Origin of the sequence: Planococcus sp. S3-L1 (assembly GCF_030063085.1) — a bacterium.
Lineage (GTDB): Bacteria > Bacillota > Bacilli > Bacillales_A > Planococcaceae > Planococcus > Planococcus kocurii.
Map to the genome: position 1 here is coordinate 1 of NZ_JASISN010000010.1, position 115,343 is coordinate 115,343.

The window sequence follows — 115,343 nt, forward strand, 5'->3', positions numbered from 1 at the left end:
AATAGGTTATCTTGTCTTATAATAGGCATAGAGCGCTTTCCCTCCTGTTTGTGTATGTTGTGGTGACTACCATTATACAGGATTTGGGGAGGTGCTCTATTTTCTTGAGATATTACACTTAGAGCCGTAAGGGCTCGGAATTATGAAATTAACTCATTTACTTTGTTAATAATTTAAACATCCATTGTAATTTTGCGAATTGAAACCTCATTTAGATGCAATACGGTGAACCTTACCATAAGTAAGTGAGGTTTATATCATTACCAACGCTAACTTATTTATGTTTTATTCAAACGCTAAAAACAATTCAGTTATTCAAAACCATCAAAAGGAAATAAGCTTTTGGCTATTTGGATTTGCTAAATACGGGTCCAGATTTCGTTATTTTGTTTGACTGCATTGACGATAAGTTATTACTGCGCTTATTAAAATCACTCAATCATCGAACGGATCGAGGCGATTTTCCTTTCTCTTTTTTTAAAAAGCTATATAATGATAAAAGATGAATTTTAGCTGGGATTTTCACTTAAGGCGTTTTTATCTATTGCGTTAAGAGAAAGCTTGAAGCAAAGAAAGCGGGACCAAAATTAATGAAAAAACTTGGATTTGATTCGGAGAAATATTTGCAAGAACAATCAGCCTACATTCTAGAACGGGTGCAGCAGTACGATAAACTTTACTTGGAGTTTGGCGGAAAATTGATAGGTGACAAACATGCCAAGCGTGTCTTGCCTGGGTTTGATGAAGATGCCAAAATCAAACTATTGCATACACTGAAAGAAAAGGCGGAAATCATCATCTGTGTCTACGCTGGAGACATCGAACGAAACAAAGTCCGTGAAGATTACGGCATCACTTACGACCAAGATGTCTTGCGCTTAATTGATGAATATCGAGCATATGGTATTTCTGTCAACAGTGTCTTAATCACTCGTTATCAAGGGCAACCAACGGTCAAAGTATTTATGACTAAGCTTGAGAGAAGCGGAATTAGCGTCTGTATTCACCGTGAAATCGAAGGTTATCCGACAAACGTGGACGCGGTCCTTGGGGAAGAGGGATTTGCGACAAACCCTTATATTAAAACGACAAAGCCGATCGTGGTAGTGACGGGCCCTGGCCCAGGTAGCGGAAAGCTCGCCACCTGCCTTAACCAAATGTACCATGAGAATAAACTTGGAAATGAAGTCGGCTATGCCAAGTTTGAGACGTTTCCGGTTTGGAACTTGCCGTTAAAGCATCCGGTAAACATCGCTTATGAAGCGGCTACCGTCGATTTGAAAGACGTAAATATGATTGATAATTATCACTATGAAGCATATGAAAAAGTAGCGATCAATTACAATCGTGATATTGAGACGTTTCCTGTCATCAAACGGATTATCGAAAGGATTACCGGTAAAGCGTCTGTTTATAGCTCACCAACTGATATGGGGGTCAATCGTCTGAAATCGGGCATCACCGACGATAGGGTTGTCCAAGAAGCTGCCAAGCAGGAAATCATTCGGCGCAGTTTCGTCGTAGAGAATGACTATAAAAAAGGACTTGCCGATGAAGACAGTGTAAGCCACATGCAAGTGATTCTGGAAGAGACCGATTTAAAGAAAGAGGACCGGACACCTGTATTGCCGGCCCGTAATTATGCGAAAGCAATCCAAGAGCAAATTGACAGCACGAATCTACAAGCCGTAATTGCGATAGAACTGCCGAATGGCGAGATAATCACCGGTCGAACGACAACTTTGATGGATGCTTCGGCAGCCGCGATTTTGAATGGGTTGAAGAAATTGACCAATATTTCCGATGAAATTAATTTGTTGTCGCCGATGATTTTACAGACGATTCAACGGTTGAAAACGGATGACTTGAACAGCCGTGTCCCAACATTAAGCGCCAATGAAGTGCTCATTGCACTGGCAATCAGTGCGGTCACCAATCCTACTTCTGAGCTGGCTTATAAGCAATTGCCAAATTTAAAAGACACCCAAGCTCATTCCACGGTCATATTGAATAGAGAAAACGAACAGACTTTTAAGAAGCTTGGAATCGACATCACCAATGATCCGATCTATCCGACTGAGAACCTGTATTACAATTAGATTTTAGAAAACACCTGCCTTTTTCTTCTTACATAGAAGTCTGAGGCAGGTGTTTTTCATGTATACAGTTATGATTATTTTGAACTTGCGGTGTCTTTGTTCAGCTTAAAATTGAATTAAGCAAGGACAGATTAGTTCTATAAAGAGCTAGTAGACTTTTTAGTAACGCAACTTCGCAAAAGCGCTAGGATCATCATCCTAGCGCTTTTTTATATCAAAATATTAATGCTTGGTTCTGGGGAATCTACTAGCCAAACACGCATCATTCAAAAGGAAATGAACCTCCCTGTTTTTCCATAAGCACAGGAGCAAGCAACTTACTTTTTAAAATGCCCATGAGGATCAATAACAAATTTCTTGGAAGCCCCTTGGTCAAATTCAGCGTATGCCTCTGGTGATTGATCTAACGTAATGACCGTTGCGTTTACCGCTTTGGCAATTTGTGCTTTGCCGCTTAAAATCGACTTCATCAAGTCACGATGGTACCTCATAACTGGAGTTTGCCCCGTTACAAACGTATGAGCTTTTGCCCAGCCAAGTCCTAAGCGCACCTTCAAGGTTCCATTTTGAGCGTCTTGGTCGGCAGCGCCTGGATCACCGGTTACATAGAGTCCAGGTATACCAAGACGTCCGCCTGCACGCGTAACTTCCATAATGGAATTTAATACAGTAGCCGGTGCTTCACCAGCTCCCTCGCCATGTCCACTAGCTTCAAAACCTACACAATCAATCGCGCAATCCACTTCTGGGACGCCTAGAATTTGAGCAATTTGTTCCGCAAGGTTTGCGTGTTCACGAAGATTGACCGTTTCACAGCCGAAACTATGGGCCTGTGCAAGGCGTTCTTTGTTTAAGTCCCCTACGATGACAACAGATGCACCCAGTAGCTGGGCAGAGTGGGCAGCGGCTAAACCGACAGGACCAGCCCCGGCAACATAGACAGTAGCTCCTGGTTTCACACCCGCACTCACAGCGCCGTGGTAGCCTGTTGGGAAAATATCGGAAAGCATCGTTAAATCAAGTATTTTATCCATCGCTTGATCTTTATCCGGGAATTTCAGCAACTGAAAATCTGCATAAGGGACCATCACGTATTCCGATTGCCCGCCGACCCATCCACCCATGTCTACGTAACCATAAGCAGAACCGGGACGATCTGGGTTGACGTTCTCACAAATATGAGTGTCTTGCTCTTTACAGCTGCGGCAGCGGCCACAAGCAATATTAAATGGTACCGACACCAGGTCACCTTTTTTGATAAATTCCACATCACGGCCGACTTCAATGACTTCTCCTGTAATTTCATGACCGAGTACAAGGCCTTCAGGAGCTGTTGTCCGGCCACGCACCATGTGTTGATCACTTCCGCAAATATTGGTGGTAACGACTTTTACCACCACCCCATGTTCACATTTACGCCCGACATTCAATGGATTTACCCCGGGACCGTCTCTAATGATTAATTCAGGGTAGCTTATATCTTCAACTGTTACCGTTCCAGTACCTCTGTATACAACCGCTCTGTTTCCTGCCATTTCTGTCAGCTCCTATCTAATTTTGTACAGATAAAGATCACATCTTTACACCAGGGCAGCATCGAAGAAGGGACAAAATTTTACTATTTATATTAAGTATTCTCTATATTCTAAATTATAATTCTTTTTAATGGAAGAACGCACTTTTTTGTGAGAAGGTTACCTAAAGGATACTTTCAGAAGGAAATGGAAGAAGGGGGCAGTTTCATGAGTGATCTGCGGTCAGCAATAAAAAGGGAAATTGAGAGTGGCGAATTTAATTGTGAAAAGGAACTGACCTTATCGATTATTAGCGGCAAGTGGAAAATTATTATTATTTACTATTTAGGAACAGAGGGTGTCTTGCGCTTTAGTGAGATTAACCGCCTGCTTCCCAAAATTTCGCATAAGGTACTGACTACTCAAATTAGAGAGTTGGAGGAGGACGGGGTCGTTCACCGGCAAGTATTTGCTGAAGTTCCGTCGAAAGTAGAATATTCACTAACCACTTTAGGAGAAAGCCTCATTCCAATCGTTTTAATGATGGACGAATGGGGAAAGAAAAACATCAAACACTTTCCGATTGCGAAAAATGTGTGAGGAATCCTTTTTCGTTTTTAATAAATCTAACCTTAATTGGCTATACCGCAGAAAAACGGATCACAAGTAACTAATTTCAAAGCTGCGATTAAAAAGTCGATACAAAAAAGGCGAGTCCGTATAAAACGGAATCGTCTTTTTAACATTTATTAATTCAAAAACAAATAAATAATGTATAGCGGCACTAAAACAATCGCCATGTACTTTAGCAGATACAGCGAACTCGTAAATAGGCATTTGGCTTTCGCGATTAACGCTTCTTTCAAATCATTGACCATTTCGGACATTGTGTCTGCCCCCTTCAGTAAGTATGATTAGTATAAAGCACAGACTACTTGAATGGTATTTTGCTGTTTTCTAATAGGGTATCGCGTAAGGGAGGTTTTTCATGAACCGTTTTATAGGCTTTGTCGCAAGCATGTTCTTGCTAATCACGGGATGTAGTCAGGAAGGGGAAAGCAATGTGGAGCAATACTCAGGTGGACTGATTCAAGCAGTCGAAGACAACGAGGTAAAAAAGGTGCAAGAAATTTTACAGGATCCGTCGTATCCACTAAATGAAACGAATACGAAAAAAGAAACGCCATTGTTAATTGCGACGCATAGCAATTACATTGAAATCGCGAAACTATTAATTGATGCGGGAGCAGACATCAATCAACAAGATAATATTCAAGATAGTGCCTACCTATATGCAGGTGCACAAGGAAAAACAGAAATTTTAGCTTATATGATGGAGCATGCCGAGCCCAATCAAACAATTGTGAATCGCTATGGTGGCAATACATTAATACCGGCTGCTGAAAAAGGCCATTTAGACAATGTTAAGCTACTGTTAGAAGACGGTAGCGTAAATATCGATCATCAAAATAATTTTGGCTATACCGCATTGATTGAAGCAGTCGCTCTGACGGATGGTTCAGAAATCTATCAGCAAATTGTACAGGAATTGATCACATTTCATGCCAATAAAGAACTTCGAGACAACTCGGGTAAAACAGCACTCGATTACGCGAAAGAAAAAGGCTATACCGCAATGGTCGAACTGTTAGAAGACTGAGGCAGAGAAGGATATGAAAAATTTGATACCGAAAAGACGATTCCGTTCAAAAGGGAATCGTCTTTTTTAACGTTACTGAATTTAACTAGACGATTCGCTTAAACCCAAAATCACGTGTTTTTTACAAGAGTGTAAACCATAAAAAACTTCTCTATGCCAAAAAATTGCACGATATCTTGAAATAAAATAATTATGTTGTAATATATATAGGCTGCTGATAATATTTAGATGTCAAATATTTAGATATCTAAGTATTATGCAAGAAAATGATGCATTATGATGAAATTAGCAGGAGAAATTGGGATTACTATCGGTGGCGCTTCAGGGATTGGCAAAATTATTGCGCTTGCGATAGCAAAAGAAGGAGCACGATTTGCACTTGTCGGTATCAATGAAAAAAAGTCAAGAAACTGTAGCCGAAATCAATCAGTACACTAAAGGCGCTCTATTCAGTAGAGATATATCTGCAAAAGAAAATGTGCAACAAATGGTGAGTGCTGCAAACACACAAATAATGTACGAAGCCATGATGAACACTATTCTACTTGGTCGTGTTGGCGATTCGGAACAGCAGCCGTTTTCTTGGCCAGTAAAGATGTGGTTAGTAGTACCGGTTAAACATGGCTGGTTGATGGCAGTAGCATGAAACTACGTTAATTTTGAAGAGGAGGAAAAGGAATGGCTAGAGTAGAAAACAAAGTAGCATTAGTAACAGGTGGCGCTTCTGGAATTGGGCTTTCATCTGCAAGTTTATTAGCTAAAGAAGGCGCAAAAGTCGTCATTGCAGACTTTAATCTAGAAGGCGCGCAAGAAGCAGCAAAACAGATTAACGAACAAGGCGGTAATGCGCTAGGGATCTTCCTGGATGCAAGTAAAGAAAGTTCGATTCAAGAAGCTGTAGAGTATACGGTCGAACAGTACGGAAAAATCAATGTCTTGGTGAATAATGTTGGTGGAACCAACTTGAGAAAAGATATCGATGTGGTCAACTTGGATCTTGAAGAATGGGACCGCTTAATGGACTTGAATTTGAAGAGCGTGCTTCTAGGAAGCCGATTTGCGATTCCGCATATGATCAAAGATGGCGGCGGCGCAATTATTAATACCACGTCTATGGCAGGATTTGCAGGCGACTCTGTTCGTACAGCATACGGAGCATCAAAGGCGGGCGTCATTAACTTAACAAAATACATTGCCACTCAATACGGCAAGCAAAATATTCGGTGTAACGCAGTTGCGCCTGGACTGATTTTAACGCCAGCTGCTAAAAATATTTTGTCTCCAGAACTGTTGGATACCTTTATGAGATACAACCAGTTACCTTACCACGGTGAGCCAGACGATATTGGAAATACGGTATTATTCCTAGCATCAGATGAATCGAAATTTATTACCGGTCAAACGATTAAAGTGGAAGGCGGACATTATTTAAGCAATCCGACCATTCCCGATTTTAAGGAGCAGATGAATGGTTAATACAACGATCAAGCCAGAAGAAAAAGTAAAAGCAAGTAAAAGTAAAATTCATGCAGCTTGGTTGGTGCTGATTGGTCTTTGTATCATCGTCGCGTTTGGTAAAGGGGTAGTCAATAACTCGTCCGGTCTGTTCTTAACACCTGTTTCAAAAGAGTTGGGTATTGGTATTGGTGATTTAACCTTGTACATGAGTATATCTGCAGTTGTTACGATTATATTACTACCTGTTGCGGGTAAATTAATGGCGAAATACGATATTCGTTTATTGTTGATTGTCGCGATTATTTTACAAGGTGGTTCGTTTGCGGCGTTCGGACTGATGAATTCAGTATGGGGCTGGTATATTTTGGCTGTTCCATTAGCATTTGGTGCTATTTTTATTAACGTTATAGCAGGTCCGGTTTTAATCAACCAATGGTTTAGAAAAAATAACGGATTGGCACTGGGCATTTTGACAGCAACTGGCGGGTTAATCGGTGCATTTGCACAGCCTGTTATTGGTTCATTAATCGTCAACCAAGGCTGGAGATACGGGTATATGGCAGTAGGGATTACAGCAATCATTGTCGTGATTCCCGTTACGCTCCTTCTTATTAAAAAATTATCTCAAAACAAAGGCTTGTATCCTTACGGCATGACGGACACGGAAATCGCCGACCAAGGATCTTCAAGTGAAACACAAAACGAAGGAATTGCGATGAGCGATGCGAAAAAATCGTCTTCGTTTTATGCATTGATGCTGTTTTTCTTCCTTATTACTTCCGTTGCGAGCTTTATGATGCACATTCCATCGTATATTGTCGATAAAGGGTTTACACAAGAATTTGCAGGAACCGCAATGGGTGTTTATATGTTAGGTGTGGTATTGGGTGCGATTATTATCGGAATGTTAAACGATAAAATTGGATCTCGAAACACGACCATTATGACGATGGGCTTAGGATTGATTTCGATTTCGCTGTTATTGTTTGTGACTTCAAGCGCTACCGTTATTTTCGTTGCACTTGTGTTGTTTGCTTTTGTAACAAGTGGCATTGGAACGCTGACGCCATCATTGACACAAAGTTTGTTTGGCAATAAAGACTACAGCCAAATTTACTCTACTGCTTCACTAGGATTGGCGATTGCTGCAATCGTTGCCTTACCTGCTTACGGATACATCTTCCAATTTACAGGCAGCTACTCAGGTGGATTGTATACCATTCTTGTCATGTTAGTGCTCGCGATTGTAGCAGTTCTATACGCTTTCAAAGGAAAAGAAAAACTACTAGCAGCCGGTGCTTGGAAAAAATAAATAAGTGGAGAGGATATGGAATATTTTTTCCGGATAGGTCTTCTCTTTATGGTATGCTTGTTTCAAGTTGCGCCTAAAATATGTATAATAAGAGCCCCTAGCCAATAGGGGCTCTTATTTAGTAGAAAGCAGGGATTCATTAGCATGAGTGAACAAACTATTTTTGAAATTATACACAATATGGATAAAGTAACCGATAACTTAATTGTTCAGTGGAACAAATCATTTAATGAAGACTTGGGGGTTTCTCACATTTTGGTGCTCGCTCGTTTGATGGTACACGGAAAAAGCTCTCCTTCGGATATTGCCAAAGAAGTAGGATTGACTCCTCCAACAATTACCCATTTGGCAGAAAAGTTGATCAGTAAAAAGTTAGCCGTCCGAACAACGTCTGAATCCGATCGTCGAATGATTATTTTATCCATTACAGATAAAGGGGTAGAGATGGTCAAAAGAGCTAACAAAGAAGGCGTTACTTTGCGAAAAAAATTATTTGAAACCTTAACTACTGAAGAACGAGATCAGTTACTAAAAATTTACCGCAAATTAAGTAACTAAAGCGTTCCTGCAAGCAACGATACTTAAAAATGTAAAGGTGGCTCACTCTATGACAAGATTACCAATCATCATCGATACAGACCCAGGAATCGACGACGCAATGATGCTAACTTTAGCATTTGCTAATCGTGAAACACTGGACGTACGACTTGTTACCACGTGTTCAGGAAATATCTCTCAAGACAAGACAAATTACAACGCTCGTTCTTTTTTAAGTTATATCGGAGCCGACGTTGAAATTGCACGTGGATTGGAGCAGCCGATGTTCCGTGAACTCGAAGTAGCGGAAGACATTCACGGGGAAAGCGGCTTTGGCAATGTGCAGTTTTCAGCACCGACTTTACCAGTTAGTAAACGACCAGCTGTCACAGCCATGCTGGAAACGATTATGGCGAGTGATGAGAAAACCACCATTGTGGCAACAGGACCCCTAACCAATGTGGCGGCGTTATTGCTTGCGCACCCTGAAGTAAAACCAAAAATTGAGCGGATTTCCTGGATGGGCGGAGCGGCAGTAGGTGGCAATATGTCACCTACTGCGGAGTTTAATGCGTACGTCGATCCACACGCAGTAGAGATTGTGTTCCGTTCGGGTGTACCGGTTGTCATGAGTGGATTAGACGTCACTCATAAAGCGTTTGTCACAATCGAAGAAGCAAAAAGCATTTTAAACATTGGTACGGAGTTTGCGGAGAAAGCTTATCATTTGGTGACGTATTATTTGGATGTCATCAAGAGAACCTCTTTCCATGAAGAAAATTACGATCAAGTGCTGCATTTCCATGATGTTTGCGCCGTTATGTATTTATTGAAACCGGAGTTTTTCGAAGGTCAGGACTGCTTTGTAGAAGTCGCTTTAGAAGGACTAGCAGCAGGTGCGACAGTCGTTGACTATACGAATCGTTCCGGGAAAACGCCAAATGTGCATGTTCTTCACAGCGTTAATCGCGAAGCATTCGTTGCAGAGTTTGTGAAGGCAGTAAAGGTTATTTCAGAACGACTTCAGTAAGTGTAGTTGATGTTATTTTTTAAGGTCATGTCTTTTTAGTTAAGGATCTGTCCCATACGCCGCTAAAATAAAACAGATGGAGAAAAAGATGTTCTTTTTCTCCGTCTGTTTTTTTGAATCGTGGGCGAGAATGTATAAAGGACTTGGTGATACGAGCTACTTTTAAAAGCTTGTGAGCCGGTGTCAGAATCCTGAACGCGGTGTGCATTTTTTAGACAGTTAAGATAGATTGATTTTTAAATGAAAAAAGGGTATACCAATCATAAGAAAGTAGGGTGAAACGCAATGAACATTATCGTATTCGGCGCTACGGGTGGCGTAGGTCAATCGGTTGTCAAGCAAGCAATAGAAAGTGGATTTAAGGTTACGGCATTTGTCCGAACACCAACGAAGTTACAAGTAACACACGAGAATCTAACTGTTATCCAAGGAGATGCCTTTAACACAGCAGAAGTCTCAGCAGCCATTGCAGGGCATGATGCAGTTGTATCGTGCTTAGGCTCTAGTCAAGGAATGAAGCAGTCAACAGAACTTCAAGAGATGACAAAAAATATTGTCATGGGCATGGAGGAACACGGTGTGAAGCGCATTGTCTACACGGCATCTGCAGGTGTTCATAATGAACTCACAGGTGTCAGTGGGAAGCTAATCATGAAGATGCTGAAGAACCCGCTAATCGATCACCGAGCAGCTACAGATTTGATTCAAGAACACGGACTGACCTTTACCATTGTTCGACCGATGGGATTAACAAATGGCGCGTTTACAGGGCAGTACAAAGAAGCTGCGACAGGTGTGCCGGATAAGTCGAAATCAATTCCTCGTGCGGATGTTGCGCATTTTATCGTCAAAGCCTTAAGCGATGCACAGTACGAAAACGCGTCGGTTGGAATTTCTAGTTAACGTGTTACGAACAAAAAGGGGGAGTAAAGATGATTACCGAAAAGGATTTAACGTATTTGCGACGTTGTGTAGAGTTGGCGGAAACCGCCCTTGAAAAAGGAGATGAGCCATATGGGTCTATTCTTGTTTCGGTGGAGGGAGCCGTTCTTTTTGAAGACCATAACCACGTAGCAGGCGGCGATCATACCCAGCATCCGGAGTTTGCGATTGCACGCTGGGCCGCGAATCACTTGTCGCCGGAAGAACGGAGCACAGCGACGGTTTATACGTCAGGCGAACATTGTCCGATGTGTGCAGCAGCTCACGGATTGGTAGGTTTAGGAAGAATCGTCTATGCAAGCTCGTCACAGCAATCAGCTGAGTGGTTGAGTGAAATGGGTGCGACCGCTTCATCGCGTGTTCGAAGGTTAGCTATTGAAGAAGTTATTAAAGACACAGTTGTCGACGGTCCTGCTTCTAAACTGACAGAGCAGATGCGTGGACTTCATCAGAGAGCATTTGAAATGAAACGTTAAAACAAATAGTTGAGGTTAATGTAGTCATTTCTTTTTCACTTTTTGTTACTGTCTAATCATTGTTATAATAAGGGAGTATCAAAGGCGAACCTATCGCTTTGATGCTCTTTTGTCATGACATGGAGTTTATTAGTTAGGGAGTTGGAAATAGCAATGAATAAAAAAGAGATAGCCGATATCCGCAAACGATTTAAGTTAGATACAGATTTACTGAAAATCGGTGAAATTTATAATGTCTACATCCAACAAGAAAGCAGTGAAATCTATCACGAAGAGAGTCGCTCATTTTCTTTGTTAGACCGGGAACAACAAGAATTGTTTCTGGCCAATTTCAAAAAAGTTTTAGGCGGAAAGCTTGATGAAAAGCTGTTTGAAGTTAAATTTCAACCGCAAGAAGAAGGACAAGTAGATCATACACAACGACTTTTATATGAAGGACTTCAAGCAGATGAAGTTAGTGACTGGAAAACAAACATGCAGCGTATCGCCTTGAAAATGGTTGAAGACCACCCGTACGAAAAGGATATGGTCGTTACGTTTATTCGTGGCAACTATTTTAAGACGACCAAACGCAAGACGGACGAATCGGACATGGATTTCCGAGATGAAATGTACACCACTTCATTTATTCTTAGTAGCATGAACCAAACGGAACTGCCGAAAAGCTCCTTAGTGTTTGACTTTGCGGAGAAAGAATTTAAGTCCAATGTGCTAATGGATCCTGTTATTAAGCTATCTGCACCAATCGGGGGGTTCTTGTTCCCAAGTTTTACAGATAATGCGGCAGACATTAACCGTATTTTGTATGCTGCTGGTAAAACAAACAAACCGGATTATCAATTTATCGAAAATGTTTTAAATGGCGATGAAATTCTCACAGCTGAAGAAGAAAAGACCGTGTTTGAAGAAATTGTGAAAGCGGTCATTGGTGATGAAGTCAATTCGAGAACGCTTGCGGGTTTATATGATGAAATCAATCAAATGCTAGTCATCGAAGCAGAAAGTGATGACGAAGATGAGCAACCGCCTACTTTGGATGTCACAGAAGTTACGCGTGTACTAAAAGCAAGCGGCGTAAAAGATGTGAGCACGGAAAAGGTAGAAAGAGCGTTCCAAAGCGTAGTGGAAGACAAAACCTATGAAATGAAAGCAAGTCATATCGTGCCAAGTTATGCATCCAAATCCATCAAAATTAGCACCAAAGTAGCGGATATCGCCATCAGCCCTCAAGACTTACGTTACGTCAAACAAGTTAATTACGATGGCAAACGCTGTATATTGATCGAGGTAGAGGAAGATACGATGATTGAAGGCTTTAAGTTGATTTCAGAAGAGTTGTTGGAGTAAAAAAGTGCATGACTAACATTAACGAAATGCAAGTTAACAAAAGCAAAGATATCCACTTTTGTTAAATTTGGAATTTTTGATTTAATTTAAGGAGGCTATGAAACATTGGTTCTCTTGTTAGACGCTTATTACTGTTCAGTTTCCTTCTAGTTTAGTATAATTCTAATGTAAGAATTAATCTCCACACATTCAATGCACGTACGACTAGGTTTCATTATTCAATAGGAGGTTTTAAAAGATGGAAAACAATGAAGAAAAGCGCCACACTGCAGCAGGAGAAGGTCAATGCCCAGTAACAGGTGGCCATAAAGATAGTGCAATCACGACTTCAAACAAGCCAGGAAAAACACAAAACAAAGACTGGTGGCCAAACATGCTGAATGTCAACATTCTCCATCAGCATGACACTAAAACAAATCCTCTAGGAGAGGCATTTGATTACAAAGCAGAATTCGAGAAATTGGATTATGAGGCATTAAAGCAAGATTTGCACAAAGTCATGACAGATAGCCAAGACTGGTGGCCAGCGGATTATGGTCATTACGGCGGGTTATTCATCCGTATGTCATGGCACGATGCAGGTACTTACCGAACTGCAGACGGTCGCGGAGGCGGTTCTACCGGAAACCAGCGTTTTGCGCCATTAAATAGCTGGCCAGATAACGTAAACTTGGACAAAGCACGTCGTTTGCTATGGCCAATCAAGCAAAAATACGGCAGCAAAATTTCTTGGGCCGATTTATTGCTATTGACGGGTAACGTAGCACTTGAGTCGATGGGCTTTAAAACCTTTGGATTTGGAGCAGGACGTGAAGACATTTGGGCACCAGAAGAAGATGTTTATTGGGGCAACGAAAAAGAGTGGTTAGAAGATAATCGTTATTCAGGTGAACGCGATTTGGAAAACCCTCTCGCTGCGGTACAGATGGGCTTAATTTATGTAAACCCAGAGGGACCAAACGGCAAACCGGATCCTCTTGCTAGTGCTGTTGATATTCGTGAAACCTTTGCACGTATGGGAATGAACGATGAAGAAACAGTTGCGCTAATCGCAGGTGGCCATACGTTTGGTAAAGCACACGGAGCGGGAGACCCTGCTGAAGTAGGAGACGATCCAGAAGCAGCCGTAATGGAAAATATGGGAATTGGCTGGAAGAGCACGCACGGTTCTGGTAAAGGCCGTGATACAATTTCAAGTGGTATTGAAGGCGCTTGGACGGCTAACCCAACAAAATGGGACAATGGCTATTACGAGCAATTGTTTGAATACGAATGGGAGTTAACAAAATCTCCTGCTGGCGCGTACCAGTGGACAGCAAAAGATTTGTCAGAACACCAAATGGCACCTGACGCAGAAGATGCTTCTATTAAAGTGAAAACAATGATGACAACAGCAGATATGGCACTTCGCATGGATCCGGCATACGAAAAAATTTCTCGTCGCTATTATGAGAACATGGATGAGTTTGCAGATGCATTTGCGCGTGCTTGGTTCAAACTTCTTCATCGTGATATGGGACCTGCAGCACGTTATTGGGGACCAGAAGTTCCAGAAGAAGTATTGATTTGGCAAGATCCAGTACCAGCAGCAACACATACATTAACGACTGAAGAGTTGGATGAGCTAAAAGAGAAAATCTTGGCGAGTGAGTTAACTTCGCAACAGCTCGTTAAAACAGCTTGGGCTTCTGCTAGCACATACCGAAATTCAGATAAACGTGGCGGTGCCAACGGAGCACGTATTCGCTTTGCTCCACAACGCGACTGGGCAGCAAATGAGCCAGCAGAATTAGCTAAAGTGCTCGCTGTTTACGAAAACCTTAAAGCTTCGACTGGCAATAAAGTAAGCATGGCTGATTTGATTGTACTTGGAGGAAATGTAGCCCTTGAACAAGCTGTCAAAGCTGCTGGGTTCGATTTAGCTGTTCCATTTACGCAAGGTCGTGGAGATGCTCTTGAAGAACAAACAGATGCAGAAAGCTTTGATGTGTTAGAGCCAGTTTCAGATGGTTTCAGAAACTACCAGAAGAAAGAATACACAGTAAGCCCGGAAGAAATGTTGCTTGATAAAGCACAACTACTTGGCTTAACAGCGCCAGAAATGACCGCATTAATTGGTGGTATGCGTGCATTAGATGCAAATTATCAAGGCGTAAAAGAAGGAACTTTTGCTACTAATAGCGGCGTGTTAACAAATGATTTCTTCGTTAAGCTATTGGATATGAACATCGACTGGACGCCAGTAGAATTCAATAAATACGAAGGTAAAAACAATGCAACTGGTGAAGTAGTCGGTACAGCTACACGTTTTGACTTAGTATTTGGTTCAAACTCAATTCTGCGTGCTATTTCAGAAGTATATGCACAAGATGATAGCAAAGAGAAATTCGCTCGTGATTTCATCAAAGCATGGAACAAAGTGATGAATGCCGATCGTTTTGATCTACAAAACTAAGTAAAGAAAATCCCAATCAGTAGCGAATGCTGCTGATTGGGATTTTTTGTGCATTAATGCGGATAAATCATAATTTTTTCACCGTTTTCATCTACTTCTTCCGTAAAACCAAACCCTAGTTTTTGATAAAGTCGAATGGCTACTTTGTTTTGTTCAAAGACACTTAAATAGATAGGTTTTTTAGGATAGAGTTCAGTTAAATAGTCAACAAGTACGCGGAAAAAATAACGTCCCAGTCCTTGTTGTTGAAAACGTTCGTCAACTAAAAAACGATCCAACCAAATCTGCTCATCAAATTTTCCGTACATCGAAAATCCGATAATTTCATTCTCTTTGTATAAAGCCAAAGGGACGTAACGTGTGTCTTGTTCAGCCTCTAGTAAACACTGACTGACCGATTCGATAAATCCTCGTTGTTGCGCTGCCACTTTTAAATTTAAAACTTCTTGTTTGTTCGAGTCTGTAATCGCTCGAATTCCAGTAAACATCATGTCAAAACCTTTCTTTCTTGTGTATAGATAAAATTTAAGGTATATAGTAACTAGGTAGTCAAGAAAGGAGCCTCCATGTGACTGAAAAATATTTGACAACAGGAGATTTTTCAAAATTATGTAAAGTTAATAAGCAAACAATTATTTACTACGACCAAATCGGCTTGTTAACACCAGCTTATCGCAATCAAAAAGGTTACCGCTTTTATTCGTTTCGGCAGCTGGAGGTGTTCAATGTCATTTATCTATTAAAAGAACTCGGGATGTCATTAGAAGAAATTAAAAGCTATATGGAACAGAAGTCACCTGAATTGTTTCACTCTTTGATGATTGAGCAAAAAGAAAAAGTGCGGACGAAAAAAAGAATGTTGGATCATTTGGAAATGATGATGGATGTAAAAATCAACTTGCTAGAAGAGGCTGAAGAAACAGACTTCCATCAAGTTAGCTTTCTCTATTTGTCCGAAAGTTTTTTGTATCTGAGTCCAAATATAACCGATATAAACGACGACGATTTTGCAAAGGTAGTCACGCAATTCATCAATACATTAAATGAACAGAATTTAGATACAGGCTTTCAAATTGGTGGAATGACTTTGCACGAACAAGTAGTAAAAGGCGAGTATACGAATTATAGTTATCTCTACATGAAGCAGCTAGAGCAAAGAAAAAGTCAGCCATTTTTTAAAATCGCAGCAGGAATGTATGCAGTTGGCTATCATTTAGGAAAAGAAGACACGATCCATGTCACATATGAACGGCTATTTTCAGAAATTCGCAGGAATCACTATGAAATTGGCGATTATATCATGGAAGAGTATATATACGATGGATTAGTAAAAAGTGGCGAGGATCATTACATTACGAAGATTCTTGTTCAGTTAAAATGAAAAATTAAAGCTCAAGTTATGAATTTAACTCCTCTAACAGATGCAGAGGAGTTAAATTCAAATTCAGTGTGAGGTTGTTTAGTTATCAATACGCTCCTGAAGAATAAGTGATTTCGTAGCTGTGACTGTAAATCTCAAATATGATGCCAAACGGATCTTCTACATAACACATTCTGTAAGGCTTATCATCTGGATAGTATTCTCTAATTGGCATCCGTTGTTTGCCACCATGTTCAACTATTTTTTGAACCAATCCTTCTACGTCTGGATCTTGAACGCAAAAATGGAAGACGCCTGACTTCCAGTACTCAAAATTATTTTCGGGTTTTTCGCTATTCGGAAATTCGAAGATTTCGATTCCAGTCCCGTCAGAAGTTGCCATGTGTGCGATGCGGAACGTTCCCCATCCGGCGCCGAACACATCGATACACATTTGCCCGATGGGTGTGTCACTTTCTTCTTTTACTTCTGCCGGCTCCATAATTACATACCAGCCCATAACTTCTTTATAGAATGTGACGGCTCTGTCTAAATCTGTGACCGATAATCCGATGTGTGAAAATGCTCTTGGGTAGGCCATATTGATCGCTCCTATCTGTTTTTTATATAGTATGACGATTGATCTTTATTATCCTGGACATCTTCATCATACAAAGGAGTTTTTAGAATAACAATACGGCACATTTAAGTGGTATAGTTACGAAAATGTGACTACCGAGAGGATAAGGAGAGATGTAATGGGAGTTAAAAATAGCTATATCTGCTCTTTAGGGCTGACAATTGATTTGATCGGTGGAAAGTGGAAATTGATGATTCTTTGGTACTTAATCAATGGGAGTAAAAGATTTGGCGAGCTAAAAAAAAGCATTCCGACAATTAGCCAAAAAGTACTTACGGAGCAACTGAAAGAGCTTGAAAGTAGCCGTATCATTTCTAGAAAAGTGTATCCGACCGTACCAGCTACAGTAGAGTATTCTATGACTGATTACGGAGAAAGTCTTATTCCACTAATTCATGATTTGTGTGACTGGACAAAACAATATGCGGGTGAAAATGATATCGAAATAAGTGGAGACTAAACAGATAAATAAACTAAGAAAGGAAAGCGGTCATTTGGCTGCTTTCTTTTTTTAGTTGCTTGTGTCGCAAATCAACTTCTAAAAGTAGAAGAGATGTTAATAAATAAAGAATTTTTTCTAAAAACAACGAAAAAAGTATAAATAGTTTAAAAAGTTGTATTATTCGCTTAATTAAACACTCGAGTTTTTCTCTATAATGAATAATTAACTTGATAGTAGAACTTTATAAAGAGGGAGTGGCACCATGATTGATTTGCTTTTAATAAATGGCACGCTAATCACAATGAATAAAGAACGAAGTATTATTTACGGTGGAGCCGTAGCGGTTCATCATGGAAAAATTTTGGATGTTGGGCTTACTGCAGTGTTGGAAGTGAAATACGAAGCTAAACAACTGATCGATTGCAAGCACCACTGCATTTTACCTGGATTGATTGATGTTCATGGTCATGGAGGTCATTCGATGTTTAAAACAATCGCCATGGACAACTTGGAACAGTGGATTCCCATTATGACCAATACATACAATCATTATGTGACAGATGATTTTTGGTATTACGAAGGAAAGGTATCCGCATTAGAACGATTAAAAGCTGGCATTACGACCGGTGTCTCCGTGATCGGTTCGACACCAAGAGCAGATGACCCTATTTTTGCATTAAATCATGCAAAGGCCTATAACGAAGTCGGAATTCGCAATGTCGTCTGTACGGGGCCTGCCAACCCTAAGTGGCCGAAACTATACAGCCGCTGGAAAAACGGCAAAAGAATTACAAAAGAAGTTGATTATCAAGATGTACTAAAAGGAACAGAAGCGGTTGTTGAAGCGTTGAACCATGCCAATGACGACCGGACAAGAGCTTTCGTTACCCCTTTTGTCATTGTGACATCGATAGAAGGTTCTGGTCCTACACCGCCGTCTAGGTTGCATCAGTTAACTGACCATGACCGCTACCAAGCACGTAAAATTAGAGAAATTGCCAACAAGTACAAAACGAGAATCCATTCGGATGCATTTGGTGGAATGATTCACATGGCAATTCAAGACAAGGATTATGCTTTATTAGGACCAGACGTTCATTTGCAACATTGTCGAGGGATTTCCTTTGATGAAGTGAAAATTCTAGCAGACACCGGAACCAACGTCAGTACGAGTGCGAGTATCACTCAGATGACAGCAAGAACACCGATTGTAGAGCTCATCGAACTTGGAGCGACAGTTGCCATTTCTACAGATGGCACTTCACCTTCAACTAGTTTTGATCTGTTTCAAGCGATGCGAAAAACGCAATTGATTCATCAAGCGGCGATGAGGGACGAGCATTATTTACCTCCTGGCAAGCTTTTGGAGATGGTCACCATTGATGCAGCTAAATGTATAGGGTGGGACGACGAGCTTGGATCGATTGAAATTGGGAAAAAAGCAGATATTATCACGGTAAATATGAAACAAGCGCACTTAACTCCTGAAACTATGCATATTCACCGGTTAGTTTACCAAGCAGTTGGAAATGATGTGAATCATGTCATTGTTGACGGAAAAGTGTTAATGACTGACCGTAACGTAACGACTGTTGAAGAAAATCAACTAATCGAAGAAGCGAATGCGGAAGCTTTGGAAACAATTGAGCGTGCAGGTTTGGAAAAATACATGACCCCAACCAAATATTTCTGGGGGTCAACGCGCGCTTATGTTGACGAAAAACGATTTGATGAAGCAGACTATGTGTTTGCTATTACAGAGGAGGAACTTACATGAAGACAAAATTAAAAGGGCAATATGTTATCGGCTATAACGGTGAGGATCACGTCATACTAAAAGATGCGGAAGTCGTTTATGAAGGAACGTCCATTATTTATGTAGGAAAAGAATACACCGAGTCTGTAGATGAAACCATCGATTGTGGAAACGCCGTGATAAGCCCAGGATTTATTGATTTAAATGCACTTGGCGATATCGACCACGATATTATTCACGTAGAAGCAGATAATGAAAAATCAAAAAATCTTTTATGGTCTGAAAAATACATGAAGAATGGTCCACAGGAAGTCATGACAGAAGAGGAAGAAGCGTTTAAATCTCTTTATGCCTATAGCCAATTAATCTTAAACGGCATTACAACAGCTATGCCGATTACGTCCGTCTTTTATAAAAAATGGGCAGAGACGTATGAAGAATTAGCATCAGCTGCGCATTATGCAGGAAATTTAGGGTTAAGAATATACTTGGGACCGAGCTACCAATCGGGTATGCGCGTTGTACAACCAGATGGCACCATTCAGTTAATGTGGGACGAAGAAAGCGGCAAAGAAGGTCTGGATCGAGCAGTTAAGTTTATAGAAGAATTTGACGGTACCTATGACGATTTAGTGAGAGGCATGCTTGCACCAGAGCGAATTGAATGCCAGACAGAAGAAAGTTTGAAACAGACAAAAGCTTATAGCGAGTCATTAGGAGTACCGATTAAACTTCACGCTGCACAAGGAAGTTTTGAATACCACACCATCGTTGAAAAGCATGGCGTCACGCCAATTCAATACCTTAAAAATGTAGGGTTTTTAGGACCAAAAACAGGTATTCCCCATGCTAATTTCATAGCAGGATATAGTGAAGCAGAAACGGGACAAGGTGACGATATCAAAATTTTAACTGAAACCGGTACAACAGTGATTCACTGTCCGGTCATTATGGGAAGGCGTGGTAGCGGGCTAGAATCCTTTGCCAAATACAAACGTTCAGGCGTAAACGTAGCTATCGGGACAGATACTTTTCCTCCGGATATCTTCCAAAACATTCGGGCAGGCAGTATGATTTCCCGTATGCACGAAAAGGATGTCGAAAGTTCATCCTTTGCTGATTTTTTCAGAGCGGCAACTCTAGGTGGCGCAAAATTTTTAGGTAGAGAAGACCTTGGTAGGTTAGCTGTAGGAGCAAAAGCGGACATCATTGTCGTCGATTTAGAAGGATATCATATGGGTGTAAGTGACGATCCTATTCGAACAATGGTTATGAGCGGATCCGGAAGAGATATTAAACTTTCTATTATAAATGGCAAAATAGTTATGAAAGATAGACAAATCCCTCAAATTGATTTGAAAGAACTGCAGTCAAAAGCTCAGCACTATTTCGAAAAAATGAAAAGGGGTTATTTACAAAGAGATTACCAACAGTTAGGAGAAGAAAAGCTGTTTCCCTCTTCCTTTTCTGTTGTTGACTCAGTTGAAAAAAATTTAAGTAAAGATTGTGTAAAAATCAGTAAAGATACTGAAACTTAATTGTCAGAATATTTTTTATAATGAACTAATAAAATCGAAACACGAGGGGGAAATAATTTGAACAAGGTCCAATGGATAAGAAACGGGATAGCTTCAGCATTACTTGTGATGGCTCTGGCAGGCTGCTCTACCGGAGAAAAAGCCGCATCAACAGAAAATGGCGAAGTAAAAGCTGCCGGTTCTGAAGATACGTTAATTATCGCAAGACTTTCAGATGCTGAAAGTTTGGATCAGCAATTTATGTCAACTATCAATGCAGCGAGTGTCACTCATGGAAAAATTTATGAAGGCTTAGTTGGCCGCGATCGAAACGCAGAACTGCAACCATTGTTGGCAGAAAGCTGGGATCAGCTTGACGATAAAACATGGGAATTCAAGCTTCGTCAGGATGTTAAATTCCATGACGGAACGGACTTTACAGCAGAAGCTGTAAAAGCAACATTCGATCGATTATTGGATCCAGAAGTGGGTTCTCCTCGAGCAGGAGTATTGTCGATGGTAGAAGAAATAAAAATCATTGATGATTATACGGTTCAGTTTTTATTGTCGGAGCCATACTCTCCGCTTCTTTCAATTTTAGCAAGTCATGAAGGTGGCATCATCAGCCCGAAGGCAATTGAAGAGTTTGGCGGAGAAGATATTCAAGAACCAAGTGGCACAGGACCATTTGTCTTTGAATCATGGACACCTGGACAAGTGATTATCTTAAATCGAAACGAAGACTATTGGGGCACATTAGCCAAAGTAGGAAGAGTCGAATTTAAAGTTGTACCAGAAGAAACGACGCGTACAGCAATGGTTGAAACAGGAGAAGCTCATATTGCTGAACCTTTGTCCATCGCCCAGTTTGATGCGGTCAATGCTTCTCAAAATTCCAAAGTTTATCAAAGTGAAGGATTTGGAACGGAATACATTACGTTTAACGTTGAAAAAGCACCTTTTAATGACGTTAGAGTAAGAAAAGCGGTTTCACACGCGATCGAAATGGATGCAATCCGAAAAGGCGTTTACAATAATGTCGGTGGGGAAGCAAATTCATTATTAGGACCTAAAGTGTTTGGTTATCACGAAGGACTAGAAACGTATGAATACAATCTTTCTGAAGCCAAAAGATTACTGGCTGAAGCCGGTTATGCTGATGGCCTCGAAATTAAGTTGTCGACAATGGACAATAAAGAAAGAATTAGTTTAGCGGAAGTAGTTCAATCACAACTAAAGGGAATTGGTATTAAAGTAACAATTGAAGTGATGGAATACGGAACTTTTGTTGAATCGACTCATTCTGGCGACACGGAAATGTTCATCATTAGCTGGAGAAATGCCACAGGAGATGCAGATTATAACCAGTATAATTTGATGCATTCAAGCTCAATAGGGGCTAGTGGCAATACATCGTTTTATAGTAATTCTGAAGTGGATGGATTGATTGAAGAAGCACGAAAAGAAGCAGATTCTGAAAAACGGATTGAACTATACGCAAAAGCACAAGAAATTGAAATGGAAGAAGCAGTGTACATTCCCATACGCGTAATCGAGAATGTCGCAGCAATGTCCAAAGATGTTAGCGGTTTTGAAATTAGTCCATCTGGGTATTTGGAAATCAATAACGTATCGATAAAGTAATAAGTAATGAGGGATATCCAAAAGGATACCCCTTTTTTCTTATAGGGTAGTAAACAATCTAGTTGGAAAGATAAAAGTTCATATCAACTTATATAGGAGGCTCCACATGTACATATTGAAGAACGTCTTACTCGAAACAGGGTATGTGAAAGAAAATGGGCAAGTAAGGGCTACTGAGACAAAGTTATTTCATTTGAAAATTGCAGAAGGCCAAATTGCTGAAATAATCGGCTCAGAACAAGCACTTCCAAAAGACGTGAAAACGATGGATGGTAAAGGACTGCTCGTGTTACCTGCTTTTAAAGAAAAACACGTTCACCTTGATAAAACCTATATGGGAGAACCATGGCGCGCCTGTGTACCTGCTTCTTCTGTCATTGAAAGAAGCACTATAGAAAAAAACATTCTTGCATCGATTGAAACGAACACAGTAGATAGAGCGAAAAATTTACTAGACATTTTACTGTCACACGGTTCGACATCCATTAGGACGCATGTCGATATTTATCCAGAAGTTGGACTGGAGAATTTAAGTGGGGTTCAGACTGCATTGGCTGATTATGAGCAGAAAGTCGATTCGGAAATTGTCGCTTTTGCTCAGCACGGCTTACTTTATGGCAATACAGTTGGATTAATGAGAGAAGCTGTGCGTAACGGTGCGGGATTAGTGGGATCAGTCGACCCGGCAACAGTTGATTTGAATATCGAAGCGTCTCTCGTTCAATTAATGGATATCGCAGTTGAAGGAAACGTCGGGATTGATTTGCATCTGCATGACCCAGGTCATTTAGGGACGTTTACTATGAAGCGCTTGGCTGCCTTAACGATAGAAGCGGGCTGGCAAGGAAGAGTAGCAATCAGCCACGCCTTCGGACTCGGTGATGTAACTCCTCTAGAAGCAAGAGCAGTAGCAGAGTCTTTAAAAGAAGCAGGAGTATCGATTATTTCGAGTGTACCTATTGGAAGGAACATCCCGCCAGTTAGTTTACTAGCTGAAGTTGGAGTGACTGTTTCACTTGGAAACGATAATATTTATGACTCATGGTGGCCTACAGGAAACGGAGATGTCTTAGAAAGACTCGGAAGGTTGGTAGAAATCAATCGTTGGACAGACGAGTTATCGCTGTCTCAGGCGTTGCGTTTCATAACCGATGGCATTACCCCTCTGACAGCGAACGGGGAGCAGGTATGGCCCGTAGAAGGTGACGTGGCTAGCTTTGTCTTAGTGGGTGCTAAATGTGCTGCAGAGACTGTAGCGAGACGAGCACAACGCACAGCTGTTTTTCATAAAGGATCACTCGTAGCGGGACAATTAAATTAAAAGAAAAAAGAGAGAATGACTGCCATTCTCTCTTTTTTACTGAATTTTTTTAAGGTTAAAAGTTGTTTGGATAGAATAGAACGTGATGTATAAGCAAGCGGAGACAACAATTCCAAGAAGTGAGGAAATCGTATAAAGCACTTCTAGTGCAGCAACTCTACTACCGAGTAGACTGAGTCCACCGGTGAGTAAAGTTGCTAGTAATGCGGGAACTTGAAAAGAAGCGAGCGGTTGCTTTCCTGGGAGTCCATATACCGCATCTAGATTGATCATTTTTTTCGCTATAAAGTAATAGTGCGTCAGCATGACCCCAATAACAGGGCTTAACAATGCTCCTACCATATTAAGAAACATGAAGATGCTCGTCGGGTTCTCCATCAGCTTCCAAGGCAATAATAGAATGCCTAAAGTTGCTACGACAAGCGCGCTCTTTTTGAAATTTAATTTGGTTGGAAAAAGCGCGGTTAATTGATTGGCAGCGGGAATCACATTTCCGACAATGTTCACCGACAAAGTCGCAAGAGCTAATGTCGTCAGCGAAAGAATGACAGCGAAGACATTATCGAATTTATCGACCACTTCAAGCACATTCCAGACCGGGACACCAAAAGCAATTTCAGAACCAATAATAATGGAGATACTAGCGAAAGCAAACAATAGATAAGTGGCTAAAATACCGATGAATTGTCCACCTGCCTGTGCCCGTTTAGAGCTTGAATAGCGCGTAATATCGGAAACACTTAAAATCGGCGCAACCCACGTAGCAACGATAGCAGAAACACAAGAAACCAATAGAAATAAATTCACATTGCCACCAGCAGAGGGTTCGAAAGTCAAAATCATCTCTACGCCACCAGCTAATTGGATCGACCAGATGGACATGCCACCAAAAACGATAAAGACAAGAACTGTCACACTTTTGGTCAGCCTACCGAGTGTAGTAACATCAGCAAAAACAAATAGTAAATTAATAAGCCAAAACAACAAAAAAGACAGCAGACTAGATAAACTCAAACCGAAAAAAAGAAAATTGCCACCGAGTGTCAAATACTCTGGGAAAAATGTGCCAATAAAAATGGAAACTGCAATGCTGCCAGCATAGGTTTGCAAGCCGAACCACATAATCCCTGCGATAATCCCTCTGAAAACTCCTGGCAGAATAGCCCCTTTTCTGCCGTAGCTAGCGCGTAAAAGAATTGAAAACGGAACGCCATATTTATTTCCTGCATGACCATTAAGAACGAGTAATCCCGCTACAAGCAGAGCCGCACAGCAAATTACCACAAAAACCTGACCAGTAGAAAGTCCTAATGCAAAAAAACCACCAATCGTAACGTAAGACGGGATGTTATGAACAGAACCCATCCAAACCGAAAAATAATTACTAAAATTCCACGTGCGACTTTCGACAGCAGTCGGAAGTAAATCACTGTTAATTGAAGAGCGTGGACTAGTCTCTTGGTTAGTTTGCATCATAAGGTTGCTCCTCCGAATTTAAACTCGCGGGGGAATGTTGTTGAATGGATTTTTTTATAAGGAACAGGCCACAAAGAATTCCCGAAAGTAAAAAACTGATCCATACTGATTCAAAATAAGTTGTAAACGGAGAAGAGATAAACCCACCGACGATTCCAACAAAGGAAGAAAGAACCGGAGGAAGTGTTTCGTTATCTTTGTTGAAAACGATATAGAGAATGGCAAAAATCATAGAGCTATAAATATTGCCAAAGAAAAACAATAATTGAGTAGGATAAGGTGTTAAGAAAAGTGCGGCCAGAAAGAGGACCCCAATCAGTACGATAGAGAAGCTATTTTTATACTTGAATTGCTGTTTGGTCGACAATGGTTTAAATTCTGCCACAACATTGCGGATAAACAGAGAATTCAATGATTGCAGTTCTGAACTTGCAGCAGACATGACAGCAGCAAAGCAAAAAAGGACGAAAATAAAAATTAAAACAGTAGAATTTAAAATGCTAATCAGTTCGAAAATAAGAGAATAAGGATTGTCAAAAGAACGCCCAGAAATGGCTAGCAAAAAAAGTGAAGTAATCGCAATGGGAATTGTTAACCAAATCATCCCAGTAAGGACAAAAGCCATTTTAACTTTTTCTTTCTTTATGATAAATACTCGTTGCCATGTAGCTCGATCCGTTATCATCTGTCCGAAAAAAACCAGTAAACCGGTTGAAATAAACCATAACGATTCGTTATTCTTTGTAAATAATAAGTAGGGGTGATAAAGGCGAATGCCTTCAAAAATCGTCGTAACCCCTTCGTGCATATACAAGTAGACAGGAATGAGAATAATCGTTCCAAAAATCAAGATGACACTTATTCCTGCCAATTGGTGGATTCGGTAGAGGCCACCTATTCCGCCAATCAAAAACAGCAGCAACAAAAAAACAGTCATTCCGATGAAAAGAGGGAAAGGAAAAAGGATGTATAGCAGCAAGCCGGCACCCATGGTTTGAATAAACAGTGCATAGAATCCCATCACAAATAGCAGAATCATCATATACCAGTAGCCGAACGGATTCAGCTTTTGTTTGAGCACATCACCAATGGTCATTTGGCCTGTGAAAGTGTAGCTGATTTTCCGAGCAACAAAGCCAAAGAGAACCAAGGCAAGGCCACCCATAAATGCATAGCCAATTCCACCTATTAAACCATATCGAATGAGTGTTTGAGGAGAAGAGAGAATGGTGTTTCCGGTAATCCATCTAGCCAGTATGCTAACGACTCCAAAGGCAATTCCCAGCTGAACAGCTCCTTGAATATAAAAATCAAACCCTTTTTTCTTCAATGCCCAGTCTCCTTTAGTCGAAAGTCTCTAGGTGATAATCCAGTTTCTTTTCGGAACATTTGGCTAAAGTAATGCTGGCTATTAAATCCACATTTTTCGGAAACTTCTCCGATGCTGGCTTCTGGTCGATCAGTTAACATTTTTTTAGCCATCATTAAGCGGTAATTATTTACGTATTCAGAAAAACCAACGCCCACTTCTTCTTGAAATTTCCGGCTTAAGTAAGCAGGATTGATGTGGATTTTGGTTGCTAAAAAATGCAGTGTCATTTTTTCTTCGTAATTTTGATGAATTAATTTGATTGATTGTTGGATTTGATGCGAGTAATGGGTGAGTCGTGAGTAATTATTTAATACTTTTACTAAATCTTCTTCGATTACGGGCTTTGTAATGTAATCGACAACTCCTAGTCGCAGTGCGGTATGAGCATATTCAAAGCTTTGATAAGCTGTTACCATGACGATATCTGCATCGGAAACAGCTTGCATTTCTTTGGCCAATTCAAGTCCGGTTTTGCCGGGTAATTGAATATCCAAAAATGCTAAAAAAATATCGGAGTGATTGACTATTTTCATTGCTTGAGAAGCATCTTGAGCTTTGTATATATCCCACATCGGAAAATTTTTGTTGATCAAATACTCCATTTGTTCTAGTTCGAGTGGTTCGTCATCGACAAGCAGGATGTTCATCAGTAGCTTCACTCCTTTAAATCTAATTGATAAACGAGCGGAAATAGTACTTGTACAGTTGTCCAATCTTCTGAATGTGTTATATCAACAGATGTTTCATCATCTGGAAACAACAAATTCAATCTTTTGGAAATATTAGCAAGTCCAGTTCCAGCATCGGCTGAACTTTGCTGTTCTTCGTTTGGCAGACTGTTAGCAACAAGAATGCAAAGCATAGATTCTTGCTTTGAGATGACTATGTGAAGTTCAGCTTTTCCGGCTTTTTTCTCGAAAGAATGCTTAAAGGCATTTTCAACGAGTGTTTGAATTAAAAAGGGTAAGGTAATCGCTTTTTGAACAACTGGCTCACTATCAATTTGATAATCAAGCCGTTCTCGAAAGCGAATTTTTTGGATATCTAAATAAGAAACGACGTACGATAATTCGTCTTCAATCGTAATAAATGTCGTGTTTGTTTTGTATTTATGCTTTAAAAGCTTGGAGAATGTCTCGATTGAATAAATCAATTCTTCTTTTCGTTCAAGTCGAGCCAAACTCAAAATAGAATTCATCGTATTGAAAAAGAAATGAGGCTGTATTTCTTGATTTAGCTGATTGTAGAGAGCTTTTTGTAATTCACTCTCTAATACAATTTCATTTTTTTCTTTTTCAATCAAATCAATCCGTTTTTCAAAGACAAACAAAAATAATAATGTGAAGGCACCGATGAGCGGAGCCAGTACACACATCATAATATAAAAAGAAAAAGCTTCGATCGTCAGCATCGCATGCACTGCTCCTTGCTTAACTGAATGTGAGGAAGAATGAAAGTAGAGCATTCTGTTTTGGAGGGCTATTACCTAAACCTACTCCAATATTCAGAAATGCTCAATAGTTATATCACATTATTTTGTTCATACGGTAAAGAACTTCTTCATCCCAATAGTTCTTCTGCGTAATGACAGCTGACAAAATGGTTTGGGCGAAGTTCTTGTAAAGCCGGTTCTTCTGTTTTGCACCGATCTGTAGCAAATGGGCAGCGCGTGTGGAAGCGGCAGCCAGTTGGTGGATTAATAGGAGATGGTACATCCCCTTTCAGTAAAATCCGTTCATTTTTGACAGATGGATTGGGTACAGGAATTGAAGACAACAGAGCTTTCGTATAAGGGTGCAATGGAACGTCAAACAAATCTTTTTTATCTGAAATTTCCACAATTTTTCCTAAATACATAACCATTACGCGATCAGAAATGTAGCGTACAACACTTAAATCATGGGAGATAAAGAGGTAAGTCAACTTGAATTGCTTTTGTAATTTTTTTAATAAATTTAAAATCTGAGCCTGAATGGAAACATCAAGTGCCGATACAGCTTCGTCGCAAATGATTAGTTTCGGATCTACTGCAAGCGCGCGCGCAATGCCGATTCGTTGGCGCTGCCCGCCGCTAAATTCATGAGGATACCGGTCTAACGCTTCTGCGGGTAAGCCAACTAGCGTTAATAACTCAATCATTCGATCGTGTTGCAGGGGCTTAGTAACGGATTTTTGAATAGTCATCGCTTCTCGAAGAATTTGTTTGACCGTTTGCCGCGGATTTAGCGAAGCAAAAGGATCTTGGAAAATGACTTGCAAGTCGCCGCGCAGTTCACGCATTTCTTGTTTAGATAAATCTACGATATTTTTTCCTGCATAAAGCACTTTGCCGTCTGTCGGTTCATCGAGTCTTAAAATCGCACGACCCGTCGTCGATTTTCCACAACCAGATTCTCCTACAATGCTCAGCGTTTCGCCTTCGTTTACGACAAAAGAAATACCATCAACTGCTTTAACATATGCCTTTGGCTGAAAGATCGAGTCTTTTTTTACAGAGAAGTATTGCTTTAGATTTGAAACTTCCAATAAAACTTTTTTCTCTTCAACTGTCTGCATTAGCTGAATACCTCCTCTTGTCGTTTTTCACCTGTCCATTCGTTTGAGTACATCCAGCAGCGAACTTTCGAACCATCGGAATGCTCAAGAAGTTCAGGTTGTTTCTGGTGGCACATGGCTTCCGCAAACGGACAACGGGATGCGAAGCGACATCCTTCAGGCATGTTGTAAGAACTTGGTACGCTGCCTTCAATTGTATACAGTTCTTCTTTATCTTCATCAATTTTTGGGAGAGATGCTAAAAGTCCTCGTGTGTAAGGGTGCTTAGGTTCATCAAAAAGATTTTGCGTAGGTGCATATTCTACGATATTCCCTGCATACATGACTGCGACTTTATTGCATGTCTCTGCGACTACACCCAGGTCATGAGTAATCATGATAACGCCCATGCCTAGTTTTGCCTGTAAATCTTTGATCAGCTCCAAAATTTGTGCTTGAATCGTTACGTCTAAAGCCGTTGTGGGTTCATCTGCAATCAGTACTTCGGGATTACAAGAAAGTGCCATGGCGATCATGACACGCTGTCGCATTCCACCACTTAATTGAAAAGGCTCTTGCTTAGCTCTTTTTTCCGGAGAAGGTATACCGACTAATTTCAGCATATCAATGGCTTTCGCACGGGCTTCTTTTTTGTTCATTTTCTGGTGGAGCCGAATAGCCTCTGCAATCTGCTCGCCGACAGGAATAACAGGATTCAAGGAAGTCATTGGCTCTTGGAAAATCATTGAGATTTCATTGCCACGAATTTTACGCATTTCACTGTCAGAAAGCGTGACTAAGTCTCTACCTTTAAACAAGACTTGACCGCCTTCAATTTTCCCTGGTGGTGTTGGGATCAGCCGAAGAATCGATAGAGACGTAATGCTTTTGCCGCAACCAGACTCACCTACAATGCCCAAGGTTTCTCCTTTTTTGAGTGAAAAGTCAATGCCATCAACGGCTTTACTAATGCCGCGCTTTGTATGGAAATAAGTTTTTAAATTTTTAACTTCTAAAATAGTTTCACGTGATTCCATTTGAATGCACCGCCTTTTAGTTTAGTTCAATCCGTTTATTGAAGAATCTATACAAAACATCTACGAGTAAATTGACGGCTACGAAAACTAAGGAAGCAACCAATACGCCACCTTGAACCATTGGCAAGTCGCGCATTCTGATTGAATCGACAATCATTCGTCCAAGGCCATTGATGGCAAAGATAGATTCAACGAGTACCGTTCCACCCAGTAGCGCTCCGAACTGAAGACCGATAACTGTAATAACAGGGATCAAGGCATTGCGTAAGGCGTGTTTGTAAATAATGACGCGTTCTTTCACGCCTTTTGCTCGAGCAGTCCGAATATAATCTTGACGGATCACTTCAAGCATACTTGAGCGAGTCATTCGCGCAACGATAGCTGCACCACCTGCACCAAGTGTGAAAGCAGGCAAGACAATGTGCGCTAGACTATCCCAACCGGCAACCGGGAATAGTTGAAGCTTTACGGAAAATCCGTACATCAGCATCAAACCAAACCAAAAGCTCGGTAAAGAAATTCCTAAAAGGGCGATAACCATTACGACCGTATCGATAATGGAGTAAGGTTTTACTGCTGAGATGATGCCAGCAGCCATTCCAAGAACAATCGTGATGATTGTACTAAAGATAGCTAATTCTAGTGTAATCGGTAGTCGCAACATGATTTCATCAAGTACTGGCTGATTGTTTTTTAAAGAAGTTCCAAGATCACCACGGAATATATTGGTGACATAGTCAATGTACTGAGCGTATAAGGGTTGGTTGAGACCAAGTTGCGTTCGAAGCGCTTGGATTGTTTCTTGTGTGGCACCTTCACCAGCTAACAGGACGGCTGGGTCACCGGGAACGAGCTGCATGATGATGAATACCACGATCGTCACTCCGAAGATGACGGGAATTGTTTGGAATAGACGTCTTAAAATGAACATGAGCATGGAAAGGACCTCCTCTATGTGAGTAGTATTATTTTTTCATACGTGGATCGAATGCATCACGTAAACCATCGCCGAAGATGTTAAAGCCAAGAACCAGAAATGCGATAGCAAGACCTGGGAAGATGGCGATGTATGGAGCGGTGAAAAGAAAATCTCGTCCGCTACTGAGCATCGTTCCCCATTCTGAAGAAGGTGGCTGAGCGCCTAATCCTAAGAAAGATAAACCAGCAGCTGATAAAATCGCTGTTGCTACGCGTAATGTTCCTTGAACAATAATCGGTGACAAGATGTTAGGAAGAATGTGCTTGAAAATAATCGTGCCGTCTCTTGCTCCAAGTGAACGAATCGCATCAATGTATTCCAATTGTTTTACTTCTAATGTAGAACCTCTTACAATGCGTGCGAACAGTGGAACGGAAAAAGCGCCAACTGCAATGGTTACGTTAACTAGGCTTGGCCCTAATGCGCTGACGATTGCAAGTGCTAGTAGAATTCCTGGGAAAGCCAAGAGGACGTCCATACAACGCATAATGATCGTATCCAACCATTTTCCGTAATAACCAGCGATTAATCCGAGCGTGATACCAAAAAATCCGCCAAAGGCAACAGCAGCAAAACCTACTCCCATCGACAACCTAGATCCGTAAAGAATCCGGCTTAGAATATCTCTTCCTTTATCGTCTGTCCCCATCCAATGCTCCATTGAGGGGGGAATCAGCTTGTTGTCCAAATTGATTTCGTGTGGATGGTAAGGAGCTAAAACAGGTGCAAAAATGGCAATAAAGATATAGAAGAGAATAATGAGGCCTCCTACGACTGCAGCTTTGTTTTCCATAAAGACAGAAAAGAAACTGCCAAATACGGATTGCCTCGGGTGATCGATTGTTTGTGTAACTAGTAACGGTTTTTCTTTGTCCATTTCAATTTTCATACTATCCCTCCGAAACTGATTATTTTTAAAAGAAAGCTTCTGCTTCTTACCGAAAAGTAGCAGGCGATTTATTTCAAATTATCAGAATTTCGCTGAAAGTAAATGGAATTGTTACTAGTAGTCGAAATAGTTAAATTATTTGTAGATAAAATGTAAAAAATCTTCGGACTATTCTCTTATCATTAAGAATGAGCTTGAGGTAAACAGTTATTGCTCATCGGTAAAGGCAACAAAATCAAAAGGAGAAAGAGGGAGACTTTATGAAGAGAAACAATTTTAAGCACGTTGTACTAGGCTCTATGTTAGTGTTTGTTCTATTGCTACTGGCAGCATGTTCGACCAGTTCTTCACAATCAACGGAAAAAGCAGCATCAGCCGATGGGAACTCAACAGGAGGAACTTTAAATATCGTTCGACTTTCAGATGCTACTAACTTAGATCCGCATTTCATCACGGATATCCCATCCGCAAACATCAACTACCAAAAAGTATATGAAAACTTAGTAAAGCCAGATGAAGATTTCGTACTTCAGCCATCACTTGCTAAAGAATGGACAGTGATTGATGATACGACATGGGAATTCAAATTGAATGAAGGAATTACGTTCCACGACGGAGCTACCTTTGATGCAGAAGCGGTTAAAGCTACATTCGACCGTCTGTTAGACCCAGAAACAGGTTCGCCACAACGCGAGAAATTTTCAATGATTAAAGAAGTGAAAGTAGTGGATCCAACTACTGTGCAATTTCTTTTGGACTACCCGTATGCACCCTTGCTATCTATCTTAGCTAGCCAAGAAGGTAGTATCCTAAGTCCGAAAGCATTAGCGGAAGATCCGGAATCCTTGAGAGATAAGCCAGTCGGAACTGGGCCATTTGTCTTTGAAGAGTGGAAGAGCGGTCAAGAAATTTCACTAACTAGAAACGAAGAATACTGGGGTGAAAAAGCAAGCATTGATCGTGTTGTCTTTAAAGTTGTACCAGAAGATGCAACGAGGCTGGCGATGATTGAAACAGGAGAAGCACATATTAATGATCAAGTTCCAGTCACTGAAATCGAACGAATCGAAGCTTCTAGTACGATGGGTCTTACACGTACAGAAGGTCTTGCAGTGGAATTTCTTGGATTTAATACACAGAAAGCGCCGTTGAATGATGTACGTGTCCGTAAAGCAATCAGTCATGCCATCGAACGCGAATCGATTATTTCAGGTGTTTATAACAATGTAGGAACTTTGGCAAACTCAGCGATGAGCCCGAAAGTTTTTGGTCATAGTGAAAATACCCAACCTGCAGAATACGATTTAAACGAAGCGAAGAAATTACTGAAAGAAGCTGGAGCAGAGAACTTGAAAATTTCATTGCTGACAAGCGACAGAAAAGAACGGATCAATATGGCAGAAGTTATTCAGTCTCAATTAAAAGGAATTGGCATCGAAGTAGAAATTCAAGTAGTGGAATACGGAACGTTTATTGAAATGACAAACGCTGGAGAGCAACAGATGTATATTAGTGGTTGGGGTAATGCGACAGGTGATGGCGATTACAATCAGTACAACCTGTTCCATACGGCGTCACAAGGACCTGCTGGTAACTCTTTCTACTACAGCAATCCAGAAGTAGACAAATTGATTGAAGCAGCACGTGAAGAAACAGACGACAGCAAGCGATTGGAAATTTATGAAGAACTGGCACAAATGGAACTTGACGATGCCGTATACGTACCTATTCGCAATTATGAACATATGGCTGTACACAATGAAAACGTCAGCGGCTACTGGTTGAATGCTGCAAACTATTTAATGATCGACAAAGTAAAAATTGCTGAATAATATTAAAAAAATAAACAGGAAAAGCACTATGCCTAGTGCTCTTTCTGTTTTTCAATGGAGGTACGAACATGAAAAATTACTGGTTAATGAACGTACGATTAGAAAAGGGCTTTAAAAGAGATGGCAATCGCATTACTGGAACTGAAACAGAAATCGTCCATTTAGAAATTGAAGAAGGCAAAATCAAGTCTATTTCTAAGGAATTGCCGAACAATTTGGTAGAAAAATACGATGCTGAACATCAACTTCTTCTGCCTTCTTTGCGCGAAATGCATATTCATATCGACAAAACGTTTTACAGCGGACCGTGGAAAGCGTGCACACCTATAACGAAAGGCATTTTCACGCGATTAGAAGAAGAAAAAGAGCTATTACCTAAACTGTTACCAACTGCACAACAACGAGCAGAAAACATGATTGACATGCTGATTCGCAATGGTCATACGCATATTCGCACGCATTGCAACGTCGATCCGGTTATCGGATTGAAAAACCTTGAAGCAACGATGCGAGCACTTGAAAACTACAAAGATGCCATCACCTACGATGTTGTCGCATTTCCTCAGCACGGCTTGCTTAGAAGCGATTCCGTAGAATTAGTGAGAGAAGCGATGAAAAACGGAGCCACTTTAGTGGGTGGCGTAGACCCAGCAACAGTGGATCGCCACATCGAACGCTCTTTATCAACGGTGTTCGATATAGCTGCCGAGCATAATGCAGGCATTGACTTGCACCTGCACGACCCGGATACACTCGGAGCTTTCACCTTTAGTCGACTGGCGGACTATACGAAACAAGCAAATATGCAGGGACGTGTAACGATAAGTCACGGCATAGCATTAGGTGATTTAGAGGGAGATGTCCTTACCTCAACACTTGCTGACTTGCGCGAAAGCCGGATTGATGTAACGACGACGATTCCTATTAATCGTCCAACCATTCCAGTTGCAAAAATAGATCAGGCGGGTATCGAAGTTTCGCTTGGTCATGATAGCATTACGGATCATTGGTCACCATTCGGCACAGGAAATACGATTCGGAAATTAGCAACTCTCGCAGAACGCTTTAAATACATTGATGAATATTCGTTAAATCGTCTTTTGAAATACGCTACAGGTGGAATAACGCCTCTTAACGAACAAGGAGAAAGAGCATGGCCACAAATTGGTGATACTGCATCAATGATCTTAGTGAATGCAAGTTGTACAGCAGAGGCAATTGCCAGAAGAGCTGACATAAAAGCTGTCTTTTTCAAAGGTCAAGAAATCAAAAATAAACTGCCGCAAATGCAGTGAACCGGTAGAAGGAGGAAATTTGATGAGTACAGCATTATGGATAAAAAATGTTCTTTTAGAAAAAGGATTGAGTACATGCACCAACAACTCACTAGAAACAAACACTGCTCTTTATCATTTAAAGATTGAAGAGGGTAAAATTACAGAAAAAAAGCCAGCCACTGAAACCATTGAAACAGGTGTAAAAACGATGGATGCCAAAGGGCTACTCGGTCTGCCTTCTTTTAAAGAAATGCACAATCATTTAGATAAAACCTATCTTTCGCTCGACTGGAAAGCGTGCCAGCCGGTTTCTAGTTTAAAACAGCGATTGAGTTTGGAAGCTATTGAACTAGAAGAGCTTTCCGAAACGACCGAGCAACGTGCCACAGCAATGATTCAGTTACTTCAATCAAAAGGCGCGACTCATATCCGAACTCACGTAAATATTGATCCGTACATCGGGCTTAAAAATCTAGAAGGCATACGCTCGGTATTAGAAGCTCATTCCAATCAGCTCAGTTACGATATTGTGGCGTTCCCCCAACACGGTCTATTAAATGGAGAGGTTCCTGGATTGATGAAAAAAGCAATGCGTTCGGGTGCGACAATGGTTGGTGGATTAGACCCAGCTGGTATCGATAGAAACATTGAAAAGTCACTTGATGCGATGATGAATATCGCAACTGAATTCGATGCTGATATCGATATTCACTTGCATGACAGCGGACAAGTCGGGTATTATACGACCGAGAAGCTAATCGAATTAACAAAACAAGCACAATGGCAAAATCGTGTCGCCGTCAGTCATGCGTTTAACTTGGGTGAATCGCCAATTGCTCAGCAAGAGAAAATAGCAAAAGAATTGGCAGAAGTCGGGATGGCTGTTATGTCGACTGTGCCGATTACAAAAACAATGCCACCTGTTGCCCTATTAGATCAACAAGGCGTAAACGTTCATTTTGGCTGTGACGGATTTTATGATTCCTGGTCACCATATGGCTCAGGAGACTTGCTAGAAAAAGCTTCGCTGTATAGTGAAGTATTCCGGAAAAGTGACGAACGTGGCTTGGCCAATTCATTGAAGTTTATAACAAATGGAATTACCCCGTTATCCGATAAAGGGGACGTATTGTGGCCAATTGTTGGCGATGATGCAGATTTTGTTTTTGTAGAAGCCTCATGCTCTGCTGAAGCGGTGGCTCGTACGCCAGAAAGAAAAGCTGTCGTATTCCGTGGTAAGTTAGTATACGGAGAACTTTAAGAGAAAAGTGGATAAGTAGATGACGATAGATTTTAGCGATAAACGCCTCTTGTCAGCAAGTGCCTCGGGAGATGTAGAACAAGTCAGAATGTTGCTAGAGAAAAAAGTTAGTATTCAATACAAAGATGAATTTGGACAGACCGCATTGATGCGGTCTGTCTTATCCAATCACTTTGCAATAACTGAATTTCTATTAAAAGAAGGAAGTAATCCGAATCATAAAGATTCTACGGGATTAAGTCCATTCATTGCAGCAGGAGCCAATGGTTTTTCAGCTACATTGAAGTTGATGACGCGATTTGGTGCAGATGTTACCGGTGTAAATCGATTTGGTGGTACAGCATTGCTACCATCTAGCGAAAAAGGCTATGCCAAAACGGTTCAATACTGTTTAGAAGCAGGTGTTCCAGTTAATCATGTAAACAAACTCGGCTGGACGGCTCTCCATGAAGCCGTTATTTTAGGCGATGGAGGTCATTTGTATACGCTCGTCGTTCGATTACTACTAGAAGCAGGTGCCGATTTTCAAGTTAAAGATCGCCAAGGGTTAAACGCTTATGACCATGCTTATCAACTAAAGCAAACGACTATAATAGAACTTTTTGAAGGAAACTCGATAGAAGGTAGTTCTGTAGAAGTCAATTTGTCATCTTTTTATAAAAAAGAAAACTATGACGAAGGGTTAGAGATGGTTGAAAAAGCTTTTTCAACCGACAAAAATAACGGTGAACGGTATTTTTGGAAAGGATTAATGCTGCAGGAAACAAAAGCATACAGTTCTGCGATAACAGCTTATAGAAAAGCTATAGAATTAGATGATGAAGACAGCCAATTTTATTTCTACATCGCAAATTGCTATCGCTTATTGGAGCAGCCAGAAGAAGCATTGAATGTATTTGACAAGGCCATCACAAAAAATCCTGCAGCTTCTTTTTTCTTGTATCACAAATCTAATTACTTGCGCGAACTTGGCAGACATCAAGAAGCAGTCTGTGTGATGAACCGGCTGTTAGAAAAGTCACCAGCACGCCCTGACTACCTATTTCATAAAGCAAATAGTTTACGAGCGATAGCGAGTCACAGTGAGGCAATCCAAGCGATGGATTTAGCTATCGCATTAGATGCCGACAATAAGTTATTCACAGAGCATAAAAATCGTTCCATTGAATTACTGAACAAGAGCGGAAAAAAAGGCTAGTAAAATTCTCGTTTTTTTCTTTTCACCATGACAAAAAGGCAGATCATTTTGATCTGCCTTTTTGTCATGGTGAAAAATAACGGAGTATTGGCTACTTAAACGATGTTGCTAGACAAGAAGCGAGTACTATTATTTTTTTGCTGACAATCCGTTATACAAAATAAAAAAATTAAATAAGGCTATCTAAATTTCGACTACCGCATTAATGAGAGGTACTTGCTAACATTAAAAAAGTAATGATACATTCAGCTAACTGAATTATCAGAGTACAGCTATTGATAATCAGCAGATATACCTGTATTATGGGTGTAATTTAGTTCGTTAGATACATGTGAATTGGAATCTAAAAGAGTGATGTGTATGAACTGTAAATCGAAGTTCGTAAATGTTGCTAAATAAACTTTTCGTTACGTATGTTGTATTAATTATTTGTCATCTGTGTAATTGGTCAGAAAAGAGGGGTTTGTAGTGGATTACTATTCACTTAGTGATTACATGTTATCAATTACAATTGCCAGTATAGCGGCCTTTATTGGTATTACAGTCATAAGAAAAGTAGATTTCACAAGAGAGAACAAAAACAAAGTACGCATTCTCTCAATTATCGTTGGAGCCATCATTTATTTTACTTATCTCGACTCTTCCTTTTTAGACATTGGTTCACTGAGTAGTTTACTAACGGGTATCTTTGTTTTTCTTTTCAGTTCTTTTGCGGTTTATACGGCAGTACTTGCGATATGTTCTAAAGAAATTTCCTTTCAAAAATTATTGTTGGGCGCCATCATTTTTGCTTGTTGCATTAGTTTAGTTAACTTTATTGATATTCGAACGGAAATGGTCGAGAAGAATCTAAAAATGAATATTTTATTATTTGTTAGTGCGAACATTTTGCTGTTAGGTAACACAATTGCCACTTTTCGATTTATACGGCAGTTGAGAAAAATTGAGAAAGTAAATATTAGCTGGATCATTTACGGAAGTATTGCAGTTGGCATCGCATTCGCGAGCATTCGATTTACATTTTTTTCCAGCATTACGCTATTTTCTAATATAGATCTGTTTAATAATCGTGACATTCCGATTTCTAATTGGCTTTACCTAAATGACACGCTATTGCCGTTAACGATCAACGTGTTTGGCTTAGTATTCTTAGAACTGTTCCCAGGTTTTGTTTCAGACTTTTATAGTGAAAAACAAAAAGAGCTGATAAATAAAAATAAGCATCAATACGAGACACTGTTTGAAAACCAAGCGATTGCGATTTTTACGCTAGATGCGAGCGGGAAAATAACTAAAATTAATAAGGCGACTCAAGAAATGTTAGGTTTTCAACTAAAGGAGTTAAAAGAATTGTCTTCGTTTAGTGAATTGATTCATGCTCAACGAAAAGATGAGTTTCTAAGTTTATCGGTAATAGCCTTTAACGGGGAATCACAAATGTTCGAAACGAAGTTACTCACTCATATGAAAACGGAGGTCAATGTACAAATCACGTTAGTGCCTAATTTTTTAGAAGAAGAGTTAACACATATCACTATTTTTGCAAAAGACATTTCGGAAATTGTTGAGGCGAGAGAAAAAATTCATCATATGGCTTACCATGATCCACTCACTCTCTTACCAAATAGAAGGTTTTTTGAAGAAGAGTTAAGTCGTAGAATTGCTGCTTCTAGCCCCGACGCACAGATGGCTGTGTGTTTCTTGGATTTGGATCGTTTTAAGTTGGTGAACGATATATTGGGTCATCAAGCAGGAGATCATTTGCTTCAGGTATTAGCAAATCGATTTACCGCTATGAACAAACAAGACCTAGTCATTTCAAGGTTAGGCGGGGATGAGTTTACTTTTCTGTTTTCGGATATTTCATCACATGAAAATTTCGAAAAACAGATAGAAGATGTTTTAAGTCAAATACAAACGCCGTTTCTTCTCGAAAATCAGGAATTTTACATAACAGGAAGTATCGGAATAGCTTTATATCCTCAGGATAGTTGCTTTGGAGAAGATCTGATGAAATTTGCGGATGCGGCGATGTATAGTGCTAAGGAAAAGGGTAAAAACATGTATGAGTTTTATCAAAATCACCTGAAAGAAATGAACCCTAAACAATTGTTGTTAGAAGCAGATATGAGAAAAGCAGTAAAAGAAAAGCAATTCGAGATATATTATCAACCTCAGATAAATTTCGCGACTGGAAAAGTATTTGGCGTAGAAGCTTTATTGAGATGGAATCATCCAGAGGAAGGATTGATCAGTCCAGAAGATTTTATTGCAACAGCGGAAAACAACCAGTTGATTATTGAATTGGGGCAGTGGGTGTTAGCAGAGTCTAGTAAACAGGTTAAAATTTGGCAAGAAGCAGGACACGAGAAACTGCACTTGAGTGTAAACGTCTCCATTAAACAATTTTTCCACCAGAACTTTATCAAGAATATTGAAGAGATCGTTAAAAACACGGGCTATGCTCTTAACATGCTCGACTTAGAAATAACGGAAAGTATGGCTATTAGAGATGTAGAATATGCCAAGGATATTTTTGATAAGATAAGAAATCTCGGCATTTCAATTAGCATGGATGACTTTGGGACAGGCTATAGTTCGTTAAATCACTTAAAAAACTTTTCAATCGATCGCTTGAAGATTGATGGTTCTCTTGTTCAAGACATTGCAACCGATGAAAAAGCAAGAACCATCATCAATACCATCATTGTCATGGCCAAAAACTTAAAGTTAGTTTCGCTTGCGGAGCGAGTGGAAACGGTAGAGCAACAAGATTACTTAACCGCTATCGGGTGTAATGAAGTACAAGGGTATTTGTATGCCAAACCTTTAAATCGAAATGAAATGACGAAGTTTTTGAAAGAGAACTTTAATGCTAACTTGCTAAAAAGCTCACAAATGGATTACGTTCCTCCTAATTATTTAGGGGTGACAGACAATTAAAAATTAGTTCTAATGAATGTAAAGCTGTTGAGTTCTCGACAGCTTTTTTTGCTACCTACAGAAACAGTAGCCTTGTCGTGAAGGGAACGACAAAGTTGACTTTGCTTGTTATTGAATACGCTTCCAATTATGAACTATGATAAAGAAACAACATAACTAACTATTTTGAGAAAGGGAGGATCACATGAACGATTCGAAAACAAAGGTCGGGATACAAAAGTTTGGGAACTTTTTGAGCTCTATGGTTTTACCGAATATTGGTGCATTTATTGCGTGGGGATTAATCACAGCTTTGTTTATTCCAACAGGGTTCTTTCCTAACGAAGAGCTTGGGAAATTAGTTGGACCAATGGTTCACTATATGCTGCCGCTTCTTATCGGCTATACAGGTGGGCGCTTGATTTATGACCAGCGAGGTGCAGTAGTCGGAACAATTGCGACCATGGGTGTCATTATTGGGGCTCCTGATACACCTATGTTTTTAGGTGCTATGATTATGGGTCCTCTCGGTGCATATGTGATCAAGAAATTTGATCAGTTGATTGATGGGAAAATTCGGACTGGCTTTGAAATGTTGGTCAACAACTTCTCTGCAGGAATTCTGGGTGGGGCACTGGCAATTTTTGCGTTTCTCGGTATCGGTCCTGCTGTAAGTGCCTTTACGAGCGTTCTCGTTTCAGGTGTAGACTGGTTGTTAGAAGCTGGATTGTTACCATTGACGAGTATTTTGATTGAACCTGCGAAAATTTTGTTCTTAAATAACGCAATTAACCATGGTGTTTTGACACCGATCGGCTTGGAACAAGTTCAACAAGCAGGAAAATCAATTTTGTTTCTACTTGAAGCGAATCCAGGTCCAGGACTCGGTGTTCTACTGGGCTTTATGTTCTTTGGAAAAGGAATTGCGAAACAATCGGCACCTGGAGCAGCGATCATTCATTTCTTCGGGGGAATTCACGAAATTTATTTCCCCTATGTACTAATGAAGCCAATGTTGTTGTTGGCCGTAATTTTTGGGGGGATGAGTGGCGTCTTTACTCTTGTGTTAATGGGTGGCGGATTGGTTGCGCCTGCATCACCAGGAAGTATTTTAGCCATTGCAGCGGTCACACCACCTGAAGGATTGGCATACTTAGCCAACTTTACTGCGGTATTTGTTGCAACGGCCGTATCTTTTGTTATTTCAGCAATCGTTTTAAAATCAAGCAAACAAACAGATGAAGGAATCGAAGAAGCAACAAAGAAAATGGAACAGATGAAAGGGAAGAAGAGTTCTATTTCCCAGGAAATAATTCCAACAGCTACAGCTACTAGCAGTGTATTTCCTGGAAATGTCCAAAAAATTGTCTTTGCTTGTGATGCCGGGATGGGATCAAGTGCTATGGGTGCTTCTTTATTACGTAAGAAAGTAAAAGAGGCAGGATTAGGTATAGTCGTCACAAATACGGCCATCAGCACAATTCCAAGTGACTCACAAATCGTCATTACGCAGGAAAAATTGACACCGCGTGCTGAAAATAAGGTGCCAGCTGCTTATCATATTTCAGTTGACAATTTTCTATCGAGTCCGGAATACGACAAGCTGATCGAGCGTTTACAAAACGATGCGACGAGTGAAGAGCAAGAAGTGGTGAAAGAAAATCGAGCGGTTGTCGCTGGCAGCGCTGAAGAGGATCAGCTGTTGCTTGAAGAAAATGTCTTTATCGGACAAAGATTCCGCACAAAAGAAGAAGCTATTCGATTTGCTGGACAGGCATTAGTAAAAGCGGGTTATGTGGAAGAATCTTATGTGGGGGATATGCTCAAGCGTGAGGAAATCACAACGACATACATGGGCAATAACGTTGCCATTCCTCATGGCACAGAAGAGGCGAAAAAAGCAGTCATCAAGTCTGGCTTTACTGTTGTTCAAGTCCCAAATGGAGTAGACTTTGATGGAGAGCGTGCAAAAATGATTTTTGGGATTGCTGGAAAAGATGGCACACATTTAGAAATCCTTTCAGGAATCGCAGTCGTTTGTGCGGACCAAGACAATGTCGATCGACTCGTAGCAGCGAAATCTGCTAAAGAAATCATCGACATCATTAACAGCAATTAAATGACAACAACAAAAAGGCGGGAGCTCCTGCCTTTTTGTGCTATTTGCATTTCCCAGTCTTGTTGAAGGCATTTTAAAGCGAAATGAGTGAGCTGCATGTTTATCACGTTTAGAGAAAAATCCATAATCGAGCTAATTGTTAAAACCTCTGGAAAACATACGGTAAATTCGCTGTCTTCCTATTTGGATGTTAGTGCTCGAACCATTCAGCGGGATTTAAAATCAGTAGGAAAGCTATTGCAGCAATTCGACTTGACGGTGGAACGTACCGCGGATGAAGGGCTTTTTATCGAAGGACCCAACGATCAAGTTTATCGTCTCATACAAAATTTGATAACGACCAGTCCGGCAGATGAAACAGCAGAGGAGAGAAAATTGAAGTTGCTCCTAATTTTGCTGCATGAAGGCCCGTTTTTTAAAAAGCAAATGCTCGCCAACAATCTAGGTGTCAGCACCGCTACACTAACCGTTTATTTAGAAGATCTAATAAGCTGGTTAGGGAAATTTTCAGTTGAGTTATCACGAACACGTGGCGTAGGTGTGGAAGTGGTTGGTAGAGAGACCGACAAGCGTCATGCTTTAGGAAGTTATGTTTTGTCCTTTTTTTACGAAGAGATGGTTGAAAGTTTGTATTTTCTTCAACAAGGAAAAAAACAACAACAAAAAATTCTCGGTTATTTTTTACCGGGATACATGATTGTCGTGGATGGATTAGTTGACCAGAAAATCAATAAAGAACAAACGAAGTTAGCAGATAGAGATTATATTGGCCTGGTTGTTTATTGCTGCTTGACAGTACAGCGCACGGAAAATGGATTTCCGATTGAACTTGAAGAACAAACAGAGTATGGCACTGAGCGCGAACATCAATTGATGGATGCAGTTTGTCGAGAGTTGAGTAAACAGCTTTCTATTCCATTGACTGCGGAAGATATCTATTTTTTATCAGTGATTTTAAAAGGGTCAAAAGTTCAAGCGGCTGATACGGGTTATTACGATAGCGTCTTGCTAGGTCGATTGATAAAAAATTTAATCCGCGACGTTTCAGCGCAACTACATGTAGATCTTGTCGATGACTTTTCATTGTACCAAGGATTGCTTGCGCATATGGGCCCATCGATTTTCCGTTTAAATCAAAAACTAGAATCCTTTAATCCGTTAACAGACGAGATCAAACGAAAATACCCCGTTTTGTTTATGGCAGTCAAGCAAAGTTTAGAAAGTGAATTTGAGGATTTGGATTTTCCGGCAGGTGAGATCGCCTATGTCGTCCTGCATTTCGGCTCAGCTTTACTGATGAATGAAGAAAGGGTTCGGATTGATGCAGTTGTTATTTGTCCAACAGGCATCGGAACTTCTAAAATGCTAGCCAGTCGGATTCAAAAAGAACTTCCTGAAATCAATTCAGTTGAAATTCTTTCTATTAATGAATTTCAGACAGCTCATTTCCAAGATTACGATCTAGTCATTTCGACAATTAGATTGCCTGTAACAGAAGTGGATTATATTATGGTTAGTCCTTTATTGAGTGATCAAGATATTGGCTATATTGAAAACTATTTGCAAAAAAATGTAGAAAAAATTACTAGTAAGAAACGATATTTGGATCTTGAAAATTCTGACCGGTCGGTAACTGCTAACAAAAAGCCGAATATTCAAAACGTATTGAGGGAAATTAAAGAAGTACAAGTAAGCATGGATACACTGTTAACTAACTTTAAAGTCATTAACACACAGCTTGCTACAGATCATTGGCAAGTTTTGCGGGAAGTAATAGAACAGGCTGAAAAAGAAGCACTTATTACAGACATTGACGCTGCCATGCGTGAACTAAAAGAACGAGAGAAAAAAGGTGGACTTGGAATTCCAGATACGAATATGGCTCTTTTTCATTGTCGTGACGACTCTATCCGTGGGCTATTGTTTCAAGTTGTTCATCTCGATACCGCTCTTGTTGTTCGAGGGATGGATGGGAAAGAAATGCGTATAAAAAACCTCTTATTAATGCTAGCCCCTACATTGCTGACAGCTAGAGAGCAGGAAATACTAAGTTTAATCAGTACCAGTTTGATTGAAAGCGAAAGGTCTATGATGATTTACACATCAGCTAACGAAAAAGTAATTCGGCAAAAATTAGAAGAACTCTTTTTGGATTATTTACAAAATAAGTTGATAAAGGAATGATGACAGTGAAGAAGGCTATTCATTTTGGAGCGGGAAACATTGGTAGAGGATTTATCGGTGCGTTATTTTCCGAATCGGGCTATCACGTAGCGTTTGTGGATGTTGCAGATCAAGTAATCAATAAGTTAAATGAAGAAAAAGGCTATCAAGTAAAATTGGCACAATCGCAGGAAGAAACCATTGCGATCACCAATGTTTCGGGTATTAACAACCGGACACATGAAAATGACGTCATTGAGGCGATTCAACAAGCAACTTATTTAACCACTGCCATCGGTCCGAATATTTTGCCGTTAATTGCCCCGTTAATTGCCCGTGGTTTAGCTAAGCGCATCACGGCAACAGAGGATAAGCTTTATGTTATTGCCTGTGAAAATCAAATTGGGGCGACCGACATACTAAAGCAGCACATTTTGGACAATCTAGACGAAGAAACGCAAATCCAACTGGAAGAGAAAATTTGCTTTTTCAACTCAGCGGTTGACCGCATTGTGCCAATCCAAAATCAGGATTCATTGGATGTGTTAGTTGAACCATATTACGAGTGGGTCGTGGAAACGACAGAGGATATTCCGCCAGTAACTGGCATGACAATAGTCAAAGATCTTGCACCGTTTATCGAACGGAAGTTGTTTACCGTGAATACTGGTCATGCCGTGATTGCTTATTTGGGCTATTTAGCGGGAAAAACGACCATTGATGAAACCTTAGGCGATGAAGAAATTGTTAGGGAAGTAAGAGCGACGTTAAAAGAAACAGGTGCTTATTTAATAAAGCAATACAAACTTGATGAAGCTGATCATTTGGCCTATATTGATAAAAATATCGAGCGCTTTAAAAATGCTTATTTGAACGATGGCGTGACACGAGTCGGACGTGCTCCTATTCGTAAGCTAGGACCTGAAGATCGGCTAATTCGACCAGCTACACAAGCGCAAAAAGCGGGATTGCCGTACACACATCTAGCGAATGCGGTTGCAGCTGCGTTATTATTCGATTACCCAGAAGATGAAGAAGCGGTGGAAATCCAAGAAATGATTCGTGAACATGGACTTGCAGAGACGTTACAGAAGTTTAGTGGCCTCGCTGAAGATAGTGATGTTACCAAAGAAGTTATTCGTCGTTATAAAGTGCTGCAAGGGTAAAATCCAACGGAAAAGGCCATTACTGATAACAAGTAGTGGCCTTTTTTAATTGCTTCGAGTAAATCTCCAATTGCGCTGGAGGTCTTTCTTTTTTACAGGCTCTAAGTAAGGTATAATTGACAGGCAAAACCACATAGGTCGAATCGAAAAATGTGATATAATTATTAAATTGAAGCAGAAAAGGTGTGTTTTACGGTTGAGCCTGGCTTTTTGTATTATTTGATCAGGAGCAAGCTGCACCTATTTGCAAATATACGGGATAAGGAAGGTTATAATGGACAACCAACAAAAAAACAAGAACGTTATCTTGATCGGCGCTGGAGTTATGAGCGCGACTTTGGGAGCAATGCTTAAAGAGTTAGCCCCTAGCTGGAATATTAAAGTGTTTGAAAAACTTGAAAAAGCAGGAGCCGAAAGTTCAAATGAATGGAATAACGCTGGAACAGGACATGCAGCACTTTGCGAGCTGAACTATACGCCTGAACAAGCTGACGGCTCTATCGATATAAAAAAAGCGAGTAGCATCAACGAACAGTTTCAGCTTTCGAGACAATTTTGGTCGTTTCTTGTAAATCACAAACGCATTGCTAATCCACAGGACTTTATTATGTCGATTCCGCACATGAGTTTGGTACAAGGAGAAGACAATGTACGTTTCTTAAACAACCGATTTGAAGCATTATCAAAAAGTCCTTTATTTAAAGGCATGGAATATTCAGCTGACCTAGAAAAGTTGAAAGAATGGATTCCCCTTATTATGGAAGGTCGAACTTCAACTGAAGCCATAGCGGCAACCAAAATTGATACGGGTACGGATGTTAACTTTGGTGCTTTAACGGAAATGCTGTTTACTCATTTGGAAGAGCAACAAGTCGAAATGAACTACAACCATGCAGTTAAAGACATTAAACGTAGTAGTGATAGCACGTGGGAAGTCAAAGTTCAGGACCTTGAAAACAACAAAATTGAGTACCATAACGCGGACTTCGTCTTTATCGGCGGCGGTGGCGGAAGTTTGCCTTTGCTTCAAAAGACGGGGATTCCTGAGTCTAAGCATATTGGTGGCTTCCCGGTGAGTGGCTTGTTCTTAGTTTGCAACGATCCTGAAATTGTAGAGCAACATCATGCAAAAGTATATGGAAAAGCAAAAGTTGGCGCTCCGCCAATGTCCGTACCGCATTTGGATACACGCTTTATTGACGGCAAGAAATCATTATTGTTCGGACCATTTGCAGGATTTTCACCGAAATTCCTGAAAACAGGCTCAAACATGGATTTACTCGGTTCTGTAAAACCAAATAACGTCTTTACCATGCTTGCTGCAGGGGCGAAAGAAATGTCGTTAACAAAATATTTGGTTCAGCAAGTATTGCTATCCAATGAAAAACGTGTGGAAGAACTGCGCGAATTTATTCCGACTGCCAAACTTGCAGACTGGGATGTAGTAGTCGCAGGACAGCGTGTACAAGTTATTAAAGATACGGATAAAGGCAAAGGAACTCTTCAGTTTGGTACGGAAATTGTTACTTCTGGGGACGGTTCGGTTGCTGCTTTATTAGGCGCTTCACCAGGTGCATCTACGGCTGTTCATGCCATGCTTGAAATTTTCCAAAGATGTTTTCCGGATCATGTGGGCGAATGGGAACCGAAGATCAAAGAGATGATTCCGTCTTACGGCATCTCGTTGGCTGAGAATCCTGAGCTTCTTCAAGAAATCCATACTTCAACAGCAAAAGCGTTGCAATTGGATGAAAAAAGCCCAATCGGAATTTAAGTAGAAAAATATATCAAAAGGGCTGTCCCAAAAGTCATGAAAAATGACTTTTCAGGGCAGCCCTTTTTTGTATGGCTGAGAAATAGTTGCTGTCCATTCCGACGGACGCTTTCCGCGGGCACGGCCTCAGCCGGCTGCCGTCTTCACCACGCGTCGTTCCGTCGATTCCTCCTCCCGGGCCTCGATAAAGTGTATACGGCGTTCGAAATTGTGGCATGGACCTACAATCTTCTAAAAGCAGCCGGCATCGTCAACTGCGTTCAGGAAGCTCATCACAAAAAAAAGACGATGAAAAAAATTTCTTTTTCATCGTCTTTTTAGGGACTTATGGGACAGCCCCTTTTAAATTCTACTTTTTACATTCCCAGTGGCAATTCAAAAACTATTTTTCTCCGGTTGTGTTATTTGAAGAATGGAGTTTTTTTCAAGGCAACTGCAACTGGAATGGCAATAATCAGTCCGACGAAGTTTTGAACTAGGTTTCCGGGAATCGAAGCAGCAGGAATAATCCAACTGCTAAAGATAATAGCTTCCCCGACGTAATAAATGGCAACCATCAGCGGAATTGAAAGAGTTGCTGCAAAAATATTGAAAGCTGTACTGCTACCATTTCTGCCACCAGACCAAGCAATTTTCCCGACTAAGTAACCTTGGAGACCACGAGCCACAATTGTAATGGGCGCCCATAAAGTCCACCCAGAAACTAAATCAAATAGCCCCATGCCGATTGCACCGGCAATCAAGCCTTTTTTAGAACCAAAAAGAATGGCGATGATGAAAAGCATCGCAGTACCAAGGTGGACAAGGCCGCCGTTTGCAGCAATTGGCAAGCGAATATTTAGTAGTAAAGTAGCGACGAAGACAAGGGCAATGGCCATAGCGCTCAAAATCAAATCGAGTGTCCGTGAATTAGCGGCAGGTGAATAGCTAGTCGTTTTTTGCATCGTTAGTAACCTTCCCATCTGTTCGTTTTCACATAACATTAGCAGAGGATTGGACTAGTTAAAAGTATCAATTCCGAACAAAACTTAGAGGTCAGATTGTATTTTTAAATTGATAGGAGAAATTTATAAGACGATAAAGCCCAGCTAGATTCGGAAAGTTTCCGAGTCTAGCTGGGCTTTTAAGTAGGGGTATCAAGTCAAACAACAGGTTCTCCGTGGATAATTTCCATAATTCCTGTATCTTTAGCTGTCACTGCACCAGACTTTAGGAGTTTGATTGACTGGCCTTCTTCAAGATTTGTGAAAACGATAGGCGTAACGATGGAAGCCGCATGTTCAGCGATATAATCAAGATCCATTTCCATCAAGAGTTGTCCTTGCTCTACCAAGTCACCTTGTTCAATATGCGATGTAAACCCTTCACCTTTTAGATGGACTGTATCAATACCGATGTGAATTAGAATTTCCGTACCGTTGTCTGCCGCAATCCCAATAGCGTGCTTAGTAGGGAAGACCGTAACAACTTTTCCGTTTACCGGAGAAAAAACTTTTCCTTCTGTCGGTTTAATTGCAAATCCATCTCCAACCATTTTGCCGGAGAATACTTGGTCCGGAACTTCTGAAATTGGAAGAAGTTCACCTGTAATCGGGCTATTGAATTCTAATGGCGTTGCCGATGCAACTGTATTTTCCGTCGGAGCAGCAGTTTTGGAAGCTGGACGAGGGGATTTACCATTCATGATATCTTGCATTTGTCCGCGTAAGCTATCCGAAACCGGTCCGAAGATCGCCTGAATGTTGTTGCCGACTTCCATGACACCGGAAGCGCCAAGTTTTTTCAATCTCTTTTTATCGACGTTTCCTTTATTTGCTACACTGACGCGCAGACGTGTGATACAAGCATCAAGGTGTTTGATGTTTTCTTGTCCGCCCATGGCAGCAAGAATTTCATACGGTAAGTCGCCGATTTCTTCCATCTCTTCGTCGCCTTCTTCTTCTGGTTCGCGTCCAGGTGTCATCAAGTTGAATTTCAAGATGGCAAAACGGAAACCAAAGTAGTAGATGACCGAGAACACGAGACCGACAACGATGACCCAAAACCATTCTGTTCTACCGGGTAAAACACCGAAGAGCAAAAAGTCAATCAGTCCACCGGAGAACGTCATTCCGATTTTAACATCGAGCAAGTGCATCGTCATAAACGATAATCCTGCGAAAATAGCATGAATACCAAACAACACAGGAGCTACAAATAAAAATGAGAATTCAAGTGGTTCTGTAATTCCAGTTAAGAAAGAAGTCAACGCACCTGAGGCCATAATACCGCCAACAATTTTCTTTTTCTCAGGGCGTGCACAATGATAGATAGCAAGTGCTGCAGCGGGAAGGCCGAACATCATGAATGGAAATTTACCGGTCATAAATGTACCAGCCGTAAAGTCTACACCGTCCTGCAATTGAGCAAAGAAGATCCGTTGGTCGCCGCGGACAATTTCACCAGCCGCAGTTGTGTATTGACCGAATTCAAACCAGAAAGGCGAGTAGAAAATATGGTGCAATCCAAATGGAATCAGAGAGCGTTCAATAACACCGAATACAAAAGCTGCAAGCGTACGGTTTGTCTCCAACATGAAATGGGAAAGTGTATTTAATCCAGTTTGAGCGAATGGCCAAACCATGAACATAATAATGCCAAGAAAAACAGCAGAGAAAGCCGTAACGATGGGAACAAAGCGCTTTCCTGCAAAAAATCCTAAAAACTGTGGCAATTGGATATTGAAAAATTTATTGTACATGAAAGCGGCTAAGACACCAACGATAATTCCGCCGAAAACACCGGTCTGTAGCGTAGGGATGCCTAATACATTAGCGTATGCTGGATCAGTCGTCATTTCCAGCGTAATTCCACCAAATGCCTTCATCGTGACATTCATAATCAAGTAACCGATGATGGCTGCGAGTCCTGCTACCCCGTCACCGCCAGCAAGACCAATGGCGACACCTACAGCAAATAGTAAAGGCAAGTTGTCAAAAACAACGCCACCTGCTTCTGCCATAACGAATAATAATTGCTGAATCCAGTTAGCTCCCATAAAAGGAACCGCTTCCAAAAATGATTCTTGTGCAAAACTAGTACCAAAAGCTAACAGAATACCAGCAGCGGGCAAGAGTGCGACAGGTAACATTAAAGCTTTACCTACTTTTTGCAAAGTACCGAAAAAATTGAATGACATATAACTTCCTCCTTTATGTTTTAACTATGAAAAAACAATTGAATGGATACAAAAAGGCATGAGCAGAAAAGGGAAAGTTGTCAGAGGGCAGGTTTGTCCTAGTAGTCAACTTTTCATCTTTTCATACTCATGCCTGATCGAATCAGTAACACGTATGTCAGAATTTATGTGTTAAGCGTTGCAGATGAATGGTCAAATACATGACTTCCGCTTCATCTACCGGCTTATTCAATTGATTTTGCATGACTTTAATGAGCTTATAGGCAAGATTATAGCATACAGGATATTCACTTTTCAACATAGCAGCTAATTTATTTTCTTCACCAAGCAACGTGCCTTTTGCGGCTCGGTCAATCGCACGGTGAAGGTGTTGAATGAGACGATGATAGTCAATATTGTTTTTTTCCAATTGAATATCAAGATTGTCTTCGATAATATTCACCATTTTTGAAATCAGCGCATGGTATCGATTGATGTCGCGTAAAGGCTTGTCTGTTACCGCACTGTGAATATGGAGCGCGATAAAACCAACTTCACCTTCTGGAAAAGAAACGCCTGTCCGCTCTTCCACTTTTGTCACAACGTCTTTGGCCACTAAGTATTCTTTTGGATACAGTGACTCAATTTCAAATAAAAAAGGATTGGAGAATTGAATCTCTTTTTTCGCACGATTAATGGCAAACGCAATGTGATCAGTCAAAGCCACGTGGATATGCTCGTTCAATTGCTTATCCATTTTTTCCTCGATGAAAAGAAGGAGTTCATGAATAAAGATAAGGAGCTTTTCCTCAATATAAGGAAGTAGATTTACATATTGTTCCATTTCGTTCTCATCTTTTAGCAAAAATGTTTTATCTGCTTCGTCAAAAGGAATCGAATCTCCTTTTTTTCGATTGAATCCGAGGCCATTGCCAATTAATACGACTTCTTTATAGGTATCATGGTGGGCAATCACAACATTATTATTCAATACTTTTTGAATGATTAAAATTTGTTCCATACTAGCCTCCATCTGCAGCTTCAACTTATGTAACAGCTGGATATTTCTTGCGTGTTAGGCGTATTTTCTGTGAACCATACGTAAAATTCGAAATTCCTCTTTCCGTCATTCTAACATTTTCTGTCTATTCGCAATAGAAATTTATTACGCTATATTCTAGAACTAAGGATATCTAGCTATTTGGATGCCTTAAAGAAGGTACCAGAGTTTTAATCGGTGTAGATACGGTAGGCGGCACGGCAGATTCATTGAGTTTAAAAATAACAGGACGTATACTTGTATTAATTAGTTGTCTTTAATCAACAGGAGGTAATAACGTGTCAGTCAAACCTAAAGCCGTCTTTTTGGACATGGACGGAACAATTTTAAATCACCACAACAAAGTGAGTGCAGAAACGAAACAAATTATAGATGAGCTGCGAAATGAAGGCATTTTCGTATTTGTGGCGACAGGAAGATCTTCTGCTGAACTGGTAGGGATGCTACCGGAAGGGTTTATGGTAGATGGCATCATTACCGCAAACGGCATGGCGGGTTACATTGGAAACGAAGTAGTTTTTGAGCACTCTCTTCCGCTGGATTTAGTAGAAGCCATCATCAAGAAAGCGCGTGAACATAAAATCTATTACGAACTTTTTCCGCATGGTCAATCCCAGCAAGTATTAAAGCAGGACAAAGAATTTGTCGAAGCTGCAGTGCGCGATCCCAAGCCCGAATCGGTACAGACGAACGAATGGATTTCACGCCAACAAGCAATCAAAGAAGATATTAGATGGGTAGAGGAACTAACAGAGAGTCATTTCTCCAAATTTTATTTTTTTGCAAGAACTCGCGATGAAATCGACAACTGGAAACAAGAGTTAGAAGAGCTACAAAAGCTTATGCAGTTTACGATGACTCCCTCTTCTCCAAATAATATGGAAGTAATGGTCGCGAATGTGAGTAAGGCGTCTGGAATCGCTCAAATGCTGGAACGCTTTGGGTTAATCGGCTGTGAAACACTCGCCATTGGAGACAGTGACAACGATGTGAAAATGTTCGAATACGTATCTCACGCTGTAGCAATGAAAAACGCCCCCGCTCACATTCAAGCAGTAGTGGATGAAGTCACAGCGTTTACTTGTGATGAAAACGGTGTTTACCATTACCTGAAAACGAGTGTGTTGGCAAATATCGCTAAGAAATCACCAAGAGCTTAAAATAACCCAAACCGGAGATGTTTTCATTTTCCAGTTTGGGTTATTTTTTATGAAATCACGAAACTATTGGTTATCTTTAGGAGAGATACTGCTCCATGTATCAATACCATCATCGTCGTCAAATTCAATAATAACATCTGTTACATTTTTTACGCTTTCTTTTATTTTCTTCTCAATATAATTTCGAATATCATCTGCTTCTTTAATGGTCATATTGGAATCTACTTCAACTTTGAGTTCAACATGAAGACTTTCACCTTCTTTAATGACGTCCAGATCTTGAATGTCGTTGATGTGTGGATGTTGTAAAATTCGAGCACCCATCCGTGCCTGCATTTTCACATCAGCTACACCAAGTGCACCGGCTGCATTATCCATAAAGATACGACCGACTACCAAAACAAGTGCAATACCAATAATAATCGAAGCGTAGCCTGTCGCACTATGGAAAGGTGTATATGTCGCAACGATAATTGCCAGCATGGCGAGGACCGCTCCACCAACTGCAACATTGTCTTCTAAAAAGACCAATTTCGAAGCAGGTTTAGCATCTTTCACGTGTTTATAGCTTTCTGGAATCAATTTAAATCCTTTAACTTGTTCTTTTGGAAGGTGCTCCGTAATTTCTTTCATGGCTTTATAAAGAACAGCAGCTTCAAGAAGCGCCGAAGCACCCAATACACCAATATTCAACCAAAACCAATCTTCTGAATGTGTAGCATTCGAAATGTGATGAATTCCCTCAACAATTGTTTCATAAGCTAAGACAGCAACAATCAATACGGCACCGAGCAGGACGAGATTGACCAAACGTCCAAATCCTCCAGGAAATTTTTCTGTTGGTTCTTTCTTACTCAATGCGGAGCCGATAAACACAAAAAATTGATTGGCGGCATCACCAAAGCTATGCATCATTTCAGCAAACATCGCGACATTCCCAGTAATCATATAGGCTGCCGTCTTGATGATGGCAACGACACTATTAATAACGGCTGCCCATAAAGCCGACCTTGTACCGAATTTCATCAATCCGAAAAGTTCCCTCATACTATTTTCTCCTTCCAGCCATGAGACATTGATAATTTACCATTAGTTAATTCGATTCCCTCAGTCCCGAAGTTGAAACACAGAGCAGTTGGCAGAGAACAATAAAACGGTGAAAATCTGATGAGCAATCAAAAAAGAAAACCGTTCCATATGGGTGTATACTGTTACAATACGTAAAACAAGCGCGTGTTTGGAGGGAAAAGGATGTTTAGCAATATTTCAGTAAATGAATTGATGCCTTTAAGTGAACAGAAAAAGATGGTGCTAATCGATGTCAGGTCGCCATCGGAGTATAAGAATTTTTCAATACCAGGCAGCATCAATATTCCTTTTTTCGATGATACAGAACGAGCAGAAATTGGAACTCTTTATAAGCAAGCGAGTGTGGAAGCTGCAAAAGTACGAGGTCTGGAGATTATATCAGCTAAATTACCAGAATTTGTTCAACGGTTTAAGCAGGTTGAAGGCAGCAAAACGGTCTTTTGCTGGCGCGGTGGCATGCGTAGCCGCACTACAGCTACACTTTTGTCATTGATGGACGTTCACGTCAGTCGCTTAGAGGGCGGAATCCGCGAATACCGCAGATGGGTTGTGAGCCAGCTCGACCAGCCAGAAGCGCCTTTTAAAGCATATGTATTGAACGGCTTAACCGGTACAGGTAAAACAAGAATTTTAAAAGCTTTGGAAAAGCAGGGCTATCCGGTTATCGATTTAGAAGGACTGGCCAATCATAAAGGTTCGATCTTCGGTCATATTGGCGTTGAGCCACATAATCAGAAAATGTTTGATTCGTTGCTAGTCCAGCAATGCCGAGAGCTAGAGAAATCTCCATTTATTCTTTTTGAAGCCGAAAGCGCGAGAATCGGGAAAATTGTCATTCCGAGTTGGCTAACAGAATTGAAAGCCAATAGCGTTCAACTGATCATCGACATGCCCATGGAAGAACGAATCAAAGAAATTATTGAAGATTACCGTCCAGTGGAATACCAAGCCGAGTGTATCGCAGCTTTTCAACGAATCAAAACACGGATGCCTTTAAACATTTCAAAGCAAATTGAAGTAGCTTTAGAAGTCGGTGAATTTCCCTCTGCAGTAAGATTGCTGCTGGAGTATTATTACGATTCACGCTATCAACATACAGGTCTTCAATATCCTGATGCGCAAAAAAAAGTACTGCAAGTTAGGAATTTAGAAGAAGCCATTGAAGCGATAAAAAAACAGATTCCGAAAATTGAAGAATCTCCAATCATATAAATGATAAGTAACTTTTAAAATCAAAAAAAACCCCCTCAACGTCTTGTTGGAGGGGATTTTCTTTAACTATCAAAGTCGAACAGGTAGAGAAGTTGATTCACCCTCCGCAGTCGGGGATAATAAAGACAACTGTCACCGGTATTCGAGTGTCCTGGAAAGGAACTACTATCATGAATTTTTCACTTAATGAAATAAAAATAAAAAAATTATGCGGAATCGCGGCTTATAAAAAAGGCAAAAGCTTTATTCAAGCTGGAAAAATTCAGCTATTACCAGATTTGAGTGATGACCGACTGATAAAAGCTGTTTTTACAGGACGTAATGAATTTTACGTGAGCGTTAAACAACAGGAGGATGGTGAAATCCTCGCTTCTTGTAGCTGTCCACCGGTAGGTTTTGTGCAGACCTATTGCCATCATATTGCAGGAGTTTTACTAGCGATAGATGACATGCAACAACGTGAGAATCCAGCTATGAAAATGTTGGATTTGTTTGCGCGACAGAAGAATGGGACGAAAGGACGCCAATATTTTGATAAACGGCAATTGCTTCACATTGAATTTAGTTTGTTGCCGGTGATGTCGGGAGAAAACGATCACGTACTCGCCTTACGAGTCGCTGCGGGTATTGAACATTTAGCAACTATTGGTGATCTCGATACGTTTTTAAAGGCGGTCAGAGCGGAAGAAACTTATAGCGAGTCTACTGGCTTTTATTACTCACCGGAAGAGCATCGTCTGCAAGACGAAGCCACAACAGTGCTCGATTATTTAGCAAGGACTCGACTTGCTGGCGCAGTAAGAACAGAAGGCACAGAACTGCTAGTCATGGCAGCTCCGGATTGGGAGCGGTTATTGCCGTTACTTCAAGCCGCACCTTACGTCAAACTTGTTAGAGACCGAGTCATTACGGACGGCATTCGCGTGGAAAAAGAATTGCCTTTGTCTTTTCATTTTGCTGAGCATCGTTCTGGAGGGTTCCGGCTAGATGTTGAAGGACTCGAAGAAGTGCTAATTCTAAAAGATTATGAAATGGCAATTGCGGATGAGGCATTGTTCTATTTGGCCGAAGAAGACGCTAGACACTTAACAGAACTAAAGGAATTTCTGCCAAACTCCGTTGATCAGTTGCTTATCTCAGCACAAGAAATCGATCATTTCATGGCGACAGTCGTACCTGGACTGGAACGTTTGGGAAACGTGTATATTGCAGACGCAGTAGCAGAACGATTAGTGAAAACGCCTCTTCGTGCCAAATTATTCCTCGATCGCATTAAACATCGCTTACTAGCCGGAGTGGAATTCCATTATGGCCACTTAGTTATTAATCCATGTGAAGAAGGAGAAGGTGGACCTCGCCATTATCCGGGGATCCGTAGACAACGTCACCAAGAACAAGATATTCTACAAATTATGAAAGACAGTGAGTTTACACAAACCGATGGCGGCTTCTATATGCAAGACGAGGAAGCGGAGTATCATTTTCTCTATCACGTTATGCCTGTGCTCGAAGAATTGATGCAGGTATTTGCAACAACTGCTGTAAAAATGCGCGTTCAAAAAAATTATGGTGGTCCGAAAGTAAAGGTGGAAATAAGTGAACGTACAGATTGGCTAGAGTTCCGCTTTGACTTACAAGACATTCCAGAATCTGAAATCAAGAAAATTTTGGAGGCGTTAGAAGAGAAGCGACCATTTTACCGAATCCCTAACGGAACGTTAATGTCTTTAGAAACACAACAATTCCTTGAGTTGAGTGATTTTTTACGTGACTTGGCTGTTACTGCAACTAATTTTGGAAGAGAAGAGATCCGAATTCCATTGATCCATGGGTTGCAAGTAGTCGCTTCACTAGAAGATGGACAATTGCTTGATCCAGGCGCAGATTTTTCCGGTTTGTTGCAAAGCTTGAATCGTCCAGAAAAATTGACTACAGATATACCAGAAAGTTTAAATGGAGTTCTTCGAGATTATCAGGAAGCCGGCTTTCGTTGGCTTAAGCTGCTCGCGAAATACCAATTCGGTGGTATTTTGGCTGATGACATGGGGCTTGGAAAAACCTTGCAAAGCATCGCTTTTATCGTATCGGTACTCCCCGAGATTCGGAAGCAGCGGCAACCTGTACTCGTAGTTGCTCCTTCGTCGCTAGTTTACAATTGGCTGAACGAACTAGCTAAATTTGCACCAAGCATTAAAGCTGGCATTATAGACGGTGACAAAAGACAAAGAGCTTTGTCGATTAAAAAAATGCAAGAGTCGGACGTTATCATTACTTCTTACCCTTCAATGCGCATGGATCAAGTGCTATACCGAGATCAACGCTTTCATACTTTGTTTTTGGACGAAGCCCAGGCTTTTAAAAATCCGGTTACGCAAACAGCAAAAGCAGTTAAGGCGATTCAAGCAGATTACCGATTTGCATTGACCGGAACCCCAATTGAAAACTCTTTAGACGAATTGTGGTCGATTTTCAACGTGATATTTCCTGAACTTCTCCCAAATCGTAGGCTGTTTAGCGAAATGAGACGTGACAGCATCAAAAAACGAGTTCGACCATTTATTTTGCGGCGCATCAAAACAGAGGTGTTAACAGAACTTCCAGATAAAGTAGAAACGATTCGATTTTCAGAACTACAAAAAGAACAAAAACAATTATACGCTGCGTACTTAGCTGAATTAAAACAAGATGCGCTGAAGCATTTAAACAAAGATAGCTTTCAAAAAAACCGAATTCGAATTTTGGCAGGTCTTACGAGGTTGCGTCAATTATGCTGCCATCCGGCATTATTTGTGGAAGACTATAATGGAGGATCTGCTAAGTTTGACCAACTGATGGAGCTCATAGAGGAATGCCGACTGACTGGCCGGCGTGTGCTAGTCTTTTCACAGTTTACTAAGATGCTCGGCATGATTGGTCATCAATTAACAAAAGAAGGGGTCTCTTACTTTTATTTAGATGGTCAAACGCCGCCAGCGGAACGAGTAGACTTGTGCACACGTTTTAATGAGGGTCAAGGTGAGTTATTTTTGATTTCTTTAAAAGCGGGGGGCACCGGTTTAAATTTAACAGGTGCGGATACGGTGGTGTTGTATGATCTTTGGTGGAACCCAGCTGTCGAGCAACAAGCAGCGGATCGTGCCCACCGGATGGGACAAAAAAAGGAAGTTCAAGTTGTCCGATTAATTGCTAAGGGGACTATTGAAGAGAAAATCAATGAACTGCAAATGAAAAAGAAAAACTTGATTGATGATGTAATCCAATCGGGGGAAGAACCGTTAAAGGCGATGTCGGCAGAGGATATCCGAGAAATTTTGATGACATAGTCAATTCGAATCGCCACAAGGTCTTTTCTGAAAAGGAATTTTCGAGTTGAATTTGATAAAATGGAAAGAAGAGATGAGGTGTTGATATGGATCCACAAAGTATGCTGAAAAAAGTAAAAAACCGCACTCCTGAAGTTTTAGGAAATAAGGAATTTTCGAAATACGCAATTCTTTTACCTCTTATCGAAAAAGATGGAGAAATCCATGTCCTCTTTGAAGTTCGTTCTTACGATCTTAGAAATCAGCCCGGAGAAATTTGTTTTCCAGGTGGGAAAATTGATTTTCAGGATCAGACAGAAGAAGACACGGCAGTCCGTGAAACAATTGAAGAATTGGGAATAGAACGAGCAGAAATCTCAGATATTTATCCGTTGGACTATATCGTTTCGCCTTTTGGCATGATCGTCTACACATTCGCTGGTGTGATTAATCCAGAAACGGCATTCACTCCTAATCCACCGGAAGTTGACAGCATTTTTACGGTGCCACTATCTTTTTTCTTGGAAAAGGAACCGAAAATCTATCGTGTCAATTTTGATATCCAACCAGAAGAAAGTTTTCCTTTTGATTTGATTGCTGGAGGCGAAAACTACAATTGGCGAACACGCCAGGTAGATGAGTATTTTTACATTTATGGTGACAAAGTCATTTGGGGATTAACTGCCAAGATTCTGGCACACTTTATTGAGATCATTCGCTGAATGGTCTTTTTTTTTGAAAAAACAGGTCTTTTATCATGATTTTAGAATAATGCATAGAGAAGCTATTAAAGAAGAGAATGAACGTGTATAATTATTCATATAACTGATAATTATAATTATTTTGATAGAAGGAGTCCTGACAATGACAACACAGCAACTTGAAGTTATTAACAATACCAGCAAAAAAGAAAAGCCGGTGAAAGACCAAGTGCCATTCGGGACTACCTTTACAGATCATATGTATATGCTCGAATACCAAACAGAAAAAGGTTGGTATGATCCTAAAATTGTACCCTATGGACCCATTAGCTTAGATCCGGCAGCGATGATCTTCCATTACGGTCAAACAGTTTTTGAAGGCATGAAGGCTTATCATACAGAAGACGGCCGCATTCTGTTATTCCGTCCTGAGAAAAACTTTGAACGTCTCAATCTTTCTAGCGAACGTCTAAGCATTCCAGCAATCGATGAGCAACTAGCGCTCGAGCATTTAATGCAATTAGTCAAATTGGAAAAAGAGTGGGTACCCAAAACGCCTGGAACTTCTCTTTATATCCGCCCTTATATTATTTCAACAGATGCAAATTTAGCAGTCGGACCTTCTCAAACCTATAAATATATGGTCATTTTGTCGCCGGTAGGCTCTTATTTCTCAGGCGGTCTTCAGCCAGTAGTCATTCATGTAGAAGAGAAATTTACTCGGGCTGTCAAAGGTGGAACGGGTATGGCCAAAACAGCAGGAAACTATTCGTCAGGCTACCAAGCACAAGCAGATGCTAAAAAAGAAGGCAACGCGGATGTCTTGTGGCTCGATGGTGTTGAGAAAAAATACATTGAAGAAGTTGGCAGCATGAACATCTTCTTCAAAATAAATGGGGAAGTCGTAACACCTGAGTTAAATGGCAGTATCTTAAAAGGCATTACGCGCATGTCCATTATTGAATTGCTCGGCACATGGGGAATCGCTGTAACAGAAAAACGCGTTTCTATTGATGAGTTGTATGAAGCTTATGAAGCGGGCCACGTAGAAGAAGTCTTTGGTACAGGTACAGCTGCAGTTATTTCACCGGTAGGAGAACTAAACTACAAAGGTAAAAAAATGATCGTTAATAACCATGAAATTGGTGAGTTGTCACAAAAGCTATACGACACGATTACAGGAATCCAAACAGGGAAAATTGAAGATACACTTGGTTGGACAGTAGAAGTAAAATAAAAAAATCTTTTTAATCGCTCTATTTCAACCCATAGCTGTTAGCTTATCCATTGTGATAAACTAATAGCTATGGGTTTTTTAGTTATGTCATTCACAAAACTTACAGAGACAAACTGAGTTTTTATCACAAAACAGAAAATGTCACTGCGTGCAGCTGACTAAAGCTTGCTTAGCATAGATAAGTAATAGAAGAAAAGAAGGTGTAAAACGAGTGGGAAGTTCAACTGGTCTAAAACGCAACCAATTTATTTTACTGATGGGTGCGTTGACTACTTTAGTGCCATTTACCATTGATATGTATTTACCAGCGTTCCCAATTTTAGCGGACGTTTATGAAACAAATGCTAGTTCTGTTCAATTAAGCTTAACAGCATGCTTGTTAGGACTAGCAATCGGCCAATTGATTGCTGGTGCACTTAGCGATATGCACGGAAGACGAAAACCGTTATTAATTTCTTTAGTGGCTTATATTGTCGCATCAATCGCTTGTATATTTGCTCCGAACATTTATCTATTTGTTTTCCTACGCTTTATACAAGGCTTAGCAGCTTCTGGTGGACTTGTTATTTCCCGGGCAATTGTGCGGGATGTCAGTAGTGGACCAGAACTGACACGGTTGTTTGCGTTATTAATGGTTATTGGTAATTTAGTACCGTTAATTGCGCCTTCTATTGGTAGCGGCGTCTTATTGTTTGCAGATTGGAAAGGGATTTTCATGCTGTTAACGACACTAGGAATTGTTCTGTTACTTCTTTCGGCTTTTCGTTTAACAGAAAGTTTACCGTCTGAAAAACGAGTACCAAGTAATCTAAAATCAACATTCGGTAACTTTGCAGGAATTTTAAGAAATCGCCAATTTACAGGGTATGCGTTAGCACAAGGCTTTTTAATCGGCGGTGTTTTTGCTTATGTATCGGGTACTCCTTTTATCTATCAAAACATCTACGGGACTTCCCCTCAAATGTTTAGTGTGCTCTTTGGGATGAATGGCATTGGGCTGATTATGGGTAGCTACGCTGTTGGCCGATTTTCTTATAGATGGTCTGAAAAGAAACTTTTAGAAACGGCTCTCTATACCGCAACGCTTGCTGGTGCAGTGTTATTAGCTGTCGTGTTCATACAAGGACCTCTGTGGGCAGTGGTGATTCCAATTTTCTTTTTCATCATGTCGATTGGTGTAGTGGGGACAGCCTCTTTTACTCTTGCTATGGAAAGTCAAGGTCACGTAGCAGGAAGTGCTTCTGCGTTACTTGGGCTATTGCCTTTTATCCTAGGGGCTGCGACTGCACCGTTAGTAGGGATTGCCGGAGAAAATACGGCTGTTCCGATGGGACTTGTTATTTTTTCGATGTGCACAATCGCCCTACTTGCGTATTTACTATTAGCAAAAAATACAACTTCATCTACTGCTAATTAAGTAGAAGGGGCTGTCTCCAAAGGTCATGAACAAATGACTTTTGAGTGCAGCCCCTTTTGTGTTGCCTAAAATGCTTTATTTATTATTTTACAAAAGCTAAACAATTCCTCAACCATACTCGAAGCTGCAAAGAAAAAAGGCAAAGCCACAGGATTGGTTGCAACTTCTGAAATTACACATGCAACTCCGGCATCATACGGAGCTCACGATCTTGCACGAAAAAATATGACCGCGATTGCCGATGACTATTACGACAAATCAATTGATGGTGAGCACAAAGTGGATGTTCTGCTAGGAGGAGGAACCGAGTTATTCGATCGAACAGACCGTAACCTTACGAAAGAGTTTCAAAAAGACGGCTACAGCTATGTCACTGACCGAGACGAATTACTCAGTGACGATGGCGAGCAGGTGCTTGGATTGTTTGCACCCGCAGGTCTTCCTAAAATGATCGACCGTGATGAGAACATCCCTTCATTAGAAGAAATGACGACATCCGCAATTGATCGTTTATCAGAGGATAAAGATGGATTCTTCCTCATGGTAGAAGGTAGCCAAGTCGACTGGTCAGGACACGATAATGATATCATAGCCGCAATGAGCGAAATGGAAGACTACGACAAAGCATTTCAGGCAGCAATAGAATTTGCTAAAAAAGATGGGAATACGTTAGTCGTAGCAACTGCGGACCATTCGACAGGCGGTTTTTCGATAGGTGCAGATGGTGTTTACAATTGGCTTACGGAACCGATTAAAGCGGCAAAGCGGACGCCAGACTTCATGGCGCAGCAAATTGTTGACGGTGCTAGTGTTGAAGAAACCTTACACGAGTACATTGATCTGGATCTAACTGCTGAAGAAGTGGACATGGTAAAAAAAGTAGAAAAGAGTAATGACGTTACAGTTATCGATGATTCTATTGAAAAGATTTTTGATAAACGCTCAAACACGGGCTGGACAACTAGTGGTCACACGGGAGAAGATGTACCCGTTTATGCATACGGTCCGGCAAGTCGAAAGTTTGCAGGACAGCTCGATAATACAGATCACGCTAAAATCATTTTTGATTTACTAAAAGCAAAAGTCACAATTGATGACAAGTAAAATCGAATGGAAGAATTATTGCCCATAAAAGCGACCAAAAGATTGCCACAAGCGATAGCTTAAGTGATCCATGTAAACAGACTCATCTCAATGAGTCTGTTTCAGCTTGTAGACAAAAGAATACTTATTCATTTTTTTGTGTGCATCTAGGATTCTCCACACCAAGCGAAGTGGCCAGCCCAGTTGGAGATTATACATCACTATTTAGTTTGATAAGACGTTGTCTATAGTCTGAAGCATGGAGTTAGTGTTCCATGCTTTTTTTAATTGTCTTGACGTAATTAAAGTTCCCTTAATCTAAAAAGTTTATAGAGTCATTTATTTTATGCATAAATATACATAAAGAATATTAAGTGAATACTGTTAAATAGAATAAAATTTAAATATTCTTTTTATTTTATTGACTTAAAATACAAGAGAGTGCATAATAACTCTATTAAAGAGATTCACACAAACTTGTCGAAAGAGTCATGGAGTCAAAGTTCTTCCGCTTTTAGGTAAAATGGAAGAACTTTTTTATTTATCAAAAACGGGTGGTGACTGCACATGGAGAAGAAAAGGATTGTAGTGAAGATCGGCAGCAGCTCATTAACGGACGATGAAGGCAAACTGTCGATTGAGAAGTTACGCGAGCATGTGGATGCGCTGGCCAGCTTAAGAACACATGGACATGAAGTCATATTGATATCGTCTGGAGCAGTCGCTGCGGGATGTATGGGCATGGGCTATTTATCGCGACCGGACACAGTGGTCGACAAACAATCAGCAGCAGCAGTGGGGCAGAGCCTATTATCGCAGGCATATGCAGACGAATGCAAGAAACACCGTATTGTGGCTGCACAGTTACTGCTGACGAAAGATCTTTATAAAAACGCCAATGCGACAATTTCCAAGTTATTAGAACGCAACGTCTTACCCATCATCAATGAGAATGATTCGGTTTCCGCAGAAGAGTTGACTTTTGGTGACAATGATATGTTATCAGCATTGGTCAGTGGTCTTGTGCATGCAGATATTTTAATGATTTTGACAGATATTAACGGCATTTACCAGGACAACCCAAGAACAAATCCGCAAGCGCAAAAATACCTTCACCTTCACGAAATCCCCGATGAATTAATAGATGCCACTTCCTCAGATAGCTCCACTGTGGGTACAGGCGGTATGAAATCAAAAGTTGAAGCAGCTCGAACGGCGTTAGCTTTCGGAGTTCAAGTATTTATCGGTTCGGGAACGGGCAGTGAAAAATTAGTTGATATTTTCAAAGGCAAAGGCGATGGAACTTACATTGGCGTAAAAACGACAATGAGTGTTTGAAGCATGGAAAATCGAAAGGGGCATCAGAATGACTGAACTTCTCCAAGAACAGCAAACGTCTACAAGTGAACTGATACAAAAAGCGCAACTAGCAAAACAAGCTTCAGCAGTATTAGCAAAATCGACAACAAAGCAAAAAAATAATGCATTGCGTTCTATTTCAGCGCAATTACTAAAAGAACAAGCCTTTATTTTGGAGGAAAACTGCAAAGATATTGAAGTAGGACGCCAAAATGGCATGAGTGAGTCGTTACTAGACCGTTTGAAATTAGATGGAGACCGCTTAACGGAAATGGCTGATGCCTTGATTCAATTGACAAAACTAGCAGATCCTGTTGGTGAAGTATTAGAAAAGTGGGAACGGCCAAACGGTTTAACCATGTCTAAAATTCGTGTGCCTTTAGGCGTTGTGGGAATGATCTACGAAGCACGTCCGAATGTTACTGTTGATGCTTCTAGTTTGTGCTTAAAAACCGGCAATGCAGTGGTACTGCGAGGTAGTTCTACAGCAATACACTCCAACAAAGCCATCGTGGCGGTGATTCACAGAGCTCTTGAGAACAGTGAATTGCCTATTGATTCGGTACAATTGATGGAAGATACAAGTAGAGAAGCAGCTTCTCATCTGTTCAAACTCAACAAATATTTAGATGTGCTCATTCCTCGTGGAGGCGCTAAATTGATTCAGACGGTCGTTCAAAACGCTACAGTTCCAGTATTAGAAACGGGAGCAGGGAATTGCCATATTTATATTGATGAGACAGCAACTGTTCAAATGGCGATTGATATCGCATTAAATGCTAAAATACAGCGACCTTCTGTTTGTAATGCCTGTGAAAGTATTTTGGTTCATAAAGATTGGGCGGACAAGCATTTGCCACTGTTGCTAAGTGCGCTACTGGCTCAACAAGTAACTATTCATGGGGACGAATCCGTACAAAAACGCTCTCCTGATGTTATCCCTGCAAAGGAAGAGGATTGGGGAACGGAGTACTTGGGATTAGAGGTAGCGATGAAAATTGTAGCTGGTGTCAGTGAAGCGATTCAGCATATCAATACGTATGGTACAAAGCATTCCGAAGCAATCATTTCGAAAAACTCGGAAAACGTCGATCAATTTTTTATGGAAATCGATGCTTCCGCTGTTTATCACAACGCATCCACTCGATTTACAGATGGGTTTGAATTTGGTTTTGGTGCCGAAATTGGTATTAGTACGCAAAAACTTCATGCACGTGGACCAATGGGCTTGCCTGCTTTAACATCGACTAAGTACATCGTGCGTGGCAATGGCCAAGTAAAGTAAAGGTTCTATCATCGAAAAAAGACAGAGAGCAATTTGCTCCCTGTCTTTTTTATACCTGCACTTTTGTTCGATTATGCTTCCACATCATGTACCGGAAGCGAATCGTACAGCCGATACAATAGCCCATCAACGCAACACCTGCTGCGATAATGACCATAATACTGAAGACAAAGCCCAACGATGGTATGCCAAAAGAAAAGAAAATCAAGGACAGTCCTAAGGAAATTGTCGCAATCCACTGGTTAAACAATTGCTGATCTTTATCTTCTTGCTGATAACTTGCCGCCGGCTTTTTCAAAAAGAGATGGCCCAATTGAATCACTGGATTTTTCTTTGTCACTAATGTATAAGCTCCAACAACAAACGGCAACAGTAAAATGGCTGGATGGAACAACAACGCCGCTACGACAGTAACGACAACAAACGTCTGATTGGTTTGAACAAGGGGTTTTGGAATGGTCATAAGCGCGCCTCCTTCGATTACAACCTATTATACCTAGTGTCTTACTTGGTATAAAGTTATTTGCCTGAAAAAGTGCGAATCACCATACGTTGAGTCAGTAATTATTTTTAGTGAAAGTTTTACTCAGGGACTTTTCTTACATCAATTGTGAAATGAACAGTGTGGCCATTCCAAAATAAATGAGCAGAGATAGAATATCGTTGATGGTAGTAATCAGTGGACCGGAAGCAACGGCTGGATCAATATTGAATCGGTACAGAATCAGTGGGATAATAGTTCCGGCTAAAGTACCAATAATTAAAGTCATTAATAGAGAGCCACCCACGACAATTCCTAAAATAAAGCTACCTTGCCATACATAAGCAATCAATAAAATAAGAACAGAACAAATCACGCCAATAATGATGCCGACCCATAATTCTCGGATGATCAGTTTAACGGTTTGCTTGAAATCTAGCTTTTGCGAAGCTAGTCCACGAACAACAACAGATAGGGATTGTGTGCCGGTATTTCCAGTCATCCCAGCAATCAACGGCATAAAAAAGGTTAATGCGACAACTGCTTGCAACGTATCTTCAAAACGGCTAATGATGCTGCCTGAAAATAGACCAATGAACAGCAGGAGGATTAGCCAAGGAAGGCGACGATAAGCTGCCGTCCAAGCCGGAGTATTAAAATCAATCGATTTACCAGATGCCGAAAGTTTTTCAATGTCTTCATTGGCTTCTTGCATCACGACATCAATGACGTCATCAACCGTTACAACCCCTGCGAGTGTATTGTCATGTTCCACAATGGGCAATGTCACAAAGTCATAGCGGCTAATGATGTGTGCCACATCTTCTTGGTCCATCAATACATCAGCTTTGACGACGCGGTTGTACATAATGTCTTCTACTTTATCCTCAAGATTTCCAAGAATTAAATCCTTATAGGAAATCACGCCGCGTAGTTTTTTATCTTCGTCTACTACGTAAAGGTAATTGAGATACTCCGCTATTTCTGCAAAATGCTTGATTTTATCAATAGCATCTCGAATTGTATAATGCCGTGGAATCCATACGTAACGATTATTCATAAGACGTCCTGCAGTTTCTGGCGGATAATTGATCGTTCTTTGAACAAATTTAGAATCGTCTTGGTTAATTTGAGATAACAATTCGTTAATGCGATCAGGCTCTAAATCATCTAGGAATAAAGCCAAATCATCGTTATCCATACGATCCAACACTTTTTTTGATTTTTCTACACCCAATTTTTGCAGAATTTCGACTTGCTCTGTTTTAGGCAGCTCTTGCATTAAATCTGTGAGTTGAAAAATCGTTAAATACAACAAAAATTTGTTTCGATGTTTTTCTGGCAAATGTCGATAATGAACACCTATATCGTAAGGTTGGAGTTCACTCAATATTGCCTGAAATTCATTACTGTTGCCTTCTTGTAAAGACTGAATTAATGCCAATGTAATTTCGTCTTCACGTATTGCTGTAGACAGTGTAGGTCACTCCTTAGTAATAAAAGATGTAGACAAATCCTACTGTTGATTATTGCCTTAAACTTCACAATTTGAAAGGGCTATTTAAAAAAGGTAGTAAAATCTCATAAATTAACATATAATAATGAAAATCTGAAAAAGGCAAACTCCATCGAAAGAGGAGGACGCAAAGCCATGAGCCTACCCGTTGAAAAACGCAAGGTCGTCTGGTTGCCAGGGTCTCGTTCTTTGAGCTCCGGCTTACAGAATGGGAGGATATCAGAAGATGAAAAAAATAATAATGGCAGGTGTGTGTTTGTTGATTATGCTGACACAAAATGGAGTGAGTGCACAAGCAGCTGAGACGGAAGTCAAAGCTACCTGGTTATGGAATCCGTGGATGATTTATAGCGATGAAGCGGGAACCCTTGCTTTTTTAGACAGTAAGGATGTCAATAAAGTCTACATGCAGATTGACGCGGATATTCCAGTGGATGTCTATAAAAGGTTTATTGAAAAAGCGGGACTATTAGGAATGACGATTTACGCATTGGACGGTGCTAGTGACTGGGTAGCACCAAAGGGCTTTACCAAGCAAGATCGGTTGATGAACTGGTTATCGTCTTATCAACAAGGTGCTTTGCAAGCTCAAAAATTTGCAGGTGTTCATTTGGATGTAGAGCCTTACCTTTATAGCGGTTGGAATACGAACCGAGCGGCCACTGTAAAATCCTATCAAGCCCTTTTGAGTAAAGCTAGTGCTAGTACAGCTGCAATGAACTTACCCCTTGAAGCAGATTTGCCTTTTTGGTTTGATGAAATCACTTATAAAAATATTTATGGCAAAGGGATACTTGCTGAGTGGGTGATTGCCAACACACATAGTGTGACCTTGATGGCTTACAGAGATTCTGCTGCTTTGATTACAGAACTTGTAAAGAACGAAGTGGCCTATGCAGAAAAATACGGCAAATCAGTAGTAGTCGGAGTTGAAACTGGTGAAACTGATGAAGGCGACAACATTTCTTTCTATGAAGAGGGCGAAACTTTCATGGAAGGTGAATTAGCTGCAGTAACTGCACACTATGCTGGGATAACTGGTTTTGGCGGCGTCGCGATTCACCACGTAGATAGCTGGAAAACGATGACACCCTAAAAAACAGCAAGGTTGAGCCATACCGGCCAACCTTGCTGTTTTTTTATGATTTACTCATCTATAAAACCAAAAACCGGACACGCTACTAACATGTCCGGTTAATATCACTGAGTATTGCCAAAAGTTTCTTGAAGAATGTAATACGATTGCTTCAAGCGTTCTTTGGATTGTGGCAGTCCCCATGTGTCCCATGAATACTGGGCTGCTTGAGTTGCAGTAAAGGTTTCAGTTGCTTTACCATTATCATCCGTTAAACTAGCAGCGACATCTATCCCTTCAATTGTTCTCGAAGCCTCAATGCCGTCTTTTTGAAGATCCCCTGCAAATTCTCGTTTTGCGGGATCTTTAGCATTCAGCAACATCCAAGGAATTCGAATTTCCATGATGCCTGTTTTTTCATCGTAGTAATAATCGTTCAAAGAATCATAGTTTTCATGCTCCGGATTGGCAATACCAAATCGGAAAACACCGGTTTCATAAGAAGAAAATGGCAGTGTTTCTCCAGTATCGGGACGCACAAATTCTTTGTTCAATGCGAGTCGAATCGGATGGAAAGTCGACTCAATATTTTCTTCTGCAGGAATCATCTCTAAACGGTTGTGATAATCATAATAGAAGCTGTCATAATCGCCTGCAACTTGCATTTGTGCTTGTTTTAAGTCGTTCATCTTCAACTGAAAATCTGCGAGAAATTCTGTTTTCCCCAACGCATCAACTGCAATGCCTTGGTCTTCACGAATACTAAAGTACAAATTGAAATCCTGTTCAGTCCACCAGGTTTTATCGGTAGGATCGAATTGGGCTTTGATGTAAACGTAGCGCTCATCTGAATCCATGGTCAAGGTTCTGAGGGCACCGTTGTCTTTTTCGTATAGCTTTTGCCCATCTTGCCAATCATCTTCACCATCGACTTTCACTTTATGACGATCAAAGCTCAACAATCCGAATTGCTGCTCATTTGTTTGAGCATTGGACCAAAATGGCCGTTCGTTTGGATTGTCATACTCCATCGTATTCCACGTACGCTTAAACCACTCATCTTGCCATGTGAAAACCATACCGCCCATCAGTCCTTCTTCAAGGATATCCTCATACATATGGCTGACGATTTCGCCTTGCTGTTGTTCAGAGATAAACCCTTGGTTCCAACCGAACGGATTTTCATGAGTCATGCCGCGAGAAGAAGGAATACCGAACTCGGCGATGACAATTGGCATATCGTGAGAATTGTTCAAATCCTTCAAGTAGCCGGCGTAGTTATTGAATTCCCCGCGGTGGTCTACGTATTCAGTGTATCGTTCTTCTAAATTCAAGAAATCTGGATAGTACGGGTACACATGATAAGAAGCGAACATGCCAACTGTATCCGTGATGCCTTTGGTTTTAATGTGATTTGGATCGACAGTTGCCATATCTTCTTGTTCACTTGGCTCTGCTGGTTGGTCCACATTATCTGTCGTTACCCAGTTAGTAAAACTCAAAGGACGCATACTTTGGTAGGTATCTAGTTCGTACGATGCTAACAAGTCCAGCTGCTGTGCCAACCAATTTTCCATCGGGTTGGCCTCTTCTGTGTATACATGCGTACCTTGAAAATCACCAAGCTCAGGATAATCAAGTTCCATTTGTTGAACCGTAAACGGATACCATTCGATACCAATCATCCAACCAATAACGTAAGAGGAGATGTCAGTTTTATAGGTACCATATGCATGGCCAGGTTCTTGTTCGACAACAGCATCACCGTGAATAACGTCTACTATTTTCTGAACCTCATTTTGGAAACGCTCAGTAATCTCAGGAGTAAAGGCGTCGAGTGTTTCAACTAGTGGCTCTTCATCAATCCAGACGCCGTGGTACAGGTAAAGTGGCTGTTTAGCACTTGCATTATAAGCAGCAAATGCTTCATAGAAAGCAGGCGGGTGAAGCGTATACACACGAATCGCATTGGCATTCATCTCACCGATCGCTTTAAACCAGCGGTCGTATTCCTCACGCGAGATTGCGGCTTCTCCAGGAAACGTTCCGGGCTTAGCCATGCCCATATTAACGCCTTTAATCGTAAATGGCTGCCATTCGCCATCTTCATACACTTCGAATGTCTGTCCGTTTACACGGGAAGGATAAGAAATACCTTCTTCCTTAGCAACTTCTTTAACTGCTGTAACTTGTGATTCTTTGTCTTCTGCATTTGCTAAAATAGCTTCCATCATTGGTACATAGGTCTTCCAATAAAAACTCTTTTCAGCATCTAACGATTCCATGGAAAGGAATGAGCGCATTTTTGCAAAACCAGAATAACGGTAAAAGTTTGGAACATCGTCAATATCGACAAAATCACCTGCAAAATAGTATAGATTTGCACCGTATTTAGACTGGTGGAATACAGCTGGAAAGCTCTGTGGAATTCCTGCTTTTTCCAGCTTTTCACTACCTGTAGCTTGCAGGTCCCACTGATAATCTGCTAAGACATCCGTTCCTTCAGTGGCTTCATTAATATCAAACCAATAACCAAAAGAAGGGCTATCCGTTAAGTTGAATTGAGCGGTGCCTTGTTCAGTAAAGGTAAGATGAAGACCGTCAGAACCGATTTCACCTGCTTCTTCAGAAAGAACTACAATTTCGCCGGTATCGTCATTAACCAATATAAATCCAGCACCTTTAAAATGCCACTTGGCCTCATTTTTCTCGTAGTTATCAATAATCCATTGAGGGATTTCACTGTCAGAAGAGTCAAGATCGACAAAGTAACGACCACTCCAGCCACTCCACTCCAAGCCAAGAAATTTGTTTATGTCTGTTGCGACTTCTTTAGGCGTTGGAGAAGCAAATGTATTAAACTCCATTACCAAATCAGTGCCTTCAGCTTGAACTTGTTGCTTAATCGTGTTCCACTCAGCCATACTCAGTCCGCCGGTAATCATGGATGAACTGCCAGGCTTTTTGTCGGTCGTTTGCCATGGTAAATTTTCTGCGTAAACTCCGTAGGAATCTGCAAGATAGATCAGGTCAGTTCCAGACAAGTCACCGGGTAAATCACGAGTAGTGTAGCTTTCTTCTTTTTCATTAGGGACGAAGCCATAATAATCTGTGTCGGCCAGATAAGCTTCTCCAGATTCACTTACGTAACGTTGATGATTTAATAGCCAAGTCAGGCCTTTATGTTCCCGGTAGCTTTCAGTAGGAACCGTTTTATCAATGATTGCAATAGTGACTGTTTTTTCATCTTTAAAAAACCATATGATAATAGGGAGTGCCAACAAAATAATGACTCCGAATAAGTATAAAAATGTCTTTTTCATACATACCACTCTTCTCTATTTACAAAATATAACTCACAAGTCATTATAGCTTAAAAGTCACTATAAATAGAAAGAAATTACCTGATTTTTTAAAGAGCCAAATTTTATCACAAGAAAATTGGGACACTGCTTGAGAATGTATCAATGACGTAAGAAGGCGAATGATCTAGCCATCCGGACGTAGAAAGACGCTGACGAAAGAGTCTGCAATAAAGGTTCTACACACTATCTTTATATGGAGTCGTACCGAGTAATCGCATATCTAGCACTACTATGTCGAATTTTCGAATAACGTGTTTGAGTAATGGTTTGTTGGAACTCTCAAAAATTTTTACTACGCTGCTTATCTAAATAAATATTCCGATCAGTGCTTCCGATTTGACGCGTATGCAATCAAATTTGCGAGGGTGCATAATTCATCTCAGTAAACGATTTTTTCCTCTTATTCTAACTAAAAAGCGTTCGTAAAAGCGTCTGTAATTCCCGAACGTTCGTAAATTGATTTACTACATTTGCGAACGCTTTTTCCGGTCATTTTTAGTCCTTTTTAAAGCGTTCGCAAAAGTGTACTTTTACGAACGCTTTGAAAAAAATGACTATTTTGAATTTTTATTGACTTCAACTAAAAGGAACCTTAGTATGAAAAGGAACCTTAGGGTTCATTCCTGATTGTTAAGGAGGATTAAAGGGCGATGAAAATATTTTTACAAAGTCACTTTCAAAACTAATTAACTCTTCCAGAGTATTGTTTTTATAATGTTACTTTGCCATTTGCAATACTACATTTGAGGGAGTTTTAAAAATGAATGATAAAACAGCAAACACTACAGCTGACACAAAATTGAACTTATTGTTAGAAAAAGCCAACAAAATGCGTGAAGAAGGACGTGCAAAGCAAGACCAAGAAATTCTAAAGGAAGCACGTACTCTTCTTTTAGAAATGGTTGCTGCCTATCCAGATCATGCTGAGGTAAACTACCAGACCGGAATGGTTCATGATAATTCCGGATTTCCGAATGAAGCTATCCCTTATTACGTGAAAGCGATTGATCAGGGGCTTAAAGGAACGAATCTTCAAAGATGTTTGCTGGGCCTTGGCAGTACTTACCGTTCTTTGGGTTACTATCAAGAAGCAGTAGAGACGCTACACCGAGGTGTAACAGAGTTTCCTGAGCACCGTGGTCTCCAAATCTTTTACTCAATGGCTCTGTATAATTCAAAAGATTATAAACGGGCGATGGAGATTGTTTTGGCTAATCTAATGGAAACGACTTCTGATGAACATCTTCAATACTTCAAAAGAGGGATCTCTTACTACGCTCAACACCTTGATGAAACTTGGTGACGTTCTATACCTTATAAAAAAACTAATCTACAATCTGTCAGTCGACTACCAGTAGTTAAAGATGCAAAACCAGTAACCTCATAAAAGGTTACTGGTTTTTTTTAGAACTTAAAATTGATGTTATTTTTTTACAGTGAAAAATAGTTTTTTCAATTTAAGATACAAAGCTAGTTTAGATAAAAGATAATATAGATGTTAAATTTCAGAGGAATATAACAGTTGAGTTTACATATCGCAGCTTATCGGAAGCTACGTAAATAAAAAGAGAGAGGAAATCGATCAAAGCGCATCCCCTCACTCTATTCACTTGAACTTACTTCTTATGAGTTTTTTATTTTCAGGTAGGCTAAGGAAATATTGCATGAAATAAAAAAGAAACAAGTTCCGATACTGAAGTAATTCAAGTCCTGAATCGACAGTAAGTGTTGCTCAGCCAAGTTTAAAATGCCACCTGGTGAAAGCTGAAATACAAGGTGATTGAATCCTTTAAGTAGGACACAAGCCATAGATACGAGAATGGTTGCGACTGCAATGAGTATGGGGCTCTTAACGAACGTACTAATCAGAATGGCTAAACTCACTACATATAGAATCCAAAGGCTGTATAAAATCAGGAAGAAAAGAAAGCTTGAAAAAGACAAAGTCCCGAATAATAGCACGGTGTAGAGATAAGAAACCACTGCACCGATGGAGATACTAAACATACTAATCATCCAATGGCTTGCCAGTTTGGATAAAAGGTAGGACTGAAGTGAAACGGGCCGGGTTAAAATAAAATCTTGCATGCCATTGTTGCGGTCAGCTGCAATCAGCCCCATAAAACTAATAATTAAAATGATAAGACCGATTTGATTGAACTGACCGGAAATTGTAGACAGAAGCACTTCGGCAGAGGAGGGAATCGGTCTGTTTGGATCGAGTGTGATGCCATCGGTTCCACCTACATTTTTGAGAATGACTTCCATGTATTTATTAATCAAAGGTTGAGTTACACCGAGAATGACGAAAAACAGCGTTAACCAGATGAACTTAAATTCTTTCATGGCTTCTACGAGTTCCGTGCGCGCTAATGTATAAAATTTTGTCATGTGGCCGACACCATCTCTAAGAAAATGTCTTCTAATCCTTTTTCATAAAAAGCGATGGCAGTAATGTTTAGTTCTGTATGGGCAAAATCGTTGATTACGTCCTGCAAGTCCAGTTCTTCAACTCCCGTTAACAGAAGAGTGTTCTTTGATATCCATTCACTTTTCTTAAAAGTTGGACTGAGAAAATTCACGGGTGGTGGGGGTGAATTTTCAACTGTCACTAGTATTCTTTTCCGGTCTGATTTCGAAGATTCGGCGTGTATGTTTCCAACAATTAGTCCGTTATTTAAAATAAGGTATCGATCGCAAAATTCGCTGGCATCATCTAAAATATGAGTCGAAATAATAATGGTTGTGCGCTTCTTTAATCGGTTGATTAACTTTTTCATTTCATTTCTACCGATGGGGTCTAAAGCAGAAACCGGTTCATCCAAGATTAATAACTGGGGTTTGTGCAAAATGGCTTGTGCAATCCCAAGACGCTGTTTCATTCCACCGGATAATTGTTCCACTTTATAATTTCCCTTTTCTTTTAGCCCGACTTCTTCTAAAACGACCGAAATATACTCTTTTAATAAATCATCATCAAGCCCTGATAACTTTCCAAAGAACTGCAGTGATTCTTCGCAGGTCATCCACGATTTAAAATCTGTATGTTGTGACAGATAGCCAATATTCTTCTTGTGTTGCGCAATGGGGACCGAATTGAACTGAATGACTCCTTTTTCGTACCGCAAAATTCCAGTCATGCATTTAATAAGTGTCGTTTTGCCTGCCCCGTTCGGTCCTAACAAACCTACGCATTCTCCTTTTGAAATTGAAAAGGAGATATCGCTTAAAATCTTGCGTTTGTTGATGGTCTTATCAAGATTTTCGACTGTAATCATTTCGAATGACCTTCCTTCCAATGACTAAATACAAAATCGGTCCCAACGACTGGACCAATAGAATGGCCATCAACCATATATAGGGTGTGGCGATCAAATCTTTCCTTTTGACCCAATCGTATAAAGCAACTCCAATGAGCAATACATTTAAAAGGACAACAGGCACTAAAAAAGGAAGTATTGTAGACCATTCAATTTCAAATAAAGCTGTAACGTCAGTATTCATATCTATCTCCCTCCTACTTATATATTATCATTATCAATAATGATAATATATAAGTCAACTGATAAATTAACTAATAGCCTAGTAATTGCATATACGCATAAGTTTGTTCGGATAAGGGTAGACGCATTTAGTCAGTTGGTAAATGACTCGAAAGAATATATACTAGCTAACTAAGTACATAGAAAATAGGAGATGAAGTTACATGGAATTCGATTTATTTAAAAATCAAGTTAGGTTTAAAATCGCTTTGGAATTAATAGATAGAGATGAAGGCTTATCCATTTTGGAACTCAATAAATTGCTGAAAGAAGTATCACAAGCGACGTTGTATCGGCACGTAAATTCAATGGTAGAGGACGACTTGTTAAAAATTGTTGGCTTAAATCGCAGCGGTAAAGTTGAAGAGAAATTATATGCCTTAAATACGCAAGCATATAAAATTAGTGAAGAAGAATGGCAGTCTGCCACATACAATGAAAAAATAAAATTTGTTACTTACTTCTTCATGTACATTTTGCAAGGTTATAAAAACTACCACGAAAGTCTCGGCACAAATCAATCTCAGGACCAATCAACATTTTCACTAGTAAAAATGAATTTAACGGATGATTCATTGAGCGATTTTCAATCGGAATTAAGTACATTAATGGAAAAGTACTACAATATGAAAAGTTTAGAGGAAGGCACAGAACGTACGATTTCGATGGTAATCATTCCATAAGCATCTATTGAAAAGAGATAAATTTCCTTATCTTAATTTGTGAATATCTGGTACTTTATCGAAAGAGAAGAAGCTGCAAAAAGATTTTTCTCTTTCTTTATGCCCGGGAAAGGGTATTTTTATGAACGTTTGGAAAACATACTGACTCATCTTTTTATCGTTGAAATACTCTTAGCAAACTTAAATACGGAGCAAAAAGATTCTGACGGTTAGTGTAATATTTGGTATAGGGTTGCGAAAAATATATTAAAACATTTTGGAGGACTAAAACAATGAAAATTCAGATCATCGGGGGTTCTGGTACTGGCAAAAGCACTTTAGGTAACTATATCAGTGAAAAAGAAAAAATTAAATGGATTGATACTGATAATTATCTTTGGAAAGATAATTCCTTTACAGAAAATTTTTCAGTAGAAGAACGTAAGAAAATGTATCAAAAAGACATGGAAATACATAAAGAGTATGTTGCTTCTGGTTCTATTTTTTCATGGTGTCCAGATGGTTTCAGAAATCGAGATTTACTCGTATTCCTCTTCTTGGACGAAAAAGTCCGAATGGACAGATTACAAAAGAGAGAAATTGAACGCAAAAGCCAATTTTCGCAAATGAATACTGGCGAAAATACCAATGATTTTTTGGAATGGTGCAAGACTTATTTAACTGCAACGGAAAAAGAAATGACAGGCACTTACGCAGAACATGCTTATCAAATGGAACTATCAAAGAGCCCAGTTTTAAAGCTTGATGCTTCTCTTTCCCTTGAAGAACTGCACGTTGAAATTTTAAATATCTACAGTTAAAAAGTAGTTTACATATCATCAGTTATCGGAAGAAGAGAAGCTGTCTATTCAGCTTCTTATTTTTATTCTTTAGAAATAAGCTTACTCTTATATGAAATTTACAGTTATTTGTGGAATCTAAAAGAACAAATTATTTCAAGTAGACTAACATATACACAGATAAATGAGATGGAATTCAAATCAAAAATAAAACATTAAAATTTAAGGGTCAAAATAACGGCCAGGTCCGTCTAATATATGGAGGGAGTTGAACACAGAGATGGAGAAATCAAAAGTTTCATTTTTCAAAGAGTCAGATCCGATTTTTAGTGACGACGCTGATTTACTATTGAATCAGCTCATCCAAGAATATGCTAACGACCTGAAAAGAATCGCATTTTTATACATAAATGATCATTCCGAGTGTGAGGATATTGTACAAGAAGTTTATATCAGTTGCTTTCAGAACTTGTCCAAATTTCGGAACGAATCCAACTACAAAACATGGCTGACTCGAATCACCATCAATAAATGCAAAGACCATCAGAGACGCTGGAGTATAAAGAACTTGATTTATAAGCCCTTGAACAAATTGATGAAGAAAGAATCTTCAACAGAGGAACAGTTTTTTCACAGCCAGAATTCAAAAGAAATCTTAGAAGAGATTTCTTTGCTACCTTACAAGTTTAAAGAGGTTCTCATCTTATATTACTTCAACGAAATGACGATGTTAGAAATTAGTGACACACTTCAAATAAACCACAATACAGTAAAATCCCGACTACTCCGTGGTAAAGCAGAGCTGTTGAAAAATTTGGAAGGAGGAGCCTTCGATGAGTCGCTTTGAGAATGAACTAAAGAAAGAAGTAAATAATTTTCTTGAAAAAAATATTCGTTTTTCACATAGGGAAGGCGAACAGCTTCGATCTAGAATCAATCAACCGAAAAAAAGATTTGTAAAAGCTAATCCTGTGTATTTAACGATATTGGTAGCCGCAGCCAGCCTGCTTATTTTGTTAAGTTATACTTTTGTAGAAGACAATAACTCTAATATCTTCACAGGAAGCGAGACAAGTAAAGAGAGCATCGGAATCAATCAACAAAATCAGAATGAAACGTTGTATAAAGGTAAAGAATTAGTAATTGCCGCCCTAGGAGATGCACCCGAAGTAGAAGAGAAACAGATAACATTCCAAGAAATTAACTTTGAAGAATTCACAGTAAAAAAAATTAGGAATTTTGATGCTGTTTTTATAATGAATGAAAGTTTATCTGTTGCTGCGGAAAAACGATATACCCATATCTTTACAGAGTCCAATATTCCTTTCTTCTTTATAGATTCCAATAAAGGGGCTTATCCATTCATTGATGAAAATTTGGAATATAATGAAGCGAGAGAAATCCCCTATCATGACTATTACGCTACCGGATATCTGCTAACTATAGAGGGTGAAGAAATAACGTGGACCTATGAATCAAGTGAAAAAAATAACCAAGATGCTTTTTCTACTATTTTTCAAACGATTGAGAATGCTTTACCCAAAACCTTTCATACAGGAGTATTGAATAAATAACGATTAATTCATATCGACTAGTAATGTCACTCCTATAACTCATAAAAGGAAAGCTTAAAGAATTTGGTGGAAATCAAAAGAACTTTTGGGTGAATCCTAGTTTACATATGACACATTATCGGAAGCTACTTATAGTGAAAAGGAGAGAAGGGGCTGTACGTAGCGCATCTTTTCTCCTTTTTGTTTGCGAAACTGTACTTTTACGAACGCTTATCTGTTCGAATCAATTTCATAATGCGCACTTTTAAAAAATCATAGAAGAGCCGAAAATCGATGATTCCTTAAAAAAACGAATGAAATGGTGAATTACGCTGCGATTGTTTGAAGAACTTTTAAACGGTCGATGGCGAGTTTGGATGCGTTATACGCTAACTGAACCAAATCGACATGCAATTTGGCTTTCTTTCCAGTGCGATGATAAATCTGATTTAAGAGGAAATACCCTTTCAAATAGGCATTGACCCTTTCAACGGCACTTCGTGCCTTGTAGAGCTGTTTCCATTTCAGCGAGCCTCTTGCCGGCGCTGTGTATTTGCGGAGATCGTCCGTGATTTTCTTTTTGTATACTTTTTGGCACAAGCTGTCGTGGGCTAACGGACAGTCCGCGCATTCGCTTGGCCTCGTATACTTAAGGGTTTCGTGCTTTTTATCGAAACTGTCATATCGGTAGCTATGTTCGCGGACGCAGGTCGGCGCAAAATGACGATCAAATCCAATCGGTTCTGGTTCGTTCTTTTTATTGTAGGCAATGACTGATTGGGCGCCCATCCGGTAAACTTGTTCGTAAATCGGAGCGTAGTCGTATCCGGCATCCATCGTGGCATAAGCGATTTTGAGCGAAGCCAACCGTTCCTGTATTCCTTTAAGCAACGGGATGGCAGCTTTTCCGTCATTCAGATTGCCCGAAGAAAATAGAGACTGAAGGATGTACTGGCTTTCTGCCCCAACGGCGAGATGGATTTTGAATCCAAACCAGAACACGTTCTTTCCTTCGCAATTCTTTTTCACTCCCCATTCGGGGTGTATGGGAACTGAAGCTCGCAGTTCCGAAAGCAGAATATCCAGCTGATCGGCAATTTTTTTTTCATATAAGGGAAGACTCGCTTCTTCTTCCGCCTTTTCCGCCAGCCATTGTTCCCGTTCTTCTTTCTTTTTGCGGCCACGCTTTTTCGGTTCTTTTTCGACCGCTTCTTTCTTTTGTGGCGCACAGTCGCGTGCCTCGACATGGGTGGCGTCTATGGCAACAATTTCATCTGAGATGAACCCTTCAGACATGGCCATCAAAAGAGTGCGTTCCTAGACAATTTCCAAGGCATCCGATTCGCTGACCAGCGTAATCATACGTGAATAAGAAGCTTCCGAAGGAATCTCGTCCGATACCAAAAAGCCGCAGTCCACTTTGAAGCGCAAATCACTTTCCAAGCGTTTGACCAAATCTTTGATGAAGGGAATCCGTTCGGTGATCCGCACAATCAGCGAATAGATCATCGCCGCGTAATTCAAGGTTTGCGGTGGTCCGAAACGAGACTTTTTCGTCACAACATTAAGAATTGGATGGATATCAATTCCCGATAAAATTGAGTTGAACCGGTGGGTAGGTTCCAAGTCATATAAAACTTGCATGTCAAACAGGCTTTCTTGTCGTATAATAGACATAGGGCAACTCTCCAGTCTGTTAATGTTTGTGTCGTAACTCTCATTATACAGGATTTGGGGAGGTGCTCTATTTTCTTAGGATTTTACCCTTAGAGCCGCAAGGGCTCAGAGTTATGAAATTGATTCGTTCTGTAAAATCAAATTATTAATACAGAATCTTTTAATATTCGTGAGTAATAATAAAATTTAGGACAATAAGTAATTCATTTATTAAGTATTTCGAAAAAAACAATAATTTAAAAAGACTTAATGATAGAATTAAACCACTACATAGCAAGGCATGATAGATATGAAAACTCAAAAATAGATAAGGTGGTTGAAAAGCAGAATAATCTAATCTTCTTTTCAGCAGTACGAATAAAAAATTGGAAAGCGAATTCATATGTAGAGAAATCAAGAATTAGCAATTCGCCCTGTTGAGGAGAAAGATTCGCCACAATGGAAAAAATGGGATGCTCCATATTTTACACATAAGGCAAGTAAAACTATTAAGATAAATCGCAAAATATAAAAACAAGCTTTTTCTGTTTTTTGGGAGGCAATCATTATGAAGAAAAAAAGAAATGTATTAGGATATTTATCAATAATTACAGCATTAACAAGTGTGATTTTTTTCTTTTCACCAATAGATAATGAAATAGATGCAATTATAATTGGTTTAATTTCGTTATTAGGAATAGGATTTGCTTTGGCCTCCAAAGAACTGTGGTATGTTTTTATAGGCACTATATCAAATATGGCCATGTTAGGAATGGCTTATCTACTAATAATCGGAACAGATTTTAGTAAACTATAATTTAGAACTATTTTAATAGGAAGAATCGAATTGTATACAATGTTTTTCAATTTCATCTCGAAATCATCTGTCAAAAATTTATTAATCTACTACCCTTGGAATGAAAGCAGAGATCCAAAACCGTTATACTGAACGTGCTTCATAGTTTACAATTTACATATGATGAGTTATCGGAAGGGAAAAGCGAGAAGTGAGCTTTTCTCTTTCTCTTCATCTGGAAAAGTGAACTTTGACAAGTTCTTTTAAAAAGTAGAATTAAGTGCGTTCTTATTTTCAAATAGAATGCACATTTTTTAACGCCACGTGCTTTTTCAGCATGTGTCTTTATCTTCGTTAAGCCACTGTCCTAAATTGTCCGACGGCCTAATTCTTTCTGAATCATCTCAAGCTGGGCGGCTCGAAGCTTGCGCTCGTATGGGTCCGTTTCGGATTCTGGCTTGGCGAGATAGTCCTCGTTATACTTGATTTCCAGGTAGAGGATGTCCGTAGTCTCCATAACGGCATGCCGGTGGGACTTTTCCACTTCGGCTTCGATTTTCCCCAATTCATACTCTGCTGGATCTCGCTGAGCAATTTCGGCTTGAATTAGCGTTAGTGCTTTCAAATCCGGACACTTTTCATTGTTTAATCGTGTCAGTCGCTCATATAACTTCTTATTCGTCATTTTTTTAACGTTTGCTTCACTGAATTTTGAAAATAAGTTCATCATTATCCTCCTTTAAAGCTCTATTAGTGTAGTTACTCATGCATTTCGTTCACATCATACGAAATGGGTTGTTCAAAATAGGGACTTCCACTGATAAGTACACAGTACCATAACGGAATCAACTCCTATAAACTTAAGGAGACTCGCAAAGTTTAAATCGTGCATGTTAATTGTCCCAGTTTCATGTGTAATTGTTTGTACTTGAACATTCTCCTTCGTCATTCATACAAAATGCATCAAAATGAAATGAGGGCTTTTAGAATGATTGAAAAACTTTTTAAGAGATTATTTTCTAGAGATTACGGGCTGTCATCAACAGAGTTTGCGTTACTAATGGGTTATAAAACATGGAAAGAAGCTCAAGGAAATACCTATGCCATGTTCTTTACTGAAGTGGATGACTGGTGGTTTGCGACAGAGCTTTCTGATGGTCAATGGGCGGTGTGGAAAGAAGAAGGAGACATGCCCTATCCTTTTACGGTGTTTTCTAGTCGGAGTGAAGCGATTGAACATCTAAGAGTCTTGTTCATAAAAAGTGCCTTACCTGAACGCAATTGGATCGAGGAGGCGTCAAAAAAGAAAGGCAAAGTTTTAGTTGATAAAGAAACCCAAATACAAATCTTGCTCCGGGGAAATGCCTTACAATTTGCTTGTGAAACATTGGGTGTGAGAGATATGCGAATTCGTGAATACGCTGAAGTTTTTACAGTAAGCATGGATGAAGTCTATGACTATGCATTGAAACAGGGTCTTCCGCAAAGTGGCTCGACACGCGACGATATGCTAATTGAAGGCTTCCATTATTACAAAAAAGACGGCAAATGGCACACTTTTTTCAGGGAGAGAGGCCAGACATTCGACGAAAAGAATTTTAATGATGAGGAGCTTGGAAAAAGGTACATCATTAAAACCCTGGTTCAATTGAGTGGTACGGGACTGTACTGACACATGCAAGTGCAAAGGGTCAATAGCCGTTAATTTCTTAAGCTTTTAGCTAAGGTTTTTATGAGTTTACATATTCCGGATTATCAGAAGTTATAGTCATCAAATTGGAGAATAATTTGGTTCAACAAAACAAGAGTCCAGCAAAGCGAGCACTTTAGAAGTGCTCGCTTTGCTGGACTCTTTTTAGTCGGGAAAACCTGTTCTTCATTTCAATTAGCTTAATCACTCTTCAGCCATTTTATAATTTTTTCTTTATCGCGTTTCCCAATGGCTACAATCTGAATTATTTGGATGGTCGCCTCGGCTTCTCTGAAAATAATCCGCAGGCCCATCTTCTTGTTTTTCAGCTTGTTGCATTGTGCCAAATTGCCATGAAGGGATTGGCGCGCTTCCACGCCTCTCAATTTGATTCGGTCCAGCGCTTTATGGACGAAAATCTTTTGGCTGCCATCCAGCTGTTCATAATCTTCCGTTGAATACTGTGTCCATTCAAGCTGATGCAACGGTTATTCCCACCCGTCTTCTTCATCAAAATAGTATTTCCCCTATTTCTTTAATGTTAAATGACTGTAAATTTTATGGAATTGCGCTGATATATATAAGGTGTATGTTATCTTAATAACAAACACTAATATCGGAATTCAATATTGGAAACCGTTATTAAAAGGAGAAGTCGAATGGAAGACAAAGTGCTTCGCAAACTTTTTTTGGGATTTATTCATATCCATATCTTGCACCATGCTAAAGTGATGCCGATTTATGGCGTTTGGATGCTGGAGGAACTTCAGGAACATGGCTACAGCATCGGACCGGGAACGCTTTATCCGATTCTTCATTCCATGGAATCCGATGGCTTGCTGATGAGAGAAGACCGGAACGTAGAAGGTAAAATCCGGAAGTACTACAGTATTACGGAAAAAGGGGAACACGTTTTAGTTGAGGCTCAAAAAAAAGCCTATGAACTGTTTAAGGAGATAAAAGACTGAATCAAAGGAGAGAAGAGAGAATGATGAATCAAAAAAAATCGACTGTCAGTTTCAAATCATTACTGGAAATCTTTATTGTTTCCATCCGGTTAGGACTTACTTCATTTGGAGGACCTATTGCGCACCTAGGCTATTTTCATGAAGAGTACGTACGAAGAAAAAAATGGATGGATGAGAAAAGTTATGCGGATCTAGTTGCGCTAGCTCAATTTCTTCCTGGACCTGCTAGTAGCCAGGTAGGGATCGGAATTGGAGCGATGCGTGCAGGCGTATCAGGGGGAATCGTGAGCTTCATTGGTTTTACCCTTCCATCGGTTATCGCGTTGATTCTATTTGCGTTGCTATTACAAAGTTTTGATGTATCGGATGCTGGATGGCTAAAAGGATTGAAAATTGTTGCCGTCGCAGTAGTGGCTCATGCCGTTTTAGGTATGGCAAAAAATCTCGCACCCGACTTGAAGAGGAAAGCGATTGTCTTGTTTGCTTTGATTGGGACGCTTTTCTGGCAGACTGCTTTTACGCAAGTGGGAGTCATCTTGATTGCAGCTTTAATTGGTTATATTCTGTATAAAAACACTGCCGAAACAACAGAGGGACAGATGCAATTTCCAATTACGAAAAAGGTAGGAACTGCTTGCTTGGTGTTATTTTTTGGATTCCTTTTTTTTCTGCCAATTCTCCGAGAAGTTACCGGCTCATACTGGGTAGCGATGTTCGATAGTTTTTATCGTGCTGGCTCATTGGTTTTTGGTGGGGGACATGTGGTCTTGCCACTTTTGCAGCAGGAATTTGTCCCGACAGGCTGGTTGAGTGAAGAAGCCTTTCTGGCTGGATACGGGGCGACTCAAGCAGTACCGGGACCCTTGTTTACCTTTGCAGCTTATTTAGGAACGGTCATGAATGGCTGGATTGGTGGCCTATTCGCTACTTTCGCTATCTTTTTACCGGCGTTCTTGTTGATTGTGGGAGCCTTGCCTTTTTGGGATGCACTGCGCGCAAATCGGAAAGTAAAGGGTGCAATCATGGGGGTCAATGCGGCAGTTCTGGGGATTTTAATTTCTGCGTTCTACACGCCAATTTGGACAAGTTCCATCATAGAAGCAAAGGATTTCGCTTTGGCAGCTGTCTTATTCAGTATGTTGGCTTATTGGAAATTGCCACCATGGCTGGTAGTTGTCACAGGAGCATTAGGCGGTTCTTTGCTTACTTTATTCTAAGCGAATACCTAGAAAATGGGTAAATAATCGATTAAAAAGACATTCTTTAAGTATTCGAATTTATTTTTCAACTTTACTTGAGAAAAAGGATGTTTTATTTTCTAAAGTCGATTACTTAGTTTACATATCATCAGATTATCGGAAGAGAAGGAGCTAATAAGCTTTTCTCTTCTAAACATTCAAGAATGGGGAAGTTTTTATGAGAAAGTTGCTGCTTTTTTTGTATATTGTTTCTTTGCTAGCAGTTTTAATTGGATTCTATGGAATGAACATCTTCACTGAATCTATTGAAGAAGATGGCACTGGCGGTGGTAATGGTAACCCAGCACTGTTTATTCTAGTTTTCCTCATGCCATTTCTCTTTTATTTTTTATATGGCACTACAAAACTTTCGATGCGGTTTGTAGAAAGATATAAAAAGAGACGAACTCTTGTTATTAGCTTAGTATTCAGTGTTATAGCAGCAGTAAGCATAGGTTTTTACACTTTTTTTAAAGCTCAAGCTTTACGAAACGAAATCATACAGAGACAAGAGAATTTTGATGATGTTTCTCAGATTTCTTTATGGAATACCTTTTCGAACTCTGTTTTTTTTAATCCATTGACTTTTATTCTGGTTATATTAGTTTGTTATATTTCTGGTGTTATTTGGAATATTAGTAAAAACCGTAGAAAGAAAATACTTTAAACTAAAAAAGAGCGCTTAATCGATTAATTTCGATAGCGTTCTTTTTTAGTTTAAATTTCTCTGGCTGTGACTTTAACTTATTAGCAAGTAAGTTACAGTCCAAAACAGAGATAACTCCCGAATGGCCAAACAGCTGATTGAGGGTTATTCCATACGTTGTCGTTAACCTTTTACTAGGTTGGAACTGTTTTTTCTCGTCTTGTTTCTCATCGTATTCTTGCATTAGGGAAGGAATATCCGTCTGAAGAGCTGCAGCTAACAATTTTAAGCTTTTCAATGTCACATTCTGATTACATTTTCAATACGAGATACCACGTTTTGCTTAGTATGCATACGTGAAACAACTTCGCTTTGCGTAAGGCCTAACGAATTCTGAGTTGAATAATATTCCGAGCGATTGTATATTCCAATTCACTGTCCGCCCACTCCTTGGCAAATTCCGGATCTTTTAAGTTTTGTACTACGTAGCTTTCCAGAAAATTCATGTTGAATCCCTCCCTTTTTGTCGTAAACAATCATCTCGATAGTGTTTGGTGCGCTCGATTTCATTCTGCGGTGTTTTTTTGAGTTTTTTTCGGAAACTATTCAGCAAAATGAATTTCTAGATTGCAATATTAAATGCAACAAAACATGTGCGAAATAGCAACTAAAGTGACAGGCTACTATTTATCCGGTGTGTAACTGGCAATTAAGACGCCAGAATCTGTTGAACGGATGTTCTTGAGATTGAACATTTTCTGATCAGCATTTTCTTTAAACAGCCGCTTGCCTTCACCTAATACGAGCGGGAATGTCATTAAATGTAGTTCATCAATTAAATCGTGTTTGAGCAAAGATTCAATGAGTTCTGCACTGCCGTAGACTACTAAACGCTGACCTGTTTTTTTCAATTTGCTGACTTCTTGCGGTATGTCGCGGGTAATCAAGCGGGCATTCCACTCTGTGCGCTTCAAGGTAGTAGAAACCACATACTTTGGTAATTTGTTGATTCGTTCTGCAAATTCCTCTTCATCTTCTGCTGCTGGCCATGCTGCAGCAAATCCTTCGTATGTGACTCGGCCAAGTAGAAGTGCGTCACTCCTAAATAACAGTTCCAACTGGAATTTAGCTAACTCATCATCCCAGTAGGGTGCAGTCCAAGAAGGTTCTTCCATAACTCCATCAAGTGTTACATACATCACGACAACAATTTTTCCCATAATCATTCTCCTTTGTGAATGAAGTAAGAGCGGATGAACAAAAATCTATGTATTAGAAATAATTCTAGCTCAATAGAATATCTCCTTTAAACTGATAAAGGTAGACTGTCGCTGCCAAACGGTTGAAAACATTATAATAAAGAAAAATTGGGTTTATTTATAAAATATTAACAGTTTTTAGTATTTTTAAAGTAAACTATAACTACTGTAAAAGAGGAGTGATAAGTTATGCAATGCAATAGCTGCGCAGTGGCGGCCATCAAATTTGAAATTAAGCTGGAAGGAGAAACTAATCTTTCGGCGTTGCAGATAGTTGTAGATCATTTGAACAGAAGAGAAATAGAAGTTGTGCAAAAAAAAAATAAGCTACAAATAGATGAAAAAGGTGCTAGAGAATTTCTCGATTTTTGCAGTGATTTACTAGATGTAAATCAAGTGATGTTCCGTATTAACCAAGAGACATGGCAGCCGTTAGAAGGCATGCCTGCGGTGTTTGCAACTGAATGGATCGACGAGGTCATTAAAGAACAACGACTCATTTGTCATTATCAGCCAATAGTAGATGCAGATGAAAACATTTTTGCTTATGAAATGTTGGCGCGTTTTCAACACAAAGACGGTTCGATGATTTATCCAAACGAAATTTTTCCAGCAGCTAAGACCCGTGGACGTTTATATGCATTAGACCGAGTCTGTAGAATGACTGCGGTAAAATATGCAGCAGCACTCGACGGAGAAAAAGCATTCATTAACTTTATTCCGACTTCGATTTATTCGCCCGAATTTTGCTTACGTTCAACTATTGAATTAGCTGAGCAATTGGATGTAAATCCAAAATCTCTAGTGTTTGAAGTGGTGGAGACTGAGAAAGTAGACGATCTTAATCATTTAAAGAAAATCTTGCGCTACTATAGAGATAGAGGATTTGATTACGCATTAGATGACGTGGGTGAAGGCTATAGCACGATTGAGTTACTAGCCGACTTAAAGCCAAATTACATGAAGTTAGACATGCAATATGTCTTTAATGTTGCTGAAGATACAGAAAAGCAAAAAGTCGCAAAGCGATTTTTAGAAAAAGCTCAAGAAATCGGCTCTGTTCCGTTAGCAGAAGGAATTGAAACACAAGCGGATTTTGAATGGCTGAAAAAGCTCGGCTATCAATTGTTCCAAGGCTATTATTTTGGTAAGCCAGCAGCAAAACCTTTGTCTAAAATGTAAACAAAAATTTGAACAAAAGCCCAACAGCCACATACGATTGTTGGGCTTTTGTAAAAAAAAACGTATACTGTAGAAATGCTAAATTTTTAACTTAGCAATAGAAAGAGGGAAGACGAAGATGATATCGTTTGTTTTAACGTTAAGACGAATGCTAAAAACTTTTTTTCAATTAATTCGAAACAAAGAGTTCCAAGTACTACTCGGGTTAACAATCATGATGTTAGTATCCGGCACTATTTTCTATTCAACTGTAGAAGGATTCTCTGTAGTGGATGCATTGTATTTTAGTGTAACGATTTTGACAACAGTTGGTTCGGCTACGCTAGAGCCTTCAACGGACTTCGGTAAAATTTTCACGATTTTTTATACGATTACCGGAATCGGGGTCATGTTGAGCCTGATTTTGCAATTGTCTATTCAAATGCGCAATGAAAAAAAGCGACCAGTTGTAAAAGACGAAACAATAGCTCCAAAATAAATCACAAAAACACACAGCAAGCTTCGTTTATGAAGCTTGTTGTGTGTTTATTTTTTTAGTAACAGATAAACGAAATAAGGAGCTCCGATCAACGCAGCCATAATACCTGCTGGAATACCAGAAGGTTCGAGCAAATTCCGTCCGATGGTATCAGCTAGCAGCAGCAACCAGCCACCGATTAAAATGGCGAGCGGCAAGAATAGTTGATGCCGCGGTCCGACAATGGCTTTCGCAATATGTGGTGCCATCAAGCCGATAAATGCGATTCCACCGGTAACAGAAACTGCAGATGCGGCTAGAGCGACAGCAGCTAGTAGCAAGATTATGCGTTCTTTTTCAATAGAGACACCAATGCCTACAGCCACCGGATCACTAAGACCAAGAACATTCATGCGATTTGCTTTGTATAAAGTGAAAGGAATTAATACGACTAGCCAAGGGAGAATAGCCAAGATGAATGGCCAATCCGCCCCCCAAATACTACCGGCTAGCCAGTTGGCAATAAAATCGACTTTTTCCGGTTCAGCAGAAGATATTAGTACAATCATAACGCCAGACAATGCCATCGAAAAACCAATTCCGACTAGCACTAAACGAATAGGTTGCAGCCCCGTACTGCGAGAGTATGAAAATGCATAAATCAAGACAGCAGTTAAAAGTGCTCCTCCAAAGGCAACGATAGGAAGCAAATAAGCAAACGCACCAGCTTCTACAGGAACAAATAAGAAGAACACTGAAATGGCAACACCGGCACCTGAATTGATACCGATAATGCCAGGATCTGCAAGGTCGTTGCGTGTGATGCTTTGCAAAATAGCTCCAGACAAAGCCAATGCCATTCCGGCAAGCAAGGTGATTAAAATACGTGGCAGCCGGATGGAAAACAGGATAAATTCTTCTTTAAAAGTGCCTTCTCCTAATAGTGCAGGCACTAAGCGGTCATAGGAGATAGGAGAATAACCTAAGCCAATACTCGTGATGGCAGTCAACAAGATTAACGTCAGTAATAGGTAATACGAAATTCGTTGTTTTTTTCGTAAGCTTGGATGAATCATGCGAATGCTTTGCCTCCTTTACGGACAATAACGAGGAAGAAAGGCAAACCGATAATCGCAATAATTGCTGCGACTGGCGTTTCAAACGGTGCATTGATTGTTCGGCCGATCAGATCAGCCAACAGCATGAAAATGGCTCCAGCTACTGCAGACATGGGGATGATAAACCGATAATCAGTCCCCACAATGGCGCTTACGACGTGAGGAATCATTAAGCCGATAAAGGCCATATTACCAGCAAGTGCAACAGCAGCCCCCGCAAGTAATGTGATGATAACAAAGAGAATGGCTTTGATTTGTGCTGTTTTCTGCCCAAGACCGATGGCGGTTTCTTCGCTCAAACTGAGAATGGTCAATTGCCGTGACAGCAATATAGCAATCAATAAAGACACAGCGATAAAAGGAACAACTACTTGCAGTTGTCCCCAGGAGGTACCGATCAAACCGCCTGCTGTCCATTGTGAAATGTTTTTAGAGATATTAAAGTAAAGACCAATGCCTTCCGCAATCGCTGTCAGAAACGCAGATATGGCCGCACCAGCGAGCACGATACGAAATGGCGAAAACCCACCTTTTTTAGCAGCACCAATCCCGAACACTAACGCTGCACCGACTGCCGCACCGATAAAGCAAGCAATCATGATGCCGAAATAATTAGCAGCAGGAACAAACGCTAAAGTAAATGCAAGCGCAGCATTCGCACCAGCTGTTAAGCCGAGTAGCCCAGGGTCAGCGAGCGGGTTGCGAGTCATGCCTTGCATCATGGCACCCGAAACGGCGAGTGCCGCGCCAACAAAAACAGCAGCAATTTCACGAGGCAGTCGAATTTCGCGAATTACCCCGATGCCATCACTAGAAGAAGTCGAAAACAAAGCGAGTGCGACTTCTTTTAAGCTAATATCTGCTGCGCCGAAAATCAATGAAACAATTAAGGTTAGTACAAGTAAGGCTAGACTCAACGTTAATTTAATTGAGAAGGGAATTTTAAGTGTCATTGTCATCATCTTTTCCTAAGAATAAAAGAGGGATTCTTCAGCAGAATCCCTCTTTTTTGTTAGATACGTTAAACCCATCGATGTTCCATCACTTACCTAAAAAGTTTTCAATAAAGAATTCCAATTGGTATTCCAGTGTAATCGGATCATTAAAATAAAATTCTTTGGCATTGGCCACAAAAATCTGTCCGTTTTTGGCAGCAGGTGTATTTTTGTACAGGTCTGTTTCCTGGAACGAATTATCCTGTGTGCTGTCTTTGCTAAAGATGACATAGTCGCCCATGTATTCCGGTAATACTTCTTGTGACAACATGTAATAACCGTCCGCTAACGCCATTTCTTCCACTTTTGCAGGCATTTTTAGTTTCATTTCTTGATAAAGAATTTCTGTTCCGCGGCCCCAGTTGTCGCCGAAAACATACAGTTGCTTGTCAAAGTTTTCAATAACCGAAACGGTTGCATCTTCACCGATTTCAGCGCGGATGTCTTCTCCCGCTTGCTGTGCGCGTTCTTGGAAGTCGGTAATCCAAGTTTGTGCTTCTTTTTCTTTATTGAGGACTTTACCGATTTCAAGGTGTTGCTCCAAATAACCCAATTTGCCATAAGTAAAAGTAACAGTCGGTGCGATTTTGCTTAATTTGTCGATGTTATTAATGGTTGAACCACCAATGATCAAGTCCGGCTCTAATTCAATGATTTTCTCAAGGTCTGTATCTGCCACTTCTTCTACATCTACTAACTTTTCTTCAAAACGCGGGTTGTTTTTTGACCATGAATCGACGCCTACTAAAGGAACGTCTAGAGACATCACGTCACCGCTATACGTGGAAAGAACAATAACGCGTTGTGGATCCGCAGGAACTTCAACAGGACCGCTTTCAGATTCATATGTAATTGTATCAGGAGCTTTGTCACTTTCTCCAGCAGTCGTTTCCTCAGCAGTGGACTCAGAATTACAGGCACCCAGGATTAGCAGTAACGTAAATAAGAATAGCGGTAAAATAATTTTTTTCATATCGGTTAAACTCCTTTAACTAAGTTGTATGTTATGCACATCGGTTTTTGTGTTCGCGGATCGAGCCCGATGTCAGCGTCGATGCGGAATACTTCTTTTAGAACAGGTTGAGTAATGACTTCATGGCAGTTGCCAGATTTAATGATTTGTCCGTCTTTCATGGCGATGATGTGGTCTGCAAAACGTGCTGCTTGGTTCAGGTCGTGGAGCACCATGATAATGGTCCGCTCTTGTTCCCGGTTTAGCTGCTGAAGCAGTTCGAGAATTTCCAATTGGTGAGCCATATCCAAGTATGTGGTAGGCTCGTCTAGAAAAATCATTTCGGTTTCCTGTGCCAGAGCCATGGCAATCCAGACGCGCTGGCGTTGGCCACCCGATAAAGCGTCAACCGGATGATATTTGAAAAATTGCGTGCCGGTGACGTCAAGCGCCCAGTTGATGATTTCATAATCTCTTTTAGAAAGTCGGCCAAAGCCTTTTTGATAAGGAAATCGTCCGTAAGAAACTAGCTCGCCAACGGTTAATCCGGCGGCACTATCTGGCGTTTGAGGAAGAATCGCCATTTTTTTGGCTAGCGACTTCGTATTCTCCTGTGCAATATTACTACCGTCTAATACGACTGTTCCGGATTGATGCGGAATCACACGAGTAATCGCTTTTAGCAGCGTTGATTTGCCGCAGCCATTCGAACCAATAATCGTCGTAATTTTTTTGTCTGGAATTTGGACAGTCAAATCTTTGACAATCAAGCGGTCTCCATAGCTAATAGTTAGCTCCTCGGTGAACAAACGCACCATCCAAAAAACCTCCTAATTTAAATTTATTATCTTTTTCATTGATAATGATTATCATTTTCAGTACAATCAATACTATAAGACTAAATTATAAGGTTGTCAATAGAAATACAATGCGATAGGAGTGAAGATAGATGGTGGAAAAAGAGCTTTTTGATGTAACGATTATAGGTGGAGGTCCTGCGGGTTTATATTCAGCCTTTTATAGTGGGTTACGAGAAATGAAAACCAAGCTTGTTGAATTTCAGCCACAATTGGGCGGTAAAATTCATGTGTACCCGGAGAAGATGATTTGGGATGTAGGAGGACAGCCACCAATTCAAGGAGCAAAGCTTATTGATCAACTAGTTGCACAAGGGCTAACCTTCCAACCAGAAGTCGTATTGAATGAAAAAATAGAGGCTATAGCGAAAAATGAGAATGGTTTTTTTGAACTAATTGGCTCTTCCGGCCAGATTCATTTATCAAAAACGGTTATTGTAGCTGTGGGTGGAGGTATTTTGAACCCTCAAAAGCTGAAGATTGAAGGGGCCGAACGTTTTGAAATGTCGAACTTGAATTATACGGTCAAATCCCTTGAACGATTCAAAGACAAGACCGTTCTCATTTCGGGCGGTGGAAATTCGGCAATCGATTGGGCCAATGAGCTGGAGCCACTTGCCAAACAAGTGTATGTCACTTATCGGAAACCAGAGCTTGCCGGACACGAAGCGCAGGTGACACAGTTGATGAATGGATCGGCTATTTGTTGCCTTCATACGAATATCACACGCTTGATCGCTTCAGATGATCGAGATGTCATTGAATTTGTCGAACTCACTCATCAGGGAACAAAAGAAATACAGCTGTTGCCAATCGATGAAATGATTATCAACCACGGGTATGAACGCGACATTAGTTTACTCGGCAACAGCCCATTGAACATTGAAGTTGCCGATGATTATTACATCGCAGGTACGTCGAATAGTGAATCTTCAGAGGAAGGTCTTTTTGCAGCCGGTGACATTCTGCAGCATGAAGGGAAATTAAATTTGATTGCTGGGACATTCCACGATGCGGCAAATGCAGTCAACAAAGCCAAGCAATATATCCAGCCGGAAGCGAATAAAATCGCAATGGTTTCTTCTCACAATGAAGTGTTCAAAAAACGCAACAAAGAATTGGTTAAGCAACTGTTAGTATGAGAGGGTAGAAGTTAGTCGACGTCTATCTTTCATCGTTAAATTGGGAAATATCTATTTTATCCATTGTCGGCAACAATTCAAAAAACAGACGGAGAAAAAGTATTCTTTTTCTCCGTCTGTTCTATTTTAGACGCTTATGTGACAGCCTCTTTTTTAATTATTTATACCCTAATGCTACTGCATCAGCTCGTTCTTTTTACCGTGCAATACATAATATAAAAATGCAGTTGCAAGTACCACAAACCCTAGTATTCCATAGAGTGAGTTATAGCCAATTACCGGAATGATAAAGCCGAGAAGATAGGGGCCAAAACCTAATCCAGCGTCCATCGCAATGAAAAATGTTGAAGTGGCAAGCCCCATACGATGCGTGGGTGTCAGTTTGATCGCGACAGCTTGAGTGGTTGACTGCATATTACCAAATCCTAATCCAATTAAAGCACCTGCGACCAATAATCCGGTGCTGCTACTGGAGACGTTTAATAAAAACAATCCCGCTGCAAAAATAACGAACGCTGGATACATAATAAAATTAGCACCTTTTAGATCCATAAGCCGTCCAGTAAATGGACGAGATAGCAAAATCGCAATTGCATAAACCAAGAAGAAGTAACTAGCAGCTTGTACAAGGTTTTCTTCCATCGCATAAAAATTGATAAATGATAGGACGCTTGAATAACAAAGCGCAACCACTAAACAAACGATGGCAATAGGAACTGCTTTCAGTTCAACAAATTCCGAGATTTTAAACCCTTTCGTAACGTTCTTTGTTAGTGGTACTTCAACTGGTGGTACATAAACTAACAAAGAGACGACTAGGCTGACCACACCAAGAGCTAGACAAACAGAGAAGATCATTTCATAGCTGCTATATTGACTCAACATCAAGCCAATAAATGGTCCAAAAGCAGCTGCCAATGTTGAGCTCATACTAAAATAGCCGATGCCTTCACCTTTACGGGTCATGGGAATAATTTGTGCAACAATTGTTCCTGCAGCGGTACTCGCCATTCCCAAAGTCATGCCGTGAAGAAAGCGGTTGGCCATTAAAAACGGCAGTCCAAAATTTAAGAAGTAAAAAAAAGTTGTCAATGTAAACAAGGTCGTGCCGATAATCAGCGTTTTTTTACGGCCAATTTTATCGATGCTGCGGCCAATAAAAATTCGACCCGTCAGTGCACCTAAGATGAATATGCCTGTCACTAGTCCAGCTTCGCTTGTTGAAGCGCCGTATTCTGCAACCGCATAAACAGCGATGGTTACCATCAATAAATAAAAAATAAGGATTAAAAAGAAATTCACTAACGAAGTGAGGATAAAATCTCTTGTCCATAAAGCAGGTTTTAAAGTGTTCAATAGAAATGCTCCTTGCTAAGTAAAATAATTCGTAAGGCTGGGAGGTAGATAGGCACAAAAGAAACAGACAGCCAACTCGAGGCTATCTGTTAGTTTTTATCAGTTTGAAGTTTTGGCTTCAAGTAGGCCAACGATTTTCGTAATAGTCAGTTGACTGCCAAGCATTGGCGATTCTTTTTTCGGTTCGTTGCTGTCAGCACTTGCTGCAGGACGTTTATGTGCTTCTTTAAAGACGTCGCTCGTTTTCCATGCTTCATAATTTTCAAGAGTCTCCCAGTACATACTGACATTCAATTCATCGTACTCAGTCGAATCTTGTGTAATTGCGACTTCAACTTTTATAAATCCGTCCATTTCCTGTAAAGCACCAGGGCGTGAAAAGTTAGGCGCCATTTTTTCTGCGAATCCGGATTTCATTTTGATGCGGTTGGTTACGATATACATGAAGAATCTCTCCTTTTGCGTTCGAATTTGAGTTGCTCACTGCTATTCACTTTATCACATTTTGGATATAAATGTCTGTGCTGTTAGTACCGAATTCTTTTTCTATTTAATTTACTAGCCGTCATTTATAATTGAAAGAATAGGGAAAGAGGGATTTTCATGCCACGTCAAAGAGAAATCATCAGTTGGGTAGGGAGCAATAACGCTTATATCGATCAACTAGACATTCAGCAATTCAACCATTTGATACTCGGCCGGTTTGGCGGAAATTCTACAGCTGGCCAAGTTAAAAATGAAGACGGTTGCTTGATTTGGATGGACGAAAAAGAAGATTGGGAATTTGTTATGATTTTGGATGCCCATCGTTCAGCTGAAAGTGCTGAATTGGTTGTTAGGCAATTTCAAAAAAATATGAGTATTGTCGCTTCTTTACTATCTGGTAAGGTTAGTGTTGGGGTTTTTAGTGAATTAGAAAAAAGGTTGCTGCAACTATTTCAAGAAGACAGTTTTTTAGAGGCATGTCGTCGTGTTGAAGGCGAGACAGCCTGTCTAATTGCGGTGAGAAAAGAAAAGTACCTTTACTGGTTTTCTGTCGGTGATTGCCTACTATACTTGTTTCATCCCGAATTGATCGATTTTGGACAGTATCAGCTTAACCAACGACAATTTTATGAATGGATTGGACAAGTAAATACTTTTGAACAAGCGGTGCCCAGTTTTAGTAGCGGTGTCCGAGAATTACGGCAAGGAGAAAATCAGCTCTTGCTGACGACAGATGGACTGGTAGAATGTCCTGGCGCCGTATTTTCTGAACCCGACAGTATTTGGCAACAATGTAAGGACACCGCTACCACTGATAGCGTAAGTGCTCTACTCGCTACAATTCAAAAAAACCACGTTCGTGACAGCACGACAGTGGTTTCATGGAAAGTAACTATTGCAGAAGCAGCAAGTTATGCTAGCAATCAATAGCTTTCGCTTTTTACTAAGTGCGTTGTGCAGTTAAATAGAGAGCAACTCCATTGATTTTCAGTATTCGTTAATAACGTGATAGAGGTGTTATCCATAGACGTTTTTTGGAACGTTTCAGGCATTAGTTTTTGCAACGTTAGACCAATCAAAGCGCCATGGCTGACAAGCAATACACGTTGATCACTGAAATGTTCTAAGACATCTTGAACACATGCCAGTCCTCTTGCAGCAGCGTCTTCCAAGTTTTCCATCGCTAAATCTAAGGTACGCCAATCGGCTCCCCATTTTTCAAGACGTTCCTCTTCTGTTGTGCCTTCGATTTTGCCACCACTTCGCTCACGCAGCCGTGGTTCAAAATGATGAACGGGTAAACCAAGCGTGTTACCAATAATTTCAGCGGTTTCTTTAGCACGTGCTAAATCACTAGAGATAATGACGTCCCATTCTTCTTCAGAAACGAGTCGTTCTGCAAGTGACGCGGCTTGTTGTCTGCCGGTTTCATTGAGGGGAACGTCTGCAGAACCTTGCGCTATGCCTTGTATGTTCCAATCTGTGATGCCATGCCGTACCAATCCAATAGTCGTCATTCAAGTCAACTCCTTTGTTATCCTCTGTAATAGGATAACTGAAAGAGATCGGATACAACAAGGCGAATAGGTTAGGAGAAAGATTGAGAATCGATTTATCCTAGCGAATGACTTGTTGCTTTCTAAGTAAAAAAAAAGATTTTAATAGAGGTGGGTTCAGATGAAAAAAGTAGCATATGATGGGTATTATAAAGAAGAAAACTATTTTGGAAACCCTTATCCAGGACTACTGGAATTTTTCTCGACTTTTCAACCTAAAGGAACTGTTGTTGATTTAGGTTGTGGGCAAGGAAGAGATGCATTGTCACTAGGTGAGCTTGGTTACAACGTAATTGGAATTGACCATTCGGTTGTTGGTATTGAACAGTTGAATCGAGAAGCTAAGAAGAGAGAGTTAACTGTAGAAGGAATAGTTGGTGATGTATACACATATCAAATTTCAAAAGATGTCGATGTTGTGTTACTAGATTCGATGTTGCATTTTTACAAAAATGATTTAAAAAAAGAAACCGAATTGGTAGAGATGATCCTTACTCAGCTTAAAGAAGGCGGAGTTTTCGTGAACTGTATCATTAAAGGCGATAAAGGTGAAAAGATTTTAAAGGAAATTATTGACGAGTCGCCATCTGAATGGGAAATCCTTATCGATGAATATACAGACTACCGTGAAGCGAGTGTTGACTATCATCTGCTTGCTGTTAAAAAAGGAAAGCCTAGTAAAAATTTGTAGAACATACTAGCAACTTGTAGAAATACATTAAAAAAATCCCCTGAACTGAGCACTAGCTCAGTTCGGGGGATTTTATCTATTTAGCAGTCAGGATACAGTTTGTCGTTTCTTTTCATTTTTATCAATCACTGTCGTACCTACTAGGTCTCCCGTAACGTTAAGCCCTGTAGCACCCATTCCGACAATTGCATCAATAGCTGTTAGTAATGCGACAGCTTCTATTGGCAATCCCAGCTGGACGAATACGGTAGCAATCATGACAATCCCAGCACCTGGAACACCAGCAGTTCCGATTGATGCCAGTGTACCGACAAGGACAACCATGAGCATTTCAGAAAGACTCAGTGGGTCTCCAACAAGATTTGCTGCGAAAACGGCAGAAACGGCAATTCGTATTGCTGCGCCGTCCATATTGATCGTGGCACCGAGCGGTAAACTAAAGCCGTATAAACTTTTTGATAATCCTAAGTTTTTAGCAGCATTCAAAGTTAATGGCAACGTACCAGAACTGCTTTGTGTCACAAACGCAGTCAACATCGGCGTCCGTGCTTGTTTGAAAAATTCTAACGGATTCACTTTAAACACGAATAGAAGCAATACATAGAGCAGGATTTGAACAAGTAATGCGGCATATAACACTAAAATCATCTCACCTAGGGAAAATAACGTATCTAAGCCTTGGCTTCCAACGGTTTTTGCCATAATAGCAAAAATCCCAATCGGTACATACTGCAGAATCGCTTTCAGTACGATCAACGTCATTTCATTTAGTGCATTAACGGTTTTGTACAAATGCTCGCCTAAGCTTCCCAATTCAGTGGAATTGCGCATGTAAGACAATGCAATGCCAAAAGCAAAAGCGGTAAAAATAATGCCGAGCAAGTTAAGCTCAGTAAAAGCTGTGAAAATATTAGAAGGAACAATGTTTAATAGCACATTGATGACTCCTGGGTTTTCTGGAACATCAAAGGTTTCATTGCCTTGTAATTGCATTCCCATGCCAGGCTGTAACAAGCTAGCCACTGCAAGGCCCACAATAATGGCAAAAGCAGAACTCAATGTGTAGTAAATAAACACTTTTCCACCCATTCGTCCAAGATCCCCAATGGATGATTGGTTAATGCCGACCATCATTGTGAAAAGAATTAACGGAATGATTAAGAAAGTTAACAAGTTCAGTAACAAATCACCAAGCGGAGCCAAAACAGCCGCCTGCTCTCCAAAAATTAGTCCAACGGCAACGCCGAGTATAAGTGCAATTGTGATTTTTAAAATCAATGATGTCGTAAGGTATCGATTCCATACAGCTTTCATATTTTCACTCCTATTTTCAATTACTGTTAATCCTTATAAAATCTATCGGGATTCATTTCATTAATTTATAACAGTCTATAGCTTAATGTCAAAGCATCTGTTTGCATGATCAATAGAATTCGTGACTGACAAGCACTGAGTTGCTCACTAACGATTTTCAATGACATTATTTTTTCAATAAAAGTTCATAAAATTTGAATCATAAGATTTTGTTGAGATACTAGTAAGTATAATGATTTTTAGTTTGAATATTCAAATAAATTAAGTCGATTGATTATCTATTCAAAGACTAGAGAGGATGGAGAAGATGAAAGCTTACGTCAGAACAAGTGCGTCAACTCAGGAAGTTGAATTACAGGAACTAGCAATTCCTAAAATAACTGAAGCCGAAGTGCTGGTAGAAATTCAAGCTTTTGGAGTAGGGATGCATGATCGGTATGTTGTTCCTCCGAATGCGACCTTTCCTTATGTGATTGGATCTGAAGCAGCGGGTGTCATTATAAAGATGGGGAGTGAAGTTTCCGGTTTTGGACTAGGCGATCGAGTGATTTTGTCGAGTAGCTTTCAACTAAAAGGCGGATGCTGGGCACAATACGCGGCTGTTTCGTGTGAGATGCTTGTAGCAATGCCCCATAGCATTAGTTTTATTCAAGGTGCAGCCATCCCAGTAGCCGGAAAAACCGCTTTAGAAAGCTTGCGGACTCTTGACCTTAAACCAGGAAATACGTTATTTGTAGCTGGGGCTTCAGGAGCAATTGGAACAATCGTGATTCAATTGGCGAAAAACCGAGGGATTCGAGTAATTGGTTCTGCCTCCAGCAAAAATCATCCACACTTACTGTTACTTGGAGCTGAAAAAGCAGTTGATTATTCAATTGCTGAATGGAAAGATCAAATCAAGCAATGGATGCCAGAAGGAGTAGACGCAGCTTTAGCTATTCACCGCGGAACGAGCAAAGATAGTATGGATATAGTAAAAACTGGCGGAAAAGTAGTAACGGTTTCAGGTGACAAAGTAGATTCGGAAAGAGAGACTAAAGTAGAGCAAATGCAGCATCAACTCAGCATACAAGAGGCAGTAAACATGCTAATTCAAGATATGGTAGAAAAAAAGCTCCATCTAGTAATAGAACACGTCTACTCATTTGAACAAGCACTGGATGCGTTACAGAAAACAGAGACAGGACATGCCAGAGGAAAGCTTGTTGTTTCTATGGAAGAAGCCTGATTAAAAAAAGCTCGCTCCTATCAAAAGGAGCAAGCTTTTTGTTGTTATAACCGTTTGTGAGCCATCGCTTCGCGCATATCTTGAAGTGCTTTTTTGCCGTCAGTGCCGCGAGCAATCATTAAATTGGTATAAAGCGCATCGATCAAACTCAGTTGGGCGATACGGGAAGCCAATGCTTCAGAACGGAAATCAGTTTCTTCTGAAACGGTATAAAGAGCGATGTCCGCTTCCTTAGACAAAGGCGATTTAGCAAAATTTGTGACAGAGATAATAGTAACGCCTTTTTCCTTCAACACATGAAGAACGTCAAGAATATCAGTAGTCGAACCTGAATGAGAAATAACAATCGCCACATCATCTGATTGCAGTTGAGAAGCGGCCATCAGTTGCATATGAGAATCCAAATTCATAGAAACGTGAAGGCCTAAACGAACAAATTTATGGTAGCCGTCCATCGCGACCATAGCAGAACCACCATTGCCATAAAAGTCGATCTTTCGAGCATGCATCAGTTTATGGGTCGCCTGTTCCATCGCTTCTGCATCCACAATTTGAAGCGTATCTTCAAGCGTTTTGATGTTAGAACGGAATACTTTTTCGGTGACAACGCGAATGCTGTCGCCTTCTTCAATTTTTTCGTGAATATCTTTTAAAGGCGCTACGACTTCCGCAGCAAGCGAAATTTTAAATGCTTGGAAACCTTTAAAGCCGATTCGTTGGCAAAAGCGGAAAATAGTCGATTCAGCTAATCCCAACTCATCCGCGATTTGATTGATGGTCAAATGAATAATGTTTTTTGGATCATGTAAGACATAATCGGCAATCTTTTTTTCTTTTTCACTAAAATGGCGGTAACTACCGCGTATGGCAGCCAGCGCAAATTGCTGTTCTTTCATACTCCGCGCCTCGTTTCTGTCTAAATAGTTTCGTCTATTATACAATAACATGTTGCGTGCGGAAAAATATTTGATACAATGAACTTAATAAAGAAAAAAATTCTTTTTTATGAGGAGGATTCTACAATGGAAATTGGGATTATAGGGTTAGGCAAGATGGGATTAAATCTTGCACTGAATATAGTGGATCACGGCCATGAGGTAATCGGCTATGACAGCCATACCGAAATCAAAGAAAGCGGTTTCACACAAGTTTCTTCTATTGAAGAAATGGTCAAGCAACTAGAAGCACCGCGCACGCTGTGGTTGATGGTACCTGCAGGCGAAATTACAGAAACAGTTATCGAGCAATTAATCCCTTTGCTTGAAGAGGGAGATGCCATTATTGATGGTGGAAACTCGAATTACAAAGATACATTACGACGCGCGGCGATTTTAAAAGAACATAATATGTTCTTCTTTGATTGCGGAACGAGTGGTGGAACAGATGGAGCACGTCATGGTATTTGTTCGATGATTGGTGGCGACGCAGAGAAGTTCAAAACCATCGAGCCCCTTTTAAAAGACATTTCTGTAGAAGACGGTTATTTGTACACGGGTGAAGCAGGTAGTGGGCATTTCTTGAAAATGATTCACAACGGTATTGAATACGGCATGATGCAGTCAATTGCCGAAGGCTTTGATATTCTCAACAAAAGTCCATTTGATTATAACTTTGAGAAAGTTGCTGACGTTTGGAACAATGGCTCGATCATCAGCTCCTACTTAATGGAAATGACCAAAAATGCATTTTCCAAAGACGCGAAACTAGAGGGCATCAAAGGGGTGATGAACTCTTCAGGCGAAGGAAAGTGGACAGTGGAAACAGCACTCGACTTAAATGTACCAGCACCGGTAATTACCTTGTCACTTATGATGCGCTACCGTTCATTAGAAGACGATACTTTTGCAGGAAAAGTCGTAGCCGCACAACGCAACGAATTCGGTGGACACGCAGTAGAGAAGAAATAACTTTTACTTCGTGAAAAGAGACTCTTGTGAAAAAACAGAGTTAATTTACGGAGTATCCAACTATAAATTAGTTACACATTGAGGGGGAGAAAATTTGTCAGGTTCAACGTTGATTATGGTCGCACTTGCAGGTATATTCTTATTGCTATTTTTAGTTATTCGTACGAAATTACACGCTTTTGTAGCATTATTACTAGTCAGTTTATTGGTAGGTATTGCGGCGGGCATGCCACTTAACGAAGTCATTACATCCATTCAAAATGGTATGGGAGGCACACTAGGCTTTGTTGCTGTCGTAGTAGGTCTTGGTGCTATGTTCGGTAAAATGCTAGAAGTATCGGGTGGGGCAGAACGTTTGGCTTCTACGATGATTAGTAAATTTGGTGAAGACAAAGCACCATGGGCATTAGGGGTTACGGGATTTATTGTTGCGATTCCTGTATTTTTTGATGTTGGTTTTATCATCTTAGTACCAATTGTTTACGGTTTGGCTAGAAAAACAGGCAAGTCGCTTTTGCATTACGGAATTCCGCTACTTGCGGGTCTAGCCGTTACGCATAGCTTTATCCCACCAACTCCAGGACCGATCGCGGTTGCTGAACTGGTTGGGGCGGAACTTGGTTGGGTTATTTTGTTCGGTGTGCTTGCGGGGATTCCAGCGATGATTTTAGCAGGGCCAGTGTTTGGTCGCTTTATCGGCAAAAAAATTCATGTGTTAATTCCAGATTATATGGAACTTGAAAAAAAGGAATACGATAAAGAACTACCAAGTTTTGCGATGATCACTTCGTTGATTTCGATTCCACTTGTATTGATCCTATTAAATACGCTGTCAGCCGTCTTACTAGAAGAAGGCAATACCGTACGTGAGATTTTGACGTTCCTTGGTCATCCTTTCGTGGCGCTGACAATTGCTACGTTGCTGACGTTTTATCTACTTGGGACAAAACGTGGTTATTCGCGTCAAGAAGTACAAGACATTGCTACTAAAGCGCTTGAGCCTGCTGGGATTATCATCTTAGTCACAGGAGCAGGCGGCGTTTTCAAACAAGTATTAATCGACTCAGGAGTTGGTGCAGTACTTGGTGACATGATGGGCGATTCGGCGTTGCCGCCAATCGTTTTAGCATTCCTGATCGCCGCAGCAGTTCGTGTTGCGCAAGGATCTGCAACGGTTGCGATGGTAACAGCAGCGGGTCTGATCACGCCACTTCTTGAAATCGTTGGTATGACCGGACCTGCTCTCGGACTTATTGTTATTGCTATCGCTTCAGGCGCGACCGTGTTATCACACGTCAACGATTCTGGATTCTGGTTGGTTAACCGATATTTCGGAATGGACGTCAAGGATACCTTAAAATCCTGGACGGTTATGGAAACCATTATCGGGTTAACCGGTTTCGTGGTAGTGTTAATCATCAGCTTTTTTATCTAAATTAAACTTGAAAGAGAAAAAGGGGATTTCGCCTTTTTCTCTTCTTGTCTATAGAGGAGGGCTCTTATGCCTGAACAGTCATATTATCTTGGGGTAGACATTGGTACGACTTCCACCAAAGCGGTTTTATTTGATAAATCCGGTAAAATCCTAGCGGCAGACACGGTTTTTTATGCGCTCGAAACGCCAAATCCGTTAGTGGCCGAACAAGACCCAGAGGAGATTTTCCGAGCGGTGTTAAGTTCCGTTCGAAAAACCATCCGTAAAAGTGAAATCGATACGAATCAACTGAAACTCGTATCTTTTAGCTCAGCCATGCACAGTCTGATTGCAGTAGATGCTAAGGGGAATTTGCTAACGCAAAGCATCACGTGGGCCGACACAAGAAGTTCAAAACATGCGAAGTACATCAAAGAACGACTGAATGGCCACGAAATTTACTTACGCACAGGTACGCCCATTCACGCGATGTCACCACTATCCAAATTGTTGTGGTTAAAAGACGAAAAGCCGGAAGTTTTTGAGCAGGCTGCTAAGTTTATTGGCATTAAGGAATTTGTCTTTCAGGAATTGTTTGGAGAGTACGTTGTTGATCATTCAATTGCGTCTGCAACCGGATTATTTAATTTGCGGGAATTGGATTGGGACAAAGAGGCGTTGGGAGTAGCAGGTATCACGCCCGAGCAGTTGGCGCGACCGGTTCCGACAACCCATCAATTGACAGGTATCGACTCGGAACACGCCTTGTTTATGGGCATTCCTGAAGACGTTCCATTTATTATTGGCGCGAGTGATGGAGTGCTCGCAAATCTAGGAGTAGATGCCATCGAACCAGGTGTCCTAGCTGTAACAATCGGCACAAGTGGGGCCATCCGTACGGTCACGACCGAGCCGAAAACCGATCCAAAAGGACGGACATTTTGTTATGCCTTAACGGAAAATCATTGGGTAGTCGGCGGACCTGTCAATAATGGCGGTATCGTCTTGCGCTGGCTACGTGACGAGTTTGCTTCATCTGAAGTGGAAACCGCGAAGCGTCTCGGCATCGATCCGTACGATGTGCTGACGAAAATCGCTGAGACGGTCAATCCTGGAGCGGACGGCTTGCTGTTTCATCCCTATTTAACAGGAGAGCGAGCCCCTCTATGGGACGCGAATGCGCGTGGGTCGTTTTTTGGATTGAGCATTCATCATAAAAAGCAACATATGATTCGAGCTGTGTTAGAAGGCATTGTCTTTAATTTGTATACCGTCCTGCTGGCGGTCGAGGAATTGACCGGCGAGCCAACGCGTATCCAAGCATCTGGCGGCTTTGCTCGTTCAGGAATGTGGCGTCAGCTGATGGCTGATGTCTTCGATAAACCCGTAGTTATTCCCGAAAGCTTTGAAAGCTCGTGTCTCGGGGCAGTCGTTCTCGGCATGTATGCGATCGGCGAAGTTGATGATTTCAGTATCGTTTCCGAAATGATCGGCCAAACGCACACGCATGAGCCAGATGAAACGTCAGCTGGTATTTATCGTGAGCTCTTGCCGATTTATATCCGCTTGTCGCGCCTTTTAACAGCAGAATATGAGAGCATTGCCGATTTTCAACGAAAGCATTTAGAGTAAGTGCAACATCCTGGACCAGTCTTGCTGGTTTGGGGTGTTTTTTTGTCGATTTTCTTGTGGGTAGGTGCGGTTGTACACGATTTTTGAGGAATACGCACGTTCAAAGGAGAATACGCACGTTCAGCGGAAGATACGCACGTTCAGCGGAAGATACGCACGTTCAGCGGGAGATACGCGCGGTCAGCGGAAGATACGCACGTTCAGCGGGAGATACGCACGTTCAACGGAAGATACGCGCGGTCAGCGGAAGATACGCGCGGTCAGCGGAAGATACGCGCGTTCAGCGGAAGAATACGCACGGTCAGCGCAAGATACGCACGGTCAGCGGGAGATACGCACGTTCAACGGAAGAATACGCACGTTCAACGGAAGATACGCGCGTTCAGCGGAAGATACGCGCGTTCAGCGGAAGATACGCGCGGTCAGCGGAAGATACGCACGTTCAGCGGAAGATACGCACGTTCAACGGAAGATACGCGCGTTCAGCGGAAGATACGCACGGTCAGCGGAGAATACGCACGTTCAGCGGGAGATACGCGCGGTCAGCGCAAGATACGCACGTTCAGCGGGAGATACGCACGTTCAGCGGGAGATACGCACGTTCAACGGAAGATACGCACGTTCAGCGGGAGATACGCACGTTCAACGGAAGATACGCGCGTTCAGCGGAAGATACGCACGTTCAGCGGAGAATACGCACGTTCAGCGGGAGATACGCGCGGTCAGCGCAAGATACGCGCGTTCCAGCAAATTTAGTTGCATAGTAGATAGAACTATCAGAAAATAATGAAAAATATCTATAATTTTCCAAACGTACATGATACGATAAAACGAAAAACTCATTGAACATCAAAGGGGATGTCTAAATGGAACCAAGTGCGATTGTGGTAGGAGCAGGGCTTGCAGGGTTAGTGGCGGCTGCGGAAATCGCAGACGCTGGCAAAAAAGTGTTGTTACTAGACCAGGAGCCAGCAGCTTCTTTTGGCGGACAGGCGTGGTGGTCTTTTGGCGGACTGTTTTTAGTCGACTCACCGGAACAAAGGAGAATGGGCATTAATGATTCAAAAGAGTTGGCTTGGCAAGACTGGCTTGGGGCAGCTGGTTTTGATAAAGAGCAAGATGAAGATTATTGGGGCAAGAAATGGGCTGAAGCCTACGTAGACTTTGCAACCTATGAAAAACGAAACTGGCTTGCTGATATGGGCGTCAAATTTTTTCCTGTCGTTGGATGGGCAGAACGGGGTGGTTATTTAGCAGAAGGACATGGCAATTCTGTGCCGCGCTTTCATATCGTTTGGGGAACAGGACCGGGAATTGTCGCACCATTTGAGAGACGTGTTCGGGAACATATCAAGAATGGGTTAATCGATTACCAGCCACGGCACCGAGTAGATGAATTAATGATAAAAGGTGGGCGAGTAACAGGTGTGACAGGATCGTTATTAGAGACGAGTGATGTAAAGCGTGGAGAAGCCAGTTCACGAAACGTTGTCAGCAATTTTCGGTGTGAAGCAAAAGCGGTCATTATCACAAGTGGCGGAATTGGTGCCAACCATGAATTGATTCGAAAAAATTGGCCAAGTCGTTTGGGTATAGCACCAGAAACCATGCTCACAGGAGTGCCTGCGCACGTAGATGGACGCATGCTGGCTATTACCGAAAAAGCAGGTGGGCGAATCGTTAATCGTGACCGGATGTGGCATTACACTGAAGGCATTAAGAATTGGAACCCGGTTTGGAACAAACACGGCATCCGAATTTTGCCAGGTCCGTCTTCGATGTGGTTTGATGCAACAGGTAAACGCTTTTCTGCGCCTAATTTTCCAGGATTTGATACGCTCGGAACACTTGAGACTATCCAAAAAACGGGCTACAGTTATTCGTGGTTTATTTTGACGCAGAAAATTATTGAAAAAGAGTTTGCGCTATCAGGATCTGAGCAAAATCCTGACTTAACTGGCAAAAGCATTCCTCAAGTCTTGTCTCGAGTCCGCGCAGGAGCAACAGCACCGGTAAAAGCTTTTATGGATAAAGGCGAAGATTTTGTTGTCGCAGAGACACTGGAAGAGTTAGTCGCTCGTATGAACAAATTAACGGGGGAAAACTTATTGGATTTTGCTCGAATCAAGCAGCAAATTAGCGCGCGAGATGCGCAGCTCGATAATAAATTCTCTAAGGATTTGCAAATTACGGCGATGCGAGGTGCTCGAAATTATCGGGGAGACCGTTTAATTCGAGTAGCGGCACCGCATAAATTACTGGATCGTAAAAAAGGACCGCTTACTGCCGTTCGTTTACACATTTTGAGCCGCAAAACTTTAGGTGGTCTGCAAACGGATTTATCCGCACGAGTACTCGGTGATACCGGTCAACCGGTACCTGGACTCTATGCTGCAGGAGAAGTTGCCGGATTTGGTGGCGGGGGTATCCATGGATATCGCTCATTAGAAGGAACTTTTCTTGGTAGCTGCCTGTTTTCTGGGAGAGTAGCGGGGAGAGCGGTGGCGAGCGAAGGAGGTGCTGAGAGTGATTGTTGAAGATGTTGGATGGCGGATTTTCCTTTTCCTACTTGGAGTCGTATCGAGTATCTTTTTAGTCAACATGTTGTTAAGGAAAATTCTTGGAGTGGAGAGAAAAGCATTTTTTTCAGACACTCGCGTAAATGATGTGCATAAAAAATGGGATCGGATATTGAATGGCCTCTCAGCAGTAATAGTCTTTATCATATCGCTTGTAGCGATCAATTATGGTCCAGCAGCCTTTTTTTATGTTCTACTGGTTTCTGTGCTGTTGGGGATTATACAGCTATTGGTCCGTTTAGGATTTGAAAAAAAACATGCTGAAAATCCCAATGACTATTTGTATACGCTATTGGAATCGGTAACTGGAACCATTATTTTAATTACTTTTGGGGTGAGTTTATTTCCAGACTACCTTTCGGTGGTGTTTAATATCTAAGGTAGATACGCCCAGTAGCTGAAAGTAGGTTCTGGGTGTTTTTTTGTCGTACCTTAATATATTAGAATAAAACCGTTCAGTACGCTTTAGGGGGCTTGTGTAGGCGTAAGAAAAATACACCCATACATGAGCCTTTACTGACAAGATAAAAAGAATTATCAGAAAATATCTATAATTTTCCATACGCTCGTGATACGATAAAAGACATTACAATATTACTCAACTTCGAAGGAGATATCTAAATGGAATTCAGTGCGTTTGTAGCGGGAGTCCATCTTGCAGCTGTAGTCGGGAGTGAGCTTTCTGAAAGTGAAGTGGCGCTTCGGTTTATCTTTTTCGTAGGTGGAAGCATAGCCAGTATTTACCTAGTGGACAAGGTTCTAAAGAAAATTCTCAAAACAGAAAAAAACAAATCGTCTACGGATAGTTATGTAAACGATCTTCACAAAAAGTGGGACAAAATCATTAGCCTCTGGTCAGGTATTGCTTTGACAGTCATAACGTTTATCCTTTTCAATACGAATGCATCTATAAATTTGTTTCTTTTGCTACCAGTCGCAGCCTTACCATTTTTACCGACAATTATCAAGGTTGGATTTGAGAAAAAATATGCAGAGAACCCCAATGATTATCTGTATACCTTATTGGGATTAGGAATGTCTAGCGGGATTATCATTACGTTGTTGCTGATCTTTTCGCCAGGAATCTAAGCTTAGTAGTCATAATAAAGGAGGGAAAAATATGGGAGACATTATCGCGGTATTTGCGTTATTAGTGCCGGTTTTTATTGCTGCGATGGCATTGAGGTGGGTTCGGATCATCCGCAGTAATTCGGAAAGACAGATAGAACAAAACGAAGAAATCATCGCTTTGCTGAAAAAATCCAATGAATAAACAAAAAGATGTGCTCATTCGGAAATACAACGAAGTTGATTTCCGAACGATTCATGAGTTGAACAAGCAGCAAGGATGGAACAATCTCGTTGAAAAGAAGCAAGAGACACAGCAGGCTTGGGCAAATTCTACGGTGGCTGTGGTTGCTGAAATCGATGGACGAGTCGTTGGGTGCTTAAGAGGATTAACAGATGGTTTTATTTCTCTCTATATTTGTGAATTGTTGGTAAACCAAGATCATCGTAAATTAGGCATCGGAAAAAAGATGCTGCGCTATGCTCATAAGCTATATCCGAAAACTCGTTTGGAATTACTAGCTAGCGACGCTTCACGTAGTTTTTATGAAGCGCAGAGCTATCGGCCATTGTACGGTTTTCGTAAGACGATAGTAGAATAAACTGTTTCACGTGAAACGTTTAAATCTAAAGGAGTGATTTCCTAATGAGAAGTGAGCAGGTTTATATCCGATTTTTTCAGCCGAGAGATGCTGCTGAAAAGCTAAAGCTAGAGGTCGCAAACCGTAACTTTTTTGAAGCCTACTCGGTTACGCGTTATTCAGATTTCTATACGCTTGAAATGCAGCGAGAGCTTATTGAAATTTATGCCGATCAAAAAGAAGATGATTTATCGTATAGCTTTGGAATTTTTGAGAATGAAACCGACGTGTTGGTCGGAACAATTAGTTTAGTGCAAGTGATTAGAGGACCGTTGCAAAGCGCCATACTAGGGTATGCGCTAGACAAAACCTATAACGGTAGAGGCTATATGACAGAAGCAATTGAGCTGACCGTGGCATATGCTTTCAAAAAACTAGCGCTACACCGAATCGAAGCAGGCGTTATGCCAGGAAATGATGCTTCAGTTCGCGTGTTGGAAAAAGCAGGTTTCCATCAAGAAGGTATTGCTTCAAAAAATGTTGAAATTAACGGCAAATGGCAAGACCATCAAATACTCGCAATCATCAACCCAAGAGACTTTTAATAATATACGAGTACGCAATCAAAAAGGAGCAGAGCGATGACATTTCCTCTATTAGAAACAAAAAGGCTGCGTTTAAACCAAGTTGAAGAAAGCGATGCGGTGCGATTTTTCGACATCATGTCGCGAGACAAAGTGACCGAATATTACGGAATGGATTCGTTGAGTTACGAAGAAGAAGCTGTAGAAGTTATTCGTTCATTCCGTCTTAGTTTTGAAGTGAACCGAAGCATACGCTGGGCGATTCGCCTCAAAGAGACAAACCAGTTTATCGGAACAATCGGTTTGAATAACTTGAATCCAAAAGCAAAGAAAGCAGAGATTGGCTATGAATTACATCCAGATTATTGGGGTCAGCAATTCATGCAAGAAGCTATACACAGCGTGCTAAATTATGCTTTTACAGAACTCGATTTATACCGAATGGGTGCTGTAACGTTTCCCGAAAATACATCATCTAATCGTTTGTTACAAAAGCTAGGCTTTACAGTAGAAGGAAAACTGCGTGGTTATTTGTATCAACGGAACCAATCTCATGATGCGTTGATCTTTTCTTTATTAAAACCGGAATGGTCATCTAGCTAGCTTTAAAAGCATCATTTTATGTGCTTTCCACTCGTTCAGTGATCATTTTTTGCATCAAGGGCATTATTTTATTAGGGTCAGTTACGTGCTGATGCATCCAGCCAATTTCTTTTGCTAAAAGACATCGAACAATTAAAGCGGCTTGTGCGTGATTTTCTGGCGTCATTAAGGTCGACATTTTCTCGACTTCTGCAAAAATAGTTTTGGGCAGTGAGCGACTGATTGCTTTCAATCCAAGTTGCGCGCGTTCGGGTGTATACCGATATAGTAAAACCCGGGACAGATGTTCGAGGACTTGCGACAGCATCTTTACCGCCCAAATCTCATTTCCTCGTGCAGCGGCTTTCCGGTATTGGAATAAAAACCAAGCAACATCAATAACATGGTCGGTGTATTCCTCTTTACTCAGCGTAAGACTTTGCGACGCAACGAATTGTTCAAGTAAATTTTCAGGATCGTAAACGACTTTGAAAAAATCTTTTGCCGTGAATGATTCTACTGTCACCGTAAACAAATCGATATGCAGGAAATTATCAAAAACTACTATAAGCTGTGGCGCAATGATGAAGATGTCATCTTGAAATAGTACAGGGCGATACGCTTCAAGGTGAGACAGCCGCTCTTTCAAAAATAACGATTCTTGTTCTTGGTCGACCAGGCAATACAGGTCGATGTCTGAATGCTCGTCGTGCTCGTTCCTACCCATCGATCCCTTCAGAAAAACAGCCCGCACATATGAACTTTGTATTAAACTAGCCGTAATTTGTTGTACCGCAATTTCTTGAATGAGCACAATCGATTCCTCCAATAACTGAATTTTTTAATTGTATCATATAAGGATAAATATCCCAATTTTTTATAGAGGAGGATTTAAAATATGCGCCAAATTATTGCGATGGGCGGTGGTGGGTTCTCCATGGAACCGGACAATCCACTACTCGATCACTACATACTGAAACAAGCAAACAAAGCTCTACCCAAAATCTGTTTTATTCCAACGGCAAGCGGAGATGCAGATAACTATATTGAAAAATTTTATGATTTTTTCAATCAACAACACTGTGAGCCGAGTCATTTGTCTTTATTCAAACCACATACACGAAACTTAGAAGCGTTTGTATTACAGCAAGACATTATTTATGTAGGCGGCGGCAATACGAAAAACTTATTGGTGCTGTGGAAAGAGTGGGGACTGGATCAAATTTTGAAAAAGGCTTGGGAACAAGGCGTCATTCTTGCAGGACTCAGCGCAGGTTCAATTTGCTGGTACGAACAGGGTGTTACCGATTCGTATGGTGACAAACTCGAACCGCTCGAGGCGCTCGGCTTTTTACGAGGAAGTCATTGTCCGCATTACGACGGCGAAGCTGAAAGAAGACCGACCTATCGTCAGTTTATGAACCAAGGGGTAATGCAATCCGGCATCGCCGCAGACGACGGAGCGGCTGTTCATTATATCGACCAAAAAATTAAAAAGGTAGTCAGCTCAAGACCCTCAGCCAAAGCGTACCGTGTGTTTAAAGGTGGAGAAGAAGAATTGGCGGTTGAGTATTTGGGGGAGTGATCTGCAACAATGATGGATATTTTTTCGATCACATCAGAGAAGTTACAAGACAATCGAATGATTCGAGTTTCTATACCTAAAGATTACCGATTAACTAATAAGCAGTATCCTGTATTGTATATGCATGATGGCCAAAATGTTTTTCGAAATGATACTGCAATTGGTGGGATGTCTCTAGAGTTAGAGCATTATTTAGATATAAATAATTTAGACATAATCGTTGTAGCGATAGATCAAAATAGCAAAGAACGAAAAAACGAATATTGTCCGTGGAGAAATGGAGCATATAGCAAACAATTTCTAGAGGATAAAACAACGTCTTTTGGAGGCAATGGAGCGAGCTACATACAATTCATTGTTCAAGAATTGAAACCTTATATCGATAAAACATATCGAACAAAACAAAGCCAAACCGCAATGGCTGGAATTTCGCTTGGCGGGTTGATTACTTTATACGCAGCTTGTATTTATCCACATATATTCACAAACATCATTCTTTTTTCAGCCGGATTTTATGCCAATCAAGAAAAAATCGAAGAGTTGATAGATATAACAGACTTATCTGTACTAACTTCACTATATATGGACTGCGGTACAAGTGAAGCGGGGAGTAATTCAACCACTAGCCATGAATTTTTGGTTTCGAATCAGAGGATTGCAAAAAAGTTGAACAGAAAGTGTTCTGTTGTCACTTTTAACATATTAGAAGGGGAGAAACACAACTACCTTTCTTTTCAGAAAAGAGTTCCAGAGCTTTTTAGTTTTTTACAAAACGAGGTGCTTTCATGAAAGTAGAGTTAATTAAAGCAGAAGTTTCGGATGCCCCGTCTATTTTAGCAATGCAAAAAGAGTCTTTCATGCCACTATTAGTAAAATATCAAGACATGCAGACAAATCCTGCGAACGAAACACTTGAACAAGTTCTCACTCGAATCACAATGTCGGGCTCATTCTTCTACAAAATCGTAAAAGGACAGAAAATGGTAGGCGCAATACGCGTCAAGTACGGCGGAGAAAACTGTTTTTGGATTAGTCCTATATTTGTAGATCCACAGTTCCAAGGCCTCGGTGTTGCTAAAGAAGCAATGAAGCTAGTTGAAGAACGGCATGCAGAAGCGCATGTTTGGGAGCTCGCGACCATTTTAGAAGAAGAAGCAAACTGTAGGTTTTACGAAAAATTAGGATATCAATCAACAGGAGTAACTCAATCCTTAAATTCTAACGCGACATTAGGTTATTTTAACAAAATAGCAAAGGATGCGGACTAAATGAAACTAACTACAGAGCTTTCAAGATTTAAAGTGAAACAGGGAAAGGAAGTTGTAGTTGAGCAATGGATAGAATTTTTGGAAGAGCATATGGATAATGTATTACTCACACTTGAAGATGAAAAAATGTTCATCGAAACAATTTTTAGCGAAACACTTGATGGCAACACCTATCTTTACTGGTACTCGGTACAAGGAGAAGGGGGTGCAGAGTTGGAAAACTCAAGTCATGAAGTGGATCAAAAGCATATGGAATATTGGAACGACTGCATCGATTCAACTTACTCGCCAGTTGACTTAGAAGCAAAGCTTGTCATGATCCAGAAAAAAGTAAGGTCTGTAATGAATTGATAAAAGTGGAATTAGAGGAGAGACAAGTAATGCTTGAAACAAACCGCTTCTATTTGCGAGAGTTTATTAAAGAGGATTGGAAAGCTGTACATGCCTATGCCTCACAGGAAATAGTTACTCAATACCAACCATGGGGACCTAATACAGAAAAAGAAACGCAACAATATCTAGTAGATGTGTTAGAGCAACAGGTAACAAACCCTCGTACGAGTTTTACTTTTGCAGTGGTATGGAAACAAACAAACGAAGTGATTGGAGCGGGAGAGCTTTCTGCAATAGATAACATGAACCAGTCAGGTGAAATCGGTTATATTCTTCATCCGAATTTTTGGAGAAGGGGAATTGCGGCAGAAGTCACATTATTATTACTCGAATTTGGGTTTAGAAACAAAGAACTCAACAGAATTTCAGCTAGTTGTGATCTTCAAAACAGTGGGTCGCAAAACGTTCTAGAAAAATCAGGAATGGTAAAAGAAGGACTGCTTCGCCAAAACTTACGAATGAAAAAAGGCTGGCGCGATTCTCTGCTCTACAGTATTCTCAAAACTGAATACATGAGCTAGTATTCGTGTTCCCCTAACGCAACTTCTGCTATAGTGACATGAAGGGCAGTATCCTTGTTGAACTGCACCCCTCAAAATTGCTCAACAACTGCATAGTTCTGCCTTGATCTTAAATCGACAGGGACGGAGAAAACCTACAATAAACTTTCTGCCCGTCTGTCCAAAATTGGAAAGATGGGCTTTATTTTTGGTTTTCCTCCCAAAAGGAGAGAAAAAAATGAAGAATACCGCATCACTCATCAAAATGAAAACACAAAACGAAAAAATCGCCATGCTGACCGCCTATGATTACCCGTCAGCCAAGCTTGCTGAAGAAGCCGGAATTGATGTCATTTTAGTCGGCGATTCTTTAGGAATGGTCGTTCTTGGATATGATTCTACTGTAAAAGTAACCGTAGATGACATGATTCATCACGGCAAAGCAGCTCGTCGCGGAGCTCCCGACACATTTTTAGTGGTAGACATGCCATTTGCTTCGTTTCACGGAAGCGCACAACGTATACTGGATAACGCTGTTCAAATTTTTCAGGAGACTGGAGCGGAAGCGGTAAAAGTAGAAGGTGCAGATGAGGTAGTTGACGCCATACAATTATTAACACGTGCCGGCATTCCGGTTGTTGCGCATCTCGGATTGTTGCCTCAGTCAGCAGGTGTTCTAGGCGGTTATAAAGTGCAAGGCAAAACTGCAGATGCGGCACAAAAGCTAATTGAGGATGCACAAGCTTGTGAAGCAGCAGGAGCGTGTATGCTGGTCCTGGAATGTATTCCGTACCAATTAGCTGACAAAGTCACCACAGCTCTCACCATCCCGGTTATCGGCATTGGAGCAGGCAGTGAAACAGATGGCCAAGTTTTGGTTTATCACGACACCTTGAAATACGGATCGCACCATTTGCCGAAATTTGTACGGTCTTATGCAGAAACAGGTGAGATCATGAAAAACGGCTTGATTCAGTACGTCAATGAGGTGAAATCAAACACATTTCCTGCGGAGGAACACCGCTTTACGATGAGGGAAGAAGAACTCCACCAGTTGTATGGAGGAAAAGAATAGGTAAACAAGAAAACCCCGCCAT

105 protein-coding genes, 2 pseudogenes and 1 riboswitch are annotated in these 115,343 nt (G+C 40.6%); of the genes and pseudogenes, 70 read left to right on the plus strand and 37 right to left on the minus strand.

All coding sequences use genetic code 11. The features are described from left to right. Positions 1-590: 590 nt before the first annotated feature. Positions 591-2,099 carry a DUF1846 domain-containing protein gene (locus QMF37_RS10700; protein WP_078080801.1) on the plus strand — a complete coding sequence of 503 codons (1,509 nt, stop codon included), beginning with the start codon at positions 591-593 and terminating at the stop codon, positions 2,097-2,099. Positions 2,100-2,416: 317 nt separating this feature from the next. Here QMF37_RS10700 and fdhA read toward each other — a convergent pair whose 3' ends face one another. Beyond that, positions 2,417-3,634 carry a formaldehyde dehydrogenase, glutathione-independent gene (gene fdhA, locus QMF37_RS10705; protein WP_058383897.1) on the minus strand — a complete coding sequence of 406 codons (1,218 nt, stop codon included), beginning with the start codon at positions 3,632-3,634 and terminating at the stop codon, positions 2,417-2,419. A 207-nt stretch (positions 3,635-3,841) separates the two neighbouring features. Between fdhA and QMF37_RS10710 the strand changes: the two genes are divergently transcribed. Then, the gene (locus QMF37_RS10710) at positions 3,842-4,213 is read left to right on the plus strand and encodes a winged helix-turn-helix transcriptional regulator (protein ID WP_071152934.1); all 372 of its coding nucleotides are present in this window, start codon (positions 3,842-3,844) and stop codon (positions 4,211-4,213) included. Positions 4,214-4,362: 149 nt separating this feature from the next. Here QMF37_RS10710 and QMF37_RS10715 read toward each other — a convergent pair whose 3' ends face one another. Continuing rightward, positions 4,363-4,500, minus strand: a complete 138-nt coding sequence (locus QMF37_RS10715) for a hypothetical protein (protein WP_169835284.1) — start codon at positions 4,498-4,500, stop codon at positions 4,363-4,365. Between the two features lie 101 nt (positions 4,501-4,601). Between QMF37_RS10715 and QMF37_RS10720 the strand changes: the two genes are divergently transcribed. The 11 genes from QMF37_RS10720 (at position 4,602) to katG (ending at position 14,830) form a co-directional block, all read left to right on the plus strand. Further along, complete coding sequence (locus QMF37_RS10720) at positions 4,602-5,273, plus strand: ankyrin repeat domain-containing protein (RefSeq protein WP_071152933.1); 672 nt, start codon at positions 4,602-4,604, stop codon at positions 5,271-5,273. Between the two features lie 279 nt (positions 5,274-5,552). Further along, entirely contained in the window at positions 5,553-5,711 is a 159-nt protein-coding gene (locus QMF37_RS10725) for a hypothetical protein (RefSeq protein WP_188074757.1), read from the plus strand. Continuing rightward, a complete protein-coding gene (locus QMF37_RS10730) occupies positions 5,653-5,919 on the plus strand; it encodes a hypothetical protein (protein ID WP_223145208.1) in 267 nt (88 codons plus the stop codon). The genes QMF37_RS10725 and QMF37_RS10730 overlap by 59 nt, the downstream gene beginning before the upstream one ends. 32 nt (positions 5,920-5,951) lie before the next feature. Continuing rightward, a complete protein-coding gene (locus QMF37_RS10735) occupies positions 5,952-6,749 on the plus strand; it encodes an SDR family NAD(P)-dependent oxidoreductase (RefSeq protein ID WP_283478323.1) in 798 nt (265 codons plus the stop codon). Next, positions 6,742-8,043 carry an MFS transporter gene (locus QMF37_RS10740; RefSeq protein ID WP_071152930.1) on the plus strand — a complete coding sequence of 434 codons (1,302 nt, stop codon included), beginning with the start codon at positions 6,742-6,744 and terminating at the stop codon, positions 8,041-8,043. The genes QMF37_RS10735 and QMF37_RS10740 overlap by 8 nt, the downstream gene beginning before the upstream one ends. 144 nt (positions 8,044-8,187) lie before the next feature. Further along, a complete protein-coding gene (locus tag QMF37_RS10745) occupies positions 8,188-8,601 on the plus strand; it encodes a MarR family winged helix-turn-helix transcriptional regulator (protein WP_071152929.1) in 414 nt (137 codons plus the stop codon). Between the two features lie 49 nt (positions 8,602-8,650). Beyond that, complete coding sequence (locus tag QMF37_RS10750) at positions 8,651-9,610, plus strand: nucleoside hydrolase (protein ID WP_071152928.1); 960 nt, start codon at positions 8,651-8,653, stop codon at positions 9,608-9,610. 285 nt (positions 9,611-9,895) lie between these two features. Continuing rightward, positions 9,896-10,513 carry an NAD(P)-dependent oxidoreductase gene (locus QMF37_RS10755; RefSeq protein WP_071152927.1) on the plus strand — a complete coding sequence of 206 codons (618 nt, stop codon included), beginning with the start codon at positions 9,896-9,898 and terminating at the stop codon, positions 10,511-10,513. A 29-nt stretch (positions 10,514-10,542) separates the two neighbouring features. After that, positions 10,543-11,028: a nucleoside deaminase gene (locus QMF37_RS10760; protein WP_071152926.1), complete on the plus strand. Its 486-nt coding sequence runs from the start codon at positions 10,543-10,545 to the stop codon at positions 11,026-11,028. 153 nt (positions 11,029-11,181) lie between these two features. Next, positions 11,182-12,375, plus strand: coding sequence for a DUF4317 domain-containing protein (locus QMF37_RS10765; protein WP_071152925.1), 1,194 nt, complete (start codon positions 11,182-11,184; stop codon positions 12,373-12,375). A gap of 238 nt (positions 12,376-12,613) precedes the next feature. Then, entirely contained in the window at positions 12,614-14,830 is a 2,217-nt protein-coding gene (gene katG, locus QMF37_RS10770; RefSeq protein ID WP_071152924.1) for a catalase/peroxidase HPI, read from the plus strand. A 53-nt stretch (positions 14,831-14,883) separates the two neighbouring features. On the opposite strand, the gene QMF37_RS10775 is transcribed toward katG, so the two are convergent. Continuing rightward, positions 14,884-15,321: a GNAT family N-acetyltransferase gene (locus tag QMF37_RS10775; RefSeq protein ID WP_245830222.1), complete on the minus strand. Its 438-nt coding sequence runs from the start codon at positions 15,319-15,321 to the stop codon at positions 14,884-14,886. Positions 15,322-15,398: 77 nt separating this feature from the next. On the opposite strand from QMF37_RS10775, the gene QMF37_RS10780 reads away from it, so the two are divergent. After that, positions 15,399-16,211 (plus strand): MerR family transcriptional regulator, encoded by an 813-nt coding sequence (locus tag QMF37_RS10780; protein WP_071152923.1) that lies wholly within the window; start codon positions 15,399-15,401, stop codon positions 16,209-16,211. An 85-nt stretch (positions 16,212-16,296) separates the two neighbouring features. On the opposite strand, the gene QMF37_RS10785 is transcribed toward QMF37_RS10780, so the two are convergent. After that, positions 16,297-16,791: a lactoylglutathione lyase family protein gene (locus QMF37_RS10785; RefSeq protein ID WP_058383910.1), complete on the minus strand. Its 495-nt coding sequence runs from the start codon at positions 16,789-16,791 to the stop codon at positions 16,297-16,299. Positions 16,792-16,948: 157 nt separating this feature from the next. On the opposite strand from QMF37_RS10785, the gene QMF37_RS10790 reads away from it, so the two are divergent. The 5 genes from QMF37_RS10790 (at position 16,949) to QMF37_RS10810 (ending at position 23,510) form a co-directional block, all read left to right on the plus strand. Further along, positions 16,949-17,290 carry a winged helix-turn-helix transcriptional regulator gene (locus QMF37_RS10790; RefSeq protein WP_071152922.1) on the plus strand — a complete coding sequence of 114 codons (342 nt, stop codon included), beginning with the start codon at positions 16,949-16,951 and terminating at the stop codon, positions 17,288-17,290. Between the two features lie 244 nt (positions 17,291-17,534). Further along, on the plus strand, positions 17,535-19,049 hold the full coding sequence (locus tag QMF37_RS10795; RefSeq protein ID WP_078080800.1) for an amidohydrolase family protein: 1,515 nt from the start codon (positions 17,535-17,537) through the stop codon (positions 19,047-19,049). Continuing rightward, positions 19,046-20,566, plus strand: a complete 1,521-nt coding sequence (locus QMF37_RS10800; protein ID WP_078080799.1) for an amidohydrolase family protein — start codon at positions 19,046-19,048, stop codon at positions 20,564-20,566. The genes QMF37_RS10795 and QMF37_RS10800 overlap by 4 nt, the downstream gene beginning before the upstream one ends. A gap of 108 nt (positions 20,567-20,674) precedes the next feature. Continuing rightward, positions 20,675-22,189, plus strand: coding sequence for a glutathione ABC transporter substrate-binding protein (locus tag QMF37_RS10805; protein WP_078080866.1), 1,515 nt, complete (start codon positions 20,675-20,677; stop codon positions 22,187-22,189). 106 nt (positions 22,190-22,295) lie between these two features. Continuing rightward, a complete protein-coding gene (locus QMF37_RS10810; RefSeq protein ID WP_078080798.1) occupies positions 22,296-23,510 on the plus strand; it encodes an amidohydrolase in 1,215 nt (404 codons plus the stop codon). Between the two features lie 36 nt (positions 23,511-23,546). On the opposite strand, the gene QMF37_RS10815 is transcribed toward QMF37_RS10810, so the two are convergent. The 8 genes from QMF37_RS10815 to QMF37_RS10850 all read right to left on the minus strand — a co-directional run bounded on the left by QMF37_RS10815 (position 23,547) and on the right by QMF37_RS10850 (position 31,798). Continuing rightward, entirely contained in the window at positions 23,547-24,986 is a 1,440-nt protein-coding gene (locus QMF37_RS10815) for a cytosine permease (RefSeq protein WP_078080797.1), read from the minus strand. Continuing rightward, on the minus strand, positions 24,973-26,316 hold the full coding sequence (locus QMF37_RS10820) for a sodium:solute symporter family transporter (protein ID WP_058383915.1): 1,344 nt from the start codon (positions 26,314-26,316) through the stop codon (positions 24,973-24,975). The genes QMF37_RS10815 and QMF37_RS10820 overlap by 14 nt, the downstream gene beginning before the upstream one ends. Next, on the minus strand, positions 26,313-27,005 hold the full coding sequence (locus QMF37_RS10825) for a response regulator (RefSeq protein ID WP_071152920.1): 693 nt from the start codon (positions 27,003-27,005) through the stop codon (positions 26,313-26,315). The genes QMF37_RS10820 and QMF37_RS10825 overlap by 4 nt, the downstream gene beginning before the upstream one ends. Before the next feature lie 8 nt (positions 27,006-27,013). Then, complete coding sequence (locus QMF37_RS10830) at positions 27,014-27,769, minus strand: sensor histidine kinase (RefSeq protein WP_058383917.1); 756 nt, start codon at positions 27,767-27,769, stop codon at positions 27,014-27,016. A 149-nt stretch (positions 27,770-27,918) separates the two neighbouring features. Continuing rightward, positions 27,919-28,914, minus strand: a complete 996-nt coding sequence (locus QMF37_RS10835; protein ID WP_058383918.1) for an ABC transporter ATP-binding protein — start codon at positions 28,912-28,914, stop codon at positions 27,919-27,921. Next, a complete protein-coding gene (locus QMF37_RS10840; protein ID WP_071152919.1) occupies positions 28,914-29,930 on the minus strand; it encodes an ABC transporter ATP-binding protein in 1,017 nt (338 codons plus the stop codon). Before QMF37_RS10840 ends, QMF37_RS10835 begins: the two co-directional genes overlap by 1 nt. Positions 29,931-29,946: 16 nt before the next feature. Beyond that, positions 29,947-30,867: a nickel ABC transporter permease gene (gene nikB, locus QMF37_RS10845; protein ID WP_071152918.1), complete on the minus strand. Its 921-nt coding sequence runs from the start codon at positions 30,865-30,867 to the stop codon at positions 29,947-29,949. A gap of 28 nt (positions 30,868-30,895) precedes the next feature. After that, a complete protein-coding gene (locus tag QMF37_RS10850; RefSeq protein ID WP_071152917.1) occupies positions 30,896-31,798 on the minus strand; it encodes an ABC transporter permease in 903 nt (300 codons plus the stop codon). 260 nt (positions 31,799-32,058) lie between these two features. Between QMF37_RS10850 and QMF37_RS10855 the strand changes: the two genes are divergently transcribed. From QMF37_RS10855 to QMF37_RS10895, 9 genes are all read left to right on the plus strand, one after another. Beyond that, positions 32,059-33,630 (plus strand): glutathione ABC transporter substrate-binding protein, encoded by a 1,572-nt coding sequence (locus QMF37_RS10855; RefSeq protein WP_071152916.1) that lies wholly within the window; start codon positions 32,059-32,061, stop codon positions 33,628-33,630. Positions 33,631-33,698: 68 nt separating this feature from the next. After that, on the plus strand, positions 33,699-34,925 hold the full coding sequence (locus QMF37_RS10860) for an amidohydrolase family protein (RefSeq protein ID WP_071152915.1): 1,227 nt from the start codon (positions 33,699-33,701) through the stop codon (positions 34,923-34,925). A gap of 22 nt (positions 34,926-34,947) precedes the next feature. Beyond that, entirely contained in the window at positions 34,948-36,168 is a 1,221-nt protein-coding gene (locus tag QMF37_RS10865; RefSeq protein ID WP_071152914.1) for an amidohydrolase, read from the plus strand. A 19-nt stretch (positions 36,169-36,187) separates the two neighbouring features. Then, a complete protein-coding gene (locus tag QMF37_RS10870) occupies positions 36,188-37,366 on the plus strand; it encodes an ankyrin repeat domain-containing protein (RefSeq protein WP_071152913.1) in 1,179 nt (392 codons plus the stop codon). Between the two features lie 468 nt (positions 37,367-37,834). Continuing rightward, a complete protein-coding gene (locus QMF37_RS10875; RefSeq protein ID WP_071152912.1) occupies positions 37,835-40,309 on the plus strand; it encodes a sensor domain-containing protein in 2,475 nt (824 codons plus the stop codon). Positions 40,310-40,493: 184 nt separating this feature from the next. Then, on the plus strand, positions 40,494-42,407 hold the full coding sequence (locus QMF37_RS10880; protein ID WP_078080796.1) for a PTS mannitol transporter subunit IICBA: 1,914 nt from the start codon (positions 40,494-40,496) through the stop codon (positions 42,405-42,407). Positions 42,408-42,503: 96 nt separating this feature from the next. Next, positions 42,504-44,591, plus strand: a complete 2,088-nt coding sequence (locus QMF37_RS10885; protein ID WP_071152911.1) for a BglG family transcription antiterminator — start codon at positions 42,504-42,506, stop codon at positions 44,589-44,591. A gap of 5 nt (positions 44,592-44,596) precedes the next feature. Next, the gene (locus QMF37_RS10890) at positions 44,597-45,736 is read left to right on the plus strand and encodes a mannitol-1-phosphate 5-dehydrogenase (RefSeq protein ID WP_071152968.1); all 1,140 of its coding nucleotides are present in this window, start codon (positions 44,597-44,599) and stop codon (positions 45,734-45,736) included. A gap of 274 nt (positions 45,737-46,010) precedes the next feature. Beyond that, the gene (locus QMF37_RS10895; RefSeq protein WP_071152910.1) at positions 46,011-47,510 is read left to right on the plus strand and encodes a malate:quinone oxidoreductase; all 1,500 of its coding nucleotides are present in this window, start codon (positions 46,011-46,013) and stop codon (positions 47,508-47,510) included. A gap of 401 nt (positions 47,511-47,911) precedes the next feature. On the opposite strand, the gene QMF37_RS10900 is transcribed toward QMF37_RS10895, so the two are convergent. The 3 genes from QMF37_RS10900 to glcT form a co-directional block, all read right to left on the minus strand. After that, on the minus strand, positions 47,912-48,454 hold the full coding sequence (locus QMF37_RS10900; RefSeq protein ID WP_071152909.1) for an ECF transporter S component: 543 nt from the start codon (positions 48,452-48,454) through the stop codon (positions 47,912-47,914). Positions 48,455-48,651: 197 nt separating this feature from the next. After that, entirely contained in the window at positions 48,652-50,688 is a 2,037-nt protein-coding gene (gene ptsG / locus QMF37_RS10905; protein ID WP_283478324.1) for a glucose-specific PTS transporter subunit IIBC, read from the minus strand. A 157-nt stretch (positions 50,689-50,845) separates the two neighbouring features. Further along, positions 50,846-51,688: a glucose PTS transporter transcription antiterminator GlcT gene (gene glcT, locus QMF37_RS10910; RefSeq protein WP_071152908.1), complete on the minus strand. Its 843-nt coding sequence runs from the start codon at positions 51,686-51,688 to the stop codon at positions 50,846-50,848. A gap of 317 nt (positions 51,689-52,005) precedes the next feature. Between glcT and QMF37_RS10915 the strand changes: the two genes are divergently transcribed. Beyond that, positions 52,006-52,887, plus strand: a complete 882-nt coding sequence (locus tag QMF37_RS10915) for a Cof-type HAD-IIB family hydrolase (RefSeq protein WP_283478325.1) — start codon at positions 52,006-52,008, stop codon at positions 52,885-52,887. Positions 52,888-52,950: 63 nt separating this feature from the next. On the opposite strand, the gene QMF37_RS10920 is transcribed toward QMF37_RS10915, so the two are convergent. Continuing rightward, positions 52,951-53,934 (minus strand): cation diffusion facilitator family transporter, encoded by a 984-nt coding sequence (locus tag QMF37_RS10920; RefSeq protein ID WP_283478326.1) that lies wholly within the window; start codon positions 53,932-53,934, stop codon positions 52,951-52,953. 204 nt (positions 53,935-54,138) lie between these two features. On the opposite strand from QMF37_RS10920, the gene mnmH reads away from it, so the two are divergent. The 8 genes and pseudogenes from mnmH to QMF37_RS10960 all read left to right on the plus strand — a co-directional run bounded on the left by mnmH (position 54,139) and on the right by QMF37_RS10960 (position 65,572). Continuing rightward, a complete protein-coding gene (gene mnmH / locus QMF37_RS10925) occupies positions 54,139-55,188 on the plus strand; it encodes a tRNA 2-selenouridine(34) synthase MnmH (RefSeq protein WP_078080794.1) in 1,050 nt (349 codons plus the stop codon). Between the two features lie 170 nt (positions 55,189-55,358). Further along, positions 55,359-58,511, plus strand: a complete 3,153-nt coding sequence (locus tag QMF37_RS10930; protein ID WP_283478327.1) for a DEAD/DEAH box helicase — start codon at positions 55,359-55,361, stop codon at positions 58,509-58,511. A gap of 86 nt (positions 58,512-58,597) precedes the next feature. After that, the gene (locus QMF37_RS10935) at positions 58,598-59,212 is read left to right on the plus strand and encodes an NUDIX hydrolase (protein ID WP_058383938.1); all 615 of its coding nucleotides are present in this window, start codon (positions 58,598-58,600) and stop codon (positions 59,210-59,212) included. 142 nt (positions 59,213-59,354) lie between these two features. After that, positions 59,355-60,428 carry a branched-chain amino acid aminotransferase gene (locus QMF37_RS10940; protein ID WP_058383939.1) on the plus strand — a complete coding sequence of 358 codons (1,074 nt, stop codon included), beginning with the start codon at positions 59,355-59,357 and terminating at the stop codon, positions 60,426-60,428. 211 nt (positions 60,429-60,639) lie between these two features. Beyond that, positions 60,640-61,845 (plus strand): multidrug effflux MFS transporter, encoded by a 1,206-nt coding sequence (locus QMF37_RS10945; protein ID WP_071152905.1) that lies wholly within the window; start codon positions 60,640-60,642, stop codon positions 61,843-61,845. Positions 61,846-61,956: 111 nt separating this feature from the next. Continuing rightward, a pseudogene (locus tag QMF37_RS10950) lies at positions 61,957-62,949 on the plus strand (alkaline phosphatase); the annotation flags it as partial. A gap of 546 nt (positions 62,950-63,495) precedes the next feature. Next, positions 63,496-64,266, plus strand: coding sequence for a glutamate 5-kinase (gene proB, locus QMF37_RS10955; RefSeq protein ID WP_058383942.1), 771 nt, complete (start codon positions 63,496-63,498; stop codon positions 64,264-64,266). Positions 64,267-64,294: 28 nt separating this feature from the next. Further along, entirely contained in the window at positions 64,295-65,572 is a 1,278-nt protein-coding gene (locus tag QMF37_RS10960) for a glutamate-5-semialdehyde dehydrogenase (RefSeq protein ID WP_283478328.1), read from the plus strand. A gap of 49 nt (positions 65,573-65,621) precedes the next feature. Here QMF37_RS10960 and QMF37_RS10965 read toward each other — a convergent pair whose 3' ends face one another. Beyond that, positions 65,622-66,035 (minus strand): DUF4395 domain-containing protein, encoded by a 414-nt coding sequence (locus QMF37_RS10965; protein ID WP_058383944.1) that lies wholly within the window; start codon positions 66,033-66,035, stop codon positions 65,622-65,624. Between the two features lie 136 nt (positions 66,036-66,171). Continuing rightward, positions 66,172-67,530: a magnesium transporter gene (gene mgtE, locus QMF37_RS10970; protein ID WP_283478366.1), complete on the minus strand. Its 1,359-nt coding sequence runs from the start codon at positions 67,528-67,530 to the stop codon at positions 66,172-66,174. Between the two features lie 130 nt (positions 67,531-67,660). Then, positions 67,661-67,748: riboswitch (cyclic di-GMP riboswitch) on the plus strand. Positions 67,749-67,795: 47 nt separating this feature from the next. On the opposite strand from mgtE, the gene QMF37_RS10975 reads away from it, so the two are divergent. After that, entirely contained in the window at positions 67,796-68,665 is an 870-nt protein-coding gene (locus QMF37_RS10975; protein WP_283478329.1) for an amidase, read from the plus strand. A gap of 104 nt (positions 68,666-68,769) precedes the next feature. Here QMF37_RS10975 and QMF37_RS10980 read toward each other — a convergent pair whose 3' ends face one another. Beyond that, positions 68,770-71,967 (minus strand): hypothetical protein, encoded by a 3,198-nt coding sequence (locus tag QMF37_RS10980; protein WP_283478330.1) that lies wholly within the window; start codon positions 71,965-71,967, stop codon positions 68,770-68,772. An 802-nt stretch (positions 71,968-72,769) separates the two neighbouring features. Between QMF37_RS10980 and QMF37_RS10985 the strand changes: the two genes are divergently transcribed. Next, positions 72,770-73,312: a tetratricopeptide repeat protein gene (locus tag QMF37_RS10985; protein WP_283478331.1), complete on the plus strand. Its 543-nt coding sequence runs from the start codon at positions 72,770-72,772 to the stop codon at positions 73,310-73,312. A 320-nt stretch (positions 73,313-73,632) separates the two neighbouring features. Here QMF37_RS10985 and QMF37_RS10990 read toward each other — a convergent pair whose 3' ends face one another. The 3 genes from QMF37_RS10990 to QMF37_RS11000 are packed head-to-tail and all read right to left on the minus strand — an operon-like array spanning position 73,633 to position 75,513. Continuing rightward, positions 73,633-74,400 carry an ABC transporter permease gene (locus QMF37_RS10990; RefSeq protein ID WP_283478332.1) on the minus strand — a complete coding sequence of 256 codons (768 nt, stop codon included), beginning with the start codon at positions 74,398-74,400 and terminating at the stop codon, positions 73,633-73,635. Further along, on the minus strand, positions 74,397-75,287 hold the full coding sequence (locus QMF37_RS10995; protein ID WP_283478333.1) for an ABC transporter ATP-binding protein: 891 nt from the start codon (positions 75,285-75,287) through the stop codon (positions 74,397-74,399). The genes QMF37_RS10990 and QMF37_RS10995 overlap by 4 nt, the downstream gene beginning before the upstream one ends. Next, positions 75,265-75,513, minus strand: coding sequence for a PLDc N-terminal domain-containing protein (locus QMF37_RS11000; RefSeq protein ID WP_283478334.1), 249 nt, complete (start codon positions 75,511-75,513; stop codon positions 75,265-75,267). The genes QMF37_RS10995 and QMF37_RS11000 overlap by 23 nt, the downstream gene beginning before the upstream one ends. A gap of 202 nt (positions 75,514-75,715) precedes the next feature. On the opposite strand from QMF37_RS11000, the gene QMF37_RS11005 reads away from it, so the two are divergent. The 4 genes from QMF37_RS11005 to QMF37_RS11020 all read left to right on the plus strand — a co-directional run bounded on the left by QMF37_RS11005 (position 75,716) and on the right by QMF37_RS11020 (position 78,587). Continuing rightward, a complete protein-coding gene (locus QMF37_RS11005) occupies positions 75,716-76,234 on the plus strand; it encodes a helix-turn-helix domain-containing protein (protein WP_283478335.1) in 519 nt (172 codons plus the stop codon). A 272-nt stretch (positions 76,235-76,506) separates the two neighbouring features. Next, a complete protein-coding gene (locus tag QMF37_RS11010; protein WP_283478336.1) occupies positions 76,507-77,034 on the plus strand; it encodes an AAA family ATPase in 528 nt (175 codons plus the stop codon). Between the two features lie 259 nt (positions 77,035-77,293). Further along, on the plus strand, positions 77,294-77,860 hold the full coding sequence (locus QMF37_RS11015; RefSeq protein WP_283478337.1) for a sigma-70 family RNA polymerase sigma factor: 567 nt from the start codon (positions 77,294-77,296) through the stop codon (positions 77,858-77,860). Next, positions 77,847-78,587, plus strand: a complete 741-nt coding sequence (locus QMF37_RS11020) for a hypothetical protein (protein ID WP_283478338.1) — start codon at positions 77,847-77,849, stop codon at positions 78,585-78,587. The genes QMF37_RS11015 and QMF37_RS11020 overlap by 14 nt, the downstream gene beginning before the upstream one ends. A 306-nt stretch (positions 78,588-78,893) precedes the next feature. Here QMF37_RS11020 and QMF37_RS11025 read toward each other — a convergent pair. Beyond that, positions 78,894-80,243: pseudogene (locus tag QMF37_RS11025) on the minus strand (transposase). 547 nt (positions 80,244-80,790) lie between these two features. On the opposite strand from QMF37_RS11025, the gene QMF37_RS11030 reads away from it, so the two are divergent. Further along, positions 80,791-81,039: a hypothetical protein gene (locus QMF37_RS11030; RefSeq protein ID WP_058383967.1), complete on the plus strand. Its 249-nt coding sequence runs from the start codon at positions 80,791-80,793 to the stop codon at positions 81,037-81,039. A gap of 346 nt (positions 81,040-81,385) precedes the next feature. Here the strand turns inward: QMF37_RS11030 and QMF37_RS11035 are convergent, their stop codons facing one another. Continuing rightward, on the minus strand, positions 81,386-81,745 hold the full coding sequence (locus QMF37_RS11035; protein ID WP_058383968.1) for a hypothetical protein: 360 nt from the start codon (positions 81,743-81,745) through the stop codon (positions 81,386-81,388). Positions 81,746-82,006: 261 nt separating this feature from the next. Here QMF37_RS11035 and QMF37_RS11040 point away from each other — a divergent pair, with 261 nt between their 5' ends. Further along, the gene (locus QMF37_RS11040) at positions 82,007-82,690 is read left to right on the plus strand and encodes a hypothetical protein (protein WP_283478339.1); all 684 of its coding nucleotides are present in this window, start codon (positions 82,007-82,009) and stop codon (positions 82,688-82,690) included. A 218-nt stretch (positions 82,691-82,908) separates the two neighbouring features. Here the strand turns inward: QMF37_RS11040 and QMF37_RS11045 are convergent, their stop codons facing one another. Then, on the minus strand, positions 82,909-83,193 hold the full coding sequence (locus QMF37_RS11045; RefSeq protein ID WP_283478340.1) for an addiction module toxin RelE: 285 nt from the start codon (positions 83,191-83,193) through the stop codon (positions 82,909-82,911). A gap of 174 nt (positions 83,194-83,367) precedes the next feature. Here QMF37_RS11045 and QMF37_RS11050 point away from each other — a divergent pair, with 174 nt between their 5' ends. The 3 genes from QMF37_RS11050 (at position 83,368) to QMF37_RS11060 (ending at position 85,581) form a co-directional block, all read left to right on the plus strand. After that, the gene (locus QMF37_RS11050; protein ID WP_058383971.1) at positions 83,368-83,676 is read left to right on the plus strand and encodes a PadR family transcriptional regulator; all 309 of its coding nucleotides are present in this window, start codon (positions 83,368-83,370) and stop codon (positions 83,674-83,676) included. A 23-nt stretch (positions 83,677-83,699) separates the two neighbouring features. Further along, on the plus strand, positions 83,700-84,893 hold the full coding sequence (gene chrA / locus QMF37_RS11055) for a chromate efflux transporter (RefSeq protein WP_283478367.1): 1,194 nt from the start codon (positions 83,700-83,702) through the stop codon (positions 84,891-84,893). Between the two features lie 199 nt (positions 84,894-85,092). Next, positions 85,093-85,581: a hypothetical protein gene (locus tag QMF37_RS11060; RefSeq protein WP_283478341.1), complete on the plus strand. Its 489-nt coding sequence runs from the start codon at positions 85,093-85,095 to the stop codon at positions 85,579-85,581. A 362-nt stretch (positions 85,582-85,943) separates the two neighbouring features. On the opposite strand, the gene QMF37_RS11065 is transcribed toward QMF37_RS11060, so the two are convergent. Together QMF37_RS11065 and QMF37_RS11070 are read right to left on the minus strand one after the other, a co-directional pair. Further along, a complete protein-coding gene (locus QMF37_RS11065) occupies positions 85,944-86,066 on the minus strand; it encodes a hypothetical protein (RefSeq protein ID WP_283478342.1) in 123 nt (40 codons plus the stop codon). Between the two features lie 177 nt (positions 86,067-86,243). Beyond that, positions 86,244-86,780 (minus strand): dihydrofolate reductase family protein, encoded by a 537-nt coding sequence (locus QMF37_RS11070; protein WP_283478343.1) that lies wholly within the window; start codon positions 86,778-86,780, stop codon positions 86,244-86,246. A gap of 228 nt (positions 86,781-87,008) precedes the next feature. On the opposite strand from QMF37_RS11070, the gene QMF37_RS11075 reads away from it, so the two are divergent. Together QMF37_RS11075 and QMF37_RS11080 are read left to right on the plus strand one after the other, a co-directional pair. Beyond that, the gene (locus QMF37_RS11075) at positions 87,009-88,001 is read left to right on the plus strand and encodes an EAL domain-containing protein (protein WP_283478344.1); all 993 of its coding nucleotides are present in this window, start codon (positions 87,009-87,011) and stop codon (positions 87,999-88,001) included. Positions 88,002-88,119: 118 nt separating this feature from the next. Beyond that, a complete protein-coding gene (locus tag QMF37_RS11080) occupies positions 88,120-88,479 on the plus strand; it encodes a potassium channel family protein (protein ID WP_058383975.1) in 360 nt (119 codons plus the stop codon). A 47-nt stretch (positions 88,480-88,526) separates the two neighbouring features. Here QMF37_RS11080 and QMF37_RS11085 read toward each other — a convergent pair whose 3' ends face one another. From QMF37_RS11085 to QMF37_RS11100, 4 genes are all read right to left on the minus strand, one after another. Further along, positions 88,527-89,534: a FecCD family ABC transporter permease gene (locus QMF37_RS11085; RefSeq protein WP_071152888.1), complete on the minus strand. Its 1,008-nt coding sequence runs from the start codon at positions 89,532-89,534 to the stop codon at positions 88,527-88,529. Continuing rightward, complete coding sequence (locus tag QMF37_RS11090) at positions 89,531-90,529, minus strand: FecCD family ABC transporter permease (protein WP_283478345.1); 999 nt, start codon at positions 90,527-90,529, stop codon at positions 89,531-89,533. Before QMF37_RS11090 ends, QMF37_RS11085 begins: the two co-directional genes overlap by 4 nt. Positions 90,530-90,617: 88 nt before the next feature. After that, the gene (locus QMF37_RS11095; RefSeq protein ID WP_071152886.1) at positions 90,618-91,544 is read right to left on the minus strand and encodes an iron-hydroxamate ABC transporter substrate-binding protein; all 927 of its coding nucleotides are present in this window, start codon (positions 91,542-91,544) and stop codon (positions 90,618-90,620) included. Positions 91,545-91,549: 5 nt separating this feature from the next. Continuing rightward, on the minus strand, positions 91,550-92,341 hold the full coding sequence (locus QMF37_RS11100; protein ID WP_058383979.1) for an ABC transporter ATP-binding protein: 792 nt from the start codon (positions 92,339-92,341) through the stop codon (positions 91,550-91,552). Between the two features lie 131 nt (positions 92,342-92,472). Between QMF37_RS11100 and QMF37_RS11105 the strand changes: the two genes are divergently transcribed. Beyond that, positions 92,473-93,522 (plus strand): NAD(P)/FAD-dependent oxidoreductase, encoded by a 1,050-nt coding sequence (locus QMF37_RS11105; RefSeq protein ID WP_283478346.1) that lies wholly within the window; start codon positions 92,473-92,475, stop codon positions 93,520-93,522. 174 nt (positions 93,523-93,696) lie between these two features. On the opposite strand, the gene QMF37_RS11110 is transcribed toward QMF37_RS11105, so the two are convergent. Together QMF37_RS11110 and QMF37_RS11115 are read right to left on the minus strand one after the other, a co-directional pair. After that, on the minus strand, positions 93,697-94,878 hold the full coding sequence (locus QMF37_RS11110) for an MFS transporter (RefSeq protein WP_283478347.1): 1,182 nt from the start codon (positions 94,876-94,878) through the stop codon (positions 93,697-93,699). A 99-nt stretch (positions 94,879-94,977) separates the two neighbouring features. Beyond that, positions 94,978-95,322 carry a heme oxygenase gene (locus tag QMF37_RS11115; protein ID WP_149456868.1) on the minus strand — a complete coding sequence of 115 codons (345 nt, stop codon included), beginning with the start codon at positions 95,320-95,322 and terminating at the stop codon, positions 94,978-94,980. 159 nt (positions 95,323-95,481) lie between these two features. On the opposite strand from QMF37_RS11115, the gene QMF37_RS11120 reads away from it, so the two are divergent. Then, positions 95,482-96,294, plus strand: a complete 813-nt coding sequence (locus tag QMF37_RS11120) for a PP2C family serine/threonine-protein phosphatase (RefSeq protein WP_283478348.1) — start codon at positions 95,482-95,484, stop codon at positions 96,292-96,294. Here QMF37_RS11120 and QMF37_RS11125 read toward each other — a convergent pair. After that, the gene (locus tag QMF37_RS11125; RefSeq protein WP_283478349.1) at positions 96,288-96,881 is read right to left on the minus strand and encodes a histidine phosphatase family protein; all 594 of its coding nucleotides are present in this window, start codon (positions 96,879-96,881) and stop codon (positions 96,288-96,290) included. The genes QMF37_RS11120 and QMF37_RS11125 overlap by 7 nt on opposite strands. Positions 96,882-97,041: 160 nt before the next feature. On the opposite strand from QMF37_RS11125, the gene QMF37_RS11130 reads away from it, so the two are divergent. Continuing rightward, positions 97,042-97,611, plus strand: a complete 570-nt coding sequence (locus QMF37_RS11130) for a class I SAM-dependent methyltransferase (RefSeq protein ID WP_283478350.1) — start codon at positions 97,042-97,044, stop codon at positions 97,609-97,611. Positions 97,612-97,698: 87 nt separating this feature from the next. Here the strand turns inward: QMF37_RS11130 and QMF37_RS11135 are convergent, their stop codons facing one another. Then, on the minus strand, positions 97,699-98,925 hold the full coding sequence (locus QMF37_RS11135; protein WP_283478351.1) for a dicarboxylate/amino acid:cation symporter: 1,227 nt from the start codon (positions 98,923-98,925) through the stop codon (positions 97,699-97,701). A gap of 307 nt (positions 98,926-99,232) precedes the next feature. Here QMF37_RS11135 and QMF37_RS11140 point away from each other — a divergent pair, with 307 nt between their 5' ends. Continuing rightward, positions 99,233-100,153 carry an NADP-dependent oxidoreductase gene (locus tag QMF37_RS11140; RefSeq protein ID WP_283478352.1) on the plus strand — a complete coding sequence of 307 codons (921 nt, stop codon included), beginning with the start codon at positions 99,233-99,235 and terminating at the stop codon, positions 100,151-100,153. Between the two features lie 44 nt (positions 100,154-100,197). On the opposite strand, the gene QMF37_RS11145 is transcribed toward QMF37_RS11140, so the two are convergent. Further along, positions 100,198-101,049, minus strand: a complete 852-nt coding sequence (locus tag QMF37_RS11145; RefSeq protein ID WP_071152878.1) for a MurR/RpiR family transcriptional regulator — start codon at positions 101,047-101,049, stop codon at positions 100,198-100,200. Between the two features lie 126 nt (positions 101,050-101,175). Here QMF37_RS11145 and gnd point away from each other — a divergent pair, with 126 nt between their 5' ends. The 10 genes from gnd (at position 101,176) to QMF37_RS11195 (ending at position 110,521) form a co-directional block, all read left to right on the plus strand. Further along, the gene (gene gnd, locus QMF37_RS11150) at positions 101,176-102,060 is read left to right on the plus strand and encodes a phosphogluconate dehydrogenase (NAD(+)-dependent, decarboxylating) (protein WP_058383989.1); all 885 of its coding nucleotides are present in this window, start codon (positions 101,176-101,178) and stop codon (positions 102,058-102,060) included. Positions 102,061-102,154: 94 nt separating this feature from the next. Next, a complete protein-coding gene (locus tag QMF37_RS11155) occupies positions 102,155-103,495 on the plus strand; it encodes a GntT/GntP/DsdX family permease (RefSeq protein WP_283478353.1) in 1,341 nt (446 codons plus the stop codon). Positions 103,496-103,561: 66 nt separating this feature from the next. Further along, complete coding sequence (gene gntK / locus QMF37_RS11160) at positions 103,562-105,106, plus strand: gluconokinase (protein WP_283478354.1); 1,545 nt, start codon at positions 103,562-103,564, stop codon at positions 105,104-105,106. An 866-nt stretch (positions 105,107-105,972) separates the two neighbouring features. Beyond that, the gene (locus QMF37_RS11165) at positions 105,973-107,643 is read left to right on the plus strand and encodes an FAD-binding dehydrogenase (RefSeq protein WP_283478355.1); all 1,671 of its coding nucleotides are present in this window, start codon (positions 105,973-105,975) and stop codon (positions 107,641-107,643) included. Beyond that, the gene (locus tag QMF37_RS11170) at positions 107,633-108,064 is read left to right on the plus strand and encodes a DUF4181 domain-containing protein (RefSeq protein ID WP_078080785.1); all 432 of its coding nucleotides are present in this window, start codon (positions 107,633-107,635) and stop codon (positions 108,062-108,064) included. The genes QMF37_RS11165 and QMF37_RS11170 overlap by 11 nt, the downstream gene beginning before the upstream one ends. Positions 108,065-108,306: 242 nt before the next feature. Further along, positions 108,307-108,774, plus strand: a complete 468-nt coding sequence (locus tag QMF37_RS11175) for a DUF4181 domain-containing protein (RefSeq protein ID WP_283478356.1) — start codon at positions 108,307-108,309, stop codon at positions 108,772-108,774. A 31-nt stretch (positions 108,775-108,805) separates the two neighbouring features. Continuing rightward, positions 108,806-108,958, plus strand: coding sequence for a hypothetical protein (locus QMF37_RS11180; RefSeq protein ID WP_169793174.1), 153 nt, complete (start codon positions 108,806-108,808; stop codon positions 108,956-108,958). Then, positions 108,951-109,355: a GNAT family N-acetyltransferase gene (locus QMF37_RS11185; protein WP_283478357.1), complete on the plus strand. Its 405-nt coding sequence runs from the start codon at positions 108,951-108,953 to the stop codon at positions 109,353-109,355. The genes QMF37_RS11180 and QMF37_RS11185 overlap by 8 nt, the downstream gene beginning before the upstream one ends. A 44-nt stretch (positions 109,356-109,399) precedes the next feature. Next, the gene (locus QMF37_RS11190) at positions 109,400-109,939 is read left to right on the plus strand and encodes a GNAT family N-acetyltransferase (RefSeq protein ID WP_071152874.1); all 540 of its coding nucleotides are present in this window, start codon (positions 109,400-109,402) and stop codon (positions 109,937-109,939) included. 36 nt (positions 109,940-109,975) lie between these two features. Continuing rightward, complete coding sequence (locus tag QMF37_RS11195; RefSeq protein ID WP_071152873.1) at positions 109,976-110,521, plus strand: GNAT family N-acetyltransferase; 546 nt, start codon at positions 109,976-109,978, stop codon at positions 110,519-110,521. A 16-nt stretch (positions 110,522-110,537) separates the two neighbouring features. Here QMF37_RS11195 and QMF37_RS11200 read toward each other — a convergent pair whose 3' ends face one another. Continuing rightward, complete coding sequence (locus QMF37_RS11200; RefSeq protein ID WP_283478358.1) at positions 110,538-111,314, minus strand: nucleotidyltransferase domain-containing protein; 777 nt, start codon at positions 111,312-111,314, stop codon at positions 110,538-110,540. 84 nt (positions 111,315-111,398) lie between these two features. Between QMF37_RS11200 and QMF37_RS11205 the strand changes: the two genes are divergently transcribed. From QMF37_RS11205 to panB, 6 genes are all read left to right on the plus strand, one after another. Next, positions 111,399-112,085, plus strand: a complete 687-nt coding sequence (locus QMF37_RS11205) for a Type 1 glutamine amidotransferase-like domain-containing protein (protein ID WP_071152871.1) — start codon at positions 111,399-111,401, stop codon at positions 112,083-112,085. A 9-nt stretch (positions 112,086-112,094) separates the two neighbouring features. Then, complete coding sequence (locus QMF37_RS11210) at positions 112,095-112,874, plus strand: alpha/beta hydrolase (protein WP_283478359.1); 780 nt, start codon at positions 112,095-112,097, stop codon at positions 112,872-112,874. Then, positions 112,871-113,353, plus strand: coding sequence for a GNAT family N-acetyltransferase (locus tag QMF37_RS11215; RefSeq protein ID WP_071152869.1), 483 nt, complete (start codon positions 112,871-112,873; stop codon positions 113,351-113,353). The genes QMF37_RS11210 and QMF37_RS11215 overlap by 4 nt, the downstream gene beginning before the upstream one ends. Beyond that, the gene (locus QMF37_RS11220) at positions 113,354-113,704 is read left to right on the plus strand and encodes a DUF6176 family protein (protein ID WP_078080784.1); all 351 of its coding nucleotides are present in this window, start codon (positions 113,354-113,356) and stop codon (positions 113,702-113,704) included. A 29-nt stretch (positions 113,705-113,733) separates the two neighbouring features. Beyond that, a complete protein-coding gene (locus QMF37_RS11225) occupies positions 113,734-114,267 on the plus strand; it encodes a GNAT family N-acetyltransferase (RefSeq protein ID WP_078080783.1) in 534 nt (177 codons plus the stop codon). A gap of 217 nt (positions 114,268-114,484) precedes the next feature. After that, on the plus strand, positions 114,485-115,321 hold the full coding sequence (gene panB, locus QMF37_RS11230; protein ID WP_071152868.1) for a 3-methyl-2-oxobutanoate hydroxymethyltransferase: 837 nt from the start codon (positions 114,485-114,487) through the stop codon (positions 115,319-115,321). The last annotated feature ends 22 nt before the right edge of the window (positions 115,322-115,343 follow it).

What these genes read in the sequence shown, in the direction of transcription:
- QMF37_RS10700 (WP_078080801.1), top strand. Translation starts at nt 591, where the DNA reads ATGAAAAAACTTGGATTTGATTCGGAGAAATATTTGCAAGAACAATCA.
- fdhA (WP_058383897.1), bottom strand. Translation starts at nt 3,634, where the DNA reads ATGGCAGGAAACAGAGCGGTTGTATACAGAGGTACTGGAACGGTAACA.
- QMF37_RS10710 (WP_071152934.1), top strand. Translation starts at nt 3,842, where the DNA reads ATGAGTGATCTGCGGTCAGCAATAAAAAGGGAAATTGAGAGTGGCGAA.
- QMF37_RS10715 (WP_169835284.1), bottom strand. Translation starts at nt 4,500, where the DNA reads ATGTCCGAAATGGTCAATGATTTGAAAGAAGCGTTAATCGCGAAAGCC.
- QMF37_RS10720 (WP_071152933.1), top strand. Translation starts at nt 4,602, where the DNA reads ATGAACCGTTTTATAGGCTTTGTCGCAAGCATGTTCTTGCTAATCACG.
- QMF37_RS10725 (WP_188074757.1), top strand. Translation starts at nt 5,553, where the DNA reads ATGAAATTAGCAGGAGAAATTGGGATTACTATCGGTGGCGCTTCAGGG.
- QMF37_RS10735 (WP_283478323.1), top strand. Translation starts at nt 5,952, where the DNA reads ATGGCTAGAGTAGAAAACAAAGTAGCATTAGTAACAGGTGGCGCTTCT.
- QMF37_RS10740 (WP_071152930.1), top strand. Translation starts at nt 6,742, where the DNA reads ATGGTTAATACAACGATCAAGCCAGAAGAAAAAGTAAAAGCAAGTAAA.
- QMF37_RS10745 (WP_071152929.1), top strand. Translation starts at nt 8,188, where the DNA reads ATGAGTGAACAAACTATTTTTGAAATTATACACAATATGGATAAAGTA.
- QMF37_RS10750 (WP_071152928.1), top strand. Translation starts at nt 8,651, where the DNA reads ATGACAAGATTACCAATCATCATCGATACAGACCCAGGAATCGACGAC.
- QMF37_RS10755 (WP_071152927.1), top strand. Translation starts at nt 9,896, where the DNA reads ATGAACATTATCGTATTCGGCGCTACGGGTGGCGTAGGTCAATCGGTT.
- QMF37_RS10760 (WP_071152926.1), top strand. Translation starts at nt 10,543, where the DNA reads ATGATTACCGAAAAGGATTTAACGTATTTGCGACGTTGTGTAGAGTTG.
- QMF37_RS10765 (WP_071152925.1), top strand. Translation starts at nt 11,182, where the DNA reads ATGAATAAAAAAGAGATAGCCGATATCCGCAAACGATTTAAGTTAGAT.
- katG (WP_071152924.1), top strand. Translation starts at nt 12,614, where the DNA reads ATGGAAAACAATGAAGAAAAGCGCCACACTGCAGCAGGAGAAGGTCAA.
- QMF37_RS10775 (WP_245830222.1), bottom strand. Translation starts at nt 15,321, where the DNA reads ATGATGTTTACTGGAATTCGAGCGATTACAGACTCGAACAAACAAGAA.
- QMF37_RS10785 (WP_058383910.1), bottom strand. Translation starts at nt 16,791, where the DNA reads ATGGCCTACCCAAGAGCATTTTCACACATCGGATTATCGGTCACAGAT.
- QMF37_RS10790 (WP_071152922.1), top strand. Translation starts at nt 16,949, where the DNA reads ATGGGAGTTAAAAATAGCTATATCTGCTCTTTAGGGCTGACAATTGAT.
- QMF37_RS10795 (WP_078080800.1), top strand. Translation starts at nt 17,535, where the DNA reads ATGATTGATTTGCTTTTAATAAATGGCACGCTAATCACAATGAATAAA.
- QMF37_RS10800 (WP_078080799.1), top strand. Translation starts at nt 19,046, where the DNA reads ATGAAGACAAAATTAAAAGGGCAATATGTTATCGGCTATAACGGTGAG.
- QMF37_RS10805 (WP_078080866.1), top strand. Translation starts at nt 20,675, where the DNA reads ATGGCTCTGGCAGGCTGCTCTACCGGAGAAAAAGCCGCATCAACAGAA.
- QMF37_RS10810 (WP_078080798.1), top strand. Translation starts at nt 22,296, where the DNA reads ATGTACATATTGAAGAACGTCTTACTCGAAACAGGGTATGTGAAAGAA.
- QMF37_RS10815 (WP_078080797.1), bottom strand. Translation starts at nt 24,986, where the DNA reads ATGATGCAAACTAACCAAGAGACTAGTCCACGCTCTTCAATTAACAGT.
- QMF37_RS10825 (WP_071152920.1), bottom strand. Translation starts at nt 27,005, where the DNA reads ATGAACATCCTGCTTGTCGATGACGAACCACTCGAACTAGAACAAATG.
- QMF37_RS10830 (WP_058383917.1), bottom strand. Translation starts at nt 27,769, where the DNA reads ATGCTGACGATCGAAGCTTTTTCTTTTTATATTATGATGTGTGTACTG.
- QMF37_RS10835 (WP_058383918.1), bottom strand. Translation starts at nt 28,914, where the DNA reads ATGCAGACAGTTGAAGAGAAAAAAGTTTTATTGGAAGTTTCAAATCTA.
- QMF37_RS10840 (WP_071152919.1), bottom strand. Translation starts at nt 29,930, where the DNA reads ATGGAATCACGTGAAACTATTTTAGAAGTTAAAAATTTAAAAACTTAT.
- nikB (WP_071152918.1), bottom strand. Translation starts at nt 30,867, where the DNA reads ATGCTCATGTTCATTTTAAGACGTCTATTCCAAACAATTCCCGTCATC.
- QMF37_RS10850 (WP_071152917.1), bottom strand. Translation starts at nt 31,798, where the DNA reads ATGAAAATTGAAATGGACAAAGAAAAACCGTTACTAGTTACACAAACA.
- QMF37_RS10855 (WP_071152916.1), top strand. Translation starts at nt 32,059, where the DNA reads ATGAAGAGAAACAATTTTAAGCACGTTGTACTAGGCTCTATGTTAGTG.
- QMF37_RS10860 (WP_071152915.1), top strand. Translation starts at nt 33,699, where the DNA reads ATGAAAAATTACTGGTTAATGAACGTACGATTAGAAAAGGGCTTTAAA.
- QMF37_RS10865 (WP_071152914.1), top strand. Translation starts at nt 34,948, where the DNA reads ATGAGTACAGCATTATGGATAAAAAATGTTCTTTTAGAAAAAGGATTG.
- QMF37_RS10870 (WP_071152913.1), top strand. Translation starts at nt 36,188, where the DNA reads ATGACGATAGATTTTAGCGATAAACGCCTCTTGTCAGCAAGTGCCTCG.
- QMF37_RS10880 (WP_078080796.1), top strand. Translation starts at nt 40,494, where the DNA reads ATGAACGATTCGAAAACAAAGGTCGGGATACAAAAGTTTGGGAACTTT.
- QMF37_RS10885 (WP_071152911.1), top strand. Translation starts at nt 42,504, where the DNA reads ATGTTTATCACGTTTAGAGAAAAATCCATAATCGAGCTAATTGTTAAA.
- QMF37_RS10895 (WP_071152910.1), top strand. Translation starts at nt 46,011, where the DNA reads ATGGACAACCAACAAAAAAACAAGAACGTTATCTTGATCGGCGCTGGA.
- QMF37_RS10900 (WP_071152909.1), bottom strand. Translation starts at nt 48,454, where the DNA reads ATGCAAAAAACGACTAGCTATTCACCTGCCGCTAATTCACGGACACTC.
- ptsG (WP_283478324.1), bottom strand. Translation starts at nt 50,688, where the DNA reads ATGTCATTCAATTTTTTCGGTACTTTGCAAAAAGTAGGTAAAGCTTTA.
- glcT (WP_071152908.1), bottom strand. Translation starts at nt 51,688, where the DNA reads ATGGAACAAATTTTAATCATTCAAAAAGTATTGAATAATAATGTTGTG.
- QMF37_RS10920 (WP_283478326.1), bottom strand. Translation starts at nt 53,934, where the DNA reads ATGAGGGAACTTTTCGGATTGATGAAATTCGGTACAAGGTCGGCTTTA.
- mnmH (WP_078080794.1), top strand. Translation starts at nt 54,139, where the DNA reads ATGTTTAGCAATATTTCAGTAAATGAATTGATGCCTTTAAGTGAACAG.
- QMF37_RS10930 (WP_283478327.1), top strand. Translation starts at nt 55,359, where the DNA reads ATGAATTTTTCACTTAATGAAATAAAAATAAAAAAATTATGCGGAATC.
- QMF37_RS10935 (WP_058383938.1), top strand. Translation starts at nt 58,598, where the DNA reads ATGGATCCACAAAGTATGCTGAAAAAAGTAAAAAACCGCACTCCTGAA.
- QMF37_RS10940 (WP_058383939.1), top strand. Translation starts at nt 59,355, where the DNA reads ATGACAACACAGCAACTTGAAGTTATTAACAATACCAGCAAAAAAGAA.
- proB (WP_058383942.1), top strand. Translation starts at nt 63,496, where the DNA reads ATGGAGAAGAAAAGGATTGTAGTGAAGATCGGCAGCAGCTCATTAACG.
- QMF37_RS10960 (WP_283478328.1), top strand. Translation starts at nt 64,295, where the DNA reads ATGACTGAACTTCTCCAAGAACAGCAAACGTCTACAAGTGAACTGATA.
- QMF37_RS10965 (WP_058383944.1), bottom strand. Translation starts at nt 66,035, where the DNA reads ATGACCATTCCAAAACCCCTTGTTCAAACCAATCAGACGTTTGTTGTC.
- QMF37_RS10975 (WP_283478329.1), top strand. Translation starts at nt 67,796, where the DNA reads ATGAAAAAAATAATAATGGCAGGTGTGTGTTTGTTGATTATGCTGACA.
- QMF37_RS10980 (WP_283478330.1), bottom strand. Translation starts at nt 71,967, where the DNA reads ATGAAAAAGACATTTTTATACTTATTCGGAGTCATTATTTTGTTGGCA.
- QMF37_RS10985 (WP_283478331.1), top strand. Translation starts at nt 72,770, where the DNA reads ATGAATGATAAAACAGCAAACACTACAGCTGACACAAAATTGAACTTA.
- QMF37_RS10990 (WP_283478332.1), bottom strand. Translation starts at nt 74,400, where the DNA reads ATGACAAAATTTTATACATTAGCGCGCACGGAACTCGTAGAAGCCATG.
- QMF37_RS10995 (WP_283478333.1), bottom strand. Translation starts at nt 75,287, where the DNA reads ATGATTACAGTCGAAAATCTTGATAAGACCATCAACAAACGCAAGATT.
- QMF37_RS11000 (WP_283478334.1), bottom strand. Translation starts at nt 75,513, where the DNA reads ATGAATACTGACGTTACAGCTTTATTTGAAATTGAATGGTCTACAATA.
- QMF37_RS11005 (WP_283478335.1), top strand. Translation starts at nt 75,716, where the DNA reads ATGGAATTCGATTTATTTAAAAATCAAGTTAGGTTTAAAATCGCTTTG.
- QMF37_RS11010 (WP_283478336.1), top strand. Translation starts at nt 76,507, where the DNA reads ATGAAAATTCAGATCATCGGGGGTTCTGGTACTGGCAAAAGCACTTTA.
- QMF37_RS11015 (WP_283478337.1), top strand. Translation starts at nt 77,294, where the DNA reads ATGGAGAAATCAAAAGTTTCATTTTTCAAAGAGTCAGATCCGATTTTT.
- QMF37_RS11020 (WP_283478338.1), top strand. Translation starts at nt 77,847, where the DNA reads ATGAGTCGCTTTGAGAATGAACTAAAGAAAGAAGTAAATAATTTTCTT.
- QMF37_RS11030 (WP_058383967.1), top strand. Translation starts at nt 80,791, where the DNA reads ATGAAGAAAAAAAGAAATGTATTAGGATATTTATCAATAATTACAGCA.
- QMF37_RS11035 (WP_058383968.1), bottom strand. Translation starts at nt 81,745, where the DNA reads ATGAACTTATTTTCAAAATTCAGTGAAGCAAACGTTAAAAAAATGACG.
- QMF37_RS11040 (WP_283478339.1), top strand. Translation starts at nt 82,007, where the DNA reads ATGATTGAAAAACTTTTTAAGAGATTATTTTCTAGAGATTACGGGCTG.
- QMF37_RS11050 (WP_058383971.1), top strand. Translation starts at nt 83,368, where the DNA reads ATGGAAGACAAAGTGCTTCGCAAACTTTTTTTGGGATTTATTCATATC.
- chrA (WP_283478367.1), top strand. Translation starts at nt 83,700, where the DNA reads ATGAATCAAAAAAAATCGACTGTCAGTTTCAAATCATTACTGGAAATC.
- QMF37_RS11060 (WP_283478341.1), top strand. Translation starts at nt 85,093, where the DNA reads ATGAGAAAGTTGCTGCTTTTTTTGTATATTGTTTCTTTGCTAGCAGTT.
- QMF37_RS11065 (WP_283478342.1), bottom strand. Translation starts at nt 86,066, where the DNA reads ATGAATTTTCTGGAAAGCTACGTAGTACAAAACTTAAAAGATCCGGAA.
- QMF37_RS11070 (WP_283478343.1), bottom strand. Translation starts at nt 86,780, where the DNA reads ATGGGAAAAATTGTTGTCGTGATGTATGTAACACTTGATGGAGTTATG.
- QMF37_RS11075 (WP_283478344.1), top strand. Translation starts at nt 87,009, where the DNA reads ATGCAATGCAATAGCTGCGCAGTGGCGGCCATCAAATTTGAAATTAAG.
- QMF37_RS11080 (WP_058383975.1), top strand. Translation starts at nt 88,120, where the DNA reads ATGATATCGTTTGTTTTAACGTTAAGACGAATGCTAAAAACTTTTTTT.
- QMF37_RS11085 (WP_071152888.1), bottom strand. Translation starts at nt 89,534, where the DNA reads ATGATTCATCCAAGCTTACGAAAAAAACAACGAATTTCGTATTACCTA.
- QMF37_RS11090 (WP_283478345.1), bottom strand. Translation starts at nt 90,529, where the DNA reads ATGACACTTAAAATTCCCTTCTCAATTAAATTAACGTTGAGTCTAGCC.
- QMF37_RS11095 (WP_071152886.1), bottom strand. Translation starts at nt 91,544, where the DNA reads ATGAAAAAAATTATTTTACCGCTATTCTTATTTACGTTACTGCTAATC.
- QMF37_RS11100 (WP_058383979.1), bottom strand. Translation starts at nt 92,341, where the DNA reads ATGGTGCGTTTGTTCACCGAGGAGCTAACTATTAGCTATGGAGACCGC.
- QMF37_RS11105 (WP_283478346.1), top strand. Translation starts at nt 92,473, where the DNA reads ATGGTGGAAAAAGAGCTTTTTGATGTAACGATTATAGGTGGAGGTCCT.
- QMF37_RS11115 (WP_149456868.1), bottom strand. Translation starts at nt 95,322, where the DNA reads ATGTATATCGTAACCAACCGCATCAAAATGAAATCCGGATTCGCAGAA.
- QMF37_RS11120 (WP_283478348.1), top strand. Translation starts at nt 95,482, where the DNA reads ATGCCACGTCAAAGAGAAATCATCAGTTGGGTAGGGAGCAATAACGCT.
- QMF37_RS11125 (WP_283478349.1), bottom strand. Translation starts at nt 96,881, where the DNA reads ATGACGACTATTGGATTGGTACGGCATGGCATCACAGATTGGAACATA.
- QMF37_RS11130 (WP_283478350.1), top strand. Translation starts at nt 97,042, where the DNA reads ATGAAAAAAGTAGCATATGATGGGTATTATAAAGAAGAAAACTATTTT.
- QMF37_RS11135 (WP_283478351.1), bottom strand. Translation starts at nt 98,925, where the DNA reads ATGAAAGCTGTATGGAATCGATACCTTACGACATCATTGATTTTAAAA.
- QMF37_RS11140 (WP_283478352.1), top strand. Translation starts at nt 99,233, where the DNA reads ATGAAAGCTTACGTCAGAACAAGTGCGTCAACTCAGGAAGTTGAATTA.
- QMF37_RS11145 (WP_071152878.1), bottom strand. Translation starts at nt 101,049, where the DNA reads ATGAAAGAACAGCAATTTGCGCTGGCTGCCATACGCGGTAGTTACCGC.
- gnd (WP_058383989.1), top strand. Translation starts at nt 101,176, where the DNA reads ATGGAAATTGGGATTATAGGGTTAGGCAAGATGGGATTAAATCTTGCA.
- gntK (WP_283478354.1), top strand. Translation starts at nt 103,562, where the DNA reads ATGCCTGAACAGTCATATTATCTTGGGGTAGACATTGGTACGACTTCC.
- QMF37_RS11165 (WP_283478355.1), top strand. Translation starts at nt 105,973, where the DNA reads ATGGAACCAAGTGCGATTGTGGTAGGAGCAGGGCTTGCAGGGTTAGTG.
- QMF37_RS11175 (WP_283478356.1), top strand. Translation starts at nt 108,307, where the DNA reads ATGGAATTCAGTGCGTTTGTAGCGGGAGTCCATCTTGCAGCTGTAGTC.
- QMF37_RS11180 (WP_169793174.1), top strand. Translation starts at nt 108,806, where the DNA reads ATGGGAGACATTATCGCGGTATTTGCGTTATTAGTGCCGGTTTTTATT.
- QMF37_RS11185 (WP_283478357.1), top strand. Translation starts at nt 108,951, where the DNA reads ATGAATAAACAAAAAGATGTGCTCATTCGGAAATACAACGAAGTTGAT.
- QMF37_RS11190 (WP_071152874.1), top strand. Translation starts at nt 109,400, where the DNA reads ATGAGAAGTGAGCAGGTTTATATCCGATTTTTTCAGCCGAGAGATGCT.
- QMF37_RS11195 (WP_071152873.1), top strand. Translation starts at nt 109,976, where the DNA reads ATGACATTTCCTCTATTAGAAACAAAAAGGCTGCGTTTAAACCAAGTT.
- QMF37_RS11205 (WP_071152871.1), top strand. Translation starts at nt 111,399, where the DNA reads ATGCGCCAAATTATTGCGATGGGCGGTGGTGGGTTCTCCATGGAACCG.
- QMF37_RS11210 (WP_283478359.1), top strand. Translation starts at nt 112,095, where the DNA reads ATGATGGATATTTTTTCGATCACATCAGAGAAGTTACAAGACAATCGA.
- QMF37_RS11215 (WP_071152869.1), top strand. Translation starts at nt 112,871, where the DNA reads ATGAAAGTAGAGTTAATTAAAGCAGAAGTTTCGGATGCCCCGTCTATT.
- QMF37_RS11220 (WP_078080784.1), top strand. Translation starts at nt 113,354, where the DNA reads ATGAAACTAACTACAGAGCTTTCAAGATTTAAAGTGAAACAGGGAAAG.
- QMF37_RS11225 (WP_078080783.1), top strand. Translation starts at nt 113,734, where the DNA reads ATGCTTGAAACAAACCGCTTCTATTTGCGAGAGTTTATTAAAGAGGAT.
- panB (WP_071152868.1), top strand. Translation starts at nt 114,485, where the DNA reads ATGAAGAATACCGCATCACTCATCAAAATGAAAACACAAAACGAAAAA.